The following is a 111,422-nucleotide window of genomic DNA, read 5'->3' as shown; positions in this document are numbered from 1 at the left end:
TGGACTCCCTGACTGGCGGTCTGCTGCCCGACCTGGACATGGCCGCGGCCGAGCTGCCGGCGATGTTCGCCGAGGCGATCCGCTCCGAGCTGCGCCACCGGCTGCGGCGCCTCGACGACCTCCTGCTCTCGCCCTTGGCGGCGGAGCTCGGCGACCGGGAGCTGGTGCTCACGCCGTCCGGCGTGCTCTCGACCGTGCCGTGGTCGATCCTGCCGGGCAACCAGGGGCGCGCGGTCACCGTCGCCCAGTCGGCGACGTCGTGGCTCACCCGGACGTCGTCGCCGCTGCGGTCGGCCTCGGCGGGCTTCGTCGCGGGCCCGCGGGTGGCCCAGGCCCGGGCCGAGACCTCCGCGGCGGCGGCGGCCTGGCCGCGGGCCGTCGTCCTGCACGGCGCCGACGCCACCGCCGACGCGGTGAGCCGGCTGGCCGGGACCGTCGAGGTGCTCCACGTGTCGGCCCACGGGCGGCACTCGTCGCAGAACCCGCTCTTCTCCGGCTTCGAGCTCGCCGACGGCCCGTGGTTCGGCTACGACATCGACCAGCTGGAGTCGGTGCCGGACGTCGTCCTGCTCTCGGCGTGCGAGGTGGGGCGCTCGACCCTGCGCGGCGGCGAAGAGCTGATCGGGATGACCGCCGCCTGGCTCCACGCCGGGTCGCGGTGCGTGATCGCCTCGGCGGCGGCGATCAACGACGCCGTCGCCCGCGACGTACTCGTGGCGGTGCACCGCGAGCTCTCCGCCGGTCATGCCCCCGCCGCGGCACTTGCCCGGGCCTTGGGCGAGGTCGACCAGGCCGGGCCGCCGGCGCCGTTGATCGCCTTCGGCTGACGGCGCTGGGCTGACGGCGCTGGGCTGACGGCGTTCGCTTCGGACTTCTTGGGGTCTGTTGACACTTCTTGGGGGTTGCAGCGGCCAAGAAGTGCCAAATCCCCCGCTTCAGCGGGGGATTTGACGGGCCGCGCACCTAGAGCCGGGAGCGGACCGCAGCGAAGTCCGCGAGGTGCTCCGTGGCGCCGCCGGGGGTCTCGAAGACGACCGGGGCGCCGGCTTCGCGCACGACCTGGGCCAGCAGGTCGGGGTCGATCCGGCCGGCGCCGACGTTGGCGTGTCGGTCGGCCCCGCTGTCGAACTCGTCGCGGCTGTCGTTGCAGTGGACCAGGTCGATGCGTCCGGTGACGGCGCGGACGTCGTCGACGACCGACTCCAGCGCGATCCCGCCCGCGTGGGCATGGCAGGTGTCGAGGCAGAACCCGACATCCTCAGACCCGGCGGCGGCCGCCACGGCGTCGAAGACGCCCTTGATCCGGTCGAGGTAGCGGGCCATGGCGTTGTCACCGCCGGCGGTGTTCTCGATGAGGAGCGGGATCTTGAGGTCGGTCGCCTCGACCGCCTTGCGCCAGTTGTCGAAGCCGACCGCCGGGTCGTCGGCGGCGTTCACATGGCCGCCGTGGACGATCAGGCCGAGCGCGCCGATCTCGGCGGCGGCGTCCAGGTGCTGCTGGAGCAGCTTGCGCGACGGGATGCGGATCCGGTTGTTGGTAGTGGCGACGTTGACGATGTACGGCGCGTGGACGTACAGCCCGACGCCGGCCTGCTCGGCGTCGGCGCGCAGTGCCGCCGCACCCCCGGCGTAGCGGATCTCGGGGCCCTTGTATCCCTGCGGGTCGCCGAGGAAGAACTGCACGTGCGGCGCCCGGCGGGCCCGCGCCTGGGCGATCGGGTCGGTCTGCTCGACGTGGGCTCCCAGGGCGATCTCGGTCATGTCGCCATCGTAGGAAGCAGGGCCGACAGCGCGCGCGGGCCGGGGGGATGGCAGTCTGCTCCCGTGGACGCTGTCGTCGTGATCCTGCTGATCCTGTCCCTGCTGGGCATCGTCGCCGCCGCCCTGATGACGATCGGCGTCGCCCTCGGCCGCAAGCAGGGCTGACTCGCCGCAGGGCTGGGCCCCACCGGGGCGCCGCCGCCGGGCTAGTGGGCCCAGCGGCTCGCCGCGGCGACCTCCTCGGGCGAGGACCCGTCGAAGAGCTCCAGCTCGGACTCCCGGACGGCGCGCACCGCGCCGCTGAGCTCGACGCCGAGCTTCTCGGTCAGCCCGGTGTCCGCGACGAAGGCGTCGGTCGCCTCCCGCAGCGTGGTCGGCAGGCGCCGGATCCCGCGGGCCGTCAGGGTCTCCTCGTCCAGCGCCGCCGGGTCGACGTCGACCGGCTCCGGGAGCGCCACATCCCGCGCGAGCCCGTCGGTACCGGCGGCCAGCAGCCCGGCCAGCATCAGGTAGGGGTTGGCGTGCAGGTCGAAGCACTTCACCTCGAGGTTGGCCGCCCAGTCCTCGCTGCCGCGCGAGCCGGTGACCATCCGCAGCGCCGCCTCGCGGTTCTCCAGGCCCCAGCACGCATAGGCGCCGGCCCAGTGCTGCGGCACGAGCCGGAGGTACGACGCGACCGAGGGCGCACCGAGCACGAGCAGCGCGGGGAGGTGCTCGAGCACGCCGCCCGCGAACGCCGTCGCCTCGGGGGTCAGCCCGAACCTGCCCGAGCCGCCGGCCATCAGGGTCCGGCCGCCGCGGTTGAGGCTGAGGTGCACGTGGCCGCCGTTGCCGACGCCCGCCGCGTCGACCTTGGGGGAGAACGACGTGCGCAGGCCGTGCTCGACGCCGACCGCGCGGATCGTCGTCCGGACCAGCACCGAGGTGTCCGCGGCGTGCACCGGAGACTCCGGCCCGACCGAGAGCTCGAGCTGGCCCGCGGCGTACTCCGGGTGGAACTGCTCGACCGCGACGCCCTGCTCGGCCAGTGCCGCGAGCAGGTCGCGGGAGTACTCGGAGGCGTTGGTCAGCCGAGCCAGCCCGTAGGCCGGGCCGGAGGCGGCGGGGACGTAGTCCTCACCCTCCTCGGAGACGACCCACTCGATCTCGATCGCCGCCGACATCTCGATCTCGCGGGCGGCCAGCTCCTCGACGAACCGCGTGAGCAGCAGGCGCGAGTCGAGCGGGTAGGGGTCGCCGGTCTGGGCGTACCTCTCCCCGGGGGCCCAGGCCCACCCGGGCTGGGCGGCCAGGACGACGAGCCGATCGAGGTCGGGCAGGATCCGCTGGTCGCCGACCGGCGCCTGCCCGCCCGGGGGTGCGGCCACCCAGTCGTCGAAGCGGAAGTAGTCGAAGGCCGTGGAGAACCCCACGCCCCAGGCAGCCAGCGCGGGCAGGCGGTCCAGTGGGACCGACTTGGCCCGGGAGATCCCGGCGTTGTCGACGAAGCTGGTCGCGACGGCTACGACGCCGGCGGCGGCGAGGTCGGGGACCAGCGCCTCGGCGCGGGTCCGGCGGCGTTCACGATCGGCGAGGTCCACGGGCGTTCCCTTCGGATCCGTGCGTGCCGGGAGGCGCGCGCCACGCAATTGAGGGCAGACGATGAGTCTGGACAAAGGATACGGGCGGGATCAGACTCCGAGCGAGGTCAGTTCCCGTCCGAGAGGATCCCCCGATGACCGCACCGGTCCGTGAAGGTACGTCGCTCCGCCGCTCACTCTCGGTCTGGCAGGCGGTCGGTCTCTCCATCGCCCTGATGGCACCCAGCATGGCTGCCAACATCAACCCCCAGGGGACCGCGGGCCTGGTCGGCCGCGCCACCCCGCTCGCGTTCCTGCTCGCCGCCCTCGCGGTGCTCCTGATCGCCTATGTGTTCGTGCGCCTGTGCCAGTACTACAAGCACGCGGGCTCGGTCTACGTGTTCGTGGGGGCGACGCTCGGCGCGCCCGCGGGTGCGATCGCCGGTCTCTGCCTGATGGGCACCTACATCTTCTACGCCCTGGTCACCGCGTCGGCGGCGGGCATCTTCGGGTCGCAGTTCCTCGACATCATCGGGGTCTGGAACAACCAGCCCTCCTGGTCCGGCTTCCTGGTCGGCTTCGTCGCCCTCGTGCTGGCGCTCTTCCTCGCTGTCGTGCCGGCCAAGCGCGCGGCCGAGGTGCTGCTCAGCGTCGAGGGGGTCACCGTCGCGCTGATCCTGGTCGTGTCGGTGGTGGTGCTGGTCAAGCTGCTCGGCGGGAGCGCGCCGAACGACGCGTCGTTCACCATGAAGGTCTTCTCGGTCCCGTCGGGGACCCCGACCTCCGACCTGTTCCTCGGCATCATCTTCGGCCTGCTCTCCTTCGCCGGCTTCGAGGCCGCCTCGACGCTGGGCGAGGAGACCAACAACCCGCAGCGCGACATCCCCCGCGCGATCTTGGGCACCGCGATCTTCGGCGGCATCTACTTCACCGTCGTGACCGCGATCGAGATGATGGGCTTCGGCACCAGCAAGGCGGGCGTCGCGGCGTTCATCGACTCGGGCAACACCAAGGGGACCCTCGGGGTGCTGGGCTCGTCGTACATCGGGAGCTGGGTCGGCGACCTGGTCACGCTCGGTGCGGCCGTCTCGGCGTTCGGGTGCTGCCTGGCGTGCGTCGTCGGCGGCTCGCGGCTGCTGTTCGCGATCGTGCGCGACCTCGCGCCCGGACACCCGCTGGGCCGCACGGGCGCCAGCGACACCCCCGCGGTGGCCGCCATGGTCGTGGCCGTCGTGGTCGCCGCCATCGGCTTGGTGTGCAAGGTGCTCTTCAGCGCGGTGCCGTTCGACACGTTCCTGTGGAGCGGCACCATCGGGACGCTGATCCTGCTGGTGGCCTACGTGCTGGCGACCCTGGGCTGCATCAAGCTGATCTGGGTCGACAAGAAGATGCCGCAGGTGCCGACGTGGCAGATCGTGATCCCGGTCGCGGCCGTGGTGGTCATCGGCTACACGCTCTATCGCAACGTGTTCCCCTACCCGTCGTCCGGCCCGGCCCACTGGTTCCCGATCGTGGCCTTCGGCTGGGTGCTGCTGGTCGCGCTGGTGGCCTTCCTGGTGCCGGGCTTCGCCCAGCGCCTGTCCGTGGGCCTGCGCCAGCTCGACGAGACCGAGCCTGAGGTCCTGGGTGGCTGACGACTGGGCGCTCTCGGTCGACCAGGCTTTGGACGTCTCGCTCGAACGCGCCATGGACGACCTGGTCGACCACCACTGCCACGGGGTCCTCACCGACGACCTCGACCGGGCGGCGTTCGAGGCACTGATGAACGAGGCGGTGCGTCCGGCGCCGCTCGGCACGACGCTCTTCGACTCGACCCTGGGATGGGCGATCCGCAGGCACTGCGCGACCGTGCTCGACCTCGAGCCGCTGGCCCCGGCCGAGGAGTACCTCGCCCGGCGCACCGAGCTCGGCGGCGCCGAGGCCAGCCGTCGGCTGCTGGGTCAGGCGCGGATCGCCACCCTGCTGGTCGACACCGGTCTGGGACCCGACGACCTCACGTCGATGGCCGAGCTCGCGGCGTTGTGCGGGGGTACGGCGCGTGAGGTCGTGCGACTCGAGCGGCTGGCCGAGCAGGTCCTGGCTGCGGGCACCGGCGACTTCGCCGGCGAGGTCGAGGAGCGACTGCGGCAGTCGCGGGCGTCCGGGGCGGTGGGCGCGAAGAGCATCGCGGCCTACCGCGTGGGGCTCGACCTGCCGGCGACCAAGCCCGCCAGCGACGAGCTGGCCGCGGCCGTGGCCGGTGTCGACCCGCGACGCCTGGTCGACCGCACGGTCAGCGGCTGGCTGGCGCACACCGCGCTGGAGCTGGGCCTGCCGCTCCAGCTCCACGTGGGGTACGGCGACAGCGACCTCGACCTACTCGCTTGCGACCCGCTGCGCCTCACGGCGTTCCTCCGGAGCACCCAGGAGCACGGCGCGCCGGTGCTCCTCCTGCACAACTGGCCCTACCACCGGCAGGCCGCCTACCTGGCCCAGGTCTTCGACCACGTCTTCATGGATCTCGGCCTGACGACCCACAACACCGGTGCGCTCTCGACGGGGATCTTGCGCGAGACACTCGAGCTGGTGCCGTTCGGGAAGCTGCTGTTCTCCTCCGACGCCTACGGACTCGCCGAGCTGTACCTCCTGGGCGCGGTCCTCTTCCGGCGGGCCATGACCACCGTGCTCGGGGAGCTGGTCGCGGCCGGAGAGGCGACGTCGGACGACGCGCTCCGGGTCGCCCGGCTCGTGAGCCAGGAGAACGCGCGACGGGCCTACGCGCTGTGAGGAGCAAGCAGCGGTGAGCGTCGAGGAGCTCGCCGCGACGTGGCGGGTGGCGGTGCACGACCTGCTGCCGGAGGCGGTGACGCTGCGCCACCAGCTGCACGCCGCGCCGTCCCTGGGCGGCCACGAGACGCCGACCGCGCAGGCCGTCGTCGACTGGATCGGGGTGGGTGAGGGCACGGTCACCGCCCAGACCGGTCGGCTGCTGCGCCTGCCCGGCGGACCGGGCGCGGCGGTCGCGGTCAGGGCGGAGCTCGACGGCCTGCCCGTCGAGGAGGCCACGGACGCGCCCTGGGCCTCGACGAGCGGGGCGATGCACGCCTGCGGGCACGACGTCCATCTCGCCGGCCTGGCCGCGGTGGTCCGGGCCGCGGCCGGCCTCGACCTCCCCCGTCCGCTGGTCGCCCTGCTCCAGCCGCGCGAGGAGGGGGTCGACTCCGGCGCCAAGGACATCGTGGAGGAGGGTCGCCTCGAAGGCGTCGAGGCGGTCGTCGCGGCGCACGTCCAGCCGCGGGTCGAGGCCGGCGTCCTGGCCGTGACCCCGGGACCGGTGAACGCCTCCATGGACACCTTCGCGGTGACGGTGACGGGTCGCGGAGGTCACTCCGGCTACCCCCACACCGTCGACGACTCGGTGCTGGCGCTGTCGGCTGTCGTGGTCGCCCTCCAGCAGGTCGGCGCACGCCGGATCGACCCGACCGCGGGGGTCGCCTGCATGGTCGACCAGCTGCGGGCCGGCTCCGCGGACAACGTCGTGCCCTCGCAGGCCGTGTGCTCGGGGACCGTGCGCACGATGCGGCCCGAGGACCGCGAGCTAGCCCACCGGGCGATCGAGGAGATCGCCGTCGGCGTCGCCGCGGGTCACGGATGCCGGGCCGAGGTGAGCATCGGCGTCGGCGAGCCGGTCCTGGTCAACGACGTGGGGCTCGCCGTCCGCGCGGGAGAGCTGCTGGCCGAGCTGGGGCACGCCGTCGACCCGACGTTCCGGTCGTTCGGCTCCGACGACTTCGCGGCGTACTGCGAGCAGGCGCGCGGACTGATGGTCTTCGTGGGCACCGGCGCCGACCACGGCGGGCTCCACGACGCGTCGTACCTGCCGGACGACGCGTACGTCGCGACCGTCGCCGACGCGCTGATCGCGGGCTACTGCGCGGCCCTGGTGCCCTGACTTCTGAGGTATCTGCTGCCCTCGGCCGGCCTCCTGTCCTGTGGATCCGGCTCTCGGGACCGGATCACAACGTCACAAGCGGGCACCTCCTGGCCCCGCGTGGGGCATTGCCCCCGAGCACGTCCGGTGGCAGGCTCCGGCCGAAACCATCATGTCGATGGAAGAAGGGGACAGCACACATGACCGACCAGCCCGGGGAGAACCCCACCGAGAACACCGGGGAGGGCGCAGGTGCAGAAGGCTCCGCCACGCCTCCTCCCGCTCCTCCGCCTCCGCCGGCCGACGCGCCCTCGGCTCCGGCGGCGCCGTCCGCACCCGCTGCACACGCGGCTGCAGGGCCCGCCTACGACCTGAACGACGCCAAGGCGACGCTTCAAGGTGCCAACAAGCTCGACCTCGGCATCATGGCCGCCGGAATCGTGGCGTTCCTGGCCGGGTTCATGCCGTTCTACACGATCTCGGTCTCCGGGTTCGGCGGCTCGGGAAGCTGGTCGGCGTGGCACGGCTTCTTCGGCTGGTTCGCCGTACTGGTCGCCCTGGTCGGCGCCGCGGCGGTGGCCCTGGAGCTGTTCAACCTCGTGGCCATGCCGATGCCGGTGCTCCAGATCGCCGCCGGGGCCTTCGCGCTCGCGTTCGTCTGCCTGGTGCTGGCGCTGTTCGTCAACCCGCTGCCCGACTGCGGCGGCGCGTGCAGCCGTGGGCACGGCTTCGGCTACTGGCTGGCGCTGGTCGTGGTGCTGGCGGGACTGGTCCTGTCGGTGCTGCGGATGCGCGAGCCCGACGCGAAGCGCGCCTGACACCCAGCAGCCGAACAGCCATCAGCACGACCCAGCACGCGCTCCGGGCGTCGGCCGATTCGGCCGGCGCCCGCTGTGCTTGCTAGCCTGACCCGGTCCGGCCCAGCCCGGACTCGCGGCCCCGGCCCACGCAGCACGTGTCCGGCCGTCGCACCACGCAAGCCCTCCTGCCACGGACCGTCCGTGGCCGCTCTAGTCCAGAGGAGGTGGAGACCGCTGTGCGTGCCTATGAAGTCATGGTGATCCTCGACCCGAGTCTCGAGGAGCGGACGGTAGAGCCGTCCCTCGACAAGTACCTCAACGTCATCCGCAAGGACGGCGGCAGCGTCGAGACCGTCGACGTGTGGGGCCGGCGCCGGCTGGCCTACGAGATCGCCAAGAACGCCGAGGGCATCTACGCGGTCATCCACCTGACCGCGGAGCCTGGCACGGTCAAGGAGTTCGACCGTCAGCTCGGGCTCAACGAGTCGGTGCTCCGCACCAAGGTGATGCGTCCCGACGCCCACTGAGCCGGGGGCCCTGTGGCCCCTGTGGCCCCTGTGGAGGAGCGCTGGCGAATGTCGGCAGCACCCACCACGATGGGCCTCACCGATTCCTTTGCACCTCTCCGAGGAGACCTGAACATGGCAGGCGACACCCAGATCACCGTGGTCGGCAACCTGGTCGACGATCCCGAGCTCCGCTTCACGCCCTCGGGGGCCGCGGTGGCGAACTTCCGGATCGCCTCGACCCCGCGCACCTTCGACCGTCAGACCAACGAGTGGAAGGACGGCGAGGCGCTGTTCCTGTCCTGCTCGGTGTGGCGGCAGGCCGCGGAGAACGTCGCGGAGTCCCTCCAGAAGGGGATGCGCGTCGTGGTCCAGGGCAACCTCCGCTCGCGACAGTACGAGACCCGCGAGGGTGAGAAGCGCACCGTCTTCGAGATCCAGGTCGACGAGGTGGGCCCGTCGCTGCGCTACGCCACGGCGAAGGTGACCCGCACGCAGCGCTCGGGTGGGTCGACGTACGGCGGTGCCGGTGGCGGTCAGTCCGGCCCGTCCGACAACGACCCGTGGGCCACCCCGGCCCAGTCGCAGGCTCCGGCCCAGGGCCAGGGTGCCCCGGCCGCGGGCGGCGCCCCGGCCAACGACCCGTGGGCGACCCCGGGCGTCAGCTCGGACGAGCCGCCGTTCTGATCCACCACCGCTGGTCGAGCGGGCGCGCCAGCGCCGTCTCGAGAAGCACGACCGAACATCCAGACCCACTCCATTCCGACCCTGCGCTCACTCAGGGACGGGCTCACTGAAAGGGAGCACCACAATGGCCAAGGCAGTGATGCGCAAGCCGAAGAAGAAGGTTTGCCAGTTCTGCAAGGAGAAGGCGACCGGTGTCGACTACAAGGACACCACCCTGCTCCGCAAGTTCATCTCCGACCGCGGCAAGATCCGTGCCCGTCGGGTGACCGGCAACTGCGTCCAGCACCAGCGTGACGTGGCGATCGCGGTGAAGAACGCCCGCGAGGTCGCCCTGCTGCCGTACACCTCGACCGGGCGCTGAGAGGAGCGGAGACGATGAAGATCATCTTGACCCAAGAGGTCACCGGCCTCGGTCAGCCCGGCGACGTGGTGGAGGTCAAGGACGGCTACGGCCGCAACTACCTCCTGCCTCGTGGCGTGGCGATCCGGTGGACTCGCGGCGGCGAGAAGACCGTCGACTCGATCAAGAAGGCCCGCTCCACCCGCGCCGTCCGCGACCAGGAGCACGCCGACCAGCTCAAGGGCAAGCTCGAGGCCGCCCCGGTCGACGTCAAGGTCAAGGCCGGCTCGGCCGGTCGGCTGTTCGGTGCCGTCACGACCTCGGAGATCGCCGGCGCGCTCGCCGTCGTCGCAGGTGAGGACCTCGACCGCCGCGCGATCGCCCTGGGCAACCCGATCAAGACCCTCGGCGCCCACGCGGTGTCGGTGCGGCTGCACGACGAGGTGTCCGCCACGGTGGCCCTCAACGTCATTCCCGCCTGAGGCTCTCGCTCTGCCCTTGACACGTCGTCCGGCGGGTCCGTCCGGCACCTGTGTATGACCGGTGGATATCGCCCGGAGAGGTGCTCGTGGGGGCGATCTGTCGACAAACCAACGGCCAAATCCCAGATGTCGACAAGGTGAACGAGAACGTGGGCCGACTTTTCTGCCTGCACACCTGTGGATGCGCATCTGCCCAGGTCAGAAGCACCATAGAGGCAGATCCCGACGGTCTCTCCACACGTTGTCCACGGCGCTGGCCACAAGTTGGTGCGTGTCGTCCACGGCTCGACGTCGGTTATCCCCAGGGCCTGTGGACAACGTCCTATCCGCGACCCCTGCCGGGAGCCTAGATTCTCGTTCTGTGGGTCGGCGGGAGAGGTCGACCTCCGCGGGGACGGGGCTCGCCGTCGCTGTCGGCGGCCACCCCTAGCGTCACTCCTGTCACGACCGCCGGGTGCATGGGGCACGGGCGATGAGGGCCGGAAGGGCAGCGCTGAGTTGAGTATCACCGAGCAGGGTCCGTGGGACGTTCCGGGCCTGCCCGAGCCGCCGCGCGACGACTGGGGCGACGGTCCGGCGACGTACGAGCCGGGGGAGCGGCCGACGCGCGCGGGAGACCGCACCCCGCCGCAGGACAACGCGGCGGAGCAGAGCGTGCTCGGAGCGATGCTGCTGTCGAAGGACTCCATCGCCGACGTCAGCGAGGTCCTGCGCGGGGCTGACTTCTACCGTCCGGTCCACGAGGTGATCTTCGACGCGGTCCTCGACCTCTACGGCCGTGGTGAGCCGGCCGACCCGATCACGGTCGCCAACGAGCTCCAGCGTCGGGGCGAGCTGACTCGCATCGGCGGCGCGCCGTACCTCCACACGCTGTCGGCGAACGTCCCGATCGCGGCCAACGCGGGGTACTACGCGGAGATCGTCCGGGAGAAGGCGATCCTGCGCCGGCTCGTCGATGCCGGCACCCGCATCGTGCACATGGGCTACGCCGGGCAGGGCCAGGTCGACGACGTGGTGGACCAGGCGCAGGCCGAGGTCTACCAGGTCACCGACCGGCGTTCCTCGGAGGACTACGCGCCGCTGAGCGACATCATGACCGGGGTCCTCGACGAGATCGAGGCGATCGAGAACCGCGAGGCCGGGCTGTACGGCGTGCCCACCGGCTTCGCCGACCTCGACGAGCTGACCAACGGTCTGCACAAGGGCCAGATGGTGATCGTGGCGGCGCGGCCGGCGGTCGGGAAGTCCACGCTGGCGCTCGACCTGTGCCGCGCGGCGTCGATCCACAACAACCTCACCTCGTGCTTCTTCAGCCTGGAGATGAGCCGCTCGGAGATTGTCATGCGCCTGCTCAGTGCGGAGGCGAAGGTCCCGCTGAACTCCATGCGCAACGGTCACATGCGCGAGGAGGACTGGCAGAAGCTGGCGCCGCGGATGGCGCAGATCTCCAGCGCCCCGCTGTTCATCGACGACTCGCCGAACATGACGATGATGGAGATCCGGGCCAAGGCGCGGCGTCTCAAGCAGCGCCACGACCTGCGCGTGATCGTCATCGACTACATGCAGCTGATGACGTCGGGCCGCAAGGTCGAGAGTCGCCAGGTCGAGGTCAGCGAGTTCTCCCGCCAGATCAAGCTGCTGGCCAAGGAGCTCGAGGTCCCGATCATCGCCCTCTCCCAGCTCAACCGCGGGCCGGAGCAGCGCGGGGACAAGCGGCCGATGATGAGCGACCTTCGCGAGTCTGGGTCTTTGGAGCAAGATGCCGACATGGTGATCCTGCTGCACCGTGACGACGTCTACGAGAAGGAGTCGACGCGCCCCGGCGAGGCCGACCTGATCGTCGCCAAGCATCGCAACGGCCCCACCCGCGACATCGTCGTGGCCTTCCAGGGCCACTACTCCCGCTTCGTCGACATGGCCCACTGACCCATCCAGTCGCGGCGACTCGACCCAGCACGTCTGACGAACCGAGGGTGACAGCCCTCGATCCGGAGGGCGTCCGCACGTGCGGCCAGGCGGTGCGGGCTGGCCGCCCGGGATGGTCTACATTCCGTCGTCGTGAGCGTGCAGGCCCCGTCGGCGGTGATCCTGATCCGGGCGGAGAGGTTCCGGCCGAACCCTTCCACGGCGGCCGACAACGCCTTCCAGACCGATGTCCCCGCCGGGCAGTCGTCGGACGAGACGGCGGTCATGGCCCTGGCCGAGATGGACGCCGTGGCCGCGCGCCTCCGCGCGGCCGGGGTGCGGGTCCACACCTTCGTCGACGAGGACCACACGCGCCCGGACAGCGTGTTCCCCAACAACTGGCTCTCGACCCACGCGGGCGGGCAGATCGCGGTGTACCCGATGTACGCCTCCAACCGACGACACGAGCGACGCGCCGACGTGCTGGAGCTGCTCAAGTCGCAGTACCGCGTCCAGACGATCGTGGACTACTCCGGGCTCGAGCCCGACGGCATCTTCCTCGAGGGCACGGGCGCCATGGTCCTCGACCACATGTCGCGGGTCGCCTACACCGCCCGCAGCCATCGCGCCGACACCCACGTGCTCGAGCGCTTCTGCACGGACTTCGGCTACGAGCCGATGGCGTTCGACGCGGTCGACTCCGACGACGTGCCCGTCTACCACACCAACGTGATGGGATGTGTGGCCACCGACGTCGCCCTGTTCGCGCTGGGGATGATCCCCGACGAGCAGCGGCGCGAGCAGGTCCGCGAGCGGCTGTCCGTGGGCGGCCGTCAGATCGTCGAGCTGACCGAGGAGCAGGTACGCCGGTTCGCCGGCAACGCCGTCGAGCTCACCGGTCGCGCACCCGACGGCTCGCGGCAGCGGATCATCGCGATGTCGCTCAGCGCCCGCGAGAGCCTGCGGCCCGAGCAGGTCGCGGTGATCGAGCAGTCGTGCCGGATCGTGTCGGTCGACATCCCCACGATCGAGCTGGCCGGTGGGTCCGTGCGCTGCATGATCGCCGGGATCCACCTCGACCCGCGGCCCGACTCCGAGCCCGAGATCACCGAGGCCGTCGAGGCCATCGACGAGAACCCCCTGACCGCGGACGGCCGCGACGTGTCGGGGGCGTGAGGCGGCCTCAGCCGTGGCGGCGCCGAGCCTGTCCGCGCGAGCGGACCACGACGTACGCCGTGGGATGGGCGCCACCGGTCTCGAAGGTCGCCTCCTTGATCACCCGGAGCCCGCGGGTGCGCTGGATGGAGTCGACCAGGAGGCGCTTGTCCTCGGTGAGCAGCACCGCCCGGCCGTCGCCGGTGAGCACCCGGTCCAGCTCGCGGCAGAACCGCGGGTAGAGCTCCTGGTTGGCCCCGTGCGAGCCGACCCGCTTGCCGAACGGGAGGTTGCCGATCACCCGGTCGGCGCAGCCCGAGGACAGCGGCAGCCGGGTGGCGTCGGCGCGCACCAGACGCAGCGGGGCCTCGCGCCGCGTGGCGTTGGCCCGGGCCGGGGCGAGTGAGTCGGGTCGGTGGTCCAGGCCGACCAGCAGCTCTGGCCCGGTCATCGCGTGGGCCAGGAGCAGGTTGGTGCCGGCTCCGCAGAAGGGGTCGACGACCACCGCCCCCGGCGGGATCTTCGCGAGCCGCACGAGTGCGGCGGCCAGCACGGGCGTGGTCGAGGCCGGGAGCCGCTCGAGCCGGCCGTGCCGGCGGGTGAGGTGGAGGTCGCCCACCGTGGCGAGGAGGTGACCCTCGACGAGGTCGAGGTTCACCTGCCAGCCGCGCGGGGCGTTGTCCCAGCCCCACGTCTGCACCAGCCGGTCTCGGAGCTCCCAGCGCTCGTCGCCCAGGTCGCCCACGCGAAACCGCACGGGCCCCGGCAACGCCGACAGCGCGCCCTCGGTCAGCGAGATGCGGAGCCGCTCCTCGGTCTCGGACGGCTCACCCAGGTCGACGGCGGCCTCGGAGAAGAAGTGGAGCGGACGCAAGGCCGCCAGCGGACCGGTCAGCTCGACGTCCAGCCGGTCCGGACGGCGACGCACGACCTCGACTCTCGCGGTCGTCGTGGCGGACACCTGGCGCAGCTCGTCGGCAAGGTAGTCCGTCGCCCCGCGCAGACTGCGGAGCACCAGGCGGTCGCTGACGATGCCGCCCCAGTCGAGCCCGGGGCTCGCGGACGGGTCGGCCATGTCCGGCAGGCTACCGATCGCCCGGCACTAGGCTCCGCGTGTGACGAGTCCCGCCTCCCCCGCACCCGCCAAGGATCGGGAGGAGCTCATCCTCGACGCCGTCCTCGCGCTGCTCGCGCGCCACGGCATCTCCGGGGTCAGCATCCGCGCGGTCGCCCGCGCGGCCGGGGTGGCCCCCGGGCTGGTGGGCTACTACTTCCAGGACAAGACGAGCCTGATCGGGGCGGCCCTGCGCCGGATCGACGAGGAGGTCGTCGCGCTGGTGACACCCGACCCGGGCGGGACCCCCGAGGCACAGCTGCGCTCGGTCCTGCGACGCGTCGCCGCCCCGAGGTTCCTGACCACCGAGTACCTCTCCCTGCGACTCCAGCTGTGGTCGCTGGCGCAGGCTCACGAGGACTTCGCCGCGATCAACCTCGACGGGCAGAAGCGCTACCGGGCGGGGCTGGCCCGCCTCATCCGGGCGGCGCGGCCCGAGCTCTCCCGAGCCGAGTGCGACCGGCGGGCCGCCGACATCGACGTCGTGCAGAACGGGTTGTGGCTGACCGCCCTGCTGGGGCTCGACAAGGCCTCCCTGCGCCGGGCGGTGGAGCGGTGCGAGGAGATCGCGCTGTCGTGAGCGGCGCAGGGGTCGCGATCGTCACCGGCGGAAGCCGGGGGATCGGGCGCGCGATCGTCGAGCGGTTGTACGCCGACGGGGCCGAGGTCGTGACGTGCGGGCGCGGTGACCGACCGGCGTACCTGCCGGACGACGTGGTGTGGGTCGCGGCGGACGTCGCGCGCTCCGGCGACGCGGAGCGGCTCGCCGAGACCGCCGCCGCACGGGGGCCGGTGACACTGCTGGTGAACAACGCGGGGGTGCTCGTCGCGAAGACCGTCGCCGACTCGACCGACGACGACTGGGACCTCCAGGTCGGGGTGAACTGCCGAGGCGTCTTCACCACCTCGCGCGCGGTGTTGCCGGGGATGACCGCGCACGGCGGGGTGATCGTCAACGTCGGCTCGATCTCCGGCGTGGTCGCCGACGGGACCAGCGCGCTCTACAACGCCTCGAAGGCGTTCGTGCACGCGCTGACCCGGTCGATCGCCCTCGACCACGGGCCGATGGTGAGGTGCAACGCGGTGCTGCCGGGGTGGGTCGAGACCGAGATGGCCGACTCCGGGTTCGCGCTGTCCGCCGACCCGGAGTCCGCACGCCGCGACGCCGTGGCCCGGCATCCCCTCGGTCGGCTCGGTGCCCCCGCGGACATCGCGAACGCCGTGGCCTGGCTGGCCTCCGACGAAGCCTCCTGGATGACCGGTCAGTGCCTGACCGTGGACGGCGGGCTGACCGCGGCGTCCCCGATCCGGCCCGAGCTCTCCTAGCGACGGGACCACCGGACGCTGGTGCTCGCTGTGTCAGAGCACCTGGGCCAGGTCCATCGCGGCGATCCGCTCGGGGTCGACCAGGATGTTGATCTCGACGATCCGGTTGCCGCGGACCACCGGGCTGAAGACCGAGAACGGCCGGCCGTCGCGCATCCCGACCAGGCCCACGGCGCCGTTGACCAGCACCCACGTCTGCTCCGGCTCGTGGCCGGCCCGCCGGAACGCCGAGGCCTGCGAGGCGACCTCGAGGGCGCCGCGCACGATGCCGGACGCCGCTCCGGTGCCGCCGTCCGCACGGAGCACGACGTCGGGGTCCAGCACCTCCAGCAGCGCGTCGAAGTCGCCGTCTCGCGCGGCGGAGGTGAAGGCCTCGAGGACCCGGCGCTGCGTCGCGAGGTCCGCGGCCGGCGGCGGCGTAGCACGCACGCGGCGGCGTGCCCGGCTCGCCAGCTGGGTCGCGGTTGCCGGGGTCGCGCCCACGATCTCGCCGATCTGGTCGAACGGCACCCCGAACATGTCGTGCAGCACGAACGCCATCCGCTCCCGCGGGTTCAGGGTGTCGAGCACGACCAGGAGGGCCAGCGTCACGGCGTCGGCCCGCTCCGCGGACGCCGCGGGATCGGCGTCGAGACGGGTGACGACGGGGTCCGGGAGGTGGAAGTCGAGCGGCTCCTCGCGGCGCGACCTCCGCGACCGCAAGAGGTCCAGGCAGATCCGGCTCACCACGGTGGTGAGCCAGCCACGCAGGTTGACCACGTCGTCGGTGTCGGTGCGGGCGAGGCGCAGCCAGGCCTCCTGGACGGCGTCGTCGGCCTCGGTGACCGAGCCGAGCATGCGGTAGGCCACCGAGCGCAGATGGGTGCGGTGGACCTCGAACTCCTGGGCCAGCGTCTCCTGGGTGGGCATCTGTCAGGTTCCTCCTTCGTGCTCCGTCGACTGGCTGACGAACAGAACGGACCCGACCTGACAGGAGCTCGATCATGGAGGCCCAGACCGTGGAAGCCCGGACCGTGGACGCGATGACCATCGAAGCACGGATGACCCATCCGGTCTTCCTCGTCCCTGCCGCGCTGGCGGCCCTTCAGGCCTATGCCCGCGCGGCCGAGGGGCTGGGCGTCCCCACGCAGACCCTGGAGCTGGTCCACCTGCGGGCCAGCCAGATCAACGGGTGCAGCGTGTGCGTCGTGCTGCACGCGCAGGCACTGCGCCAGGAGGACGCGGGTGACGAGCGGCTCGCGACGGTCGCGGCGTGGCGCGACGCGCCGTACTTCACCGACGCGGAGCGGGCCGCGCTGGAGCTCGCCGAGGCCGTGACCCGGGTCGCCGACCGGGGTGACCCCGTCTCCGACGCGCTGTGGGCCGAGGTCGCCCGTCACTACGACGAGCAGGGTGTCTCCGCGTTGCTCATCGCGATCACGTCCGTGAACGTCTGGAACCGGCTCAACGCGGCGACACGGCAGGTCGCGGGCGCCTGGTCCCCATGAGCCGCTGAGCCCGCGGGGCCGGAGGTTGCCTAGGCTGCTGCCGTGACCTCCGAGCCGCCCGGTCCCCTCAGTGCCTCGCGCCTGCTGAGCGCCGACCTCCACGCCGAGATCGTCGAGCCGGACGGCGGCTCCGAGGCACTGTCGACCGCGAGCCACGCCCTCCTCGAGGCGGCGTTCGAGGTCGGCGTGTGGGAGGCGGGGCCGGGCACCGACACCGACCTCGAGGTCGACGAGCTGTTCCTGGTGCTGTCCGGCGAGGGCACGGTCACCTTCCAGGACGGCAGCTCGGTGGACCTTCGCGCCGGCGTGCTGGTCCGGCTCCGCGAGGGGGACCGCACGACGTGGTCCATCACCCGGCGCCTGCGCAAGCTCTATCTGATCTGACGTCGAGCCGCGCGACGCGTGGCCCTACGCTGCGACTGATGTCCACCTACGCCGGCCGGGTGAGGGCGCCGTGGCCGGTCCGGCGCGAGCCCGTGCTGATCGGCCTCGGCATGCTGGTGATCTACGTCGTCTGGGGCTCTGTCTACGTCGCGATCCGCTACGTCGTCGAGGACGTCCCGGCGCTGTACTCCATCGGCCTGCGCTACGTCGTGGCCGGCCTGCTGCTCTCGTCGTACGTCGCGGCTCGGCGTGGCCCGACGGTGCTCCGCGCACCGCGGCGGGCGGTGCTGGGCTGCGTGCTGCTGGCGATGCTGCTCCAGGTCCTCACCAACGGGACTGTCACCTGGGCCGAGAGCATCGGGGTCCAGGCGGGTCCGGCAGCCCTGCTCAGTGCGCTCGCCCCGATCGCGATCGTCGTGCTCCGGCTGGTCACCGGCGACCGGCCGCGGGTGGTGACCTGGGTCGGGGTGGTCGTCGGCTTCGCCGGGCTGGCGATCCTGCTGCTGGGTGGCCGGTCGGTGCCGGGGTTCCCGCTGTGGCCCTCCCTGCTGGTGGTCGCCTCGGCCGGCTGCTGGGCGGTCGGGTCGTTCCTCCAGCCGCGGCTCCTCCTGCCCGCGAACACGTTCGTCACCACCGCCTACCAGCTTCTGGGCGGCGGCCTCGTGCTCACCGCGGTCGGCTTCGGCTCCGGCGAGCGCACGTCGTTCGACTTCCCGATCTCGACCTGGCTGGTGCTGGGCTACCTCACGCTCTCGTCGGTGGTGTCCTACACCGCCTACGTCTGGCTGCTCCAGCGCGCTCCGATCTCGCTGGTCTCGACCCACGCCTACGTCAATCCGGTCGTGGCCGTGCTGCTCGGCTGGGCCTGGCTGGGCGAGCCGGTGACCTGGCCGGTGGTGGTCGGTGGCGCCGTCGTGCTGGTGGCCGTCGGTCTGGTCATGGCCGAGCGACGTCGCGTTCCGGACGAGCCGCCCCTCACCTGACCCGGGCGGCGGTCGGGGGTCGCCGGGTCACCGCCAGGGCGTCGAGCGGACCAGGCGCAGGGCCCGCTTGGCGACGAAGGGCTGGCTCTGCCGGTACAGCCAGGGTCGGCCGACCCACAGGTAGGCGTCGACGTACTTCCGCGCCAGCCGCGAGACGTGGGCGGACAGCCCCCAGCGCGCGGCGCCGACGCGCGTGGTCGGTGGGATGCCGAGCGTCGCGCAGGTGGTGGTCGCCGGCACGGTCGCCGAGGCGCACACCATCGGGTTGTCGGGGTCCTTGCCGGTGTAGTCGCCGTAGACGTAGGGGTGCCCGTTGCTCGAGGTGTTGATCACGGCCGTGCGACCGGCGTACCCCAAGGTCGCGAGCCGGCGGGAGATCGCCGCGGCGCGCCTGACCTCGGCGGTGGTGGAGTCGAAGTGGGTGCTGTCGAGGGCGAAGCCGCGGGCGTAGCGGACGCCGCCGCGGACCAGGAGCCTCGCCGCGGCGCGGACGCCGCCCTGTCCGGCGGCCGGCCAGTCGGCGGCGCCCGCCTCGACGTAGACGCTGGCGTTCGGCTGGCGGGCGATCCGCTTCGCGGCGTACGACACCAGGTGGGAGGGAGCCTTGGAGCCGTGCGGGGCACAGAGCGCGAACGGCCCGTCGGGCTGCACGACGACGGCGGCACGGGCGGAGCCGACCGCCTTGGCGAATCGGTTGACCCAGCGCTTGTACGACGTGCGCTCGGCCTTGGTGGGCAGGCGCTGGCAGGCCTCCTGCTCCCAGGGGACCATCCGGAAGACGGTCAGCTGCACGAGGGTCGACGGGTCGCCGTGCTGGGCGTTGGCGATGTACTCCGAGACCCGGTCGGCGATCTGGTCGTCGGGGATCCATGCGCCGAACCACTTGGCCTTCGGCGCCAGCGCGATGTAGCCGAGCAGCTTCTTCCGGTGCCCGGTCGCGTTCTGGTACGGCGCCCAGGACAGCTCCTGAGGGCCCTCGTAGGTGCCCCAGGGATGCCCGGCCAGGGGGTTGCCGCTCGCGGCACGAGCCTCGTGCGGCAGCGCGGTGCCGGCGGTGGTGCCGGTGGTGACGCCGGGGCCGAAGCCGAGGGGGAGCAGCAGAGCGGACAGGAGGCCGAGAAGTGCGCTGGGCATGCCGCCATCTTCCAACAGCAGGGCCTCGAGCGCAGAAGAGCCGGCCGCGAGGCTCGCGGCCGGCTCTAGGTGGTGGTGGATGGCTGGTGTCGGTCAGGCACCTCAGCGACCGTTGCGACGGTTCATCAGGTAGTCGTCGTAGGGCCGCAGCTGGAGCAGCGCCCGGTTGGCGGCGACCTGGTCGCTCCAGACGTAGTGCATGAAGGTGCGGAACCGGCTCTTGGCGGTGTTCTGGTGGGTGGTCATGCCTCTATGGTGGCTCGGGCGATTGTGAAGCACAAGCGATGGTTTCTTATTAACAATGTAGCGATGCTGTACGATGCTCCCATGATCGACGTGCAGAGGCTGAGGGTGTTCCGGGCCGTGGTGGCCAGCGGCTCGGTGCAGGCCGCGGCCGACCATCTGGGGTACACGCCCTCGGCTGTCAGCCAGCAGATCGCGGCCCTCCAGCGCGAGACCGGGCTGGTGCTCTTCGAGCGGGCCGGGCGCGGCATCTCCCCCACGGCCTCGGCCAAGGTCCTGGCCGCCGAGAGCGAGGAGGTGATGGGCAGCCTGAGCCGGCTCGGCGGTGTCGTGGAGCACCTGCGCGACGGATACTCCGGCAGTCTGGCGATCGGCACCTTCGCCTCGGCCGCGCAGATGTGGCTGCCGCACGTCGCCAAGGGGCTCCAGCGGGAGTTCCCCGACCTCGTCGTCGAGCTCAGCCTCGACGAGCTGGGCAGTGCCGGCCACGCGCCACCTCAGCGCCGCGACATCGACGTCACCACCGAGGCCGCCGACGCGCCGGGCACCGAGCGGGTGGGCTACGAGCGGCTGGTCCTGGTCGAGGAGAGCTATCGGGTGGCGATCCCGAAGGGTCACGAGCTGCTCAAGCTCTACGACGGGCCGGTGCCGATGGCGGCGCTCGCCGACGTGGCGATGATCGACGCCGACTTCAGCGACACCGGCTGCGCCGTCATCGTCCGCAACGCCTGCCGAGCCGCCGGCTTCACGCCCCGCTACGTCGCCCGCTCCGACGACCACCACACCGCACTGGCGTTCGTGGCCGGCCGGATCGGGGTGACCCTGCTCCCGGAGCTGGCGGTCGACGAGGCCATGCCCGGCTTCGAGAGCCGCGAGCTGGTCAGCCCCGCGCCGCGTCGTCGCGTCGTGGCGTTCGTGCGCGACTCCTCGGCGCTGAGCCCGCCGGTGCGGCGGGCGGTCGAGCTGCTGGCCGAGGCCGTGGCGAAGACCGTCGCCCGCCGCGGTGTCAGGTCGTCCGCCTGACGCCGGGTTGGCGACGTGCTGATCAATGGCGCCGTGGCGCGCAGCAGGCGGGATTGATCCGCGCTTCCTCAGGGCCCGGTGTCAGGCGGACGACCCGCGCTTGCGGTCGGAGACCAGCACCAGCACCAGCGCCATGACCACGACGCCGAGGGCTCCGGCGACGCGGAAGGCGTCGGTCCACGCGGCGTCGACCGAGGCCAGCAGGGCGGGGTCGTGCCGCCCGGCCTGGACGCCCTCGATGACGCTCTGCGCGGCCCTCGACCCGGTGTGACCGAGTCGGGCGCGGTAGACCACCGTGCCGAGCGAGCCCAGCAGCGTCAGGCCGAGGGCGATGCCGAGCTCGTTGGCCAGCTGCGCCAGCGAGGCACTGGACGCTGCCCGCTCCATCGGCGCGGCACTGATCACGCCGTTCATGAGCATCGGGAAGCAGGCACCGATGCCGAACGTCGCCAGGCTCCCGGCCAGCGCGACCCACGGGCGCCCGAGGTCGCCGCCCGGGACGGTCGCGTAGAGGGCGAACCCGGCGGTCATCACCCCGAGCATCGACACGACCACCGTGCGCTGGGGCAGAGTGCGGCACAGCCACGGGGCGAGGTTGGCCGACGCGATCATCGCCAGCATCTGCGGCAGCATCCACCAGGCGGCGTGGAAGGCCGAGAGCCCCTGCACCTCCTGGAGGTAGAGGTTGAAGAAGAGGGAGATCCCGCCCATCAGCACCGCCGTCAAGAGCAGCGCCAGCAAGGTGCGGCGCACGCGAGGAGCGCCGAGCAGGGCCAGGTCGACCAGCGGGTGTGCCAGGCGGCGCTGGCGTCGTACGAACGCCGTCCCGATGGTCGCGCCGGCCAGCGCCGCCACGAGCACCGCCGGGTCCACGCCGGTGCCGACCGCGCGCTTGAGGGCGAAGACGAGCAGGAGCACCGAGGCCACGCTCAGCACCGCGCTGGCCAGGTCGAGCGGCGCGGGCGTCTCCGACTTCGACTCCGGGACCAGCCGCGGGACGGTCAGGACCGTCACCACCATCACCGGCACGCCGAGCAGGAAGACCGAGCCCCACCAGAGATGGGCCAGCAGCAGCCCGCCGACCAGCGGCGCGATCGCCATGCCGCCCAGGAAGACCGTCATCATGGCGCCCATCGCCTGGATCCGGGCCCTCTCGTCGAGGAAGAGGCCCGCCAGCAGTGCCATCGACGCGGGCAGGATCGCCGAGCCGGCCAGGCCCATGACGCCGCGCGCCACGATCACCAGGTCGGGGGTCGTCGCGAAGGCGCCGACGGCGGAGGCGGCCGCGAAGATGGCCGCGCACACCAGGACCATCCGGCGCCGGCCGATCCGGTCGGCGGCGGCGCCGGTGGTCAGCATCGCGCCCGCGACCATGAAGTTGTAGCTGTCGGTCATCCAGAGCAGCTGGGTCGCCCCGGCGTGGAGCTCGCGACCCATGGTCGGCAGCGCGACGTTCAGCACGGAGATGTCGATGGCCACCAGCAGGGTCGGCAGGGCCAGCGCCGCCAGGGCGAGCACGGCTCGCGCGTTGCTCCTGCGGGCGGGCGCCGCGGCGGCGATGGCGGTGGTGGCGGTGGTGGTGCTCATGGCGGCTCCCGGATCGTGGAGGTCCCTCACCCCTACATCGATCGGGAGACCCCGAATACGACCCACCCGCGAAGGTAAAGTTTTACCTGTTCCGCTGCGGTGGGAAACGGGGTCGCCAGAGCATGGCTGGCGCAGGCCTAGTCCACCTCGAGCCAGTCGGAGCACCAGATGACACGCGCTGCCCGTATCGCCGTGTGCGCGATCGCCGCTGTCCTCATGGCCTCCGTCGGGACTACCGCGAACGCGCTGCCGGCGCGCCACGGCGGGACTCATCACCACCACCGGCACCTCGAGCACGACGGGTCCACCCGCGTGCTCCTCGCCCTCGGCCGCCTCGACCGTCAGCTCGCGCGCTCGATCCGCCACCGCCTGTCCCCCCTGACGGATGCGGATCGCGCCATCGTTCGGGCCAATGCGGCCTCGGACCAGGCGACGGTCGAGGCGGTCGCTACGGCGTACTCCAGTACGCCGAGCGACCACCACCTCGACCTTGCTCGGGGCCTGCTGCGCAGCTATCACCCGCAGCGCTACATCAGGGGGACGGCGATCCTGCGGCGTGCCGGACGCTGTGCCGACACGATCGTCCGGATCCGCCCGTCGGTGGCTCCGGGCAGTCGCGCGGCGACCGAGCTGCGCACCGCTGCCCGCCTCCTCGGTGGCATCCGCCCGCACACGATCACCGCGCACACGTCGTCGGCGGCGATGGCTCGCGTCCGGCACGCCGTGCAGAGGGCCCGCTCGCTGGTCCAGCACGTGCGGGCCGGCCTCGCCCGTCGCTGACCGGGCGCGAGCGCCGGTCGACGGCAAAGAAACGCGCGTTCCGCGGACGACGGCGCTCGCGGTCCGCCAGCATGAGCGCGCAGCACGACCACCGCTGCCGGCCTCCGGGCCGGCTCACGCAGGTGTGTCGCATGGGGGGTTGAGCACCGGACCTCAGCCTTCGAAGCGACATCGGGCCCACCCGTTGCGGGTGGGCCCGATGCCGTCTGCGGGTCGCGGTCAGCCGGCCAGCACGAGGTCCTCGCGGGTGGCGTCGACGTCGGCGACCAGGTGTGCCTTGCGCAGGGCGCCGAAGGCCATGGCCCCACCCGCCACCACGAGCGCGGCGGCCAGGTAGAGACCGCTGTGGTACCCGATGAGGTAGGCCTGGACCGGAGTGTGTCCGGATGCCAGAGCCGAGCTCTGCCGGCTGGTCAGCACCGCACCGATCACGGTGATGCCGAGCAGGCCGGCGACCTCGCGCGAGGCGTTGAACACCGCCGAGGCGACACCCGCCTGGCTGGTCGGCATCACGCCCAGGACCGTGGCGGTCAGCGGGATCGTCAGCCCGCCGCCCACGCCGATCACCGCGAAGCTCGGCATCAGCGACAGGAACGACGCGCCCTGCCCGAGCAGCGCCGTGGCGCCGATGCCCGCACCCATGGCGAGCATCCCGAACCCGGTCGATCGGTAGGCCCCGAAGCGCACTGCGACACGGTCGGAGACGATCGCCGAGGCCGCCATCAGCAGCGCCATCGGGACGAACGCCGAGCCGGCCTTGGTCGGTGAGAAGCCGAGCACGCCCTGGAGGTAGAGCGAGGTGAAGAAGTAGATCCCGAACAGGCCGAAGGCCCACAGCATCAGGGCGACGATCCCGCCGGTGAACTCCCGGCGCCGGAACAGGCTGACGTCGACCATCGGCTGCGCGACGCGACTCTCCACGACGACGAAGGCCAGCGCGGACACGGCCGCGACACCGAACGCCCCGAGAATGCCGGTCGAGGTCCAGCCGAGGTCGTGGCCCTCGATCAGGGCCCAGGTCAGCGTGAACAGGGTCAGCGTCGAGAGCCCCAGTCCGGGCAGGTCCATGCGTCGGACCTCGTCCTCGCGCGACTCGCGGATCGCCCAGGCGCCGAGAGCCATCGTGACGATGCCAACCGGCAGGTTGATCCAGAAGATCCACTCCCACGACACGTGCTGGGTGAGGGCGCCGCCGAGTACGGGGCCGACCGCGAGCGCCAGTGCGCCGACGCCGCCCCAGATGCCGACCGCGGCGTTGCGCTCGCGCGGGTCGGTGAAGGTGGCGCTGATGATCGCCAGGGTCGTCGGGGTGACGGCCGCGGCACCGATGCCCTGGAGGGCCCGAGCCGCGATCAGGGTAGTAGCTGCGTCGGCGAAGCCGGCGAGCACCGAGGAGGCGGTGAAGACCGCCAGGCCGATCAGGAACAGCCGGCGCCGTCCGAACGCGTCGGCGAGGCGGCCGCCGGCGAGCAGCAGCCCGGCGAAGGTCAGGATGTAGCCGCTGACGACCCACTCGATGCCGGCGGTGGACAGGCCCAGCTCGCGCTGGATGTCGGGGATCGCCACGTTGACGATGTTGTTGTCGAGGTAGGTCATGAAGGTGGCCAGTGCCACCGCCACGAGCGCCCATCGGTTCCGGTTCATGTCACGTCTCCTATACGTCGTACATGTATGCCGTACAGGAAAGCCTGTACGACGTATAGTTGTCAAGCCATATGGTGTATAGTTCTGGCCATGACCCCACGAGCCGCCACGGCCGCCCGCTCGGGCAGGGCCGTCAAGGACGGATCCCAGGCCGGCGCCAAGCCCGACCTCAGCCGGGCCGCGATCGTCGAGCGTGCCCTGTCGGTGATGGATGTCGAGGGGCCTGACGCCGTGACGATCCGGCGCCTCGCGCAGGAGTTCGGTGTGACGCCGATGGCGCTCTACTGGCACGTCGCCAACAAGGACGAGCTGCTCGCGGCCATGGGCGACGCCCTGCTCGACGGGATCGCGCCGGCCGTCACCACCGGCGCCTGGTCGGCGCAGCTGCGGGGCGTGATCACCGCCCTGGTCGACGCCATGCGCCGACACCCGGCCGCCGCCGAGCTCGTGCTGCCGCGGATCCTGGTCCACCCCGACGGGCTCCGCCTCACCGAGTTCACCCTGGCCGTGCTGGAGGACGCCGGCTTCACCGTCGCCCAGGCGGCAGACCTGGCCCGCACGGGCCTCCAGACCGCGATCATGCTCGTGAGCCAGGTGCCCGGTGCCGAGACCCAGGCGGCCGAGGAGCAGCGCGACCTGCTGCTCAAGCAGAAGCGCGACTACATCGCCGGTCTCGAGCCGACGGCCTTCCCGCACGTGCGCGAGGCGTCGTTCGCCCTGACCGACTGCGCCGACGTCGACGGGTACTACGGCTTCGGCATCGACCTGTTCGTCGCGGGCTCCGAGGCGCTGCTGCGGCGCCACAAGCGCTCGCCCGCCTGACGAGTCTCAGGCGACAAGCGACCTCGGGTCGGCGATGCTGACGCCTCGTGGCGCGTCGACTGGTCTCTTCGCTGACCGTGCCCGGCGTCCTGCGTGACGAGCCGCAGTACCGGCAGCCAGATCCTCAGCGTCCTCGGCGACCGGGTCACCCGTGTCGCCCTCCTGTTCGCCGCGACCGCGCGGTTCCTGCCGTTCGTCGTGCTCGCCGTCCCCGCCGGGCGATCATCGGCAGCCACCTGCCGGTGTGGGGGGTTCGGGCTGCTCGGGCTGCTCACCGGTGTGTGCGTCACCGGGATGTTCGCGCCGTGGGAGACCTCTCTCGGCGAGCACATCCCGCCGCGGGCGCTGTCGCGGGTGTCGAGCTACGACTACCTGGCCAGCACCGGCATGATTCCGCTCGGCAACGTCCTGGTCGGCGGCCTCGCGGCGGTGCTGGGGAGCTGCCCGGCACTGATGGTGATGACGGTGTGTGGCACCGGTGCGGCCGTGGTCGTGGTCTCGACCCCGGCGGTCCGCCGGCTCCCCCGCGGGACCCACGGCGGTGAGGTGGCTGTCGGCGCCGCCACCTAGCCTCGGACCATGGACATCATCTTGATCCCGGGCCTGTGGTTGACCGCTCCGTCGTGGGACTCCGTCGCAGGCGGCCTCGAGAAGGCCGGGCACGTGCCGCACGCCCTGACCCTGCCGGGGATGCACTCACCCGACGGCCGACGCCACGGGGTCACCCGCCAGGATCACGTCGACGCCGTGGTGGCCGCGGTCGACGCCGTCGACGGCGGCCGCCCGGTGCTGCTGGTCGGCCACTCCATGGGCGGCGTCCTCGCCTGGGCCGCGGCAGCGGAGCGGCTCGACCGGGTCTCCGGCGTCGTCTTCGTGGCCAGCGAGCCCGCCGTCCCCGAGCAGTCGGCGTCGATGTTCCCGGTCGTCGGGGACGACGTGCCGCTGCCACCGTGGGGGTTCTTCGACGACGAGATGGTCGCCGACCTCGACGACGACCTGCGGTCGCGGATCCGCGACGAGGCCGTGCCCTCGCCCGTCCGCGCCGTCACCGACGGGCTGTCCTTCGACGGCGGCGAGGGTGACCGGCTCCATGACCTGCCGGTGACCATGGTCACCGCGGAGTACGACGCCGCCCAGCTCCAGCAGTGGGTCGCCGCCGGCGAGTCCGGCACCGAGGAGATCGCGCGGCTGCGCGCCGTGACCTGGGTCGACCTGCACTCGGGCCACTGGCCGCAGTACTCCCGGGTCGACGACACGGTCGACGCCGTCCTCGGCGCGGTCCTCCGCGCCTGAGCGTCAGCTGTGGGCGACGCAGCGCGTCGCCCAGGGTCGTGCCTCGAGCCGGGCCTCGGGGATCGGCTCCCCGCACACCTCGCACGTGCCGTAGGTCCCCGTGCGCACGCGCTGCTGCGCACGTCGTACCTCGTCGAGCATCGCGAGCAGGTGCTCCTGGGCGGAGACGGCCGCTAGCCGGTCGACGGCCATCGAGGTGCCCTCGCCCACCCTCTTGCCGAACGAGATGCTCCCGAGCTCGCCGGGCAGCCTGGTGAGCTCGGCCAGCTCGGCCTCGAGCTCGGTCTCCCGGGCGGCCAGCAGCCGGGCCGGGTCCTCGTTCATCCGGCCAGCCTACGCAGGGGGTGACACGCCGAAGGAGCGACGCACGCCCTAACGTGGCGTCATGCCTGCGCCCCCCTGTCTCTCGGTGATCTCGGAGTGGTGCTGTCGCGGTGCCTGACGGGTTGCGGTTCGAGGGCTCGATCGCCGGGGTCGGCACCACCAGCGGGGTGCGGATCGTGGTCGGCAGCTGGACCCGGTCGCCGTTCGGGCCCTTCGACGACGTGATGCTGGCCGACGCCGACGGCACCCGACGGCTGATGGCCCCGACCCGCGACATCGCCGACTTCGTGGCGGCGACGTACTCCTTCGACGACGTGGCGGTGGTCCGGGTGCAGGTGCGACGCGACTGGTCGTTCGTCCGGGTCCTCGCGGGCGCGCTCGACGTGCGCTACCTGGTCGGCAGGCGGACGCCGCTGGGCGTGGCGCTGCACGCCCTTCCCCCGCGCCTGTCCGGCGCCGCGTGGTGGACCCACGTGACCGACCCCGTCGCGAGCACGCTGATGCGTGGGGTGCACACCAGGGGCAGTGCCGGCAACGGCCGTACCGAGACCTACGCCGCCACCGACCACCATGCGATCACGCGGGCGATGGGGACCTGGCGAGGGGTCGAGCTCGGCTCGCTGGCTCCGGTCGCCCCCGACCCGGGCTTCGGCTTCGGCTCCACGCCGGAGCGCCCGTCCCTCACAACCCTCACCACGACCGTCCAAGTTGGGTAGTCCCTGACAGAACGGTCGCCGTCCAGCCCGAACGACGACGAATCTGTCAGGGACTACCCCAACGCGGGCGCGCTAGCCTGAGCCGGGTGACCCTCGATCCGGCTCAGCCGTGCTCACGGGTGGCCGCCGACGAGCTGGTCGACGCCGACCCGACCCCGGGGATGGCGCGCCGCGTGGCGATGCACCGCGACGCGATGTGGTCCGGCACCGTCGACACCGAGCCGCACGCGACCTCGGGCTGGCACCACCACGGCGACCACGAGACGACGTTGTTCGTCCTCAGCGGCCGGATGCGGATGGAGTCCGGTCCTGGTGGCACCGAGGTCGTGGAAGCCGGCCCGGGCGACTTCCTGCGGGTGCCGGCCGGCGCGGTCCACCGCGAGTCCAACCCCTCCGACGAGCCGGGGCGCGCCGTCATCGTCCGCTGCGGCACGGGTGAGCCGACGGTCAACGTCGACGGCCCGGCGTGACGTGTGCTCGCCCGACCCGATAGGAGCCCCATGGCGCCCACGCTGACCCTCGCCGACGGCCGCGAGCTCGAGCTCGAGGTCACGGGCCCGGACGGCGGCGGCGTCCTGGTCTTCATCCACGGCACCCCCGGCGGCTCCCACCAGCTCGGGCAGCTCGCCCGGGCGGTGCACGCACGCGGGCACCGGCTGGTGACCTGGTCGCGAGCGGGGTACGGCGCGTCGTCGCGGCGGGCGGGCCGCGACGTGGCCAGCGAGACCGCCGACGCCGCCGCGGTGCTGGACCATCTGGGCGTCGAGACGTGCGTCGTCGCCGGCTGGTCCGGCGGCGGGCCGCACGCGCTGGCCTGCGGCGCCCTGCTGGCCGACCGGGTCCGGGCCGTGACCACGATCGCCGGGGTCGCGCCGTACGACGCGGAAGGGGTGGACTTCCTGGCAGGGATGGGCGAGGACAACCTCGAGGAGTTCGGCGCGGCGCTGAAGGGCGCCGAGCCGCTTCGAGCCTGGCTGACCGCGGCGCGTCCCCAGCTCGCCGACGTCACCGCAGCCGAGGTCGCGGCGTCCCTGGAGACCCTGATCTCCGAGGGCGACCGGGCCTCGCTGACCGGGGAGTTCGCCGACTTCCTGGCCGCGGAGTTCCGCCAGGCGGTCGCGGCAGGTGTCGACGGGTGGTTCGACGACGACCTCGCGTTCGTGCACCCGTGGGGGTTCGACCTCGGCGACATCGCCGTCCCGGCGTACCTGTGGCAGGGCAGCGAGGACCTGATGGTGCCGTTCGGCCACGGCCAGTGGCTCCACGGGAGGATCCCGGGAGCCACGGCCCACCTGGAGGCAGGGAGGGGACATCTCGACATCCTGCTCGGCCACCTCGACACCTGGGTCGAGGAGCTGCTCGCCGCCGGCTCGGCCTGATCCGGCCCGCTGGGGCTGGACCTCGCCGTTGTGTCCGGTACCGGACAGAGCGCTGGTCGCGATCCGCACACACTGGTGTGCACACCGATCGACACCCGACACGCCAGGAGACTCTCCGATGTCCCCCCGCCCTCTGCTCGCTCGCATGCCCGCCCGCGCCGCCGTCCTGGCCGCGGCCGCCGCCCTCGGCACGGGCGTCATCGCCGCCGGTGCCCCGTCCGCCTTCGCCGACACTCCCGCCACGGGCAGCGCCGCGATGTCCTTCACCCACCCGTCGCGGGTGCTGGTCAGCGGTGAGGCCAGCTCGCACGGCGTTCTCCTGCGGACCTTCCACACCGACGGTGCGTCGGTCGTCAAGTCCAGTGACGTGCAGGGTGCCGAGGACGTCAACGTGGTCTACGACCTCCAGACCCTCGGCTCCGACGGCGTCTGGGTGCAGGTCCCGCACACCTCCGAGGGCTACTTCTGGAACATCGTCGGCGAGGGGCAGACCACCCAGTTCCCGGCCTGGGACTTCACGGTGCCCTACGCGGCGACGAACACCGACGCTCGGTACCGGGTCGCGATGTACGCCGCGTGGTACGGCGACAACACCGTCCTGAAGCGCGAGGAGCTCGACTCCGACCTCTCGAGCCAGGTCGCCTGCGAGAACGTCGAGCTCACCTGCACCGTCGGCGACGGGTTCGTCCAGAGCGGGAGCGGTGTGAAGTACGACGCCGACGCGGTGACGCCGACACAGGCGGACGAGATGGTCGTCAGCGGCGAGAGCAGCTTCGCCGGTCGCGACTTCCGCACGTTCTCCACGAGCGGGGCGACGGTCGCGATGCCCTTCTTCGCCGGTGCCAGCCAGAAGGTCCAGACCTCCTACGAGCTCCAGACCGAGACCGGTCCGGGAGTCTGGGCGCCCGTGAAGGGCGTCGACCGCGAGGACCTGGACGAGGTGACGCTCTCGGGCAAGGACCAGCGGGTCGCGCTCGACCCCGCGCAGTTCACCCTGCCCGCCAAGGACACCGACGACTCCGCGACCTACCGCGTCGCCTACGTCGTGTCCTGGTACGACGAGGACGACACGGAGACCGGCGGCCAGCCGGTGTACTCCGCGACGCTGACCTCCGACGAGGTCAAGAACTCGGCGCAGTGCCGCAACGTCGAGCTCACCTGCCGGGCGCAGGACGGCACCATCACCACCTGACCGCCAGCCGGCGTGCCATGCTCCCGCCATGCTCTTCCGGCTGACCGTCATCGCCGTGGGCGGTGGCTACGTCGCCTACCGGGTGGCGCTGGCGGTGCAGATCCTCAAGGCGAAGCGGGCCGGGGACGCGCTGCGCGAGCAGCAGCTGCGGACCCGCGGCTTCGGTCTCTACCGCTGGGCGGTCGGCGTGCTCGTGCTGGCTCTGGTGGTGCTGCTCCTGCTGGTCTGGTCCAGCTCGCGCTGAGCGGTCAGCCGGCGGCGTCCGCCAGGACGGCCCGCGCCGTGTGCAGCCCGCGCAGACAGCGCTCGCGCAGGGTGTGCCAGTAGTACGGCGGTCCCATCAGCGCCAGCACCAGGGCCCACCCTCGGGCGAGCCGCCACGTGACGTCGTCCACCGCGAGCGCGGTGCGGAACGTCGTGCGCGCGGCCGGGTCGAGCAGCTGCCAGGCGACGGCGAGGTCGTTGGTCGGGTCGCCGACCGAGAGGCCGCCGAAGTCGAGGACGGCGACGAGCCGGCCGTCGCGGACCAGCAGATTCTCCGCGTTCAGGTCACCGTGGTACCACCGCGCGGAGCGCGCTCGGGCGGCCTCGGGCATCCGGACGGTCTGCTCCCACACCAGCCGCGCCCGGTGCAGGTCGAGGTCGAAGCCGTCCTCGTCGACCAGCCCACCGCACTGGTCGAGGAAGCCGTGCATGTCGGCATCCATCGTCGCCAGCGGTCGTCCGCGGTACCACTCCAGCGACGGGTCGCCGTCCGCCTCGACGGGCACCGGGAGGTCGCCGAGCGAGCGTACGACGCCCGCCAGGTCGCGGGCCAGCCCGTGCCGTGCCTCGCCGGGCTGCGGCAGCGTCGGCCGGTCGCCGTGCAGGAAGCGCACGACCGACCATCTCTCGGGATACCCGAAGGCGGGCTCCCCGACGGCCACCACCTCCGGCACCGCGACCGGGAGGCGGGACGCGACGTAGGGCAGCCAGCGCCGCTCCTTGTCGATCGTGGCGGTCCCACCGGGCTGGCGGGGCAGGCGGACCAGCAGGTCGTCCCCGAGCCGGAACAGCGCGTTGGTCGATCCCGTGGCGTCGAGCGGGTGCAGCGGGAGCCCGGCGTACGACGGCGACAGGGTGCCGAGCAGGCGCCGCACGAGGCCCTCGTCGACGTCGATCTCGTCGTCGTGCAGCCGGCCGTCCACAGGGTCAGCCCAGCCCAGGCGGGCCGCCGTGTCGAGCGGTTTTCCGCAGGCGGTGCCGCCGGGCATAGTGGACGGCGTGCCGCGCAACCGGGCCTCGGGCGACTTCGACACCGACGCCCTCTACGCGGCGCTGGACCGGCAGCGCACCGAGCGCGGCCTGACGTGGACCGGAGCCGCCCGCGAGATCTGGGAGATGTCCTCGGTCTTGAACCGGCAGCGGCCCGGCGACCACCCGCTGGCGGCGTCCACGATGCGCAATGTCGCACGCAACGGCGACACCTCCTGCCAGCACGCGCTGTTCTTCGTGCGCTGGCTCGGGCGCACCCCCGAGAGCTTCGTGCCGGGAGCCGATGACGCCGGCCGGCCCCTGCCCGGCAGCAGCGACGATCGCCGGCCGCGATGGCACCTGCGACGTCTCTACGACGCCCTCGACGAGCAGCGCCGCACCGAGGGCCTCACCTGGAGCGCCCTGGCCGGCGACCTGCACTGCACGCCGAACCAGCTGACCGGCCTGCGGACGGCGCGCTACGCGACCTCGATGCGGCTGGCCATGCGGATCTGCCGTCGGCTCGGTCGCCCGGCCGCCGACTTCGTCTACGCGGGCCGGTGGTGACCACCGGCGGAGCCGGCGAGTGTGCCGCGCCGGAAGAGCGTTGCCCAAGTCCGTGCTCGGGGACCATGCGTCGGACTTGCGGTGCGGGGCACCAGTGGTAGACCGGGACCATGCCCGACTCCCTCGACGTCCCGGTCGCCGGCGGCACGCTCCGAGTGGCGGCCTGGTCCGGAACCGGCGCGCCGGTCCTGGCGATCCACGGCATCACCTCCTCGTCGCGCTCCTGGCCGTTCGTGGCCGACGCCCTCGACAACCCGGTCTTCGCTCCCGACCTACGCGGGCGGGGCCGCTCGAACGCCCTGCCCGGCCCGGCCGGGATGGCGCAGCACGCCGAGGACTGCGCCGCCGTGGCCGAGGCCGTCGGCGGGGCGCCGATGGTGGTGGTCGGGCACTCCATGGGCGGGTTCGTCGCCACCGTCCTCGCCGCCCGCCGGCCCGAGCTGGTCCGGGCGCTGGTGCTGGTCGACGGCGGACTGCCGTTTCCGCAAGCGGACCAGGAGGCCACCCTGGCCGGGCTGGCGCCGATCAAGCAGCGTCTTCGGGCGACGTACACCCGCGAGGAGTACCGCGGCTGGTTCCGCAGCCACCCGGCCTTCGGCCGCGACTGGACCCCCGAGGCCGAGGAGTACGCCGACTACGACCTGCCGGACACCCCCGGCCGCCCCTCCGCCGTCCCCGAGGTCGTCGAGGAGGACCAGCTCGACATGGTGGCCGGGTCGGCGTACACCGAGGCGCTGGACAAGCCGATGCCGCCGCGCATCCTCCTCCATGCCTCCCGTGGGTTCGCCGACGACCCGCCCGGTCTCTACCCGCAGGCGACGGTCGACGCGTACGCCGCGCGGTGGCCCGACCTGGACGTCCGGCACGTGCCGGACGTGAACCACTACACGATCGTGCTCAGCAGCCGCGGCGCCGACGCCGTCGCGCAGGCGGTCCGCGATCTCGGCCTGAGATCCGAGTCCAACCCTTAGGCTCGGCACCATGAGTCAGGCCGAGTTGGTCGACGACATCTCCACTGCCGACGAGCCACCGGTGCTCGGGCCCACGGCGCGCAACGTCGCCTTCGCCCTGATCGTCGGCGGGATGCTGCTCTCCGCCCTCGACTCCACGATCGTGGCTACGGCGCTGCCCACGATCGTCGGCGACCTCGGCGGCGCCGAGCACATGAGCTGGGTGGTCACGGCGTACCTCCTCACCCAGACCATCGCCACGATCCTGGGCGGCAAGTTCGGCGACCTGCTGGGCCGGAAGTGGATCTTCGTGGGCAGCATCGTGCTGTTCACCGCGGCCTCGGCGCTGGCCGGTCTCTCGCAGACCATGACCTGGCTGATCGGCTCCAGGGCGCTCCAGGGCATCGGGGGCGGCGGCCTCACCGTCACCGCGACCGCGATGATCGCCGACATCATCCCGCTGCGCGACCGCGGCAAGTACCAAGGCGCGATCGGCGCGGTCTTCGGTGGCACGACCGTGCTCGGCCCCCTGCTCGGCGGCTTCTTCACCGACCACCTGTCCTGGCAGTGGGTCTTCTACGTCAACGTGCCGGTGGCGCTGGTGATCCTGCCGTTCGCCGTTCGCCTGCTGCCCTCGGTGCCGACAGCGGCCAAGCCGGTCTTCGACACCCTCGGCATCGTCTTCGTCTCGCTCGGCTCCGCCGGCCTGATCCTGGCCACGAGCTGGGGAGGCACGCAGTACGCCTGGGGCTCCGCGACGATCATCGGCATCGTCGTCGGCGCGGTCGGGTGCCTGGTCGTCTTCGGGTACGCCGAGCGGCGGGCCGCCGAGCCGATCCTGCCCCTGCGGCTCTTCCGCCGGAACGTGTTCAGCGTCAGCGCGGTCCTCAGCTTCATCGTCGGCTTCGCCCTGCTCGGCACGATGACCTTCCTCCCGACCTACCTCCAGTACTGCCAGGGCGTCAGCGCCACGGTCTCGGGCCTGCGCACGCTGCCGATGGTCTTCGGCCTGATCGTCGCCTCGGTCGGGGCCGGCACCGTCGTGAGCAAGACCGGACGCTACCGGGTCTTCCCGATCGCGGGCGCGATCGTGATGGCGGTCGGGATGCTGCTGCTGGCGCGCGTCGACGAGCACTCGTCGACCACGTCGGTGTCGCTGGCGATGCTGGTGCTCGGGGTCGGCATCGGCCTGGCGATGCAGGTGCTGACGATCATCGTGCAGAACACCGTGGACTACCGCGACCTGGGCGTCGCCACGTCGGGCGTCACGTTCTTCCGCACGATGGGCAGCTCGTTCGGGGCCGCCGTGTTCGGCACGATCTATGCCAACCAGCTCAAGCCGAAGCTGGGGGCGGCCGTCGTCTCCAGCGGCGCCGACCCACGGCTGGTCACCACCCCCGAGGGCGTGAAGTCGCTGCCCGCCGCACAGCACGCGAGCGTGGTGCACGCCTACGCCGAGTCGCTCCAGCACGTGTTCGCCTCCGCCGTCCCGGTCGCCGTCCTCGCGCTGCTGGTCGCGCTGGTGCTCCGGCAGGTGCCGATGCGCGGGCTGACCCGGCCCGGCGCCGCGGATCTCGGCCACGGGTTCGCGATGCCCGACCAGCGCACCTCGCAGGAGCAGCTCGAGGCACAGGTGGTGCGGATCCTGCGCGCCCGGCTCCCGGAGGCCGCCGCCGCCCTGCTCGACTCCTCGCGCGCGGGTCTCGACGCCGTCCAGGTGTGGACCCTGCGGCAGATCGCGGCCCAGCAGCTGCGGGCGCACGGGGCCATCGACCCGCTCACGATCGCCGCCGCCCACCGGGTGCCGATGGCCCTGGTCCGGCCGGCGCTCGACGACGTCCTCGACGCCGGAATGGTCACCGAGCAGGCCGGGCTCGTCGAGCTGAGCGAGACCGGCCGGGAGAGGTTCCGCGCGTTCGTGCTCGAGCTGTGGCAGTGGCTGGTCGCGCAGGTCGAGGAGGCCAACGGCGCCCCGCTCGACGACGCCGGCCGCGACGATCTCCGCCTCATCGCGCGCCGCGTCCTGCTCTCCGAGGACCCCGTCAGCGAGCCCATGGAGATAGCGCAGGCCGGCGGCTGAGCCGGGGGCGGCTCAGGAGAGCGGCGGGAACTCCTGGAGGGCGTGGTCGGCGATGCGCCTCATCATCCACACGTCGATGCCGCCGCCGACCACGCCGCCCGCGAGGGGTACGGCGCGACCGAGGCGCGCGAAGGCCTTCTCGCCGACCCCGCGCAGGAGCCGGAAGGCGATCGCCTTGTTCACCATGAGCAGGGCGGCCGGCGGGAGCTGCTGCCCGACCAGCCCGACCACCTTCCCGGTCCCGCCGGTCAGCCCGGCCTTGGCCAGCACCTCGTCGGCGTCCGAGCCGACCAGGGTCAGCAGGACGGCGGTGCGCACCTGCGGGTCGTTCACGTCGTACCCGCGCAGCTCGGCGATGGCGGCCACCATCCGGGTGGCGACGACGTAGAACTCCAGGACGTTCGCGGGGAGCGCGACCGGCATCGTCACGAAGCCGCCGACGCTGGTGACGAACCCGCCCACGCCACCCTTGACCACCTGGGAGCGGATGACCTTCCTCACCGCGCTCTCGGGGGTGCGGGTCAGCCGCGCCTGGTCGGCGAGCTCGCGAGCGGAGTGCAGCGGGCCGACGCCGTCGATCCCGGCATCCAGCAGCAGGTCCACCAGGCGGCCGACGACGCCGTCGTCGCTGCCTCGCCGGGTCGTCACCGGCGGCCGCTGGCCGGCCGGTCGCAGTGTCACGCCCCCGTCACCTCCCCGTCAGCCGTTGCTCGGGGGGACGTCACTCGCGCCGGCGTCTGGGCCGGCATCTGGGCCGGCGGCGGGGCCTTTGTCGGGGCCGGCGTCGCGCTGCTCGGCGATCCGGTCGACGCCGCGCTCGAGCGACCCGCGCACCTGGCTGATCCGGTCGGCGTGCTTGCCGTCGGTGTGCCGGTCGACGACGCCGACCGCCTTCTCGAGCAGCCGGTCGATATCGCCCTTGTGCTCGTGGACGAGGGAGCCGGCCTTCGCCACGCCCTGGCGCACGGCGCCCTCCAGGGTCGAGGCCAGGTCGCCCAGGTGCCGGTCGACGTCGTACTCCTCCATCTTGGCGCGGATCGAGTCGGCCAGGGGTGGCCGGGCTGAGCGGCTCTCGTCGGACGGCTGGTCGGAGGGCTGGCCGGACTGCGGGTCGGACGGCTGGTCGGACATGGCATCTCCTGAGGTGGCTGGACCTCCATCCTGCCCGTCGGGGGCGTCAGGCCCAACCGGCGCGTCAGGAGCGCACGAGCCGCGCGATCGCCGCGGACGCCTCGGACAGCTTGTCCTCGGCGCCCTCCCCGGTCGCCACGGCGTCGCGCACGCAGTGCGCCAGGTGGTCGTCGAGAAGCCGCAGCGCGACCGCCTGAAGCGCCTTGGTCATCGCCGAGACCTGGGTGAGGATGTCGATGCAGTACTGCTCGTCGGCGACCATCCGCTGCAACCCGCGCGCCTGCCCCTCGATGCGTCGTAGCCGGGTCAGGACGTCGTCCTTGTCATGCACGTAGCCGGGCGTCTCCATGCCGGAACTGTACCGGGAGGGGGTATCCGTGGTTGCCCCCTCCGCCGAGTCGTCATAGGACGACTCGGCGTGTTTGCGACGTACTTCTTCGCCGACTCGGTGGGAATTGTGCGTACCTTTGCGCCGAGTCGGCGTGACCGGTGGGTGAACGTCGGGGGAATGCGGTCGACCGGTCGGTGACCATGGGAGGCATGGTCGAGCAGCCCCCCGTTCCGGACCGTGCTCCGGACCGTGCTCCGGACCGGTCGCCGGACCGGGCGCTACGGCGCGACATCCGCCGGGTGACCTCCATCCTCGGCCAGACCCTGGCCCGCACCGAGGGCCCCGAGCTCCTCGAGCTGGTCGAGCGGGTCCGGGGCCATGCCAAGGACGGCAGCCTCGACGAGCTGCCCGACTTCGACCTCGCGACGGTGACCCGGCTCGTGCGGGCCTTCACGGCGTACTTCCACCTGGCGAACATCACCGAGCAGGTCCACCGCGGGCGGAGCCTGACCAGGATGCGCGACGAGCGAGGCGGCTGGGTGGAGCAGGCGGTCGGACGGATCACCGAGGCCCGTGTCGCGGCGGACGAGGTCGCCGAGATCATGCGCCACGTGGGCGTGCGTCCGGTGTTCACCGCCCACCCGACCGAGGTGGCCCGTCGGTCGACCATCGACAAGCTGCGCCGCGTCGCCGCGCTGCTGGCCGAGGCGGACACGCCCCGGCGCACCCGTCGCCTGGAGGAGGCCGTCGAGCTGCTCTGGCTGACCGACGAGATCCGCATCGAGCCGCCCGAGCCCACCGACGAGGCCCGCAACGTCGTGTACTACCTCGAGGGGCTCTCGGGCGCCGCCCTGCCCGACGTGCTCGAGGAGCTGCGCGACGGCCTGGCCGCCATCGGGGTCGACCTGCCACCGGACGTGCGGCCGCTGCGCTTCGGCACCTGGGTGGGCGGCGACCGCGACGGCAACCCCCGGGTCACGCCGGCGACGACCCGCGAGGTGCTGGTGCTCCAGGGAGTGCACGGCATCCGGCTGCTGCGCCGACTCGTCGAGGAGCTGCGTCGCGACCTGTCGGTGAGCAGCCGGCTGGGCGCGGTCTCCGACGAGCTGGCCGAGCGCCTCGCGGCGGTGCTGCCCGTGCTGCCGGAGGTGGAGCCGCGCTACCGGCGGCTGAACGCCGAGGAGCCCTACCGGCTCTACCTCACCTGCGTGGACGTGCGGCTGGCCCTGACCGAGCGCCGGCTCCAGGCCGGGGCGCGCCACGTCCCGCACCGCGACTACGCCGACGACACCGAGCTGCTCGACGACCTCCTGCTGCTGCGGCGCTCGGTGCTCGAGCAACAGGGCCCGGTGGTCGCCGGCGGCGAGGTCGAGCGCCTGGTCCGCACGGTCGCCGCCATCGGCCTGACGCTGGGCACGCTCGACGTCCGCGAGCACTCCGCCAAGCACCACCACGCCGTGGGACAGCTGCTCGACCGGGCCGGCGAGCTGGCCGTGCCGTACGCCGAGCTGGACGCGGTCACCCGTGCGAAGATCCTCGGGGAGGAGCTGGCGAGCCGTCGGCCGCTGGCGCACGAGCCGCTGCCGCTGGACGACGAGGGCGCCGTCACCGCCGAGACCTTCCAAGCGGTGCGGTGGGCCCTGGACGAGCTCGGCCCACGCGCGGTCGAGAGCTACATCGTGTCGATGACCCATACGGCCGACGACGTCTTCGCGGCCGTGGTGCTCGCCCGCGAGGCGGGACTGGTGGACCTCGCCGACGGGGTCGCCCGGATCGGGTTCGTGCCCCTGCTCGAGACCGTCGACGAGCTCGAGCAGGCCGAGTCGATCCTCGAGGAGCTGTTGGCCGAGCCGTCCTACCGCCAGCTCGTGCGGCTGCGCGGAGACGTCCAGGAGGTGATGCTGGGCTACTCCGACTCCAACAAGGCCGGTGGCATCACCACCTCGCAGTGGCAGATCCAGCTCGCTCAGCGCCGGGCGCGCGACGTCGCCCGCCGGCACGGCGTCCGGCTGCGGTTCTTCCACGGCCGGGGCGGCTCGGTGGGACGTGGTGGCGGCCCGACGTACGACGCGATCATGTCGCTGCCGTCGGGCACGGTGGACGGCGAGGTCAAGATCACCGAGCAGGGCGAGGTCATCAGCGACAAGTACGCCCTTCCCGCCCTCGCCCGCCAGAACCTCGAGCTCGCCCTCGCGGCGACGCTCGAGGCCAGCGTGCTCCACCGCACCGACCGCCGTACGCCCGAGCAGGCCGCGCGCTGGGACCGCACGATGGACCGGATCTCGCAGGCCGCGCACGAGCGCTACCGCGGCCTGATGGACGACGAGCGGCTCGCGGAGTACTTCCTCACCTCCACGCCGGTCGACCTGCTCGGGGCGCTCCACATCGGCTCGCGCCCCGCTCGCCGTCCCGGCGCCGACGCGGGCATCGACGACCTGCGGGCCATCCCGTGGGTCTTCGGCTGGACCCAGTCGCGCCAGATCGTGCCCGGATGGTTCGGGGTCGGCTCGGGCCTGGCCGCGGTCGCAGACGTCGAGGTCCTGCGCGAGATGTACGGCGCCTGGCCGTTCTTCCGTACCTTCCTCGGCAACGTCTCGATGACCCTGGTCAAGACCGACCTCGACATCGCCGAGCGGTACGTCGCGCTGGCGCCGGAGCCGCTGCGCCCGCTGCTCGACGTGGTCCGGGCGGAGTTCGACCTCACCCTCGAGCGGCTGCGCACGGTCACCGGCGAGCGCGCCCTGCTCGACGGCGAGCCGACCCTGCGGACGACCCTGGAGATCCGCGACAACTACCTGCTGCCGCTGCACCACCTCCAGATCGAGCTGCTCGGGAGGTATCGCCGGGGCGAGGACGACCCGGCGCTGGAGCGCGCCCTGCTGCTGACGATCAACGGCATCGCGGCCGGGATGCGCAACACCGGCTGACTGTGCGACGGCCGGGTCACCGCGTTGTGGCCATGACCGACTGGGGCGCGCTCCAGCACGCCAACGTCGAGGCCGTGACCGCGCTCGCCGAGGGTGCCGACCAGGCCGTGCTGGCCACGCGGGTGCCCGCCACCGCGGCGTGGACCGTGCGCGAGGTCCTGGCCCACCTCGCCGGCTCCCCGACGACGTCGTGAGCGGACGGATGGACGGTGCCCCGGGCGATGCCTGGACCGCGCGCCACGTCCGCGAGCGTGCCCGGCGCAGCATGGCGGAGCCCGTCGTGGAGATTCATTCCTGCGCCGAGCCGGTACTGGCCACCCTGGCGGGCAACGACCGACCCGCGCTGGCGTGGAACCTCGCGGTCCATCACGCCGACCTCCACGAGGCGCTCGGCAAGGGCGCCCCTCGGGAGCCGATGTGGTTGCCGGTGGTCGAGGCGATGGCGCCGTCGCTGGGCGAGCACGGGCGGGCGTTCGACGCCGTACCCGACTACGAGCTGTTCCGGATGTACCTCTCCCGGCGCTCGCGGGCGCAGACCTCTGCCTGGAGCACCGGCCTGGACCTGCCGACCCTCGACGGGCTCAGCGTCTTCGGCCCTCGCGACGACGACCAACCGGCGCCGCGACCTGATCGGACGCCGCGGTCGGCCGCGGTCGGCCGCGGTGGTCGCGTGCCCTTGCGCGGCGAGATGAGCACGCGTACTCTCGCGATATATCGCGAACGGTCGGCGAGGTATCGCCGAGGTATCGCCGAGGTAGGGGAAGCACGATGCGCAGAGACTGGGGACGCGAGTTCGAGACGATGCTCCAGCAGCACGGCCGCGGCCGTGGCTGGGAGGGCCACGGGGGCCCCGGCGACGACGACTGGGCCGGCCCGTGGGGCAGCGGAGCCTGGGGCCAGTCGTCGCGCCGAGGCGGGCGAGGTGGCCGGGGCGGACCGCCGCCGTGGCTCGCGGGGCTGTTCGGGATGGCCCAGCAGGAGCGCGCGCGCGGACCGCGCGTACGACGGGGCGACGTGCGCGTGGCGATCCTCGCCGTCCTCGCCGACGGCCCGCTGAACGGCTACCAGGTCATCGGTGAGATCGCCGACCGCACCGACGGCGAGTGGCGTCCCAGCCCCGGGTCGGTCTACCCGACGATGTCGCAGCTCGAGGACGAGGGGCTGGTCGAGGGCGACGACGAGCGTGGCCGGCGGCCGCTGCGGCTCACCGAGCAGGGCCGGACCTACCTCGAGGAGCACGCCGACGAGGTCGCCGAGGTGTGGGCGCCGTTCTCGCGAGACCGCGAGGGCGGTGCGGGCCGGGGCGAGGACCCTCGTCGCGACGGGCCCGACTTCGCCTCGCTCAAGCCCGAGCTCGGGCGGGTGATGAACGCCGTGTGGCAGATCATCAGCACCGGCACCGACGAGCAGCGGCGGGCCGCGATCGGGGTCCTGATGGACGCGCGACGCGCGCTGTACGGCATCCTCGCCGACCATCCCGGCGAGGTCGACGACCTGGGCGACCGTCCGGAGTCCGAGGAGGAGCGATGAACGACGCGCTGCGCATCGGCGACGCCGAGCGCGAGGTGGCCGCACGGGAGCTCGGCGAGCACTACGCGATGGGCCGGATCAGCGCCGACGAGCACGCCGAGCGCCTGGAGAAGATCTGGGCCGCCCGCACCGCGGCCGACCTGACGCCGGTCTTCCGCGACCTCCCGCGTCCTGCCGCGTTGCGGCCGCGGGCTCAGCAGGCCGGGCGCCCGGCGCGCGCCGAGCGCGCTCCTCGCGGGTGGCGACCAGCGTGGCCGCGGATGCCGTTCCTGTTCAAGGCGCTGCTCGCCGTCATCGTGCTCTGGTGGGGCTTCCACCACCCGCCGTTCCTGCTGGTCGCCCTGGTCCTCTACGTCGTCGTGGTCCGGCGCGTCGTCCACCGGGCGCGTGGTGGCCGGCGTGGCCCGCGGCCGCCCTGGGACCGCCACTACCAGGCCGGCTGGCGCTGAGATGCTGCTCGCCTGGCGCTACCACCCGCGTGGCGCCGCCTTCTCACACGCCGGTCGCGCGGTTCAGCCAGACGTCCCCGACGACCATCCCGACCTTCTCGTAGAGGCTCAGCGCGCCGGTGCGCGAGTCGGTCGAGAGGCACTGGCGAGTCGCCCCGCGTGAGCGGCCCTCGGCGAACGCGTCCGCGAGCAGCGCCTGGGCCAGCCCCTGGCGGCGCTGGTCGCGACGTACGGCGAGCCGCTCGATGAACGCCTCCGGGGGCGGCCCCGCGAACATCAGCACGACCGCGGCGCCGACGACCTCGCCCGAGGGGTCGGTGACGACCCGGAGGTTCCACGGCTCGAAGCCGGGACGGCCGATCACCGAGGCGTGGTAGTCCTCGTAGGACTCGCGCTCGCGGACCGACCACTCCAAGAAGGCGTCCTCGATGACGTCGTGGATGGCGTGGTAGTCGTCGGGCGTCGCCCCCCGCACGGCGTAGCCCGGCGGCAGCGCGCGCGGCGCGACCTCGGTGCCCTCGGGGAGGTCGAGCACCCAGCTGGTCCACCGCACGCGGTAGCCGAGCCTGTCCAGCAGCCGGTCGCCGGCGGAGCCCTGGGGCACCGGGCTGCCGTAGCCCTCGCCGCCGAGGTCGAGGGCGGTCTGCCGCATCCAGCCGGCGACCGCCGTGCCGATGCCGCGCCGCCGGTAGTCGGGGTGGACGGCGGCGTCGCCGCGGTCGGCGCCGGTGATCTCGCCGTAGGCGACCATCCGGTCGCCGTCGAAGACGCCGAGGGTGTGGGTGGCGACGTCCCAGCTGGGTCGTGACCAGTCGCTGAGGATGTCGGCCAGCTCGACCTCGACCCTGCCGATGTCGGCCTGCTCCTGCGCGGCGGCCAGCTCGTAGACGGCCTCGGCGTCAGCCTGGCTCAGGACCCGGGAGGTCAGTGGGTCCGGCAGGTCCAGGGTGCTCATGGAGGGACATCCCACCAGTCCCGCCCCGCTGCCGCACCCCCATAAGCAACGCCGAGTCGGCGCGTAGGTACGTCCCCACGACGCCGACTCGGCGCAAAACGACGCTCAAATCACGCCGAGTCGTCATAGGCCGACTCGGCGAGGTGTGTCACTGGGCGATGGCGGAGATGTCGAACTCGAGCTTGATCTTGTCCGACACCAGGAAGCCGCCGGTCTCGAGCGCGGCGTTCCAGGTCAGGCCCCAGTCCTTGCGAGAGAGCGTGGTGTGACCCTCGAAGCCGATCCGCAGGTTGCCGAACGGGTCGCGCGCGGAGCCGGTGGACTCGAACTCGACGGTGATCGGCTGGGTGGTGCCCTTGATGCTCAGGTCGCCGGTGATCGTCCAGTCGTCGCCGTCGCGCTCGACCCGGGTCGAGCTGAAGGTGATCTCGGGGTGCGACTCGACCTCGAAGAAGTCGCCGCCGCGCAGGTGGGCGTTGCGGTCCTCGACGCCGGTGTCGATGCTGTCGGCCTTGATCCGCAGCTCGACCTTGCTGTTGGCCGGGGTCGCGGTGTCGACGTGCGCGGAGCCCTCGAAGTCCTTGAACGAGCCGCGGACGGTGGTGACCATCGCGTGGCGGGCGCTGAAGCCCAGGTGCGAGTGCGAGGCGTCGATGACGTAGTCACCGGCGATGTCCTCGATGACGGTGGTGGCGGGGTCGAACTGGCTGTTGGTCATGGTGAGGCGGGTCCCTTCTCAGGATTGAAGTTTCAACCACTGGCAGCGAAAACCGCACTCCGGTCCGCTTCATTCCCGACCACGCGTGTGACCCAGACCACATTGCTACGGCGACCGCCCGACCCCGCGCGGAGGCCGCCGCGAGCCGAGGGGGCTGGCACCACGTCGTACGCGGTGCCACGCTGAGCCATGCCCCCGTCGCAGACCCCCCACAAGATCCTGCTGTCCGAGAGCGACCAGCCGACCCGCTGGTACAACGTCCTCCACGATCTGCCGACGCCGCCGCCGCCCGTGCTGCACCCCGGCACCGGCCAGCCGGTCGGACCCGAGGACCTCGCGCCGCTGTTCCCGATGGACCTGATCCTCCAGGAGGTCTCCGGCGAGCAGTACGTCGAGATCCCCGGCGAGGTCCTCGACGTCTACCGCCTGTGGCGCCCGTCGCCGCTCTTCCGGGCCACCCGGCTGGAGCAGGCGCTCGGCACCCCGGCCCGCATCTACTACAAGTACGAGGGCGTGAGCCCGGCTGGCTCGCACAAGCCCAACACCGCGGTCCCGCAGGCGTACTACAACGCCAAGGCCGGCATCAAGAAGCTCACCACCGAGACCGGAGCCGGCCAGTGGGGGACGGCGCTGGCGTTCGCCTGCGCGCAGTACGACCTCGAGTGCGAGGTGTGGCAGGTGCGGGCGTCGTACGACCAGAAGCCGTACCGGAAGACGATGATCGAGACCTTCGGCGGCACCGTCCACCCGAGCCCGAGCGACCTGACCAACGCCGGGCGCACGATCCTCGCCCAAGATCCGCACAGCACCGGCAGCCTCGGCATCGCGATCAGCGAGGCGGTCGAGATGGCGGCCGGCGACCCCGGCACCAACTACGCCCTGGGCAGCGTGCTCAACCACGTGCTGATGCACCAGACGGTGATCGGCGAGGAGGCCCTGCTCCAGCTCGCCATGGTGGGCGAGACGCCGGACCTGCTGGTGGGCTGCACCGGAGGGGGCTCGAACTTCGGCGGCCTCGCCTTCCCCTTCCTGCGCGAGAGGTGGGCCGGCACGATGTCGCCGACCATCCGGGCCGTCGAGCCGGCGTCCTGCCCCTCACTGACCCAGGGCACCTACGCCTACGACTTCGGCGACACCCTGGGCATGACACCCCTGATGAAGATGCACACGCTCGGGCACGACTTCGTCCCCGACCCGATCCACGCCGGCGGGCTTCGCTACCACGGCATGAGCCCGCTGATCTCCCATCTCTACGCGACCGGGGAGCTCGAGGCCGTCGCCAAGAAGCAGTCGGAGTGCTTCGCCGCCGGCGTGCTCTTCGCGCGCACCGAGGGGATCCTGCCCGCACCGGAGCCCACCCACGCGCTCGCCGCGGCGGTCGAGGAGGCGCTGGCGTGCAAGGAGTCCGGCGAGGAGAAGGTGATCCTCACGGCGCTGTGCGGGCACGGCCACCTCGACCTCGCGGCGTACGACGCCTACCTGCGCGGCGACCTGGTCGACCACACGTGGGACGACGTCGAGCTCCAGCAGGCCGTCGCCGCTGCGCTGGAGAGGCTGCCGGTCGTCAGCGGTTGAGCGGCGGTCGCGGGGTTGTCCGCAGGGTCGTCGCAGGGTCGTCGCAGGGTCGTCCGGTGACCCGAGGCGGCCACCTGTGCCAGCACCCGGCGCAGTGCGGTCAGCTGCCGAGCGCGGCCTCGTCGGCGTCGGTGCCGACCAGCTCGCGCACCCGGTCGATCGCGTCCCAGTCGTTGACGTGCATCCCCGCGACGACCTGGTCGCCGCGCAGCCACCACACCCGGAAGACCCGCCCCTCGACCGGCCCCTCGGTGTCGCCGGTGACCACGACCCTGTCGAAGCCCTCGGGGCCGGGGTGGCCGACGTACTCCAGGCCCAGGGCGTACTGGTCGGTGAAGAAGTACGGCAGGTGGTCGGCCGCGGCCTGACCGCCCAGGAGGTTGGTGGCGGCCACGGTGCCGTGCTTGATCGCGGTGTCCCAGTGCTCCACCCGTACCCGCCGGCCGAGGACCGGGTGGTCGACGTTGGCGACGTCGCCCGCGGCGAGGACGCCGGGCGCGGAGGTGCGCAGACCGGCGTCGGCCAGGACGCCGTTGTCGACCGCGATCCCGGCGCTGCCGGCGAGGTCATCGACCGGCAGGACGCCGACGCCGACGACCAGGCGGTCGACGGTGAGCGTGTCCCCGCCGGCCAGCCCGATCGTCGTGCCGACCGAGTCTGCTCCCGAGGGTGCCACGATGGTCTCGATCCGGGCGCCGGTGCGGACGTCGACGCCCTGCTCCCGGTGGAGCTGGGCGAAGAGCGCCCCGACCTCGGGCCCGACGACGTTGAGCAGCGGCTGCTCCAAGGCCTCGAGCACCACGACCTCCGCGCCGGCCTGGCGGGCGGCGCTGGCGACCTCGAGCCCGATCCACCCGCCGCCGATGATCCCGATCCGGGCACCTGGGGTGAGGTGCGCCTTGAGGGCGGTCGAGTCGTCGAGCGTGCGCAGGTAGTGCACCGGTGCGCCGGAGTCGTCGGCCATCGCGAGCCGCCGCGGCGTCGCGCCGGTGGCCAGGAGCAGACCGGTCCAGGTCAGCTCCTCACCGCCCGCGCGCAGAGTGCGGGCAGCGGGGTCGACGGAGTCGACGGTGACGCCCGTGCGCAGGTCGACGTCGTGCTCGGCGTACCAGCTCTCGACGTTGACCAGGGCCTTCTCGGCCGGCTCGTTGCCGAGGAGGTACCCCTTGGACAGCGGCGGTCGCTCGTACGGCGGGTGGGGCTCGCCGGCGAAGACCACGAGGTCGCCGGCGTATCCCTGCGAGCGCAGCTCGCGGACGGCGGTGCCGGCGGCCAGACCGCCGCCGACCAGGACGATGGGAGCACTCACCGGGAACCTCCGGATCTCGAGACGCGGTCGCGGGTCAGGGACAGGAACTCGGCGCGGGTGCGCGCGTCGTCGCGCAGCCGGCCGTGCAGGGACGCCGTCACCGTGCGGGCGCCGTCGGCCCGCGCCCCGCGCAGGCTCATGCAGGTGTGGTCGGCCTCGATCACGACGCCGACCCCGAGCGGCTGGAGGCGCTCGGTGAGGTGCTGGGCGATCTCCACGGTCAGTCGCTCCTGGGTCTGCGCTCGGCGGGCGAAGAACTCCACGGTACGCGCGAACTTCGACAGGCCCAGGATGCGAGTCCCGGGCAGGTAGCCGACATGGGCGACCCCGGTGAAGGGCAGCAGGTGATGCTCGCACAACGAGCGGACGGGGATGTCGCAGACCAGCACCAGCTCGTCGTACCCCGAGGAGTTGGTGAACGTCGTGGAGTCGAACTCGGGCGGCGTCAGCATCTCGGCATAGGCGTGGACCAGCCGGCGCGGAGTCTCGACCAGGTCCTCGGAGTCGACCGGCAGACCGAGGGCCGCCAGCATCTCGGCCGCGGCGCGCTCGGCCCGCTCGAGGTCGATCCCGGGGTCGTGGCGAGCGATCCGCGGACGCCGCGGGATCTCCTCGACACCCCGGTCGAGGGGAAGGGCCACCGCCTCGCTCATGCTGCTCTCCTCCTGGACGCGAAGTCTAAGTGTGAGTAATATGTCTGTTAGAAACGCGGGCGTCAAGCACGAGGTGGTGAGGAGATGGCCGAACGGACCGAACGGTCCTCGGCCGCCTCGCCGTACTCCGCGATCGGTGCGCTGGCCGACCCGGTCCGCCGGCGGCTGTACGACGCGGTGGTCGCGCGCGGGGACGGGATCGGTCGCGAGGAGGCGGCGCGGGAGGCCGGCGTGCCCCTGCACACGGCCCGGTTCCACCTCGACAAGCTGGTCGCGGAGGGCCTTCTCGACGTCGGCCAGCGCCGGCTCTCCGGCCGCACCGGGCCGGGCGCCGGCCGACCGGCCAAGGTGTACCGGCGATCAGACGTCGAGCTCGCGGTCTCGGTGCCCCGGCGCGGCTACGACCTCGTGGGCGAGGTGTTCGCCGCCGCCGTGGAGAGGTCGCTGGACGGCGCCCCGCTCGCCGGGGCCCTCGCGGAGGAGGCCCGGGCGGCGGGCCGCCGCGACGGCTCGGCGTACGACCAGGTGGGCGACCAGGTGGGCGACCAGGTGGGCGGTGAGCTCGAGCGATCGGCCGGGGTCCTGGCGGGACGCGGGTTCGAGCCGGCCCGCGGCGACGACGGCCTGGTCCTGCGCAACTGTCCCTTCGGCGCGCTGGCCCGGGCGCACGCCGCGCTGGTGTGCGGGGTCAACCTCGACTACGTCGAGGGCGTGCTGGACGGCCTCGGGTGCACGCGGACGCGCGCCCGGCTCGACCCGGGCGCGGACCGTTGCTGCGTGCGGGTCACGGCCACGGCGGCGCGGCCCACCTGACCGAGCCCGCGACCGAGCCGGTGACCGAGCCCGCGACTGAGCCCGCGACCGAGCCGGTGACAAGATGACCGGCATGGGGTCCCGCCGCCGGCTGCACGTCGTACCCGTCCTGGCGCTGGCCCTGGTCCCGGCGCTCGCCGCGTGCGGAGGCAGCCACGGGCCCTCGCCGGACCCGACCGCCGACGCGCTGGCGACCGGCCTGTCCTCGGGCGACCTGTCCGCGGTCAGGCTCACCGGCGGCACCGTGGCCGAGATCCAGCAGGAGTACGCCGCCGACGTCGCCGGCCTGGGCGAGGTGAAGCCGAAGGTCACGGTCTCGTCGGTCTCCAGGAGCGACGACCAGCACGCGACCGCGACGCTGAGCTGGAGCTGGCCGGTCGGCTCGGGCTGGACGTACTCGACCAAGGCGGCCCTGCGCACGAAGTCCGGCAGCGGCGCGTGGGAGGTCGAGTGGGCACCGAGCGTGGTCGCGTCGTCGCTGAGGACCGGCGAGACTCTGCACGCCGCGACCGAGTCGGCCAGACGCGCCGACATCCTCGGCCCGCACGGCATCGGGCTCGTCACCGACCGGCCGGTCGTGAAGCTGGGCGTCGACCGGCTCAAGGTCTCGGCGTCCAAGGCCGCCGCGTCGGCCCGCAGCCTGGCCCAGCTGGTCGGCATCGACGTCGCGCCGTACGTCGCACAGGTCAAGGCGGCAGGCCCGAAGGCGTTCGTCCAGGCGATCGTGTACCGCCAGGACGAGGTGCCCTCGACGGTCACCGCCCACTACACCGGCATCAAGGGCGTCGACGCGATCGCCACCCAGCTGCCGCTGGGCATCACCAAGGAGTTCGCGGCGCCGATCCTGGGCACCGTCGGGCCGGTGACCGCCGAGATCATCAAGGACAACCCCGGCGTCTACCGGGCCGGTGACCTCGCGGGACTCTCCGGGCTCGAGGCACGCTACGACGCCCAGCTCCGCGGCGCGCCGGGTGTCGTGGTCACGGCCGTCGACGGGTCGGGCACGTCGCGCACGCTGTTCAAGCAGGGTGCCCATCGCGGCCCGCCGCTGCGGCTGACCCTCGAGCCGCGGCTCCAGATGCTGGCCGAGCACATCTTGTCCACCGTCGGCCCGCCCAGCGCGATCGTCGCGATCAGGCCGTCGACCGGCGCCGTCCTGGTCGCGGCCAACGGGCCGGGCAACAACGGGTACGACGACGCGACGTATGGCCGCTACGCGCCGGGCTCGACGTTCAAGACCGTGGCCACGCTGGCGCTGCTCAAGCAGGGCGTCACGCCGTCGTCGCCCATCGACTGCCCGACCAGCGTCGACGTCGACGGCAAGATCTTCACCAACGACAGCGAGTACCCGCCCGGCGCCAACGGCCGGATCACGCTGGCGACGGCGCTGGCCAACTCCTGCAACACCGCCTACATCAACGAGCGCACGAAGCTCGGCAGCTCCGACCTCGTCTCCGCGGCGGCGACGCTCGGCATGGGCGTCGACCACGACCTGGGCTTCCCGGCGTACTTCGGCAACGTCGTGCCGCCGACCTCGGAGACCACCAAGGCTGCCGACATGATCGGGCAGGGCCAGATCCTCGCCTCGCCGATGACGATGGCGACGGTGATGGCCTCGGTGCTGGCGGGGCACACCGTCGTACCCCAGCTCGTGACGTCGGTGCAGCCGCCGCCGGTCCGCACGCCGTCCATCACGGGCTCGCAGGAGGCGGCGCTGAAGCAGATGCTGCGGGGCGTCGTCGAGCACGGCACCGGCGAGGGACTGCTCGACGTCCCCGGGCCTCCGGTGATCGCCAAGACCGGGACGGCGGAGTTCGACAGCGGCGGCCAGCGGCTCACCCACGCCTGGATGATCGCCGGTCAGGGCGACCTGGCCGTGTGCGCCTTCGTGAACGTCGGCCACACCGGCGCCGGCGTCGCCGGCCCCCTCCTCGAGCAGTTCCTCCGCGGCGCCCTCGCCCGCTGACCCCCGCCGCCCCGCCGACTCGGCGCAAAAGTGCTCCGAAAACCCCCCGGGTCGGCAGAGAAGTACGCTGATTTCGCGCCGAGTCGGCACGTGCCGACTCGGCGGAAGGGGGTGGGGCACGGTCAGCGTTCGCGGGTGAAGACGTGACGGGCGACGTCCTCGGGCATCGGCTCGTAGTGGCCGAACGAGCGGGTGAAGGAGCCGGCGCCGTGGGTGGCGGAGCGGAGGTCGACGGCGTACCGCACCAGCTCGGTCTGGGGGACCTCGGCGTTGATCACGGTCCGGTCGTCGCCGAGCTTGTCGGTGCCGAGCAGCCGGGCCCGGCGCGAGGACAGGTCGCTCATCGCCGCCCCGACGTGCTCGTCGGGGACGACGACCGCCACGAGGTCGTAGGGCTCGAGCATCGTCACGCTCGTCCCCGTCGCGGCCTCGCGCAGGGCAAGTCCCCCGGCCATCTGGAAGGCCATGTCGGAGGAGTCGACGCTGTGCGCCTTGCCGTCGGTCAGGGTGACCCGCAGGTCGACCATCGGATAGCCGGCGCGCACCCCTCGCTCCATCTGGGCCCGGACGCCCTTCTCGACCGACGGGATGAAGTTGCGCGGTACGGCGCCGCCCACCACCTTGTCGACGAACTCGAAGCCGCCACCCTCCGGCAGCGGCTCGACCTGGATGTGGCACACGGCGTACTGCCCGTGCCCTCCCGACTGCTTGACGTGTCGCCCCAGGCCCTGCCCGGTCCCACCGAAGGTCTCCCGGAGCGAGACCAGGAAGGGCGCGGTCTCGACGTGGACGGCGTATCGCTCGGCGAGCCGTGAGATCAGTACGTCGGCGTGCGCCTCGCCCATGCACCACAGCACCAGCTGGTGGGTCTCGGCGTTGTTCTCGACCCGCAGGCTCGGGTCCTCCGCGGCCAGCCGGCCGAGCGCCTGCGAGAGCTTGTCGTCGTCGGCCTTGCTCTTCGCCACGATCGCCACCGGGAGCAGCGGCTCCGGCATCGACCAGGGTCGCAGCACGCGCGGTTGGTCGATCGACGACAGCGAGTCGCCCGTCTCGGCCCGGCTGAGCTTGCCGATGGCACACAGGTCGCCGGCGACGACCTCGCTCGCCGGCACGTAGGAGCCGCCGAAGACGTAGGAGAGCGAGCCGATCCGCTCGTCCTCGTCGTGGTCCTCGTGGCCGCTGCCGGCCGAGTCGGAGAAGAACGACGAGACGTGGCCGGAGACGTGCACCGGCTCGTCGGCGCGCAGCGTCCCGGAGAAGACCCGGACCAGGCTCACCCGGCCGACGTAGGGGTCGCTGGCGGTCTTGACGACCTCGGCGACGAGCGGTCCCGAGGGGTCGCCGGCGATCGGGTCAGCGTCCTTGCCGGCCGGTGTGAACACGTCCGGAGAGGGGTGCTCGCGCGGGGAGGGGAAGCCGTCGACGGCGAGGTCCAGCAGCTCCGCGCAGCCCACCCCGCTCATCGAGCACACCGGGACGACCGGGTGGAAGCTCGCCCGGGCCACCGCCTTCTCGAGGTCCTCGGTGAGGTTGTCGTGGGAGAGCTCCTCGCCGCCGAGGTAGCGGTCCATCAGGGTCTCGTCCTCGGACTCCTCGATGATCCCCTCGATCAGCGCCCCGCGGAGGCCAGCGTGATCGCCGTCGTCGGTCATCAGGTCCACCAGGCCGGTCACCCCGCCGCCGGCCTCGCGGACCGGGACGTACAACGGCAGCACCTTGTCCCCGAACGCCGCCTGCGCGGCCTGGAGTACGCCGTCGTAGTCGGCGCGGGCCTGGTCGAGCTTGGTGATGACCACCGCCCGGGGCATCCCGACCTCCGCGCACTCGCGCCACAGCGATGCCGTGGCGCCCTCGACCGCCTCGCTGGCCGCGATCACGAAGAGCGCGCAGTCGGCGGCCCGGAGGCCGGCCCGGACCTCGCCCACGAAGTCGGCGTACCCCGGGGTGTCGACGAAGTTGATCTTGGTGTCGCGGTGGACGACGGGGGCGACGGCCAGCGAGATCGAGCGCTCGTGGGACTTCTCGGACTCCTCGAAGTCGCACACGGTGGAGCCGTCCTGGATGCTCCCGGGCCGGGGAATGGCCCCGGCGGAGGCGAGCAGCGTCTCGACCAGCGTGGTCTTGCCGGACCCTCCGGGTCCCACCAGCACCACGTTGCGGATCCGGTCGGGGCTGCTCGCCCCGAGATCTTGGCCCGCTGCTCTACGCCCGCCCGCCTTGTCCGCCACGGCAGCCTCCAGGTCTGCTCGAGACCCGGCGGTCCATCCGACCGCCGAGCCGGAACCAGTGGAGACCAAACCAACTCCTGTCGAGCGCCGGATTCAAGAGGGGGCGTCGTCGGAGCGGGGACCGGAGATGGGGCGAGCCCCTCGCAGCATGGGGTCAGCGAGGGGCTCGATATCGTCCGGCGGGCATGCCCCCTGGCCGATGGTCACAGGGTGTCAGACTCGCGACGACGCCGTGAACACTTTTGCCAAACTCGACGCAATGACAGGCTGATTCCATGACTGGACTAGACCTCTTGGCCAAAACCGGCTCCCGCGGGCTCTTCATCGCCGGCGACTGGGGCGAATCGCGGACCGGCGCGAGGTTCGAGGTGCACGACCCGGCGGACGAGTCGGTGATCACCGACGTGGCCGACGCAGACACCGACGACGCGATGGCCGCGCTGGACGCCGCCGTGGCCGCGGCCGCCGACTGGGCGGCGACCCCGCCGCGCGAGCGCGGGGAGATCCTGCGGCGCTCGTTCGAGGCGATCATGGACCAGGCCGACGACTTCGCCGAGCTGATCAGCCTCGAGATGGGCAAGACCCTCGCCGAGGCCAAGGGCGAGGTGACCTACGGCGCGGAGTTCTTCCGGTGGTTCTCCGAGGAGGCCGTGCGCATCCACGGCCGCTGGATGACCGCGCCGGCGGGTGGCGCGCGGCTCCTGACGATCCGCAAGCCGGTGGGTCCGTGCCTCTTCCTGACGCCGTGGAACTTCCCGCTCGCGATGGGCACCCGCAAGATCGGCCCCGCGGTCGCGGCGGGCTGCACGATGATCGTCAAGCCCGCCGAGCTGACGCCGCTGACGATGCTGGCGCTGGCGAGCGTGATGAGCGAGGCCGGGCTGCCGGGCGGGGTCCTGAACACCGTCACGACGTCGAACTCCAAGGCGCTCAGCGCCACCCTGATGGCCGACGAGCGCCTGCGGAAGGTCAGCTTCACCGGCTCCACGCCGGTGGGCCGGGTCATCGTGCGGCAGTCGGCCGACCAGCTCCAGCGGGTGTCGATGGAGCTCGGCGGCAACGCGCCGTTCCTGGTCTTCGAGGACGCCGACGTCGCCGCTGCGGTCGACGGCGCGATGATCGCCAAGATGCGCAACATGGGCGAGGCCTGCACCGCCGCGAACCGGTTCCTGGTCCACGAGTCGGTCGCGCAGGACTTCGCCGACCGGCTCGGCAAGCGGATGGGAGCGCTGAAGACCGGCCGCGGCCAGACGCAGGGCACCGACGTCGGGCCCCTCATCAACGCCGACGCCGTGGAGTCGGTCGGCGCGCTGGTGCGGGCGGCGGTCGACGACGGCGCTCAGCTGGTCACCGGCGGCGAGACGCCGGAAGGGCCGGGTCACTTCTACTCCCCGACCGTGCTGCTCGGCGTCCCGGCCGGGTCGCGGATCGTGACCGAGGAGATCTTCGGCCCGGTCGCTCCGATCACGACGTTCACCACCGACGACGAGGCGATCGAGCTCGCCAACGCCACGGAGTACGGTCTGGCCTCCTACGTCTACACCCGCGACCTCGCCCGTACGGTCAGGATGGCGGAGGCGCTGGAGTTCGGGATGGTCGGGGTGAACACCGGCCTGCTGTCCAACCCCGCCGCTCCGTTCGGCGGCGTGAAGGCCAGCGGCTTCGGACGCGAGGGCGGCTTCGAGGGCATCGACGAGTACCTCGACACCACCTACGTGTCGATCCCCGGCTGACGCCGACCCGGCAGAGGCTCACCGGGGCCACGCTGCCCACCCGCCCGTCCCTCGCGACGACCACCACGACCGTCCAGGTTGGGTAGTCCCTGACAGAACGGCCGCCGTCCAGCCCGAACGACGACGGATCTGTCAGGGACTACCCCGACGGGGGCGCACTGGCGTGAGCCAGGCGACCCACGATCCGGCTCAGCGGGGCTGGCGCGGGCCCGAGAGGGCGTCGGCGAGCTCGTGGCGCGAGGTGATCGACAGCTTGCGCAGGATGTGGGACACGTGCCACTCCACCGACTTCACGCTGACGCCGAGCTCGGCGGCGATCTCGCGGTTGCGCTTGCCGACGACGATGAGCTGGGCGACCCGGCGCTCGGCGGCGCTCAGCTCGGCCAGCCGGCCGGGCAGCTCGCCGTCCGGCGCCTCGCCCAGGCGCTCCAGCAGCCAGCGGATGCGGGAGAGCAGGGGCGTGAGCTCCTCGTGGCGCGCGTACTTCTCGGCGCTGCGCAGCAGGTCGATGGCGCGCGCCGACTCGCCCGGGTGCAGCAGCAGCAGCCAGCCCGCGAGGTCGGTCCGGATCTGAGCGTCCAGGCGCGCGGCGGCGTAGCCGTCGAGGATCTCGAGGGCCTCGTCCAGCAACCCGACGCGGCGGTTGGTCGCGGCGATGGCGGCGTAGGTGCGCAGCGCCGAGGCGATGTCGTACGGCGTGCCGGTGGCGCGAGCGTCGGCGAGCTCGGCCTCGACCAGCGCGGCGGCGGCCGTCACCTCACCGCGCCCGGCGAGGACCCGCGCCAGCCCGCTGCGCCAGGGCAACGGCGCGAACCTGGCCGGCCGGGCGGGGGAGCGCGACGACGCGAGCTCCTGACCGGCCCGCTCGAAGTAGCTGACGGCCTGGTCGGCGTTGCTGCGGGCGGCCGCGAACTCACCGAGCCCGTACGACGCCATGGCCCCGACCGGGCCCCGCACGCGCATCAGGTTGGTCAGCTCACGGGCGTACGCCGCCGCGCCGCGCAGATCGCCCAGAGCCAGCTTGCCCAGCAGGCCGGTGAGGTTCAGCGAGGCCCGCTGGCCGTCGCTGAGACCGAGGTCCGGGCGGGCGCGCTCGACCGCATCCATGGCCTCTGCGATCCTGCCCTGCGACAGCGCGTCGCGAGCAGCGTGCACAATACGGGCGGAGTCGTCCGTCGCAGGTTCGAACATGCTGGAGTCCGCCCCCCTGGGCTCGAGCATGGTTAGACGTTAAGGCCTGCGGGCTCATTTGGGCAGGGCCTGAGTGGTGATTTAACGAACCGTTGCCCGGGTGAGGGTCAGCGCCCGTCGAGCCGCCGGCTCGGCCCGGCCCCGGTCGCGGTCGCGGAGCCCGACTCGGGTCCGCCGGTCCAGCAGGTCGCCGACGTCGTGGGCCCCCTCGTGGGTGATCCCGAAGAGCAGCTCGGCCAGGGTCACCGCAAGCCCGTCCGCCACCGGCTCGAGCAGCTCCGCGTCGCCCAGGCCCGAGACGTCGCGACCTGAGGCGAGCACGAGCGCGGCATCGGCTCCGAACCTGCGGACGAGCCGGGGCGAGGGCGACTCGGCAGCCAGCCGGGCGAGCTCGGGCCGCGGGGCGGCGCCGGCCAGTGGCAGCCGTGCGGTCGTGCAGGGCCCGGCGTCCAGCCCGCCCTGGCGGCAGGCGGCGTCCACCGCGTCCTGCGCCATCCGGCGGTACGTCGTGAGCTTGCCGCCGACGACCGTGACGACGCCGTCGCCGGAGGTCAGGACGGCGTGCCGGCGCGACAGGTCGGCGGTGCGGCCGGGCGCGCGGAGCAGCGGTCGCAGGCCGGCGTAGGAGCCGACGACGTCCGCGCGCGACAACGGTCGCGCCAGGGCCGCCGACGCGGTCTGGAGCAGGAACTCGACCTCGGCTTCGGTCGGCTCGGGCACGTCGGGCCGCTCGCCCTCGACGGGGACGTCGGTCAGGCCGAGGTAGATCGGACCGTCCTGCTGGGGCACGACGTTGAGGAAGCGGTTGCGCTCGCCCGGGACCGGCACGGTCAGGGCGACGGCGAGCCCGGACAGCGCACCCGGGTCGAGCACGAGGTGGGTGCCCCGGCTCGGCCGCAGCCTCACGGTGTCGACGAGGTCGCCGGACCACACCCCCGCGGCGTTCACGACCGCCCGCGCCGTGACCTCGTGGGTCGTGCCGGTGAGCTCGTCGCGCAGCATCGCGCCGAGCCCGTGCACGGACAGCACCCGGGCGCGGGTGCGCACCTGTGCACCGAGCCGGGCGGCGGTCCGCGCGATCGTGGTGACCAGCCGCGCGTCGTCCTCGAGCTGGCCGTCCCAGGCCAGGATCCCCCCACGCGTGCCAGCCGTGAGCACCGGAGCCAGCCGGCGGCACTCGGTGGCGGAGATCCGCCGCGGTCGCGGCAACGTCTCGCGGGAGGTGCCGGCGGCGATCCGGAGCAGGTCGCCGGCGCGGAAGCCGGCGCCGAGCAGCGCCGCGTCCCGGCGGCGCGTCGCCCCGTCGAGGGGCAGCAGCATCGGGAGCGCGTGGGTGAGGTGCGGCGCCGTCGTCTCCATCAGGATGCCGCGCTCGACCGCGCTCTCGCGGGCCACCGCGACCTGGCCGCTGGCGAGGTAGCGAAGGCCGCCGTGGACCAGCTTGCTGGACCAGCGCGACGTCCCGAACGCTAGGTCGTGGGCATCGACGGCCAGGACCGACAGGCCGCGGGCGGCGGCGTCGAGCGCGCAGCCGGCGCCGGTGACGCCGAGCCCGACGACGAGCACGTCGACCTCGAGCGGAGCGTCGGCGAGACCGGCCCGGATGCGGGTCATGGCGAGACGACGCTGCGGACGAGGTGCTCGAGCTCGTGGTCGAGGTCGGCCTCGCTCACGCTGTCGTCGACCATGGTGTGGGCGCTGAGGACGAAGCCGTGCGTGGCCAGCAGCAGCGCGCGGGCCATCGCGACCGGGTCGCCGTCACGGACGCTGCCGTCCTGCTGCCCCTCGCGCAGCCGCTCGGCAGTGAGCGCGGCGACCGCCTCCTGGCTGCGACCCCGCCGGGTGAGCAGGTAGGGCAGGAGCAGCTGTGGGTCGAGCTCGACGATGCGCACGAACAGCTCGTTGTCGCGCAGCGCGCGAGTCGTCGCCACGACCTGGGCCACGATCCGCGCGGCCGCGTCGGCGGACTCCCCGAGCGCGGCGTCGGTGCCGGCGACGGCGCGGGCCACGACCTCGCCCCACTCGCGGGTCATCAGGTCGCCGAGCACCGCCGGCATGTCCGGCCAGGCGCGGTAGATCGTCATCCGGCTGACCCCGGCCCGGCGGGCGACCTCGGTCAGCGTCGTACGCCGCCAGCCGACGTCGAGGATGCAGGCTCGCGCCGCGTCGAGGTAGGCCGACTGCGCCACGGCGTTGTGACGAAGTGACGACATATGTCACAATGTAACATATGAGCACCGAGATGCACCCGACCCGCTGGGGCGACCCGGCCCGCGCCTCCGCCCTGCCCCAGACGGCTCGCGACCTCGTCGCGCTGGTGTTCCCGGTCGCCGACCGGATGGTCGCCGACGACGCCGCGGTGTCCCTGCCGCCCTCGGTCCTGACCGCGGAGATGCTGGCCGAGCTCGCGTCGGTCGTGGGCCCGGACCACGTCCTGACCGACGAGCGGTCGCGACGACTGCGGGCCGGCGGGAAGTCCACGCCCGACCTGCTGAGGGCCCGCTCCGGAGACGTGAGCCAGCCGCCGGGGGCGGTGGTCAGACCCCAGAGCCACGACGAGGTCCAGGCCGTGCTCGAGATCGCCAGCAGCCACCGGGTCGCCGTCGTCCCCTTCGGCGGAGGGACGTCGGTGGTCGGCGGCCTCGCCGTGCGCCACGAGGGCTACGCCGGAGGCATCAGTCTCGACCTCGGCCGGATGACCCGCCTGCTCGCCGTCGACCCGGTCTCGATGACCGCGACCCTCGAGCCCGGCCTGCGCGGCCCGGACGCGGAGGCGCTGCTGGCCGAGCACGGGCTCACCCTCGGGCACTACCCGCAGTCGTTCGAGTACGCCACCGTCGGCGGCTTCGCGGCGACCCGTTCCAGCGGCCAGTCCTCCGCCGGGTACGGCCGCTTCGACGCGATGGTCACCGGACTCGTCGTGGCCACCCCCGCCGGCCCGGTCGAGCTCGGGCGTGCCCCCGCGAGCGCCGCGGGCCCGGACCTTCGGCAGCTGTTCTTGGGGTCCGAGGGCGCGTTCGGCGTCATCACGGCGGTGACCGTGCGGGTGCGTCCCGCGCCCGAGACCGGGGTCTACGAGGGGTGGCGCTGGGCGACGTTCGACGCGGGGGCCGACGCGATGCGCCGACTGGCCCAGGCGCAGCTCCTCCCGACCGTGCTCCGGCTGTCGGACGAGAGCGAGACCGCGCTCAACCTGGCTGATCCCGACGCCATCGGAGGCGGGGTGGCAGGCGAGTCGGGTGAGGCCGGTGAGTCCGGTGGAGGCAGCCTGATGGTCGTCGGCTTCGAGGGCACCGTGGAGTCCGTGGCGACGCGACGTGCGGCCGTGACCGCGGTGCTCGCCGACCTCGGGGGCGAGCCCGTCGGGGAGGAGCCCGGTCGCCGCTGGCTCGCCGGACGCTTCGACGCGCCGTACCTCCGCGACTCGCTGCTCGACGTCGGGGTGCTGGTCGAGACGATCGAGACGGCGGCGTACTGGTCCGGCCTGCGTCGCACGTACGACGCGGTGAGCGCGGCCCTGCTGGAGGCGCTGGACGGGCCGGCACTGGTGCTGTGTCACGTCTCCCACGTCTACGAGACCGGGGCCTCGCTCTACTTCACCGTCGCTGCGGCCGACGGACCCGACCCCCTGGGCACCTGGGCCGACGCCAGGTCGGCGGCGCTGGATGCGATCGTCGACAGCGGCGCGACCATCACCCACCACCACGGCGTCGGAGCCGACCACCTGCCGTGGCTCGAGGACGAGGTCGGCGCGGTCGGGGTCGAGGTCCTGCGGGCGGTGAAGGCGGCCCTGGACCCCCAGGGCGTGCTCAACCCGGGCGTGCTCATCGCCTGACGGGCGGCTCGTCGAACGCCCACGCCAGGAGCTGCGTCGGGACCGCGGCCGTGACCTCGAGCCGGTGGTCGCCGGTGACCTCGAAGGCGTCGCCGGCAGCCAGCGGCTCGGCCAGGCTCGAGCGTCGCAGGGCACCGGTGACGACGAAGAGGTAGCGCAGCGGCGCCGCGGGCACCGTCACGGACGCTCCCTCGGCGAGGGTGACGATCCGCAGGCCCGCTCCGGGAACGCCGAGGTCGTCCTCGCCCGCGACGAGCACGAGGTCTCCCGAGTCCAGGTCCGGCGTCGTCGTGCGCCGGCTCGGCTCGCCGCCGGGCCGCCCGGGCCGCAGCCACGCCTGGACGAAGCGGACCGGGGCAGCACCGGCCCGCTCGGTGTGCCTGATGCCGGAGCCGGTCCGGGTGACGGCGAGCTCTCCGGCCGGCTGACCCGGGCCGCTCGCGGTGTCGCTCGCGGTGTCGCTCGCGGTGTCGCTGTGCACGAGCGTCCCCGAGACCACCCAGGTGACCAGCACGACGTCCGCGTGCTCGTGCTCGTCGTAGCCCGAACGCGAGGCGAGGAGGTCGTCGTTGAGGGCGAACAGCGGCCCGAACGAGACCCGGCCGGCGTCGTAGAAGGATCCGAACGAGAACGAGTGCCGGGTCTGCCGACCCGGCTCCCGGGTGACGAACCGGTCCATTCCTCGTCGAACGACTACGGTCACCGACACAATGATCCCCGTGCCCCTCCCCCTGCTTCCACCGGGCTTCCGGTTCGGTGCCAGCACCGCGTCATACCAGATCGAGGGAGCGGCCGCGACCGACGGCAAGGGCCCCAGCATCTGGGACACGTTCAGCCATCAGCCGGGCCGGATCGCCGACGGTTCGACCGGCGACGTCGCGTGCGACCACTACCACCGTCTCGACGAGGACCTCGACCTGATGGCCCGGCTCGGTCTGGGCGGCTACCGCTTCTCCATCTCCTGGCCGCGCGTCCTGCCCACCGGCAGCGGCGTGCCGAACTCCGCCGGGCTCGACTTCTACGAGCGGCTCGTCGACGGGCTCCTGGCCCGCGACATCCAGCCGATGGCCACGCTCTACCACTGGGACCTGCCCCAGGAGCTCGAGGACGCCGGCGGCTGGCTGGCCCGCGACACCGTCGAGCACTTCGCGGAGTACGCCGCGCTGGTCGGCGAGCGCCTGTCCGACCGCGTCGAGCACTGGATCCCGGTCAACGAGCCCAACGTCGTGACGATGCTCGGCTATGGCAACGGCGTGCACGCGCCCGGCAAGAACCTGATGTTCGACGCGCTACCGGTCGCCCACCACCTGCTGCTCGCCCACGGCCGCGCCGCGATCGCGCTGCGGGCGGCCGGCGCCGCCAGCGTCGGCTGCGCGAACAACCATGCGCCGATGTGGCCCGCCAGCGACGACGAGGCCGACGTCGGCGCCTCCAAGCTGTTCGACGCGCTGTGGAACGGCATGTTCTCCGAGCCGATGCTCTTCGGCCGCTACCCGCAGGACCTCGCCCCGCTGGTCGCACCCGTCGTCCGCCGCGGGGACATGGCGACGATCCGGCAGCCGCTCGACTTCTACGGCGTCAACTACTACAACCCGATGCGGATCGCGGCGGCCGACGAGGACGCGCCGATGCCCTGGGAGCCGCTGGAGATCGTCGGCTACCCGACCACCGACTTCGGCTGGCCGATCGTGCCCGACGCCCTCCGCGAGTGGCTGATCACCCTGCGTGCCCGCTACCGCGCGGCGTTGCCGCCGATCATCATCACCGAGTCGGGCTGCTCCTACGCCTCGACCCCCGACGCCGACGGCGTTGTCGACGACCAGCAGCGCATCGAGTACCTCGACGCCCACCTGCGCGCCGTCGCCGTCGCCGTCCGTGCCGGGGTGGACGTGCGCGGGTACTACACGTGGTCGCTGCTGGACAACTTCGAGTGGGCCGAGGGCTACCGCCAGCGCTTCGGACTCGTCTACGTCGACTACGACACGCAGGCTCGGATCCCCAAGCGCTCCTTCGACTGGTACGCCGAGACCATCAAGGCCCAGCCCCCCGACAACTGACGCCGACACCGCATCCCAGGTCGGGGTAGTCCCTGACAGAAATGTCGTCGTTTGGGCGGGATGGCGACCGTTCTGTCAGGGACTACCCCGACCTGGGATGCCGTGGTGGGTGACGTCCTGCCGGGTCGGCGCTCTGGTCGGCGCTCTGGTCAGCGCTCTGGGCGGCCGACGGCGCGGGCGGTCCAGCCGGCCGAGCGCCAGGCGTCGAGGTCGAGGACGTTGCGGCCGTCGAAGAGCCGGCGCCGGCTCACGACGTCGTCGAGGTCACCGGGGGTGATCTCGCGGAACTCGGGCCACTCGGTCAGGTGCAGCACGAGGTGGGCGCCCCGGGCGGCCTCGACCGCGGACTCGGCGTACTCCAGGGGCGGGAAGACCCGGGCCGCGGACGCGTTGGCGCGGGGGTCGTAGATGCGGACCCCGGCCCCGCCCAGGTGCAGCTGACCGGCCACCCACAGGGCCGGGGAGTCGCGGACGTCGTCGCTGTCCGGCTTGAACGCCGCGCCCCAGACGCCGACCTGTGCCCCGTCGAGCCGGCCGCCGACCATCGCCGTCGCGACCTTCACCACGCGCTCGCGCTGGCGCTGGTTGATGTCGTCGACGTGACGCAGGAAGCTCATCGCGTCCTCGACGCCGAGCTCGCCGGCCCGGTGGACGAACGCCCGGATGTCCTTGGGCAGGCACCCGCCCCCGAAGCCGATCCCGGCATTGAGGAAGCGGCGCCCGATCCGGTCGTCGTGCCCGATCGCGTCGGCCAGGTCGACGACGTCGGCGCCGGTCGCCTCGCACACCTCGGCCATCGCGTTGACGAAGGAGATCTTGGTGGCCAGGAACGCATTCGCTGCGACCTTGACCAGCTCGGCGGTCGCGAGGTCGGTGACGACGACCGGTGACCCGTCGTCGATCATCGGCGCGTAGAAGTCGCGCAGGACCTTCTCGGCCCGGCCGTCGGCGACGCCGAGGACGATCCGGTCGGGGTGCAGCGTGTCCTGGAGTGCGAAGCCCTCGCGGAGGAACTCCGGGTTCCAGGCGAGCATCGCCTCCGCTCCGGCAGGGGCCAGCTCCGCGAGCGTGAGCGACAACCGCTGCGCCGTACCGACCGGCACCGTCGACTTGCCGACGACCAGGGCGGGCCGGTCCAGGTGGGGGGCCAGCCCTTCGACCGCCGTCACCACCTGACTCACGTCGGCAGCCAGGCTCTCGGGCGACTGCGGTGTGCCGACGCAGAGGAAGTGAAGGTCGGCGAACGCCGCGACGTCGGCGTAGGAGTCGGTGAAGCGGAGCCGGCCGGTGCCGACCGCCGCCGAGAGCATCGCCGCGAGACCCGGCTCGTACATCGGCACCTCGCCCCGGGCGAGTGTCGCGCGCCGTCCGGGGTCGGTCTCCATGCCCAGCACCTCGTGACCCAGATCCGCCATCGCCGCGGCATGGGTGGCTCCCAGATAGCCACATCCGATCACGGAGATCCGCATGGCCCGGAGTCTAGAGAGCCCGTCGCGGCCGGCGGCCGGGGCTTGCGTCCAGATACCCCCCATGGGTATAAAGATGCGATGACCGACAGCTGGCGGATGGCCATCACGGCGACCCGGCACTGCCTGACCGGGTGCGCCCTCGGCGAGATCGCCGGGATGGTCCTGAGCACGTGGTGGGGGTGGGGCAACGCCGCCAACATCGCACTGTCGATCGTGCTGGCCTTCGCCTTCGGCTACACGCTGACCTACACCGGCCTACGACGTGCCGGCGCCGACTGCCGCACGGCCGTGCGCGCCGCGCTGGCCAGCGACACGATCTCGATCCTGACCATGGAGCTGGTCGACAACGTGTTCATCCTGCTCGTGCCGGGCGCGATCTCGGCCGGCCTGGGCGACGCGCTGTTCTGGTGGTCGCTGGTGGTCTCGCTCTCGGTCGCCTTCGTCGCGGCCGTCCCGGTCAACCAGTGGCTGATGGAGCGCGGCAAGGGCCATGCGGTCGTGCACCAGCTCCACGAGGGGCACGCCCACCACCGGTGAGTGGGCGTCCCGCGGCGTAGCCGACCGGGATGGTTAGCATTCCCGGCATGCGCACGCCTCGAACGGCTGCCGTTCTCCTTCCGCTCATGCTCCTCGCGCTCGGGTGCGCGCCGCAGGCAAGCTCGACGGCCACCGACACCTCCAGCACCCCCGCCAACCAGACCCCGGCCGAGTGCGCCCAGGGCAAGACCCTCAAGCCCGGGGTCCTGACCGTGGGCACCGACTCGCCGGCCTACGACCCGTGGTTCCGGCACAACGACCCGACCAACGGCCAGGGCTACGAGTCGGCCGTGGCCTACGCGGTGGCCAAGCAGCTCGGCTTCGCCACCTCGGCGGTCACCTGGACCAAGGTGCCGTTCAACGCGTCGTACGCGCCGGGTCCGAAGCACTTCGACTTCGACATCAACCAGATCTCGATCACCAAGGCGCGCGAGCAGGCGGTCTCGTTCTCCGACGGGTACTACACCGCGGCCCAGGCCTTGGTCGCGCTCAAGGGGTCGCCGGTCTCGAAGGCGACCTCCCTGGCGGACCTGAAGAAGTTCAAGCTGGGTGCCCAGACCGGCACCACGTCGCTGACCGCGCTGCGCGACGACGTCAAGCCCGACAGCGACCCGGTGGTCTTCCAGAACACCAACGACGCCAAGCAGGCACTGCTCAACCACCAGGTCGACGCGATCGCCGCGGACCTGCCGACCGCCTTCTACATCGCCGCGGCGCAGATCCAGGGCTCGGTGATCGTCGGGCAGTTCCAGCAGACGACCGGCACCCCCGAGCAGTTCGGGATGCTGTTCAAGAAGGACAGCTCGCTGGTCAGCTGCGTCAACGAGGCACTGGCGAACCTCAAGGGCGACGGCACCCTGGCGGCGCTCGAGAAGAAGTGGCTGAGCAACACGGTCAACGTGCCCGTCCTGAAGTGAGCGCCGCCAGCGGCCCGGTCGGCGAGACCTGGGAGCCCAGCGTCCGCGAGCTCGAGCGGCGAGCGGTACGCCGTGCCCGGGCGCGCCGCGACATCCTGGTCGCCACCGGTGCTCTCGTCGTGGTCCTCGGGCTGCTGGTCGTCGGCGTCACCTCGGCACCGGGCTGGCCGCGGGTGCACCAGCTGTTCTTCAACTGGGGCGTCGTCAAGGGCTCGTTCCCGCACGTGATCAAGGGCTTCGGCAAGAACGTCGTGATCTTCCTCGTCGCCGAGCCCTGCATCCTGGTCGTCGGCGCCGGGGTCGCCGTGCTGCGCTCGACCACGGCGGCGGTGCTGCTCCCCTTCCGCGTGCTCGCGGTGGTCTACGCCGACGTCTTCCGTGGGATCCCCACGATCCTGCTGGTCTACCTGGCCGGGCTGGGGGTGCCGGCGCTGGAGCTGCGCGGCCTCACGACCAACACCCTCTGGCTCGGCACCGGCGCCCTGGTCGCGTCGTACGGCGCCTACGTGTCGGAGGTGTTCCGCGCCGGCATCGTCTCGATCCATCCCTCCCAGCTGGCCAGCGCCGACACGCTCGGGCTCAGCCGCTGGCAGTCGATGGTCCACGTGATCCTGCCGCAGGCCACGCGCCGGGTCGCCCCACCCCTGCTCAACGACTTCATCTCGTTGCAGAAGGACTCCGCGCTGCTCTCGGTGATCTTCGTCTTCGAGGCGATGTTCTCGGCCCAGGACTACCAGAACTACCACTTCAACTACACGCCGCTGGTCGTGGCCGCCGTGCTCTTCATCTGCCTGACGATCCCGCTGACCCGGTTCACCGACTGGCTCGGCAACCGGATGCTGCGGCGCGAGTTCGCGGGAGTCGTGAAGTGACCGGGGCGGCCGCTGCGCCGGTGGTCCAGCCGTCCGCGGGGGCGCTGCTCGAGGTCACCGGCCTGCGCAAGTGCTACGGCGACAAGGTCGTCCTCCACGACATCGACCTGCGGGTCGACCAGCACGACGTGATCTGCCTGATCGGCTCCTCGGGCTCGGGGAAGTCGACCCTGCTGCGCTGCCTGAACCTCCTGGAGGACGTCGACGACGGCGTCATCGCCTTCGAGGGCCGCGAGATCTCCGACCCTCGGGTCGACCGTCGCGCCGTACGCGCCCGGATGGGGATGGTGTTCCAGGCCTACAACCTGTTCCCGCACATGTCGGTGCTCGGCAACTGCACGCTCGCACCGCGCCGCGTGCACGGCGTACCCAGGGCCGAGGCCGAGCAGCGGGCGCGCGACCTGCTGGCGAGGTTCGGCCTGGCCGACCAGGTGGAGAAGCATCCCGACCGGATGTCGGGAGGTCAGCAGCAACGGGCCGCGCTGGTGCGTGCGCTGTGCACCCAGCCCGTCCTGCTGATGCTCGACGAGATCACGGCCGCGCTCGACCCGGAGCTGGTCGGCGAGGTCCTCACGATCGTCCGCGAGCTGGCCGAGCAGGGGACCACGATGATCCTGGCCACCCACGAGATGGCCTTCGCCCGCGACATCGCCACCAGGGTCTGCTTCCTCGACCAGGGCCGGATCCTGGAGCAGGGCCCGCCCTCGGAGATCTTCAGCTCCCCCCGCGAGGTCCGGACCCGCCAGTTCCTCGCCCGCGTCCTGGGATAGTCCGGCCCGCGCTCGCCCTGCTACGCCGTCCCGGGGCCTGGGACTCCGGCTGGGATGATCGAGGGATGACCGTCCAGCCAGTCCCGCTCGGCGAGGGCACCGGGCCACTGCGCGGCGTCAAGGTCGTGGAGCTGGCCGGGATCGGGCCCGGTCCGCATGCGTGCATGATCCTGGCGGACCTGGGCGCCGACGTGATCCGGGTCGACCGGCCCGGCGGTCAGGCCCTGACCGGCGGCGGACACGACCTGCTCAACCGCGGCCGGCCCAGTGTCGCCCTCGACCTGAAGCATCCCGACGCCGTGGCCACCGTGCTCGACCTCGTCGAGCGTGCCGACGTCCTCGTCGAGGGCCTGCGCCCGGGCACGACGGAGCGACTCGGCCTCGGCCCCGACGACTGCCTGGCGCGCAACCCGCGCCTCGTCTACGGCCGGATGACCGGATGGGGCCAGGACGGTCCGCTCTCCGCTACGGCGGGCCACGACCTGGGCTACATCGCGATCACCGGCGCGCTCCACGGCCTCGGCCAGGACAAGGCCCGGCCACACTTCCCGACCAACCTCGTCGGCGACTTCGGCGGTGGCTCCACCTACCTGGTGATCGGCATCCTCGCCGCGCTCCTCGAGTCGCGCGTCTCCGGTCTGGGGCAGGTGGTCGACGCCGCGATCGTCGACGGCACGGCCCACCTCAACGCGATGGCGACCGGGCTGCTGGCCGGCGGCCTGGTCACCGAGGAGCGCGCGGCCAACCTGCTCGACGGCGGCGCGGCGTACTACGACCTCTACGAGACCGCGGACGGGCGGCACCTCGCGATCGGGGCGCTCGAGCCGCAGTTCTACGACGCGCTGGTGGCGGGGCTCGGCATCGCCGACCACGCACCCGAGCGCACCGATCCCGCACGCCATGACGAGCTGCGTCGCGTCATCGGCGAAGCCGTCCGCGGGCGCACCCAGGCCGAGTGGGTCGAGGTCTTCGACGGCACCGACGCCTGCGTCGCGCCGGTGCTGCCGACGAGCGAGGCGTTCACCCATCCGCACCTCGTGGCGCGCTCGACGTTCGTCGACCACGAGGGCACGATCCAGCCGGCGCCCGCGCCGCGCTTCTCGCGCACGGTCGCCTCTCTGACGACGCCTCCCCCACGGCGGCCGGGTCAGCACACCAGGGCGGCGCTGACTGCCTGGGGAGTCGCCGACGTCGAGGGACTGCTGGCCTCCGGGGCGGCCGCGCAGGTCGACTGACCGGCGCATCCGCGCGGCCGGACGGGGTACGAGCCCGGCGTAGGCAGACAGCCGCCACCACGAGGGGAGTCATCATGGGACTCGACGACAAGCTCCAGAACGAGGGCACCGAGGCCAAGGGCAAGGTCAAGGAGGCCACAGGCTCGGCCACCGGGAACGACGACATGCAGAACGAGGGCAAGGCCGACCAGGGCGAGGCGAAGGTCAAGAAGGCCGGTGAGCACGTCAAGGATGCGGTCGGGAACGTCAAGGACGCCTTCAAGGACTGAGCTCGTCCCCCGCTCGTTCCCCCGCTCGTTCCCCCAGCGCGCCCGCGTAGGGTGACCGGCGTGCTGGCCGGCGTACGACGTCTGGTGCGTCGCACCCTGTGGGAGCAGGTGCCGCGCGACCACCGGCAGTCGCCCGCCGGCCTGTGTCGACGACAGGTCGTCAGCGGCCTCGTGGTGCTGGTCGGAGCGGTCGTGCTCGGGGTGTCGCTGCGGATCGAGCCGGGCAGCCACGCGTTCTATCCCGCCACCCTCGCGCTCGCGGCGATCTGGACGGTGGGCGCCTTCGCGTCCGGTCCGCTGCACCTCGGACGGACCGTCCAGGGCGCCGACCCGGGGCCGCGTCCGGTGCTGGTGCCGCTGGCGTACGGCGTCATCCTGGCGCTGGTCTTCGTCGCCGGCGCGCTCGTCGTCCGGCAGGTGCCGTGGCTCGACCACCAGGTCGGTCACGTCCTCGACCACGCCGACCACGGCTCCGTGCCGCTGCTGGTGGTGATCACCGCCGTCAACGGCGTGGCCGAGGAGCTCTTCTTCCGCGGAGCGTTGTACGCCGCCATCACCCGGCGCCCGGTCGTCGCCACCACCGCGGCGTACGTCGCGGCCACGCTCGCCACCGGCAACGCGATGCTCGCCTTCGCCGCGGTCCTGCTCGGCGCGCTGGTCGGCCTCGAGCGCCGCGCCACCGGGGGGATCCAGGCCCCGGTGATCACCCACGTCACCTGGTCGGTGCTGATGCTGGTGGCGCTGCCCCTGCTCTTCTAGGAAGTGCTGATCAATGGCGCCGTGGCGCGCACCAGGCGGGATCAGCGCTTCCCCAGGCACCACCCGGGTCGGCGGGTCGGTCAGCGCGCGCCGGGGGTGTCCTCGAGGGCTCGGCGGACCGCCTCGGCGTAGGGCAGCGGCTCGCCGGGGACGAGCTCCTCGATCGACCGGTCGGTGACCACCACCTCGGTGCCCATGGAGTCGACCAGGTTGCGCCCGGTCGTGACGTCGACGTCGGTGACCAGCCAGAGCCAGTACGACGAGAGCCGGGGCGTCAGCACCGGGACCCGCAGGATCGGCACCCGGCGGCCGGTGGCGACCTCGGAGGCGACCTCCAGCATCTCCAGATAGCTCATCTGCTCGGGGCCGCCGACCTCGAAGACCCGGCCGTGCGCGCGCTCCTGACCGGCCACGCCGACCAGGTAGCGGATCACGTCGTCGACGGCGACGGGCTGGGTGCGCGTGGACGCCCAGCGCGGCACGATCATGGCCGGCAGGTTCTTGACCAGCTGCCGGGTGAGCTCCCACGAGATGCCGCCACGACCGACGACGATCCCTGCGCGCAGCACCGTCACCGGCACGCCGCCCGCCCCGAGCAGTCCCTCGACCTCGCGGCGGGATCGCAGATGTGGCGAGAGGTCGGTGCCCTCGGCCCCCAGCCCACCGAGATAGACCAGCTGGCGCACGCCCGCCTTCTCGGCCTGCTCGCCGAAGGCCCGGGCCGCGCGGCCGTCCCGCTCGGCGAAGTCGGCCGAGTCCAAGGAGTGCACGAGGTAGTAGGCGACCTCGACACCCTCGAGCACCGACGTCAGGGAGGCGGGGTCGTGGACGTCGCCGCCGACGGGGGTCCCGGGCCCGTCGTAGGCATCGGGGCGCCGCGTCATCGCGCTGACGTCGTAGCCCTGGTCGAGGAGTGCCGGGACCAGCCGGCTGCCGATGAAGCCGGTGGCGCCGGTGACGAGGACTCGGGTGGCCGTCACGGACAGCGACGTACCCGGGCAGCGCAGGTCAACGCGCCCGCTTGGCGATGTTGGCTCGGCGGGTCTGGTCCATCCCGGCCTCGTAGGCTCCGACCAGCGAGGCGATCGAGAGTGGCTTGAGGCGCTCGACGACCTCCTGGATCGTCTCGGGCGAGACGCCCTGCTCCTTGTAGACCGGCCACACCATCGTCCGGAAGAGCTCGTAGAGCTCCTCGGCGATCGCGCGCCCGTGGGCGGCGTACACCTCGGCGGCGGCGCGGGCTGCCTCGATCGGGTAGCCGAGGTCGAGCAGCCCGAGCCCGACGCCGAGCTGGGAGCGGGAGACCTCGTAGCGACCGCGCCGGCCGGCCCGCAGGACCCCGAGGGCCGCGAGGGTCTCGATGTCGGAGGGGCGAAGCCTTCGACCCGCGTGGCGCTCGAGCTCGGAGCGGCTCACGTCGTCCCAGGAGTCCGCCATCCAGGGCGCCAGCATCGTGCGGTGCAGGGCGATGTCCTCGGCGGAGGCGTCGGCCGGGATCCGCGCGACGTAGCGCTCGATGGCCGACAGCGTGAACCCGTGGCCCTGAAGCTCGCAGACCAGCTCGAGCCGCGCGACGTGGTCGGCGGTGTAGAAGCCGCTGCGCCCGCGCCGGATCGGCGGCGGGATGAGGCCCCTGGTGGTGTAGAAGCGCACGTTGCGCACGCTCATCGCGACCCGCTCGGTCAGCTCCTCCAGCGTGAGCAGCGTGACCGTCCCCACAGCGGGGCGGTCTTCCTTGACGACCATGACAGTAAGAGTGTCACAATCGTGGGTATGGCTCCATCCTCCGCACAGACTCCCCAGGAAGCGTTCGTCTACGACCACCTGCGCACCCCTCGGGGGAAGGGGAAGGCGGTCGGCTCGCTGCACGAGGTGAAGCCGGTCGACCTGATGGTCGGCCTGCTCCAGGAGGTGCAGACGCGCAACCCCTCGCTGGACCCCTCCCGCGTCGACGACGTCGTGCTCGGCGTCGTGACGCCGATCGGGGAGCAGGGCGGTGACATCGCCAAGACCGCCGCGCTGGCGGCCGGCTATCCCGAGACCGTCGCCGGCGTCCAGCTCAACCGCTTCTGCGCCAGCGGCCTGGAGGCGGTCAACCAGGCGGCCGCGCGCATCCGCAGCGGGTTCGAGGACCTGATCCTGGCCGGCGGGGTCGAGTCGATGAGCCGGGTGCCGATGGGCTCCGACGGCGGCGCGTGGGCGGCCGACCCCGCGACCGCGCTGACGACGGGCTTCGTGCCGCAGGGCATCGGCGCCGACCTGATCGCCACGCTCGAGGGCTGGGACCGGGCCGACGTCGACGCCTACGCCGCCGAGTCCCACCACCGGGCCGCGAAGGCCTGGGCCAACGGCTACTTCGCCGAGGCGGTCGTGCCGGTCACCGATCCCAACGGCCTCACCGTGCTCGGGCACGACGAGCTGATCCGGCCGGACACGTCGGTGGAGGGCCTGGCCGGCCTCAAGCCGAGCTTCGCCTCGATCGGCCGGGACGCCGGCTTCGACGACGTCGCGCTGGAGAGGTACCACTGGGTCGAGCGCATCGACCACGTCCACCACGCCGGCAACTCCTCGGGCATCGTCGACGGCGCTGCCCTGGTCGCGATCGGCTCGCAGCAGGTCGGCGAGCAGCTCGGCCTGACGCCGCGCGCGCGGATCGTGATGACCGCTGTGTCGGGCGCCGACCCGACCATCATGCTCACGGGACCGGCTCCGGCCGCCCGCAAGGCCCTGGCCAAGGCCGGTCTCGAGGTGGGCGACATCGACCTGTGGGAGATGAACGAGGCCTTCGCCGCGGTCGCCATGCGGTTCATGAGGGACATGGGCATCACCCACGAGGTCACCAACGTCAACGGCGGCGCGATCGCGATGGGGCATCCCCTGGGAGCCACCGGCGCGATGCTGCTCGGCACCCTGGTCGACGAGCTCGCCCGCCGTGACCTACGCCGGGGGCTCGCCACCCTGTGTATCGGTGGCGGCATGGGAGTCGCGACGATCGTGGAGCTGACCCGATGACCCACACCCAGAGCCAGACCCAGGGCCAGCCGCAGGGCCAGCAGACGTCCGTCCGCTACGAGCGCGACGCCGACGGCATCGTCGTGCTGACCCTGGACGACCCGACGGCCAGCGCGAACACCATGAACGAGCTCTACCAGCGCTCCATGCACGAGGCGGTCGACCGGCTCTACGACGAGCAGGACGAGGTCACCGGCGTGGTGGTCACCAGCGCCAAGAAGACGTTCTTCGCCGGGGGGAACATCGGCCTGATGATGCGGGCCACGCCGGACGACGCCCCGTCGCTGTTCGCCGGGATCGAGGCCATGAAGGCCGACCTGCGCCGGCTGGAGAGGCTGCCGCGCCCGGTGGTGGCCGCGATCAACGGCGCCGCCCTCGGCGGTGGCTTCGAGATCGCCCTGGCGTGCAACCGCCGGATCGTCGCCGACGACCCCGCCGCGGTCGTCGGCCTGCCCGAGGCGACCCTCGGGCTGCTGCCCGGAGGCGGCGGCGTCACCCGGGTGACCCGGATGCTCGGCCTCCAGTCGGCCCTGATGGACGTGCTCCTCCAGGGCACCCGCTTCAAGCCGCACGACGCGAAGGCCAAGGGGCTGGTCGACGACGTGGTCCTGCCCGACGACCTGGTCACGGCCGCGAAGGGCTGGGTCCTCGAGCACCGCGACGACCCCGACGCGAGCACCAACCCGTGGGAGCGCGAGGGCTACCGGATGCCGGGCGGCACCCCGCAGTCACCCAAGCTGGCTGCGTTCCTCCCGGCGTTCCCGGCGCTCCTGCGCCAGCAGACCAAGGGTGCCGTCTACCCCGCCCAGCGGGCGATCCTGTCCGCGGCCGTCGAGGGCGCCGGCGTCGACTTCGAGACCGCGAGCCGGATCGAGAGCCGATACCTGACCAGGCTGATCGTCGGCCAGAACTTCAAGAACATGGCCCAGGCCTTCTTCTTCGACCTCCAGGCCATCAACGCCGGCCGGCTCCGGCCCGCTGGCTTCGAGAGGTTCACCGCCACCAAGGTCGCCGTGCTCGGGGCCGGGATGATGGGTGCCGGGATCGCCTACACCTGCGCCCGCGCCGGCATGGCCGTCGTCCTCAAGGACGTCTCGGCCGAGGCCGCCGAGCGGGGCAAGGGCTACAGCGAGAGGCTCAACGCCAAGAGCGTCGAGCGTGGCCGGCTCTCGGAGGAGAAGAGCCGGGAGATGCTGGCCCGGATCACGCCGACCGCCGAGGCCGCCGACCTCGCCGGCTGCGACCTGGTGATCGAGGCGGTCTTCGAGGACCCCTCGCTCAAGCACCAGGTCTTCGCCGAGGTGCTGCCCCACATCGACGCCGACGCGCTGTTGTGCTCGAACACCTCGACGCTGCCGATCACCGAGCTCGCCACCGGCGTCGACCGGCCGGGCGACTTCATCGGCCTGCACTTCTTCAGCCCCGTCGACAAGATGCCGCTGGTCGAGATCATCCGTGGCGAGCAGACCTCCGACGCCGCGCTGGCCAAGGCCTACGACGTCGTCCTCCAGATCCGCAAGACGCCCATCGTCGTGAACGACAGCCGCGGCTTCTACACCTCGCGGGTCATCGGCACGATGGTCAACGAGGGCCTGGCGATGCTGGCCGAGGGCGTGGCCCCGATGTCGCTGGAGCGCGCGGCGACGCAGGCGGGCTATCCCGTCGGCCCGCTCCAGCTGACCGACGAGCTCAACATGGACCTGGTCGCGAAGATCGCCGCCGCCGCCCGCGCCGCCTCCGAGCGCGACGGCACGCCGTACGACGAGGACCCCGGCACGGCCGTGGTCGCCACGATGATCGGGCTCGGACGCCCGTCGAGGCTGAAGGGCGCCGGGTTCTACGACTACGCCGACGGCCGGCGTACCCACCTGTGGTCGGGCCTGGCCGAGGCCTTCCCCGTCGCCGACGAACAGCCTCCCTTCGCCGACGTGAAGGACCGGATGATGGTGATCGAGGCGCTGGAGACGGCGGCATGCCTCGAGGAAGGGGTCATCGAGTCCGCGGCAGCCGCGAACATCGGGTCGATCATGGGCATCGGCTTCCCCGCCAACTCCGGCGGCGCCGCGCAGTTCATGACCGGCTACCAAGCCGTCGACGAGCACGGCGAGGGCGTCGGCCCGATCGGCCTCGAGGCGTTCCTGGCCCGTGCCGACGAGCTCGCGGACCGCTACGGCGAGCGGTTCCGGCCCACGGCCTACCTCCGGGACCTGGCGGCGAAGGGCTCGGGCTTCCCTGCCTGACGCCTTCGGCTCCGTCCCGGCTCCGGCTCCGGCCCCGGCCCGGCTCCGGCTTGGAGAAAACGCGGAAGAACGACGCGCGTGCTCGGCGTGTCGTTGTCGTTCGCTCGCGTTTTCTCGCCCGGGGCGACCTGGTGCGGGCTGACACCGCGAGCCTCCGCGACGTCGGCGATCGCCGGGTGCTCCTCGGCCAGCTGCTTGGCGTTGCTCAACCCGCCCAGTGGGCTCCAGGGCAGGAACGCCGGACCGAGCTCCTCGCAGACGTCGATCTCGGGGCGGCTGCTGCGGAAGCGTGGCGAGAACTGGTTCCGCACACTGACGAGACGGTCGCCCAGGACCTGGTGTGCGGATCTGATCTGCCGCTCGTCGGCGTTCGACAGCCCGATCATCGCGACCTTCCCGGAGTCCGCGATCGCGCTCAGGGTCTCGATGACGTCGTCGTCGGCGACGTCCGGGTCCGGACGATGGTGCTGCCACAGCGTCAGCTGCTCGACCCCGAGTCGCGCCAGGCTGTCGTCGACCGCGCGCACCAGGTGCGAGCGAGAGCTGTCGGTCGACCACTCCCCGCCGTCGGTGCGGACGTGGCCGCCCTTCGTCGCCAGCACCACGCGATCGCGAACGCCGAGCTCGTCGAGCAGGGAGGCGATAAGCCGCTCGTTCTCTCCCTGGGCGCCCGCTCCCAGCACGGAGCCGGGCCCGTAGGCGTCGGCGGTGTCGAAGAAGGTGACCCCGGACTCCAGGGCTGCCGTGACGGTGGCGGCGAGCTGGTCGCGGGGTTGGGAGCCGGACTGGTCGAAGGTCATCAGACCCAGCCCGACGGCGCCCACCTCGAGCCGTCCGACGGTGTCGTTGCCGATGGTCCTGGTGCGCATGCCTCGGCGTACCCCCGGAGCAACCTCGGTCATTCGCCGAGCTCGGGCCACTACGGTGACCGCATGGCGCAGTACCAGATCCAGCTCCAGGGCGACGTCGAGGAGCTGGTCGCCCATCTGGACCAGCAGATCCTGCGTGGCAGCGTCAGCGCCAACATCGAGGACGGGTCGGATCTCCGGCTCGGGGACGCGCGCATGGTCGTGCGCGTCTACGAGCGCTACAGCGCCTTCGGTGGCAACCGGGTGAGCCTGGGCATCAGCATCCTCGCGGTCGCCGGCCAGCTGGCGGTCGCGGCGATCACCGCCGGCGGCAGCCAGGCGATGTTCTTCAAGATCAACACCGTCGGCGAGCAGAGCTTCCTGTCCAAGGCGGTCGAGGCGCTCCAGAGCTTCCCCGGCGCCCACGGCTGAGGGCCCTGTCGGCACCTGCCACCGTCCGATCGGGGCGCGGAAGGAAGTGCCGCCGCAGCTCGTGGGCGTAGGTGCGGCCCAGTGAGTCGCCGTTGCGCGCGATCCACTCGGTGATGCTCGTCGCGCCGGTCGAGGGTGCGTCGGAGTCGGCGAGGCCGTCGGCCATGGCGAGGTACTCCTCGCGGGTGAGGAGCGTGTCGCGCAGGACCCGGCCCAGCGCCCAGGTGACGGCGGGGAAGGCGCGGCCCGGAACCGGGGCGAACCTGGTGTGGCTGCCCGTCGCCGTGCGGAGGTGGCCGAGCAGGTCGACGAAGGCCAGTGACTGCGGACCGACGGCGTCGGTCGTGGTCGTGCCCTCCTCGTCACCGAGGTCGGCCATCAAGGTGGCGAGGTCGGCGACGTGGATCCCCCGCACCCGGTAGTCGCCGCCACCGCCGACCAGCATCACCGGGAACCGGCGCATCAGCCAGGCGATGTTGTTGATCAGCACCCCCTCGCCGCCGAACAGGATCGCCGGACGCACGACCGCGTGGGAGACACCGCAGGCCGCCAGGCTGCGCTCGACCCGGCCCTTCCCGCGGAAGTAGGCGTACGGCGAGGCGACGTCCGCGTGGGTGATCGAGACGTGGACGATGCGACGCACTCCCGCCTCTGCCGCGGCCTCGAAGAGGCGCGCGGAGGCCTCGACGGCGGCGTCGAAGGTGACCTCTCCGTGGGGGAAGCGCACCCAGTAGGTGTTGTAGAGGACGTCCACGCCGGTCAGCGACCGGCGTAGCGCGTCGGGGTTCGTGAGGTCCAGCGGGTGCACCTCCATGCCGAGCGCCTCCGGGGCCGGGTGGTTGGTCAGGGTCCGCACGGCCCGGCCACGCCGCCGCAGCTCGGCGGCGACGGCGGCGCCGGAGTAGCTGAACGCACCGGTCACGACGTCGCGCATGGCGTACCTCCGAAGGCTGAGTTTGAGCGAGCGCTCAATTCCTAGGAAACCACGATTTGAGCGATCGCTCAAGTCTCCGGAGGCATCCGCTCGGCCCGGCGCTCACGGATGGGGACGGACTTTGCCCGTTCCGGAGTCAGGACGCCGAACGGTTGAGAGGATTCTCGGGTGACCCAACCCCCTGTCGTCGACGTGCGCGGCCTGCACGTGCGCTTCGGCGAGGTCGAGGCCGTGGCCGGCATCGACCTCGAGGCGTACGCCGGCCAGGCGACCGCGCTGCTCGGGCGCAACGGCGCCGGGAAGTCGACCACCATGCGCGTCCTGGCCGGAGTGGTGCCGCCGACCGCGGGCAGTGTCACCGTCGCCGGCCTCGACATCCGCACCCAGACCCTGGCCGTCAAGCAGCTCACCGGCTACTGCCCCGACGTCGGCGGCCTGGTGCCCCGGGCGACGCCCTGGGAGCACCTCCAGCTCAGCGCCCGGCTGCGCCGTCTCACCGGCTGGGAGGAGCGGGCCCGCGACCTCCTCGAGCGCTTCGAGCTCGGCGACGTGATGAACCGGGTCACCGGCGGCTTCTCCCACGGCATGGGCCGACGCCTCTCCGTCGTCCTCGCGGCGATGCACCGGCCCCAGGTCCTGCTGCTCGACGAGCCCTTCGACGGTGTCGACCCGATCGGCGTCGAGGCGACCTTCGAGGTCATCGCGGACGCGCGCGCTCGTGGCGCCACCATCTTGCTCTCGACCCACCTACGCGAGCTCGCCGTCCAGGCCTGCGGGACCGCCCTGGTCCTGCGCGGCGGATCGCGCGTCGCAGCGGTCGACGCGGAGGGGATGTCCGGCGAGGAGGGGGCACGTGCCTACCGCGCTCTCCTCGACTGACGAGCCCACGCCGTACGCCGCGCCAGGTCGGGTCGCCGCCGCCCGTCGGGCCGTGGGCGACGTCGCGATCCTGTTCCAGTTCCGTCGTCACGCCGTCCGCCGTCGCCACCTCGCGCGGGTCCTGTCGCTGGTCTTCTGCGCCATCACGCTCGGAGCCGCGGCCGTCCCGGCGCTCTGCCCGGGCGCGGGCGAGAGCGTGGGCACCCATGCCTTCGACATCCGGCTGCTGCTGCCCTCGGCCTGGGCCGGGATCCTGGTGCTCAACATGGCCTCGGCCATCGCCTCGGGCGGCGGCCGCGAGCTGATCTCGCGCGAGGAGGCCGCGCCGTACCCCGTCAGCCCGACCACCGACCACCTCGGCGCGCTCGTGCTCGCGCCGCTCAACATCGCCTGGATGGTCCAGGCCTGGATCCTGCTCGGCTCGGTCTCCTACTCGATGCCCGGCAACCGCGTCGTCGGGTCCGAGATCCTCACCCTGCTCTGGCTGGTGTTCAGCACGTCGGCCGCGCAGGTGGTCGCGTGGGCGGTCGAGGCGGTCCGCCGCGGTGCGCACGGCATCGCCATCACGCGGACCCTGCTGGTCTGCCTCGGCGCCGGCGCCGGCGCGATCCAGGTGTCGGGCAACGCGACGCACCTTCTCGACCAGGTGCCGACGCGATGGTTCATCGTCGGCGCGATCGACGGCTGGACCTGGCGCTGGGCGGCCTCGGTCGCCGTCCTCGCGGTCGCGACCGTCGTCGCGGTGGCGCTCGGCGCCGTCCCGACCCACCTCGCCGCGCGGCGCCTGCCCCGCGACGAGGCGCGGATGGAGACCGACCAGCACGCGCCGCGGCCGATGCCGCGCAGTGTCCTGGGCATCTTGATCCGCACCGACCGGGCCTCGGTGTGGCGCTCGGTGCCGATGCGTCGGGGCGTGCTGGTGCTGGCCGTCGGTCCGGGCCTGGTGGCGCTGGCCGGCGACCTCAAGTGGTCCCAGATGACGATCCTCCCGGGGCTGGTCGCCTCGGGTGGCGCGCTGCTGTTCGGCGTGAACGCCTGGTGTCTGGACGGTCGTGGAGCCCTGTGGCGCGAGAACCTGCCCGCTCCCGCGACGGCGCTGTTCGACGCCCGGATGCTGGTGCTGGGGGAGTTCCTCGCCGTCGCCTCGCTGATCACGGTCGTGGTCGGCGGGCTCCGAGCCGGGCTGCCCACCAGCTACCAGCTCGCGGCGCTGCTGTGCACGATCCTCGTCGTCACCGTCCAGGTCGTCGGAGGCGCCCTGCGCTGGTCGCTGGCCCATCCCTACCCGGTGAACCTCCGCTCGGCCCGGGCCACCCCGGCGCCACCCGCGGCGATGGTGGGGTACTCCGCCCGGCTGGCGACGAGCACGACGTTCACCAGCCTGCTGTTCTCCGGGTGCGCCCACGTACCGGACTGGCGGCTGCCGGTGATCGTCGCGCTCCCCTGCCTGCTCTGGTCGGGCCTGCGCCTGGCCGGCACCCGTCAGCGCTGGCAGGACCCGGTCACCCGGGCTCGGGTCGTCGCGACCGTGGCGGCGTAGCACCGCGCGGCACTCCGGGGCTCCGGGACGCGAACTAGGCTCCCGTCATGGACTTCGCGCCGTCGCCCCGGGCCGCCGAGCTCACCGCGCGGGTGGCCGAGTTCATGGCGACCGAGATCGCGCCGGTGGAGCCGGCGTACCACCGCGACCTCGCCGAGGCCCGCCGCGCTGGCGACCCGTGGACGCCGTTGCCGGTCCTGGGCGAGCTCAAGGCGAGGGCGCGAGACCTCGGTCTGTGGAACCTGTTCCTGCCGCGCGAGCACGCGGGGGAGTACGCCGCGCGGTTCGGCACCGACGGCGGCGAGGGGCTGTCGAACCTCGACTACGCGCCGCTGGCGGAGCAGATGGGCCGATCCGCGATCGCGCCGCTGGTCCTCAACTGCAACGCCCCCGACACCGGCAACATGGAGGTGCTGCTCCGCTACGGCTCCGCCGAGCAGCGCGAGGCCTGGCTGGAGCCGCTGCTCGAGGGCCGGATCCGCTCGGCGTTCACGATGACCGAGCCCGACGTCGCGTCGTCGGACGCCACCACGATGGCGGCGACCTGCGTGGTCGAGGGCGACCAGGTCGTCGTCAACGGCCGCAAGTGGTGGTCGACCGGGGTGGGCAACACCGAGTGCAGGATCCTGGTCTTCATGGGCGTCACCGACCCCGACGCCGACCGCCACCGTCGGCACTCGATGGTCCTGGTGCCGGTGGACACACCGGGGGTCGAGGTGGTGCGGATGCTCAGCACGATGGGGCTGTACGACGAGCCGCTGGGGCACGGCGAGGTGTCGTTCACCGACGTCCGGGTGCCGCTGGGCAACGTGATCGCGGGGCCCGGCGAGGGGTTCGCGATCGCGCAGGGCAGGCTCGGTCCCGGCCGGATCCACCACTGCATGCGGCTGATCGGGCTCGCCGAGCTCGCGCTGGAGCTGGCCTGTCGCCGTGGTCTGGAGCGGACGGCGTTCGGCCGGCCGCTGGTCGACCTCGGCGGCAACCGCGAGCGGATCGCCGAGGCCCGGATCGCGATCGACCAGGCCCGGCTGCTGGTGCTGCACGCCGCCTGGAGGCTCGACCAGGGCGGACCGGCGGGCGCCCTCGCGGAGGTCTCGGCGATCAAGGTCGCGGTGCCGACCATGGCCCAGCAGGTCATCGACATGGCCGTGCAGCTGCACGGCGGCGGCGGCATGTCCGACGACTTCCCGCTCGCCGCGGCGTTCGTCAACGCCCGCGCGCTGCGCCTGGCAGACGGTCCCGACGAGGTGCACCGCGCGCTCGTCGCCCGGCTGGAGCTCGGCAGATACTCGTGAGGGTCCTCGTCACCGGCACCGCCTCCGGTCTGGGCGAGGCGCTCACGAGGGCCTATCGACAGCGCGGCGACGACGTCCTCGCGACCGACGTCGCCGGGTCGGGCGAGCTCGGGTCCGGCGCGGGTGCGGACTCCTCGACGACGGCCCGGCTCGACATCACCTCCGATGACGACTGGGCGGCTGCCCGGAGCTGGGTGGACGAGCACTGGGGCGGCCTGGACGTGCTCGTCAACAACGCGGGCGTCGCCGGCGGGGGCCGCATCGACATCGCCGGCATCGACGAGTGGCAGTGGATCGTGGACGTCAACCTGCTCGGCGCCGTGCGCGGCTGCCGGACCTTCGTGCCCGTCCTCAAGCGGCAACGGTCGGGCACGATCGTGAACGTCGCGTCGCTGGCTGGCCTGGTCCACCCGGCCGGGATGGCGTCGTACAACGCCGTCAAGGCGGGCGTCGTGGCGCTGACCGAGACCCTCGGCCACGAGCTCGCGGCCTACGGCGTCCGGACCCACGTCGTGTGCCCGTCGTACTTCCGGACCAACCTGCTCGCCTCGCTCCGGGGCGCCGACCGGGCACTCGGCGCGGTCGTGACCCGGCTCGTCGAGACCGCGCCGTTCACCGCCGACCAGGTCGCCGCCGCGGTCCTGGCCGGGGTCGACGCCGGCGACGAGCTGATCCTCCCGGACCCGGTGGCACGTGCGGCTCACGAGCAGAAGCTGCACGACCGGCCTGCCTACGACGCCCAGCTGCGGCGGCAGGCCGCCGCACTCGACGAGCTCGACCGATGACGGTCCCGTCGGTTCCTCTCCTCCGGCGTCGTTCCTGGGGCATCGTGGTCTCATGACGGCCGGGTACGACGAGTGGGCGGCGGCGCGCACGCCGGCCCTGCTCGCCTTCGCCCTGGCCCTGACCGACGACGTGGCGACGGCCAACGCAGGCGTGGCCCGTGCCCTGGCCCGGACGCGTGCGGCCTGGCCACGGGTCTCGCGCGACGACCCCGACCTCGTGGCGCGGCGCCACGTCCTGCGGGTCTGCTCGAGCAGCCGGCGCGCCGCCGGGGTGCTGCGGCTGCTCGAAGAGCGCTCCGACGCCGAGATCGCGGAGATCCTGCACTGCTCGGAGTCGGCCGCGCGGCGCCACGTCGAGCGAGGTCTGGCCGAGCTGTCCGCGGCTGGCAGGGGCGGGACGGACCCGATCACGGGCGACCCCCCGAGGGCGATGCTCGGCGCATCCTCGGTCGCCCTCGTCTCGCCGTCGCCCCCGGTGCTCACCGGCGGCACCGGTCGCTCTGCCCCGCCGCGACGCCACCGCGGACCGTGGCTCGCGGCCGGCGCGGTGCTGCTGCTGGTCGGAGGCGTCGCCCTGGTCGCCCACGAGACGCGCACCCCCGGCGGGGTGATCAGCTATCCCAGGGTGTCGGTGCCGGACACGTGGCGCTACGAGTCCTACGCCGGCGTCCAGCTCGAGGTCCCCGACACCTGGGGTTGGGGCGGCGCCCCGATCCGGGCGTCGTACTTCGAAGGCCCGCGCCACCTCGGGTCGTGCGGCGCCAACCAGGCCGCCGTGCTCTCGCCGGCCGACCACTCGTCGTACGTCTCGCCGTTGACGCGGTTCGTCGGACGCCCGGCGATGGTGGCCGCGACCTGCACCGAGTGGGGTTCGGACGGCACCCTGCCCGAGGGCGAGGCCGTGTGGTTCGGCTCCCCGCTGAAGGCCGGCGTCAAGGACCTGCCCGGCACCGTCGCGGAGACCCGCCAGGTCGGCGCCCAGCGGGTGACCGTGTTCGCGCCCGGATCGGCCCTGCGCCGCCAGATCCTCGGGACGGCGCAGTCCGTCGACGTGGACGGGCATGGCTGTCCCACCCAGGTCGTGGCGCGGCCGACAGCGGGCCCGACCGGTCTCCGGCCGACCTCGATGTCGGTGTGCGTCTACTCCCAGGACACCGGCGTCGCGATGCTGCTGTACTCCACCAGCGTCTCGGCAACCGCCGCGCGGAGGTACGCCGAGGGGGTCGCGTCGGCGACGTCCGCGTCCGGGGGCTCCTCGTGCCTGACGCCCAGCGGCCAGTGGGTCGCGCTCGGTCTGCACGACCGGCGGGGGACGCGCTGGGACGTCGCGAACCTGCGGTGCGACCGACTCCAGCTCGCCGGCGAGAGGACCGCGGGTCTCACGGTGGCAACCGTGCGGGACTGGGCCGTGGCGGGCGTGCCGGCGTACGTCGTGGCACCGAGGGGCGGGCACGCCCTGGACGACCTCCTCCGGGCGCCCCGGCCATACTGAGCCCGTGGTCCCGGCAGGCGCGGTCGACGAGTCACGCCCGGTCCGCGACGAGGACGCCGTCGACGTCGCGGCCGTGGTGTGGTGGCTGCGCGGACAGGGTGGGCAGGGCGGGCAGGGCGGGCCGGGCGTGCCGGCCGGCGAGCCGGAGGTGCGCCAGTTCCCCGGCGGCGCCTCGAACCTGACCTACCTGCTGACGTGGCCCGACCGCGAGCTGATCCTGCGCCGGCCGCCTGCCGGCGCCAAGGCCCGCGGTGCCCACGACATGACGCGCGAATACCTCATCCAGCGAGCCCTGGGCCCGGTCTATCCCTACGTCGCCGGCATGGTCGGGCTCTGCCGGGACGAGTCCGTGATCGGCTCCGACTTCTACCTCATGGAGCGCGTCGACGGGACGATCCTGCGCCGGGACCTGACCTTCGAGCTCACGGCGTCGTCGGCGTCGCTGCTGTGCGAGCGCGCCTGGCAGGCACTGGTGCGGCTGCACGAGGTCGACGTGTCCGGCGTTCCCGAGCTCGCGGCGCTCGGGCGCGGTGCGGGCTACGTCGCTCGGCAGGTCGCCGGGTGGACCGAGCGGCTCGGCCGGGCCGTCACCGACGACCTCGGCGACTGGAGCGACCTGACGTCGTGGTTCGACGCGCATCAGCCGGCGGATCTCGGACAGTGCCTGATCCACAACGACTGGCGCTTCGACAACCTCGTGCTCGACCCCGCCGACCTGCACGTCGTCGGCGTCCTCGACTGGGAGATGGCCACCGTCGGAGACCCGCTGATGGACCTGGGCGGCGCCTTGGCGTACTGGGTGCAGGCTGACGACGACGCCTTCTTCCGCGACTTCCGCCGGCAGCCGACGACGGCGCCGGGCATGTGGACGCGGCTCGAGGTGGTGCGGTGGTACTGCGAGCGCCGCGGCTTCGAGATGACCCCCGAGCGGTGGCGCTTCTACGAGGCCTTCGGGCTGTTCCGGCTGGCCGTGATCATCCAGCAGATCTGGTATCGCTTCTGTCACGGCCAGACGCACAACCCGGCCTACGCCGGCTTCGGTGCCGCCGTGGGCTACCTCGAGCAGCGGACGCGCCGGGTCCTCAGCGAGGGTGGGGCGGCGGCCTGATGGCGCTGGTGCTGCTGGTCCGGCACGGGCAGGCGTCGTTCGGAGCCGAGGACTACGACGTGCTGAGCGAGACCGGCGTCGAGCAGAGCCGGAGGCTCGGCGCCGCGCTCGCCGTCCAGGGGCTGACGCCCGGCGCTCTCGTCCACGGGGCGATGCGCCGTCAGCGAGACACCGCCGCGGCGCTGGCCGAGGGTGCCGGCTGGGCGCTGCGCCCCGAGCTCGACCGTGGCTGGGACGAGTTCGACCATGTCGCGGTGGTCTCGCGCGGTCTGGCCGCCGACGCGGACCTCACGGACCGCCGTACCTTCCAGCGAGTCTTCGAGAGGGCCACCGCGCGTTGGTCCGACGGCGCCCACGACGCCGACTACGACGAGCCGTGGCCGGCGTTCCTGGGTCGGGTGCGCGAGGTGCTCGGCCGGGCACTCGATCGGGAAGCGGTCACGGTCGCGGTCACCTCGGGCGGCCCGATCGCCGCGGCCTGCGCGCAGCTGGTCGACCAGGATGCGGCGACCGATGTCCTGCCCCGGCTCTGGAGCTCGTTCAACACCGTGCTCGCCAACGCCTCGGTGACCCGGGTCGTGCAGGGGTCGACCGGCCGCCGACTGCTCTCCTTCAACGAGCACTCCCACCTGCCGCGCACCCTCCTCACCTACCGTTGAGCGGCGAGCTCCCAACCACGCCGACTCGGCACAAACGTGCACAAAAAATGCCCCGAGCCGGCACAAACGTCCCCGGAAACGCCGAGTCGGCCCAAAGGTGCACAAAAAACACGCCGAGTCGGCACAAGGACGCACAAGAAACCTGCCGAGTCGGCATAGGACGACTCGGCGTTTCCGGGTGCCTTGTGCCGACTCGGCGTGCTTTTCGCGCACCTTTGCGCCGAGTCGGCGTGGTTGTGAGCTCGACGCTCAACGGGGAGGCGCTGCTGGGAGCGGATCTGCTGGCAGCGGCGAGCCCTTCGCCGAGGACCCGCCGGGTGTCACCGTGGCGACATGAGTGAGACGACGGCCTGGGGCCGCATCGACGACGAGCTGGCGAGCAGCCTGCTGGACCAACGCACCCTGCTGATGGGCGGTGTCCTCGACGAGGCGCTGGGAAACCGGCTCTGCACCGGGCTGATGGTGCTCTCGGCCCGCGACCCGCAGGCCGACATCCACCTCTGGATCAGCTCGCCGGGCGGCTCGGTGCCGGCGATGCTGGCGATCCGCGACGTGATGACCCTGGTACCGAACGACGTCTCGACGCTGGCGCTGGGGATCGCGGCCAGCGCGGGGCAGTTCCTGCTCAGCGCCGGGACGCGGGGCAAGCGCTTCGCGATGCCTCACGCCCGAGTGCTGCTGCACCAGGGTTCGGCCGGGATCGGCGGCACGGCCATGGACATCGCGATCCAGGCCGACGACCTGCGGCACACGCGCGACACCGTGCTCTCGCTGATCGCGGCCGACACCGAACAGAGTGTCGAGACCGTCGAGCGCGACTCCCGTCGCGACCGGTGGTTCAGCGCCGACGAGGCGCTGGAGTACGGGTTCGTCGACCACCTCGTGTCCTCGGTCGACGAGGTGCGGGCGTCCGTCGTCCGCCCTCTCGGACTGGGGGTGCGCTGAGATGAGCGGCTACCCGATCCCCTACGTGACCACGCAGACCAACCGCGGCGAGCGCACGGTCGACGTCTACAGCCGACTCCTCGCCGACCGGATCATCTACCTCGGCACGCCGATCGACGACGGCGTGGCCAACACCGTCATCGCCCAGCTCATCCACCTGGAGTCGGAGAACCCCGACGCCCCGATCAACCTCTACCTCAACTCACCCGGCGGGTCGATCCCGGCGATGCTGGCGGTCTACGACGCGATGCAGTTCGTCCGGCCGGCCGTCGAGACGACCTGTGTTGGTCAGGCGGTCGCGACCGCCGCGGTGCTCCTGGCCGGTGGGGCCGGGGGCCACCGCCAGATCCTGCGGCACGGCCGGGTGGTGCTGCATGCTCCCGCCACCGAGGGCCGGGGCACGATCCCCGACCTGATCCTCGAGGCCGAGGAGGTGGAGCGGGTGCGCTCCCTGCTCGAGGAGCTCCTCGCCCAGGACACCGGAAGGACGCCTCAGGAGGTGCGCGACGACACCGAGCGCGACCTCGTGCTGACGGCACCGCAGGCCTTGGAGTACGGCGTGGTCGATGCCGTGATCACCGAGCGCGACACCCCGGCGACGATGCTGGCTCAGGCCGCCAGGCAGACCGGCGACTGAGGGCCCGTCGGCGTCCGCGGCCGCGCGGGCGTCGACACGACGCGGGTCGCGATCTCGACGACGCTCAGGCCCAGCGCGCCGGCGATCGCCGCGAGCAGCTCCGAGGACGGGTCCTTCAGACCGCGCTCCACCTCGGAGAGGTACTGCGGGGAGACCCCTGCCCCTGCGGCCACGTCGACCAGCCGCTTGCCGGCGGCGAGGCGCTCCTCGCGGAGCTCGCGGCCGACCGACTCGCGCCACAGCGGCTCCATCTCGGTCGGGACACCCGTCGGCGCCGGTGACGGCGCCGGCCCGGCGGACCTGCGCGGCCGCGACGGCGGCTGCTCACGACGTTCCGGCAGTCTGACGACGTCACCCATGGGCCGACTCTAGGGCTGCGTGGCGCGCGATCCCGGCGGATTCTGCCCAGAGCAGAATCCGACGTCGCCCGGTGTGCCGGACCGGCGTCTCAGTAGGGCCGCGGCTCCTGGGTGGTGGCGTGGATGACGTAGGTGCTCAGGATCTTGTCCGCGAAGGTCTGCTTGCGGGAGTCCCAGATCGGCCAGAGGTAGCCGATGTCGCAGGGCAGGGAGTCCACGATGTGCAGGATCTGCCGCAGGAAGCACCAGCCGCCGCCGATGGGCTGCAGGTCGGAGTTCACCAGGCGGATCGCCAGCACGCTCTTGCCGATCGTCGCGCCCGTCCTGCCCTGGCGGATGCAGATGTTCCAGATCCCGAACACCAGGCCGGTCAGGAACCCGAGCCCGATCAGGGAGAGGCTCAGTCCGGCCGAGTGCAGGTGGACCCGCTGGCTGCCGTCGGCGTTGGTCGTCGTGGTCGCGTTGGAGAGCAGGAGGACGTAGCCGACGATCGCAGGCAGGGCCGCCACGGCACCGAGAAGGTTGTCGATGAGGTAGGCGCCGACCCGGGTCAGCCAGCCGGCGTACCCGCCGAAGCCGAAGGTGGGCTTGGTGGGGTTCGGGGTGCCGGCGTAGGGGTTGCCGCCCTGCTGGGCTCCCGGCGCACCAGGGGCGCCGTAGGGGTTCGGGGAGCCGTCCGGGCTCGGGGGAGCGGAGGGATCCGGCCCCGGTTGCTGGCCGTGCGGGTCGCCGGCAACGAACGCCTGGCTACCGGTCTGTGGCGCGTCCCAGTTGACGGGGTAGGGGTTGTACGGCGCGGGCTCGCCGGCGTGGGTGCCGGGCGGCTGCTGGGGCCGGGCGGCGTTCGGCTCGTCCTCGGGCGGTGGGTCGCCGTAGTGCGACATGGCTCGGGTGTCCCCTCGTGGTGGCCGGCCTGGTGCCGGCGAGATGAAGTATCACCCGCGCCCGGCGCCGGGGCGCGGACCACGGCGTTCGACCCGCGACGCGGCAGCTTGCATACCGGGTATATGATGAGTTATACATACCGAGTATCCACGGCCGCGGGGGACGTGGAGCGCCTGGAGAGGAGCCACCGATGTCGGTGCGCAACGCCCTGCTGGCCCTGCTCGAGCAGGGGCCGCGCTACGGCTACCAGCTGCGGGCGGAGTTCGAGGACCGGACCGGCGGCACCTGGCCGCTCAACGTCGGCCAGGTGTACACCACGCTGTCGCGCCTGGAGCGCGACGGCCTGGTCGAGGGTCGCGGGACGGACGGCGACGGCCACGTGGTGTACGCCGTGACGACCGCGGGCCGCGACGAGGTCGCCGCGTGGTTCTCCTCGCCGGTCGCGCGCACCCAGCCGCCACGCGAGGAGCTGGCGATCAAGCTCGCGCTCGCCGTCAGCGTCCCCGGGGTCGAGGTCGGCACCGTCATCCAGCAGCAGCGGACCGCCACCATGGCCGCACTCCAGGACTACACGCGGCTCAAGCGCCGCGCGACCGGGAGCGACCCGCACGAGCTGGCGTGGGGGCTGGTCCTGGACAGCCTGGTCTTCACCGCCGAGGCCGAGATCCGCTGGCTCGACCATTGCGAGGCGCGGCTGCGTCGTGCGGCCGTCGAGCGCGCGGTGGAGCCGCCGCCCGAGCCGTCGTCCGAGCCGTCGCCCGAGCTCGTCGAGACCACGCCGACCGATGTCCGGAGGACCCGATGACCGCCGTTCTGCGGCTCGAGCGGGTCACCCGCGTCCACGGCTCGGGAGCCACCGAGGTGACCGCGCTGCACGAGGTCGGCTTCGCGGCGTACGCCGGCGAGCTGGTCGCCGTGATGGGCCCGTCGGGGTCCGGCAAGTCCACGTTGCTCACGCTGGCCGGCGGCCTCGACACGCCGACGTCGGGCGTGGTCCGGGTCGAGGGCACCGACCTCGCCGCGCTGGGACAGAAGGGCCGGGCGGCCATGCGCCGTACGTCGGTGGGCTACGTCTTCCAGGACTTCAACCTGATCCCCGCGCTGACGGCCGTCGAGAACGTCGCGCTCCCGCGCGAGCTCGACGGCGCCGGCTCGCGGTCGGCGCGCAAGGACGCGCTCGCAGCCCTGGAGGAGGTCGGCATCGCCGACCTCGCCCGGCGCTTCCCCGACGAGATGTCCGGCGGCCAGCAGCAGCGGATCGCGATCGCCCGCGCCATCGTCGGCGAGCGGCGGCTGATCCTGGCCGACGAGCCGACCGGTGCGCTCGACAGCGAGACCGGCGAGGACATCCTGCGCCTGATCCGGAGCCGGTGCGACGCCGGTGCCGCCGGCGTCCTGGTCACCCACGAGGCGCGTCATGCCGCCTGGGCCGACCGGGTGGTCTTCCTGCGCGACGGCGTGGTCGTCGACGAGTCGGGGGCCGACGGGGCCGATGTGCTGCTCGAGCGCTCGAGATGAGCCTGGTCTCCGGATGGCGCCTCGCCCTGCGGCTGGCGTGCCGCGAGGCCTGGCAGGCCAAGGGCCGCAGCGCGGTGGTGCTGGTGATGGTGACGTTCCCGGTGGTTGCGGTGGTCGCTGCCGACGTCGCCCAGGCGACGGCGAGCGTCAGTCATGTCGAAGGTCTCAGCCGGCAGATGGGGGCGGCGGCGGCGGAGATCACCCCGGCCTTCCCGGGCCAGGGCTCGGGTCAGGGCTCCGGTCAGCACGGCAAGCCCGCACCGATCGCCCAGGTCGTGCGTGCCCTCGGTAGTGGCCCGCGCCCGGCGATCCGGCTCCGTACCGACGCTGTCGGCGTCCGCACTCGGCTCGGCATCTTGTACGCGACGGCCACCGCGGTCGACGCTCGTAGCCCGCTGGCGAACGGCTTGTTCCGGCTCACGTCGGGGCGGTTGCCCTCCACCTCGGACGAGGTCGACGTCAACGCCGAGCTCGTCAGCCAGGGCTTCGCCGTCGGTGACTCCCTCACCGAGGCCAACGGCACCACGCTCCGCATCGTGGGCACGGCCGAGGACGCAACGAGCCGCACCACGCCGTACCTCCTGGGCACCGCAGACCTCCCGATGGCGGCAACCGACGCGGGGACGTCGTGGCTGATCGGCGGCGCACCGGTCTCGCGGCCCGAGGTGCACGCGGCGGAGCAGCTCGGCGTCGACGTCACCTCGCGGCAGGTCGAGGAGCATCCGACCAAGGCCCAGCAGGCCCTCGAGAGCGAGAGCTCGGATCACGCCCAGCTCTACCCCGCCCTGGTGCTGATCGGCGTGATGGCCCTGACCGAGGTGGTGCTGCTGGCGGGGCCGGCGTTCGCGGTCGGTGCGCGGCGACAGTCGCGCAGCCTGGCCCTGATCTCCGCCAACGGCGGGACGCCCGCCCAGTCCCGGCGGGTGGTGCTCGGCACGGCGATGGTGATCGGGACCTTCGCCGGCGTCGCCGGGATCGGCCTGGGGATCGGGCTCGCGAGACTCCTGCTGCCCCTGCTCCAGAGCATGTCGGACAGCTACTTCGGGCCGTTCCAGGTCCGCTGGGAGCACGTCGTGGGTGCGGCGGCTCTGGGGCTCCTCAGCGCCCTGCTGGCGGCCGTCGTCCCGGCGTGGGTCGCCTCCCGGCAGGACGTCGTCGCGGTACTCGCGGGGCGTCGTGGGGATCGTGCGGCGAGCCTGCGGTCGCCGGTGCTCGGCCTGGTGCTGGTCGGATGCGGCGTCATCGTGGCCGCCCTCGGCTCGCGCAGAGGCTCCAGCGAGCTGCTGATCGGGGGTGCCGCGGTGCTGACCGTCTTCGGGATGGTGCTCGTGGTGCCCGTCGTCGTCCTGGGGGTGGCGCGACTCGGCCGGCGGATGCCGCTGCCCCTGCGCTACGCCGTCCGCGACGCGGCGCGTCATCGGACGCGCACCGTCCCCGCTGTCGCCGCCGTCGCGGCCACCGTCGCCGGACTCGTGGCGCTGGCCATCGGCACCAGCAGCCAGCAGGCCAGGTCCCGAGCCGACTACATTCCCCAGCTGCCGGTGGGCGAGAGCTCGATCAGCCTCAACGGCGGCCACGTCGATCTCCGTGCGCTCGAACAGGCCGTCGCCCGGGTGGCGCCCCGGGCACGGACGAGCGCCGTCGTCGGGGTGCAGGGGAACCGCGAGTTGGGCACGGGCAGTGGCAGCCTTGCTGGGATGGGGATCGTCTCCTCGCTGCCGCTCCAGGCACTCGTCAGTGACGGGAGCGCCCAGCCGGCCCTGATGCGCCAGCACCTCAACGAAACGGAGTGGAGGCGTGTCTCGCCGATCCTGAGGGCCGGCGGTGTCGTGATCTTCGGTACCCACGACGTGGCAGCGGGTCATGCGGTGATCAGGCTGCGCGGTCGACCCGGCGTACGCGTTCCCTCGGCCACCGTGGGCGTCGGAGCAGCCACGCCGGCTGTGGGCGCAGTCCTGGCTCCTCAGGTCGCGAAGGCGCTCGGGTTGCGGGTGAAGACCGTCGGCGTCCTGGTGACCGGCCCGCCGCTGACGTCGCAGCAGGAGTCCGACCTTCGGCAGGTGCTGGCCGGCACGGACCGAGCCAGCTACCTCTACACCGAGCGCGGATACCAGGTGTCGGGCAGGGAGCGAGTGGTGCTCTGGATCCTGTTCGGGCTCGCCGCGGTCCTCATGGTCGGCGGCACCCTGACCGCGACGTTCCTCGCGCTGTCCGATGCTCGTCCCGACCTCGCGACCCTGTCGGCCGTCGGCGCACCACCCCTGGTGCGGCGGACGGTGGCCGCGGCGTACGCCGTCTCGGTGGGGCTTCTGGGAGCACTGCTCGGGGCCGCGGTCGGCCTCGTGCCTGGGATCGCGGTGTCGTATCCCTTGACCCGGACCTTCGGCGAGGCGCCCGGACCCGCCCACTACCTGTCCATCCCGTGGCTGGAGATCGGCGCCGTGGTGCTGGCCCTGCCCTTGCTCACCGCGCTGGTCGTCGGCGTGCTCGCCCGCTCCCGCCTCCCCCTCGTCGCCCGCCTCGACTGACCCGTTGACGTTGAGATGCGTGTTCTGACCGGTTGAGATGCGTGTTCTGACCCCCCTCGACCACCCCCACGAGCACCGCACAGCAGGGACCACCCGGGGGTTGGGCTTTGTCTCCAGCACCTGTTCGGGTGGTCCCTGCTGTGCGGTGCTCGTGGGGGTGGTCGAGGGGGGTCAGAACACGCATCTCAACCGGTCAGAACACGCACCTCAACGTCAACGGGGGAGGGGGCGGACGACACGGGCCGGGTTGCCGACGGCGAGGACGCCGGGCGGGAGGTCGTGGACGACGACCGAGCCCGCGCCGACCACCGTGTCGTCCCCGATCCTCACCCCGGGACAGACGACGACGGCACCACCCAGCCAGACGTTGCGGCCGAGGGTGATCGGCTGGGCGCTCTCCCAGCCCTCGCGCCGCGACTGCGGGTCCAGCGGGTGGGTCGGGGTCAGGAGCTGGACCCCGGGGCCGAGCTGGCTGTCGTCGCCGATCGTGATCGGTGCGACGTCGAGGCAGACCAGGCCGAAGTTGGCGAAGACCCGCTCCCCGACGTGGATCTGGTAGCCGTACTCGCACCGGAACGGCGGCCGGATGTTGCTGCCGGCCCCGAAGGTGCCGAGCAGCTCGCCCAGCCGGTGGTCGCGCTCGTCGTCCTGGCCGGGAGCCGCCTGGTTGATCCGGTCGAGCAGGAGCCGGCACCGGCGGGTGTCCTCGGCCAGGGACTCGTCGAACCGGTACGGCTCCCCGGCCAGCATCCGCTCCCGCATGCTCACCCCCGCATCCTGGCAGGTCCCCCCGGGGCGGGTAGTCCCTGACAGACCTGTCCTCGACACGCCGTCCTGGGCGGTGTTTCTGTCAGGGACTATCCGGAATTTGCACAAACAGACAGGCTTGACTGTTTGTTTGTACGGCGGGAGCATGGCCCGGGTGTCGGGCACGCTGCGGGTTCCCCAGGAGGAGCGCTCGCGCGCGACCCGGGCCCGGCTCATGGAGGCGACGGTCGAGTGCCTGGCCGAGGTCGGCTTCGGCAGGACGTCGACCACCTTGATCAGCGAGCGGGCCGGGGTCTCCCGGGGCGCCCAGCTGCATCACTTCCCCACCAAGGACGCCCTCGTCGTCGCAGCGGTCGCGCACCTGACCGACGTCCGCGGGGCCGAGCTGGCCACGGCCGCCCGGGCCGTGCCGGTACGACGTACCCGCGACGTCCTGCGGATGCTCGGCGACCACGTCGCCTCGCCGGTCTTCATGGCGGCCCTCGAGCTCTGGGTGGCGGCTCGGACCGACCCCACGCTCCATGCCGCCGTCGAGCCGCTCGAGCAGCGGATCGGCCGGCAGACCCATCGCCTGACCGTCGAGCTGCTGGGCGCCGACGAGTCGCGACCGGGGGTGCGCGAGCTCGTGCAGGCGACCCTCGACCTGGTCCGCGGACTGGGACTCGCGGCCACGATCGGCGACGACACGGCCCGTCGCGGCCGGATTCTCGACCAGTGGGCGCGCACCCTCGACGAGGCCCTGGCATGAGCCTGCTCGAGGACGTGGTCACCGACCTCACCGTCGAGAGCGACCATCTCGACGCCCTCGTCGGCGACCTGCCCGACGACGCGTGGCGGACGCCGACGCCGGCTCCGGGGTGGGACGTCGCCACCCAGATCGCCCACCTCGCCTGGACCGACGAGGCGGCGTACGCCGCGGCGGCCGACACCGAGCGCTGGGACGCGCTGGTCCTCGAGATGCTGGCCGACCCCGACCACGCCGTCGACCGGGCGGCACTGACCGGAGGCATCGCGGCGGCGCCGGTGCTCCTGGGCCGCTGGCGCACCGCGCGGACACGTCTCGCCGCGATGCTCCGGGCCTGCCCGCCGGGGCTGCGGATCGCGTGGTTCGGGCCGCCGATGTCGCCGACGTCGATGGCGACCGCGCGCTTCATGGAGACCTGGGCGCACGGGCTCGACGTGCACGCGGCCCTCGGTGTCGAGCCGGCGCCGACCGACCGGATCCGCCATGTCGCGCACCTCGGCGTCCGCACCCGCGCCTACGCCTACTCCCTGCACGGCACGCCGCCGCCCGGTCGCGACGTCCGGGTCGAGCTCACCGCACCGTCGGGCGCGACCTGGTCGTGGGGAGCCGAGGACGCCGACCAGCGGGTGACCGGCCCGGCGCTCGACTTCTGCCTGCTCGTCACCCGGCGGGTCCACCGGGCGGACACCGCCCTGGTCGCCGACGGCGACGACGCCGACCGGTGGCTCGACATCGCCCAGGCCTTCGCGGGGCCGCCGGGCGAGGGACGAGGGCCGCGCGGTGGCTGAGGCGGCGACGAGCCCGCCGGCTCGACCGATCCGGATCGGCAACTGCTCGGGCTTCTACGGCGACCGGCTCTCGGCGATGCGCGAGATGCTCGACGGCGGCCGGCTCGACGTGCTCACGGGCGACTACCTCGCCGAGCTGACGATGCTGATCCTCGGCCGGGACCGGCTGCGCGACCCGGCGCTGGGATATGCCCGGACCTTCCCCCGCCAGCTGGAGGACTGCCTGGGCACGGCGCTCGAGGCCGGAGTGCGGATCGTCAGCAACGCCGGCGGTCTGAACCCCGAGGGCCTGGCCTCCCGCGTGGCCGAGATCGCAGCAGCACAAGGGCTCTCGCCCCGCATCGCCTACGTCGACGGCGACGACGTCCGGGCCCTCGGGGCTGACCTGCGCGTGGACGGCGAGACCGCAGAGGCCCCGCTGACCGCCAACGCCTACCTCGGCGGCTCCGGCATCGCGCACGCGCTGGCGGCCGGCGCCGACGTGGTCGTCACCGGCCGGGTGACCGACGCCTCCTTGGTCACCGGGCCGGCCCGCTGGTGGCACGGCTGGCCCGCGACGGCCTACGACGAGCTGGCCGGGGCGACGGTTGCCGGCCACGTCCTGGAGTGCGGCTGCCAGGCGACAGGTGGGAACTTCTCCGGGTTCGCCGCGTCGGCCCTGATCGCGGGAGCGGCTCGACCATTGGGGTTCCCGCTGGCGGAGATCGCTGCCGACGGGTCGTCGGTGATCACCAAGCACGAGCGCACCGGGGGCGTGGTCAGCCTCGACACGGTGACCGCCCAGCTGCTGTACGAGGTCTCGTCGGCGGCGTACCTCGGCCCTGACGTCACGACCCACCTGGGCTCGGTGTCCCTGCACGGGGACGGCCCCGACCGGGTCGGCATCTCGGGCGTCCGCGGCACCGCACCGCCGGAGCAGCTCAAGGTGTGCACCAACCGGCTCGGCGGTCACCGCAACGCCGTCGAGCTGGTGCTGACCGGCCTGGACGTCGAGGAGAAGGCGGCCTGGGTCCGGCGTCAGCTCGAGCCACTCCTCACCGCGTCCCGCGTCACCTGGACGCTCGGGCCCCTGCCCACGCCGGACGCCGAGACCGAGGAGGCAGCCTCGACGGTCCTGCGCTGCGTGGTGCGCGACCCGTCGCCCGAGCCGGTCGGCCGCGCGTTCGGCGCCGCGGTCGTCGAGCTCGCCCTGGCGTCGTACCCGGGGTTCACGATGACCGCGCCACCGGGCGACGGGACGTCGTACGGCGTCTACCGCGCGGGGTTCGTCGACCGCGCCCTGGTCACGCAGCGCGTGCACGTGCTCGGGGGCGACTCCCAGGTGGTGGCACTGTGAGGGCCCCGCTCGGCACCTTCGTGCACGCCCGCTCCGGCGACAAGGGCGGCGACGCCAACCTCGGCCTGTGGGTCGCGCGCGTCGGGGCCGGCCGCGAGGGGGCCGGGCCTGCCGACGAGAGGTACGCCGCACGGGTCGCCTGGCTGCTCGGGCTGGTCACGCCGTCGTTCGTCCACGACCTGCTGCCGGAGACGCGCGACCTCGGCGTCGAGGTCGTCGCGCTCCCCAACCTCGGTGGGGTGAACGTCGTCGTGACCGGGCTGCTCGGCGACGGCGTCGCCGCGTCGACGCGCTTCGACCCCCAGGCCAAGGGCCTGGGGGAGTGGGCCCGGTCCCGTCACGTCCAGATCCCGGAGGAGCTGCTGTGAGTGCCCGGCGACAGGAGGTCTCGATCCGCGTGGCCGCACCGCCCGAGGCGGTGTGGGCGCTGGTCAGCGACGTGACCCGGATCGGGGAGCTCTCCCCGGAGACCTTCGAGGCCCGGTGGATCCGCGGGTCGACCGGCCCCGAGGTGGGCGCCTTCTTCAAGGGCCACGTCAAGCGCAACGGCGTGGGCCCGACGTACTGGGCTCTGTGCCGGGTCACGGAGTGCGTGCCGAACGAGGTCTTCGAGTTCGCCGTGGGGACCGAGCGGACGGCCCTGACCCACTGGGGCTACCGGCTGCGGCCCGACGCTGGCGGCACCGAGGTCACCGAGTACTTCCGGATCGAGCCGTCGCTGCCGATGCGCGTCTACTGGACCGTGCTCGGACCGCTCCGCGGGCGCACCAACCGGCGCGGCATGCGCACGACCCTGGACCGGGTCAAGGCGGTGCTGGAGTCATGAGCCCGCCCGGCTCTGCGAGCGCCGGGGACGCGGTGGGGGACGCCGTGGGGGACGCCGTGGGGGACGCCGTGAGCCCCGCGACCAACCGCGAGGCGATGCTGGCCAAGCTCGCCGAGCTCGACGCCGAGCAGGCCAAGGCCGTGGCCGGCGGTGGCGAGAAGTACGTCGCGCGCCACCACGCGCGCGGCAGGCTGCTCCCGCGCGAGCGGATCGAGCTGCTGGTCGATCCCGGGTCGGCGTTCCTCGAGCTCTCGCCGCTGGCCGGCTGGGGCTCCGACTTCGCCGTGGGCGCGAGCGTGGTGACCGGGATCGGCGTCGTGGAGGGCGTCGAGTGCGTGGTCACGGCCAACGACCCCACGGTCAAGGGCGGCGCGAGCAACCCGTGGACGATGAGGAAGATCTTCCGCGCCTCACAGATCGCCGAGGAGAACCACCTGCCCACGATCTCCCTGGTGGAGTCCGGCGGCGCGGACCTGCCGTCGCAGAAGGAGATCTTCATCCCCGGTGGCCGGCTGTTCCGCGATCTCACCCGCGCCTCGGCCCGCAAGCAGCCCACAGTCGCGCTCGTGTTCGGCAGCTCGACAGCCGGCGGCGCCTACGTGCCCGGGTTGTCCGACTACACCGTCATGGTGAGGGAGCAGGCGACGGTGTTCCTGGGTGGTCCCCCGCTGGTGCGGATGGCCACCGGAGAGGAGGCGGACGAGGAGTCACTCGGAGGCGCGTCGATGCACGCGCGCATCTCCGGCCTGGCCGACTACCTGGCCGACGACGAGCTCGACGCGATCCGGATCGGGCGCCGGATCGTGGCGCGGCTCAACCGTCGGCGCACGCGTGGTCTCGGGTCAGAGCCGGTCCCACCCTTCGTCGAGCCCGACGCCGACGTCGAGGACCTGCTGGACCTCGTCCCCGCGGACCTGCGGGAGCCGTTCGACCCGCGCGAGGTGATCGTGCGGATCGTCGACGGGGCGCGCGACGACAACGCTCGCCCGTTCGACGAGTTCAAGCCGCTCTACGGCGCGTCGCTCGTCACCGGCTGGGCGCGGATCCACGGTCGTCCCGTGGGGATCCTGGCCAACGCGCAGGGGGTCCTGTTCAGCGAGGAGGCGCAGAAGGCGACGCAGTTCGTCCAGCTGGCCAACCAGGCGGACACGCCGCTGCTGTTCCTGCACAACACGACCGGCTACATGGTCGGGACGCAGTACGAGCAGGGCGGCATCATCAAGCACGGCGCCCAGATGATCAACGCCGTCAGCAACAGCACGGTGCCGCACCTCAGCGTGATCATGGGGGCGTCGTACGGCGCGGGGAACTACGGGATGAGCGGCAGGGCCTACGACCCGCGGTTCCTGTTCACCTGGCCCAGCGCCAAGGCGGCGGTGATGGGTCCGGTCCAGCTCGCCGGGGTGCTCTCGATCGTGGCCCGGGCCTCCGCGGAGGCCAGCGGCCGGGAGTACGACGAGCACGGCGACGCGGAGATGCGGGCGTTCGTCGAGGCCAGCGTTGAGGACCAGAGCCTCCCGCTCTTCCTCTCGGGGATGCTCTACGACGACGGCGTGATCGACCCGCGCGACACCCGGACGGTGCTGGCGATCTGCCTGTCGGTGATCGAGAACGCGCCGTTCGCCGGTGGCGGTGGCTACGGGGTGTTCCGGCCATGATCACCCGCCTGCTCGTCGCCAACCGGGCCGAGATCGCGAGCCGCGTCTTCCGCACCTGCCGAGACCTCGGCATCCAGACGGTCGCCGTCCACTCCGATGCGGACGCCGCGCTGCCGTACGTGCGTCAGGCCGACCTGGCGGTGCGCCTGGCCGGGTGGTCTCCGGCCGAGACCTATCTCGACGCGGGCCTGCTCGTCGACGCCGCACGCCGTTCGGGAGCGGACGCGGTCCACCCCGGATACGGGTTCTTGTCGGAGAGCGCCGCGTTCGCCCGCGCCGTCGTCGACGCCGGGCTCACCTGGGTCGGGCCCCTGCCGGAGACGATCGAGGTGATGGGGTCGAAGGTGCGCGCCAAGAAGCTGGTCGACGCCGTGGGCGTTCCCGTGCTGGAGGCGCCGGAGCAGGCGAGCGCCGATCACCTGCCGCTGATCGTGAAGGCGTCGGCGGGCGGAGGCGGCCGTGGGATGCGCGTCGTCCGCGACCTCGACCGGCTGGACGACGAGCTCGCGGCCGCGCGGGCCGAGGCCGAGTCGGCCTTCGGCGACGGCACGGTCTTCGTCGAGCCGTATGTCGAGCACGCTCGTCATGTCGAGGTCCAGGTGGTCGGCGACCGGCACGGCGGTGTCGTGGTGCTCGGTGAGCGCGACTGCTCGCTCCAGCGCCGCCACCAGAAGGTCGTGGAGGAGACCCCCGCACCTCGACTGCCGCAGGCGACCCGGAGCGCCCTGCACGAGGCGGCCCGCTCGGTCGCCGCCGCGGTGTACTACGTCGGCGCCGGGACGGTCGAGTTCCTCTACGACGCGGCTGCCGACCGCTTCTACTTCCTGGAGATGAACACCCGGCTCCAGGTCGAGCACGCCGTCACCGAGCTGGTCCACGGGGTCGACCTGGTCGCCCTCCAGCTGTGGGTCGCCGAGGGCGCCCGCGTCCCGGTCGACCCCGGTGTCTCGGGCCACGCCGTCGAGGCCCGGCTCTACGCCGAGGACCCGGCCGCCGGCCATGCCCCGACCAGCGGAGTACTCACGACGTTCGAGATCCCGGGCGCCCCGGGCCTGCGCGTGGACGCGGGGTACGAGTCGGGCAGCGAGGTCTCGACGTTCTACGACGGGATGCTCGCGAAGGTGGTGGCGCACGCACCCACCCGGGAGCAGGCGGCGCGGACCCTCGCCGGTGCACTGGCTCGCGCACGCATCCACGGCGTCCTGACCAACCGGGACGAGCTGGTCGCGGCGCTGCGCGACCCCGGCTTTCTGGCGGGCGAGGTGACCACGGCGTTCCTGGACACTCGTCCAGCCGCTCCGGCGCCGCCTCGCGGCGACCACGCGGTCGCCGCCGCGTTGGCGCTGTCCGAGCGAGACCGGGCCCGGCGCGTCGTCCAGCACGGGATCCCCGTGGCCTGGCGCAACGTCGTCAGCCAGCCGCAGCGCACCAGCTTCCAGCCCCTCCTCACCGGGGGGTCCGCTCCCGGCCGGACCCCAGCCCGGCGTCCGGCCGAGGCCCCGGTGGGCGTGGAGTGGGCAGGCGGCCGGGACGGGTACGCCGTACCCGGTCTGAGCGTGCTGTCGACGTGCGCGCTCGGCGCCGGGTGGCGGATCGTCCTGGAGCGTGACGGGGTCGCGACGGCGTACACCGTCGCCATCACGGATGCGTCCGGCGCGGCCGGTGCGGACACCGACGTCCACGTCGACTGTCCCGCCGGCTACGTCGCGCTCCGGCTCGTGCCGACCTTCGTCGACCCGCAGGCGGCGGTGCCGAGCGGCGGTCTGCTGGCGCCGATGCCCGGCCTCGTGGTCGGCGTGGCGGTCGAGCCCGGCCAGTCGGTCGAGGCCGGGCAGCCGGTCCTCGTGCTCGAGGCGATGAAGATGCAGCACACCGTGACGGCTCCCGCGGCCGGCGTCGTGACCAGGCTCGACGTAGGAGCCGGCGGGCAGGTAGCCGCCGGCGACGTGCTGGCCGTCGTCTCGCCGGCGCCGGCGGACCCGGCAGTCCCGGCGGACCCGGCAGGCCCGGCAGAACCCCAGCAGCCCCACGACGAGTGACGCCCAGCAGAGGAGAAGGCATGACGCGCTACACCGAGACCGAGGAGCGTCAGACGCTCCGCCGAGAGGTGGCCAGGCTGGCCGGCAAGTACGGCCGGGCGTGGTTCACCGAGCGGGCCCGCGCTGGCGAGAAGACCACCGACCTCTGGCTCGAGATCGCCCGGCAGGGGTACCTCGGCATCAACATCCCCGAGCAGTACGGCGGCGGCGGGGGCGGCATCGGCGACACCGCGGCCGTCTGCGAGGAGCTCGCGGCGCAGGGCTGCCCGCTGCTGATGATGGTCGTGAGCCCGGCGATCTGCGGCAGCATCATCACCCGTTACGGCACCGAGGAGCAGAGGCGCCGCTGGCTGCCCGGTATCGCCGACGGGACCGGGACCGTGGCCTTCGCCATCACCGAGCCGGACGCCGGCACCAACACCCACGACATCGCCACGACTGCCCGACGCACCGACGACGGGTGGGTGCTGAACGGGCGCAAGATCTACATCTCCGGCGTCGACGAGGCCGAGCACGTGCTCGTCGTGGCCCGCACCGAGGACGCCCGCACCGGACGGCTGCGCCCGGCGCTGTTCGTCGTCCCGACCGCCGTCGAGGGTCTGGAGTACCGCGCGATCCCGATGGAGATCGTGAGCCCGGAGCAGCAGTTCCAGGTCTTCCTCGACGACATCTCGCTGCCCGCGGACGCCCTCGTCGGCGACCCGGACGCCGACGACGGGCTCGCACCGCTGTTCGCGGGGCTCAACCCCGAGCGGATCATGGCGGCGTCGTTCTCGACCGGGCTGGCCAGGTTCGCGCTCGACCGGGCCGCGGCGTACGCCCGGGAGCGGGCCGTGTTCGGGGCGCCCATCGGCACCCACCAGGCGGTCTCGCACCCACTGGCGCAGTCGAAGATCGAGGTGGAGCTGGCGCGGCTGATGACCCAGAAGGCGGCCGCCCTCTACGACGCGGGCGACGACCTGGGGGCGGCCGAGGCCGCGAACATGGCGAAGTACGCCGCGGCGGAGGCCGCCTGTGACGCCGTCGACCGGGCCGTGCAGGCCCACGGCGGCAACGGGATCACCCAGGAGTACGGCATGGCCGGCCTGCTCGTGGCGACCCGGGCCGGCCGGATCGCCCCGGTGACCCGCGAGATGATCCTGAACTTCGTGGCCATGCACTCCCTCGGCCTGCCCAAGAGCTACTGAGGCTCACCGCGAGTCACCACCCGGCGCAGGTGCCTCAGGCCGACCAGAGGGTCGCTTCCTCGAGCCAGTCGGCGGTGGGCAGGACGCCGCGCAGCTCGGGCCGTCGGGCCAGCAGGTCGGAGACGCCGCTGGCCGACCGGGCCTCGCGCTCGCGGGCGGCGGCGCCCCGGTCGGGCTTGGGTCCGGTCCTGGCCGACTGGTGCTTCTCGACGTTGGCGACGACGGTCATGGGACCAGCCTGGCGCGGGACTGTTGCCGCGTCCCGACTTCACGTGAACACTGCGTGAAGACCTTCGAGGGTGCAGGCCCCTCGAGGTGAGGACCTTCGAGGGTGCAGGCCCCTCGAGGTGAGGACCTTCGAGCAGATCTCGAGCCCGGGCCCCGCCCCGCGGTCAGGTGAGGAGCGGCCCCGTGAGCGGTTCCTGGCGATGGGTCACCGACGGTGGCCTGGAGACCGACCTGATCTTCCACCGGGGTGTCGAGCTGCGGGAGCTCGCGGCGTACCCGCTGGTGCGCAGCCCGGACGGTCGCGACCTCCTGCGCGCCTACTACGAGGGGTACGCCGAGATCGCCGAGACGGTCGGGGCGGGCCTGCGGCTCGAGGCGCCGACCTGGCGGGCGAACCCCGACTGGGCCGCCAGGCTCGGCGACGGGTCCGCGGCTCTCGACGCGGTCAACCGTGCGGCTGTCGAGCAGCTTCGCGAGCTCGCCGGTGAGTGGAGCGGTCGCGTCGAGGACACGACCGTGGCCGGGATCGTGGGCCCCCGCGGCGACGGCTACGCCAGGGGTGAGGCGGCCACGGCGGAGGAGGCCGCCGAGTACCACGCGCCGCAGGTCGCGGCCTTCGCGGCGGCCGGCGCCGACGAGGTCGTCGCCATGACCATCGCCGGCGCCGCCGAGGCGCTCGGGATCGCCTGGGCCGCAGAGTCCGCCGGAGTTCCCGCGGTCATCTCCTTCACCGTCGAGACGGACGGACGCCTGGCTGACGGCTCGGCGCTCGCGGAGGCCGTGAGGACCGTGGACCGGGGCGGCCGCCCGGCGTACTTCATGGTCAGCTGCGCCCACCCTGCCCACGTGCTGCCCGCGGTCGCCGGTGGAGGCGACTGGCTCGAGCGGATCCGCGGGATGCGGTGCAACGCCTCGACCCTGAGCCATGCCGAGCTCGACGAGGCCGAGACCCTCGACGAGGGGGACCTCGGCCTCCTGGTGTCGGCGCACCGGCAGCTCGAGCAGCTCCTCCCGGCCCTGGAGGTGGTCGGTGGCTGCTGCGGGACCGACGCCCGCCACGTGGCCGCGCTCTGGGGTCTCGGACTCAGCGCAGCGGGACGAACCGGTACGACCCGTGGCGGGTGATGCCCAGGCCGCGCATCGACGAGGAGACCCGGAGCATCGTGCCGGCGACGGGGATCACCAGCACGCCGCCGGTGTGCAGCTGCGAGACGAGCTCCGCGGGCAGCTCGCGGGCCATCGCCGAGACCAGGATCCGGTGGTACGGCGCCGCGTCGGGCAGTCCGAGCGCGCCCGGCGTCGCGTCGTAGATCTCGGCCCACGGGACGCCGGCCCGGTCGAGGTTGGCCCGGCCCAGGTCGCAGAGGTCCGGCTCGAGCTCGATGCCGAGGACCCGTCCGGTCGGGCCGGTGAGCCGCGCGAGTAGGGCCGTCGTCCAGCCCGAGCCTGACCCGACGTCCAGGATCCGATGACCTGGACGCACGTCCAACAGTCTCAGCATCGCCTCGACGGTGCTCGGCTGGGAGCTGGTCTGGCCGTGTCCGATCGGCAGCGGTCCGTCGTGGCCGGCCCTGGCCCGCTGGTCCGCCGGCAGGAACTCGGCCCGCGGGGTCGCGACGAGCGCCTGCCCCACCGGGTCCCTCCCACCGGTCATCCACCCACGCTACGCCGGCAGGGTTGCGGGGGTGGCGATGCGCCGGGTCAGCGTCTTGGCGGCCGGGGGACGAAGAGAGGGACCCGGGCGGCGTACTCGTCCCAGCCCGGTCGCTGGGACATGGTCTGCTCCAGCAGCTTCGCGCCGGTCACGTTGCGCAGGAAGTGGGTCATCGCCACCGGCGCCAGGACCGAGACCAGGCCCGGCCACCAGCCGGAGGCGGCACCCCCGGCGAGCCAGATGCCCCACCAGAGCAGGGCGTCACCGAAGTAGTTGGGATGGCGGGTCCAGCCCCACAGGCCGCGGTCCATCACCCGGGGCCGGTCCGGGTCGCGCTTGTACGCCGCGAGCTGGGCGTCGCCGACCGTCTCGACGACCGTGCCCGCCGCCCAGACCACGACACCCACCCAGACCAGCCACGAGACCGCGACGTCCCAGTGCGCGGCGGCCATGACCGGCAGGGCCAGGAGGCAGATCGCCAGTCCCTGGGGGAGATACACCTTGCGTACGGCGGCACGCGGCCCCGCGCCTGCGAGCAGCTCGGCGTATCTCGGGTCCTCGCCCTGGCCCCGCGCCCGGTCGAAGACGTGTCGCGACAGCCGGCCGCCCCACAGGAGCACCATCGCCGCCAGGACCCACCGGCGCCAGGGCGTCGCCGTGCCGGCCAGGGCGGCCGCGAGGGCGAGCACCGCCAGCGCCAGGCCCCACGTCACGTCGACCACGGAGACCCGGCCGGCCCGCCGGGCGGCGTAGGCCGTGACCACCATCGCCAGCGCGGCCACGCCGACGGCGAGCAGAGCCAGGCCCCACCAGGAGCCGATCACCAGGCACGCTCCGCGGGCAGTCCGTTCGCCGCGCCGGGCCGGACGCACAGGATCTGGTCGACGCCCATCCGCCCGTCGCGGAACGCCAGCGCGCCGCCGACGAGGTAGAGGCGCCAGACCCGGACCACCTCCTCGCCCACCAGCGCGGTGAGCTCGGCGAGGTTGAGCTCGAAGCTCTCCAGCCAGCCGGCGACGGTGCGCACGTAGTGCTCCCGCAGGGCGTGCACGTCGCGCACCTCCAGACCGCCTCGCTCCAGGTAGGCGACGGTCTCGCCCACGGGGCGCATGTGCATGTCCGGGGCGATGAAGGACTCGATGAAGGGTCCGCCGCCGGGGTGCCGACCGGTCCGCGACATCTGCTGGACCAGGACGCGACCGCCGGGCCGGACCGAGCGCCGCAGCGCCTCGACGTAGGTCGGGTAGTTGCGCTCGCCGACGTGCTCGCCCATCTCCAGGGATCCCACCGCATCGAAGAGGTCCCGCTCCGGGATCTCTCGGTAGTCCTGGAGCCGGATGTCGACCAGATGCTCCAGACCGCGCTCGGCGACCCGGCCGTCGACGAGCTGCTTCTGCTCCCGCGAGATCGTCACCCCGACGACCTTCGCGCCGAAGTGCTCGGCGGCGTGCAGGGACAGCGATCCCCAGCCGCAGCCGACATCGAGCATCGTGCGCCCGGGGCCGAGGTCGAGCTTGCGGCAGACCAGGTCCAGCTTCGCGCGCTGCGCCGATGCGACGTCCTCGTCGGGGTCCTCGCCGTAGTAGGCGCACGAGTAGGCCATCGAGGGGTCGAGGATCAGGGCGTAGAACTCGTTCGACAGGTCGTAGTGGTGGCTGATCGCACGGCGGTCGCGGCTTCGGGTGTGGAGCCGTCCGCGCACCTGGGCCTGCGAAGCCGGCGGCGGCAGCGGGCGGCCCAGGACCCCGATGCTCCGCAGCGTGCGCACCCCCTGCGCAAGGGCTGCGGGGCTCGGCCGCCCGGTGACCCCGCGCTCGCGACCGACCGCGAAGGCATGGGTGAGGGCGGCCTCCAGGTCGCCGGGCACGTCCAGCTCCGCGGTCACGTAGGCCTGCGCCGCGCCGAGCTCGCCCGGGTGCCACAGCAGCCGGCGCAGCGCGTCGGGTGAGCGCAGCTCTACCAGCGGTGCGTCCGGCGGCCCGGCCTCGGAGCCGTCCCAGGCGCGGAGCCGGACCGGCAGGTCACCGCCGACGAAGGGTCGCGCGGCGGCCGCGAGCTCGCCGGCCACGCCCGCGGGTCGAGCGTCCGTCGTACGCCGGAAGCACGACGTCGTCGGCGTGCTCGTCGGGGCGGTCATCGGGGGCCCGTCCGGGTCAGGACGAGCTGGTTGACGTCGAGGTATCCCGAGGCGAAGCCGGCGCGGGAGTACTCCAGGTAGAAGTGCCACATCCGCACGAACGTGTCGTCGAAGCCCAGCCGCAGCACGGCATCGCGAGCGGACAGGAAGCGGTCGTCCCACTGGCGCAGGGTCTCGGCGTAGTGGGAGCCGAACGACAGCTCCTCGGCGACGTGCAGCGAGGTGTGCCGCCGGGTGATGTCCTTGATCGCCTCGACCGACGGCAGGAACCCGCCCGGGAAGATGTACTTGTTGATCCAGGTGTAGGTACGCCGCGTGGCCAGCATCCGCTCGTGCGGCATGGTGATCGCCTGGATCCCGATCCGCCCTCCCGGAGCCGTCACCGTGTCGAGGATCTGGAAGTAGCTGGTCCAGAAGTCGTAGCCGACCGCCTCGATCATCTCCACCGAGAGCACCACGTCGTAGGTGGTCTCCGGCGGCAGGGCGCGGTAGTCGAGCAGCTGCACGGTCACCCGGTCGGCGAGCCCCTCGGTGGCGATCCGCCTCTCGGCCAGGTCGCGCTGCTCGGTGGACAGGGTGATCGTGTGGACGACCGCGCCGCGCCGCGCGGCCCGGATCGCCAGCTCGCCCCAGCCCGTGCCGATCTCGAGGACCGTGGTCCCCGGGCCGACGCGGGTCCGGTCGAGCAGGCGGTCGATCTTGCGTGCCTGGGCCGCTGCCAGGTCCGCACCCTGCTCGGGAGCGGACATCCCGGAGAGCTCGCCGCGGGTCAGCTCGCTGCCCTCGAAGAGCGCCGAGGAGTAGCTGAGGCCGGCATCGAGGAACTGCTCGAACAGCTCGTTGGACAGGTCGTAGTGATGGGCGATGTTGCGACGCGAGTTCGCCCGCGTGCTGCGCTCGTGCTTCGGCGGCCGCCGGACGGCGAGCGCGCGCAGGCGCTGGAGGACGTCGGGGACGAGCCGGGGCAGCTCCGCCGCGAGCACCGTCAGGAAGGCCCCGAGGTCGGGTGAGTCCCAGGCATCGGTGAGGTAGGACTCGCCGAAGCCGATCAGCGCGCCCCGGCCCAGACGCCGGAAGAACTCGTCGGGCCGGTGCACGGTCATCTCCGGACCGCCGCGGCCCAGGGTGCGCCCCTCCAGGTGCACGCTGACCGAGAGCCTGCTCACCCCGGCTTCGAACAGCCGCCGGGCGACGTAGGCCGACACGGCGGCCCGCGGACCGCTCGGGACCTGGCCCAGGTCGGGCCACTGGTCGATCGCGGGACGGTTGACCAGCGTGGTCATCGCCGACTCCCCTCGTGGTCCTGGTGATGCCCGGCGTCGTGGCCCTCGGGCCGGGGCCGCACGGGGAGACGGCGCAGCCAGAGGGCGATGCCGTGCACGCGGATCAGCGTGGAGGCGCGAAGCGCGGCCGTCGCCGCCCGCCGTGGGGTGGCCCGGGAGCGCCGCCCGGCCAGGGAGGCGCTGAAGGTCGCGCCGTCGTCGGTGTGCAAGGAGACGGCGATCAGCAGGTCGTCGCCGGGGACCGGCACCCGCACGTCGTACCACCCGTCGGTGCCGTGGAACGGCGAGACGTAGAGCTCCTTGGCGACCCGTGCCCGGCCCTGGTCGTCAGGGTGGACGAGGTAGGCGTGCCGGCCGCCGTAGGTGTTGTGGACCTCGACGACGACCCCGGCCAGGTGCTGCTCGCGGTCGAAGCACCAGAAGACGCTGATCGGGTTGAAGCAGTGGCCGAGTGCTCGCGCGTTGGCCGCCATCAGGATGCGGCCGTCCGCGACGTCGACCCCGCGGTCCGAGAGGAACGCGTCGAGGTTGGCGCGGAGCGGGGCGCCGGGGTCGCCGACGTGGTCGCGTGCCTCGAACCTGCCGAGCACGCCATGGTCGGGAAGGTCGTCGAGGTCGACGACCCAGGTGTGCGCGCGGCTCTCGAAGCCGCGGCGCCACGGCGTGCGGCGGGTGTGCCGGATGCGGGTCTGGTAGATCCCCGGCTCCGTGACCGGAGGTGCCGCGGGCGCTGCCGTCGAGGGCGACCCCCAGGACAGGCCGAGCCGCGAAGCCGCTGCGGCGCCGGAGCGGGCGCCGTCCTCGTGGAAGCCCCAGCCGTGGTAGGCACCCGCGAACGCGATGCGCGTGGTGTCGGCCTCCGGCAGCCGCCGCTGCGCCGCGACGGAGTCCGGAGTGTAGAGGGGATGGGCGTACTCCATCCTCGCCACGACCAGCTCGGGGTCGACGAGGTCATCGCCGCCGAGGGTCACCAGGTAGTGGGTCGAGGTGGCGAGCCGCTGGAGCCGTGTCAGGTCGTAGGTGACGGTCACGGCGCCGCGGTCGGTGCCCCGCGGTCGCAGGAAGTTCCAGGAGGCCCGGGCCCGCTCGGCCTTGGGCAGCAGCGAGGTGTCGGTGTGCAGCAATGCGGTGTTCGCCGAGTACGTGATCGCGCCGAGGGTGCCCCGCTGCGCTGCCGTCGGCTCGACGAGCATCGCCAGCGCCTGGTCCGGATGGGTGGCGACCACGACCGCGTCGTACGTCGTGGTGGTGCCGTTGCCGTCGGTGACCCGCACCCCGTCGGGCGTCTCGAGGATCCCGGTGACCTTGGTGCCGAGGCGCACGTCGTCAAGACGCGCGGTGACCGCCGCGACGTACTCGCGGGAGCCGCCGGTGACGGTGCGCCACTCGGGTGAGCCGGTGCTGGACAGCATCCCGTGGTGGGCCAGGAACTCGAAGAGGTACCGAGCCGGGTAGTCCAGTGCCAGCGCCGGGTCGCAGGACCAGACGGCCGCGACGAGCGGCTCCATGAACTGGCGGCGGAAGCCTGCCGAGAACCCGCCAGCATCCAGGAAGTCCCGCAGCGTGGAGTCTTCGCAGGGGGAGGTCTCGGTGAGCAGGCGCCGGGCCTGCCGGTGGAACCGCGGGACCTCGGCCAGCATCCGCAGGTACGCCGGCCGGCCGAGGTTGCGCGCGGACGGGAACAGCCCGCGCGCGCCCAGCGCGCCGGCGTACTCCAGACCGCTGGCCTCGTCGCGCACCGACATCGACATCTCCGAGGGCTGCGTGGCGATGCCGAGCTCCCCGAAGAGCCGGAGCAGCGTCGGGTACGTGCGCCGGTTGTGCACGATGAACCCGGTGTCGATCGCGAGCCCGTCGACGTCGTGGGTGTCGGCGTGCCCGCCCGGACGCGGGTCGGCCTCGTAGAGCGTGACGTGGGCCGTGTGGGCCGCGACGTGCGCGGCCGTGAGCCCGGCCACGCCGGATCCGACCACCGCGACGCGTCGCCGGAGGGGCGGGTGCGCGGTCATGCCGAGCTGGAGCCTGACGCGCCCGAGCTCAGCGGGAAGAGCGCGACCGGCTGCGTGGTCGGCTTCTTGGAGCCGCCCGCCGGCTCGACGCTGACCGCAGCGGCCTTGGCCGTGGTCGGGTCACCGCTCAGCAGGGTCGCCTGGTGGCTGTCCGGCATCAGACCGGCCGAGACCATGCCCTCGCCCGGCTCCTGGAGCCACAGCTGGTAGGTCTTGCCGGCCGGCGGCTCCGGCACGGCCTCGCCGACCATGACGGCCCGCTTCAACGACGCCGAGCGCACGAGCGTGAGCTCGCCGTGTCCGCCGGGAAGCTTCTCGGTGGTCTTCACCGCGTCGGGCGCGTGGAGCACCTGGTCGGCCAGGGTGGTCTGCCCGGAGGTCCACGGATGCCACGCGAACGCGCCGGCGGTGACCAGGACGAGCACCGCGGCCGCGGCGACGAGCATCGGCAGCGTCCGCCGGCGCAGGGTCACGACCGTGGAGACAGGCCCCGCTGTCTCGACAGCAGCAGTCTCCGGAGGAAACGGCCGCACCTGGCTGATCCCGGCGAGCACGCCCGCCCGGAGGGACGCCGGCGGCACCGGCTCCGTCTCCGCCTCGGTCATGATCGCGGTGGTCTCCCGGAACGACTGGACCTCCGCTCGGCAGGCCGCGCACTGGGCCAGGTGCCTCTCGAACTGGACCCGCTCGAAGTCGTCGAGGGCGTCGACCGCATAGGCACCCGAAAGTGCGTGGATGTCGCTGCTCATGCCTGCGCCACCTCTCCGACGCCCAGTGCGTCTCTCATGCGGATCAGACCATCCCTGATCCGGGTCTTGGCGGTCCCGATCGGAAGATCGAGCAGCGCGGCCACCTCGGTATGGGTGTATCCCCCGAGGAAGGCCAGCTGCACCGCCTCTCGCTGCTTGATGGTGAGTCCCGCCAGCGCTGACCGCACCCGAGTCGCCTCGAGCGACGCGGTCGCGGCCTCGGCGGTCTCGTCGTGAGCCACGGCGATCTCCCGGTGTCCGTACGCCGTGTCCCGCCGGCTGGCGGCCTCGGCCGACCGCACCCGGTCGACCGCCTTGCGGTGGACGACCGTGAGCAGCCAGGACACGGCACTGCCCTTGGCCGGGTCGAACCTCGCCGCATGTCGCCAGCAGTCCAGGTAGGCCTCCTGGGTGACCTCCTCGGCCTGTGCCCGGTCGCGCAGCACCCGGACGGCCAGGCCGTACGCGCGAGCCGAGGTGGCGTCGTACCAGAGCGCGAAGGCGCTCTCGTCGCCACGGCTCGCCCGCCTCAGCAGGTCGGCGAGGCGCGCCCCCAGGGACCCGCCCTCCACGGAGGGCGGGTCCTCGGGCACCTGGCTCAGGTGGCTCACGTCGTGATCCTTGCCTGTCGGGGGTCGGCTGTCAGCGTCTGTCGTCGGACGGTCTGTACCCCGTCACATCGTCGGCATCAGGACCGAGCCGATGATGTAGACCGTCGCATTGGCCGTCGAGACGTTGCCGCACACGATCGAGGCCTTCTGCTTGCCGACCGTGTAGTCGTCGTTCGATCCGCTGATCGTGAGCTTGCCGCCCTCGAGGGTCTTGTGGGTCCCGGCCAGCTGGTCGGGCGCGATCTTCCCGGCCACGACGTGGTAGGTGAGGATCTTGGTCAGCTCGGCCTTGTTGGCCAGCACCGCCTTCAAGGTCTTGGGCGGGATGGCGCTGAACGCGTCGTTGTCCGGTGCGAAGACGGTGATCGCCTTCTGAGAGTTGAGCGTGTCGACCAGCCCTGCCTTCGTGACGGCGGCGACCAGGGTCGAGAGCACCGGGTTGGCGCTGGCGGCCGAGGCGACCGGCGCGGTGGCCATGCCCTGGAACGAGCCGGCGCCGCTCTTCGGCACCGCGGCGCAGCCCGACCCGAAGGTCTGGGAGGCGGCGCTCGTGCCACCGTTCGTGCCGGTGCCTCCGGTCGTGCCGGCGTCGCCGGAAGCCGAGCTGCTGTTCGAGCTGCCACAGGCGGCCAGGCCGAGGGTGGCCCCCAGGGCCAGCGCGGCGATCCCCGAGCGTCGGAGCGTGGTGTTCATGGTGACCTCTTCTGTTGCTGGTGCGGTTGGCTTCTTCTTGGGTGGTGCGTCGGGAGTCGTTCGTGGCCGGGGGCCACCCGGATGGGTCCTCTCACCGGGTGGGGGGTGTGGCTCACGCCACGGAGACGACCAGCTTCTGGAGGCCCGAGGAGCCGTTCGGGAACGGCGTCGCGCGGACCGCGGTCTGGACGTTGCCCTTCTTGTCGGTCGCACGACAGGAGAGCTGATGTGAGCCCGGGTCGGCGTTCCAGGGCAGGTACCACTGGCGCCAGTAGTCGTTGCCCGCGCTGGGGCCGAGCGTCGCCGGTCGCCACGGCCCGCCGTCGATCTGCACCTCCACCTTGGCCACGCCCACGGGCTGCGCCCAGGCGACGCCGCCGATGAGCGCGCGTCCCCCTTTCACGTGCAGCCCGTTCGGGGTGTCGATGCGGCTCGCGACCTTGATCGGGGCGTCGGTCGCCCAGCCGCGGTGCGTCCAGTACGCCGTGTCGTCGTCGTAGGTCGTGAGTGTCATGCGCGTGATCCACTTGCAGGCGCTGATGAAGCCGTAGAGGCCGGGCACGACCATCCGCGCCGGGAAGCCGTGCTCGCGCGGCAACGGGTCGCCGTTCATGGCGACGGCGATCATCGCGTCCCGCCCGTCGGTGGCCAGGGCCAGCGGAGTGCTGATCGTCATCCCGTCGACGTCGGTCGACAGGATCTGGTCGGAGTGCGTCCCGACCCCCGCCCGGTCGAGGAGGTCGGTCAGGCGCACACCGAGCCACCGCGCGCCACCGACGTAGGGGCCGCCGATGTCGTTCGAGACGCAGGTCAGGGTGATGTCGCGCTCGATGAGCGGCATCGCCAGCAGGTCCTCGAAGCTCCACGACTGCTGGTTGCCGACATCGCCGTCGACGGTGAGGGACCACGACGAGGCGTCGACGATCGGCAGCGTGAGGCGGGTGTCGACGCGGTAGAAGTCGGCGTTCGAGGTGCGCAGCGGGGTGATCCCCGCGACCTTGTCGTCGAGCCCGCGGGGGAACGGACCCGCCTTGCTGTGCGGCCTGGGCAAGGTGATGTTGCCGATGGCCTCGCGCGAGCGGGCGACCAGCCGTCCGGCATACTCGCCGGCCGCCGCCACCGCGGCGACGCCGGCCACCCCGAGCAGCAGCCCGCGTCGTCCCGGCCCCGGCGGCGCCGGCCCGGTGGAGCCGGCAGACCCACGGGGCGGGCCGGCTCCGAGCCCGGTACCGGGTACCACCGCCGCTCCGGTCTCCAGTCTCGTCAGGAGCCTGAGTGCGACCAGTCCGACGATGCCCGTCAGGACGCCGGGAAGGGCGTCGACGGGACGCACGACCGGCCGGGTCAGGGCGGCGTACAGCGCCACGGCCACCAGGAGTGACAGCAGCCCGGCGCCGAGACGGAACGACCGCTTCGCCAGCAGTCCGGCGACGCCGGCCAGCACGAGCACCCCGATCAGCACCGAGCCCACCAGGATCGTCTTGTCGTGGGTGCCGAAGTGGACGATCGCCCAGTCCTTCACCGGCGTCGGGGTGTGGTCGATCACCAGCTCCCCGACCGCGAGCACCGGAGACGCCGCGGGATCGGTCAGCGCGGCTGCCAGGTGCCCGACTCCCGAGCCGGTCAGGGCCGCGAGCACGCCGTACCCGGCGTATCTGAGCTTGGTCACACATCGTTGTTCGACGCCGGCCGCCTGGGGGATTGCACCGCCGGCGCCGCCCGTCGTCGCTCCCGCCTGGCTTGACGCCGTCCACGGCCAAGGCCGAGCGCCGGACGGGTTTGGCAGGATGCGGGGCATGCCCGATGAGCTGGTCCACTACGAGGTCGCCGACTCCGTCGCCACGATCACCCTCGACTCCCGGCACAACCGCAACGCCCTCTCGCGCCAGCTGGTGACCGAGCTGGTCGAGCGGCTCGGGCGCGCGGACGCCGACGACGAGGTCACGGTGGTCCTGGTGCGCCAGGAGGGGAGCGTGTTCTGCTCCGGCGCCGACATGTCGGAGGCGACCACCGACGGCATGGAGGAGGGTGCGCTGCGCATCGTCGCCCTCCAGCGGCTCGTCGCCACGATGGACAAGCCGGTGGTCACCCGCATCGCCGGTGCGGTGCGTGCGGGCGGCATCGGGATCGTGGCGGCCAGCGACGTCGCGATCGCCGCCGAGGACGCGACGTTCGCCCTCACCGAGGTGAGGCTGGGCCTGGCCGCGGCCATCATCTCGTTGACCGTGCACGCGCGGATGACGCCGCGAGCGGCTGCCCTGACCACGCTCGGGGGTGAGGTGTTCAGCGGTGAGCAGGCCGCGGCGTACGGTCTGGTCACCCGCGCCGTCCCCGCCGTCGAGCTCGATGACGTGGTCGCCGGCCTGTGCGCCACCCTGGCGTCCGGCACGGCACAGGGGCTGCGCGAGTCCAAGCGGATCCTCAACGCCGACCTCGTACGCCGCATCGACGCCCTCGGCGGTGAGATGGCCGCGCTCAGCGCCCGGCTCTTCGCCTCCGACGAGGCGCGTGCGGCGATGACCGCGTTCCTCCAGCGGAAGCGGTAGGCAACCATCGAGGCGGGTCACCGGGTATGACCCGACATGAGCACCACGACCGTCCTCGACTCGGGAGGCCGAGTGGGACCCGGTGACCAGGCAGCGACGGCGGCGCTCGACGAGTTCGTCGCCGCCCGCTCCGGGGCCCTGCTGCGCACCGCATACCTGCTGACACGTGACCACGCCCTGGCCGAGGACCTGCTCCAGACGGCCCTGACCAAGGCGTGGTTCGCCTGGCGCCGGATCCAGGGCGAGCCCGAGCCGTACGTCCGCAAGATCCTGGTCAACACCTACGCGTCGTGGTGGCGCAGGAGGTGGAACGGCGAGCAGCCGACCGAGACCCTCCCCGAGCCAACGGCCGTGGACACCGTCGGTGACGCCGCGGAGCCGTCCGACCTCTGGACGGCGATGGGTCGGCTGCCCCGGCGGATGCGGGCGGTCCTCGTCCTGCGCTACTACGAGGACCTCACCGAGGCGCAGACC

The 111,422-nt window shown here is 72.7% G+C and carries 111 protein-coding genes and 1 pseudogene (2 of these 112 running past the window's edge); 72 read left to right on the top strand and 40 right to left on the bottom strand.

The annotated features are described in order from the left end of the window. A protein-coding gene (locus VHW64_RS06425; RefSeq protein ID WP_329649688.1) for a CHAT domain-containing protein crosses the window boundary here: on the top strand, window positions 1-827 show its end. It extends 1,624 nt beyond the left edge of the window; only the last 827 of its 2,451 coding nucleotides appear in the window; its start codon lies off the left edge, out of view; its stop codon occupies window positions 825-827. 136 nt (window positions 828-963) lie between these two features. Here the strand turns inward: VHW64_RS06425 and VHW64_RS06420 are convergent, their stop codons facing one another. Beyond that, window positions 964-1,761, bottom strand: a complete 798-nt coding sequence (locus tag VHW64_RS06420) for a deoxyribonuclease IV (RefSeq protein WP_329649687.1) — start codon at window positions 1,759-1,761, stop codon at window positions 964-966. A gap of 206 nt (window positions 1,762-1,967) precedes the next feature. Beyond that, window positions 1,968-3,341: a glutamine synthetase family protein gene (locus VHW64_RS06415; RefSeq protein ID WP_329649686.1), complete on the bottom strand. Its 1,374-nt coding sequence runs from the start codon at window positions 3,339-3,341 to the stop codon at window positions 1,968-1,970. Between the two features lie 134 nt (window positions 3,342-3,475). Here VHW64_RS06415 and VHW64_RS06410 point away from each other — a divergent pair, with 134 nt between their 5' ends. The 10 genes from VHW64_RS06410 to ctlX all read left to right on the top strand — a co-directional run bounded on the left by VHW64_RS06410 (window position 3,476) and on the right by ctlX (window position 13,126). Continuing rightward, a complete protein-coding gene (locus VHW64_RS06410; protein WP_329649685.1) occupies window positions 3,476-4,954 on the top strand; it encodes an APC family permease in 1,479 nt (492 codons plus the stop codon). Beyond that, a complete protein-coding gene (locus VHW64_RS06405; protein WP_329649684.1) occupies window positions 4,947-6,086 on the top strand; it encodes an amidohydrolase family protein in 1,140 nt (379 codons plus the stop codon). The genes VHW64_RS06410 and VHW64_RS06405 overlap by 8 nt, the downstream gene beginning before the upstream one ends. A 13-nt stretch (window positions 6,087-6,099) precedes the next feature. Beyond that, window positions 6,100-7,251: an amidohydrolase gene (locus VHW64_RS06400; RefSeq protein ID WP_329649683.1), complete on the top strand. Its 1,152-nt coding sequence runs from the start codon at window positions 6,100-6,102 to the stop codon at window positions 7,249-7,251. A 179-nt stretch (window positions 7,252-7,430) separates the two neighbouring features. Further along, entirely contained in the window at window positions 7,431-8,048 is a 618-nt protein-coding gene (locus tag VHW64_RS06395) for a hypothetical protein (RefSeq protein ID WP_329649682.1), read from the top strand. 218 nt (window positions 8,049-8,266) lie between these two features. Next, entirely contained in the window at window positions 8,267-8,557 is a 291-nt protein-coding gene (gene rpsF, locus VHW64_RS06390) for a 30S ribosomal protein S6 (RefSeq protein ID WP_329649730.1), read from the top strand. A 114-nt stretch (window positions 8,558-8,671) separates the two neighbouring features. Further along, entirely contained in the window at window positions 8,672-9,223 is a 552-nt protein-coding gene (locus tag VHW64_RS06385; protein WP_329649681.1) for a single-stranded DNA-binding protein, read from the top strand. Between the two features lie 124 nt (window positions 9,224-9,347). Continuing rightward, window positions 9,348-9,584: a 30S ribosomal protein S18 gene (rpsR, locus tag VHW64_RS06380; RefSeq protein WP_192144374.1), complete on the top strand. Its 237-nt coding sequence runs from the start codon at window positions 9,348-9,350 to the stop codon at window positions 9,582-9,584. Between the two features lie 14 nt (window positions 9,585-9,598). Then, entirely contained in the window at window positions 9,599-10,045 is a 447-nt protein-coding gene (rplI, locus tag VHW64_RS06375; RefSeq protein ID WP_329649680.1) for a 50S ribosomal protein L9, read from the top strand. Window positions 10,046-10,543: 498 nt separating this feature from the next. After that, the gene (gene dnaB, locus VHW64_RS06370; RefSeq protein ID WP_329649679.1) at window positions 10,544-11,971 is read left to right on the top strand and encodes a replicative DNA helicase; all 1,428 of its coding nucleotides are present in this window, start codon (window positions 10,544-10,546) and stop codon (window positions 11,969-11,971) included. A 132-nt stretch (window positions 11,972-12,103) separates the two neighbouring features. After that, on the top strand, window positions 12,104-13,126 hold the full coding sequence (gene ctlX, locus VHW64_RS06365) for a citrulline utilization hydrolase CtlX (RefSeq protein WP_329649678.1): 1,023 nt from the start codon (window positions 12,104-12,106) through the stop codon (window positions 13,124-13,126). A gap of 7 nt (window positions 13,127-13,133) precedes the next feature. Here ctlX and VHW64_RS06360 read toward each other — a convergent pair whose 3' ends face one another. Beyond that, entirely contained in the window at window positions 13,134-14,180 is a 1,047-nt protein-coding gene (locus VHW64_RS06360; RefSeq protein ID WP_329649677.1) for a TRM11 family SAM-dependent methyltransferase, read from the bottom strand. A gap of 40 nt (window positions 14,181-14,220) precedes the next feature. Between VHW64_RS06360 and VHW64_RS06355 the strand changes: the two genes are divergently transcribed. Both VHW64_RS06355 and VHW64_RS06350 read left to right on the top strand, forming a co-directional pair. Beyond that, window positions 14,221-14,799 (top strand): TetR/AcrR family transcriptional regulator, encoded by a 579-nt coding sequence (locus tag VHW64_RS06355; protein ID WP_329649676.1) that lies wholly within the window; start codon window positions 14,221-14,223, stop codon window positions 14,797-14,799. Further along, a complete protein-coding gene (locus VHW64_RS06350) occupies window positions 14,796-15,545 on the top strand; it encodes an SDR family oxidoreductase (RefSeq protein WP_329649675.1) in 750 nt (249 codons plus the stop codon). The genes VHW64_RS06355 and VHW64_RS06350 overlap by 4 nt, the downstream gene beginning before the upstream one ends. 33 nt (window positions 15,546-15,578) lie before the next feature. Here VHW64_RS06350 and VHW64_RS06345 read toward each other — a convergent pair whose 3' ends face one another. Continuing rightward, the gene (locus VHW64_RS06345) at window positions 15,579-16,454 is read right to left on the bottom strand and encodes a sigma-70 family RNA polymerase sigma factor (protein WP_329649674.1); all 876 of its coding nucleotides are present in this window, start codon (window positions 16,452-16,454) and stop codon (window positions 15,579-15,581) included. A 74-nt stretch (window positions 16,455-16,528) separates the two neighbouring features. Between VHW64_RS06345 and VHW64_RS06340 the strand changes: the two genes are divergently transcribed. From VHW64_RS06340 to VHW64_RS06330, 3 genes are read left to right on the top strand one after another with little or no spacing between them, the layout of a single operon-like run. Beyond that, window positions 16,529-17,032, top strand: a complete 504-nt coding sequence (locus tag VHW64_RS06340) for a carboxymuconolactone decarboxylase family protein (protein WP_329649673.1) — start codon at window positions 16,529-16,531, stop codon at window positions 17,030-17,032. 42 nt (window positions 17,033-17,074) lie between these two features. Further along, entirely contained in the window at window positions 17,075-17,416 is a 342-nt protein-coding gene (locus tag VHW64_RS06335; protein WP_329649672.1) for a cupin domain-containing protein, read from the top strand. 38 nt (window positions 17,417-17,454) lie between these two features. After that, entirely contained in the window at window positions 17,455-18,399 is a 945-nt protein-coding gene (locus VHW64_RS06330; RefSeq protein ID WP_329649671.1) for an EamA family transporter, read from the top strand. A gap of 27 nt (window positions 18,400-18,426) precedes the next feature. Here VHW64_RS06330 and VHW64_RS06325 read toward each other — a convergent pair whose 3' ends face one another. After that, complete coding sequence (locus VHW64_RS06325; RefSeq protein ID WP_329649670.1) at window positions 18,427-19,533, bottom strand: glycoside hydrolase family 6 protein; 1,107 nt, start codon at window positions 19,531-19,533, stop codon at window positions 18,427-18,429. A 102-nt stretch (window positions 19,534-19,635) separates the two neighbouring features. After that, entirely contained in the window at window positions 19,636-19,779 is a 144-nt protein-coding gene (locus VHW64_RS06320; RefSeq protein WP_329649669.1) for a hypothetical protein, read from the bottom strand. 81 nt (window positions 19,780-19,860) lie between these two features. On the opposite strand from VHW64_RS06320, the gene VHW64_RS06315 reads away from it, so the two are divergent. Beyond that, on the top strand, window positions 19,861-20,799 hold the full coding sequence (locus tag VHW64_RS06315) for a LysR family transcriptional regulator (RefSeq protein ID WP_329649668.1): 939 nt from the start codon (window positions 19,861-19,863) through the stop codon (window positions 20,797-20,799). A gap of 81 nt (window positions 20,800-20,880) precedes the next feature. Here the strand turns inward: VHW64_RS06315 and VHW64_RS06310 are convergent, their stop codons facing one another. Beyond that, window positions 20,881-22,386: an MFS transporter gene (locus tag VHW64_RS06310; RefSeq protein ID WP_329649667.1), complete on the bottom strand. Its 1,506-nt coding sequence runs from the start codon at window positions 22,384-22,386 to the stop codon at window positions 20,881-20,883. Between the two features lie 168 nt (window positions 22,387-22,554). Between VHW64_RS06310 and VHW64_RS06305 the strand changes: the two genes are divergently transcribed. Beyond that, the gene (locus VHW64_RS06305; RefSeq protein ID WP_329649666.1) at window positions 22,555-23,166 is read left to right on the top strand and encodes a hypothetical protein; all 612 of its coding nucleotides are present in this window, start codon (window positions 22,555-22,557) and stop codon (window positions 23,164-23,166) included. 219 nt (window positions 23,167-23,385) lie between these two features. On the opposite strand, the gene VHW64_RS06300 is transcribed toward VHW64_RS06305, so the two are convergent. Next, a complete protein-coding gene (locus VHW64_RS06300; RefSeq protein ID WP_329649665.1) occupies window positions 23,386-24,810 on the bottom strand; it encodes an MFS transporter in 1,425 nt (474 codons plus the stop codon). A gap of 90 nt (window positions 24,811-24,900) precedes the next feature. Here VHW64_RS06300 and VHW64_RS06295 point away from each other — a divergent pair, with 90 nt between their 5' ends. The 3 genes from VHW64_RS06295 to VHW64_RS06285 all read left to right on the top strand — a co-directional run bounded on the left by VHW64_RS06295 (window position 24,901) and on the right by VHW64_RS06285 (window position 26,925). Further along, the gene (locus VHW64_RS06295) at window positions 24,901-25,632 is read left to right on the top strand and encodes a TetR/AcrR family transcriptional regulator (RefSeq protein ID WP_329649664.1); all 732 of its coding nucleotides are present in this window, start codon (window positions 24,901-24,903) and stop codon (window positions 25,630-25,632) included. A gap of 93 nt (window positions 25,633-25,725) precedes the next feature. Further along, the gene (locus VHW64_RS06290) at window positions 25,726-26,202 is read left to right on the top strand and encodes a hypothetical protein (RefSeq protein WP_329649663.1); all 477 of its coding nucleotides are present in this window, start codon (window positions 25,726-25,728) and stop codon (window positions 26,200-26,202) included. A gap of 9 nt (window positions 26,203-26,211) precedes the next feature. Then, window positions 26,212-26,925 carry an alpha/beta fold hydrolase gene (locus VHW64_RS06285; RefSeq protein ID WP_329649662.1) on the top strand — a complete coding sequence of 238 codons (714 nt, stop codon included), beginning with the start codon at window positions 26,212-26,214 and terminating at the stop codon, window positions 26,923-26,925. Window positions 26,926-26,928: 3 nt separating this feature from the next. Here the strand turns inward: VHW64_RS06285 and VHW64_RS06280 are convergent, their stop codons facing one another. Beyond that, on the bottom strand, window positions 26,929-27,249 hold the full coding sequence (locus tag VHW64_RS06280) for a TraR/DksA C4-type zinc finger protein (protein WP_329649661.1): 321 nt from the start codon (window positions 27,247-27,249) through the stop codon (window positions 26,929-26,931). Between the two features lie 110 nt (window positions 27,250-27,359). Here VHW64_RS06280 and VHW64_RS06275 point away from each other — a divergent pair, with 110 nt between their 5' ends. The 5 genes from VHW64_RS06275 to VHW64_RS06255 all read left to right on the top strand — a co-directional run bounded on the left by VHW64_RS06275 (window position 27,360) and on the right by VHW64_RS06255 (window position 30,780). After that, window positions 27,360-27,965, top strand: a complete 606-nt coding sequence (locus tag VHW64_RS06275) for a hypothetical protein (protein WP_329649660.1) — start codon at window positions 27,360-27,362, stop codon at window positions 27,963-27,965. 86 nt (window positions 27,966-28,051) lie between these two features. Further along, complete coding sequence (locus VHW64_RS06270; protein WP_329649659.1) at window positions 28,052-28,435, top strand: cupin domain-containing protein; 384 nt, start codon at window positions 28,052-28,054, stop codon at window positions 28,433-28,435. A gap of 30 nt (window positions 28,436-28,465) precedes the next feature. Further along, a complete protein-coding gene (locus VHW64_RS06265; RefSeq protein ID WP_329649658.1) occupies window positions 28,466-29,344 on the top strand; it encodes an alpha/beta hydrolase in 879 nt (292 codons plus the stop codon). A gap of 145 nt (window positions 29,345-29,489) precedes the next feature. Next, the gene (locus VHW64_RS06260) at window positions 29,490-30,536 is read left to right on the top strand and encodes a hypothetical protein (protein ID WP_329649657.1); all 1,047 of its coding nucleotides are present in this window, start codon (window positions 29,490-29,492) and stop codon (window positions 30,534-30,536) included. Window positions 30,537-30,564: 28 nt separating this feature from the next. Continuing rightward, window positions 30,565-30,780: a hypothetical protein gene (locus VHW64_RS06255; RefSeq protein ID WP_329649656.1), complete on the top strand. Its 216-nt coding sequence runs from the start codon at window positions 30,565-30,567 to the stop codon at window positions 30,778-30,780. A gap of 4 nt (window positions 30,781-30,784) precedes the next feature. On the opposite strand, the gene VHW64_RS06250 is transcribed toward VHW64_RS06255, so the two are convergent. Next, the gene (locus VHW64_RS06250; RefSeq protein WP_329649655.1) at window positions 30,785-31,723 is read right to left on the bottom strand and encodes a phosphotransferase; all 939 of its coding nucleotides are present in this window, start codon (window positions 31,721-31,723) and stop codon (window positions 30,785-30,787) included. Between the two features lie 76 nt (window positions 31,724-31,799). On the opposite strand from VHW64_RS06250, the gene VHW64_RS06245 reads away from it, so the two are divergent. From VHW64_RS06245 to VHW64_RS06235, 3 genes are all read left to right on the top strand, one after another. Continuing rightward, window positions 31,800-32,336 (top strand): helix-turn-helix transcriptional regulator, encoded by a 537-nt coding sequence (locus VHW64_RS06245; protein ID WP_329649654.1) that lies wholly within the window; start codon window positions 31,800-31,802, stop codon window positions 32,334-32,336. A gap of 110 nt (window positions 32,337-32,446) precedes the next feature. Then, a complete protein-coding gene (locus tag VHW64_RS06240; protein WP_329649653.1) occupies window positions 32,447-33,307 on the top strand; it encodes an alpha/beta hydrolase in 861 nt (286 codons plus the stop codon). Between the two features lie 10 nt (window positions 33,308-33,317). Further along, entirely contained in the window at window positions 33,318-35,366 is a 2,049-nt protein-coding gene (locus VHW64_RS06235; RefSeq protein ID WP_329649652.1) for an MDR family MFS transporter, read from the top strand. Between the two features lie 12 nt (window positions 35,367-35,378). Here VHW64_RS06235 and VHW64_RS06230 read toward each other — a convergent pair whose 3' ends face one another. The 3 genes from VHW64_RS06230 to VHW64_RS06220 all read right to left on the bottom strand — a co-directional run bounded on the left by VHW64_RS06230 (window position 35,379) and on the right by VHW64_RS06220 (window position 36,846). Then, window positions 35,379-36,047, bottom strand: coding sequence for a hypothetical protein (locus tag VHW64_RS06230; protein WP_329649651.1), 669 nt, complete (start codon window positions 36,045-36,047; stop codon window positions 35,379-35,381). A gap of 18 nt (window positions 36,048-36,065) precedes the next feature. Then, the gene (locus VHW64_RS06225; RefSeq protein ID WP_329649650.1) at window positions 36,066-36,497 is read right to left on the bottom strand and encodes an antitoxin; all 432 of its coding nucleotides are present in this window, start codon (window positions 36,495-36,497) and stop codon (window positions 36,066-36,068) included. Window positions 36,498-36,561: 64 nt separating this feature from the next. After that, window positions 36,562-36,846 carry a metal-sensitive transcriptional regulator gene (locus tag VHW64_RS06220; protein WP_329649649.1) on the bottom strand — a complete coding sequence of 95 codons (285 nt, stop codon included), beginning with the start codon at window positions 36,844-36,846 and terminating at the stop codon, window positions 36,562-36,564. A gap of 191 nt (window positions 36,847-37,037) precedes the next feature. Between VHW64_RS06220 and ppc the strand changes: the two genes are divergently transcribed. The 4 genes from ppc (at window position 37,038) to VHW64_RS06200 (ending at window position 41,734) form a co-directional block, all read left to right on the top strand. Continuing rightward, entirely contained in the window at window positions 37,038-39,755 is a 2,718-nt protein-coding gene (gene ppc / locus VHW64_RS06215) for a phosphoenolpyruvate carboxylase (protein WP_329649648.1), read from the top strand. A 32-nt stretch (window positions 39,756-39,787) separates the two neighbouring features. Beyond that, entirely contained in the window at window positions 39,788-39,949 is a 162-nt protein-coding gene (locus VHW64_RS06210) for a maleylpyruvate isomerase N-terminal domain-containing protein (protein WP_329649647.1), read from the top strand. A 574-nt stretch (window positions 39,950-40,523) separates the two neighbouring features. After that, window positions 40,524-41,285: a PadR family transcriptional regulator gene (locus VHW64_RS06205; RefSeq protein WP_329649646.1), complete on the top strand. Its 762-nt coding sequence runs from the start codon at window positions 40,524-40,526 to the stop codon at window positions 41,283-41,285. Next, the gene (locus VHW64_RS06200) at window positions 41,282-41,734 is read left to right on the top strand and encodes a DUF1707 domain-containing protein (protein WP_329649645.1); all 453 of its coding nucleotides are present in this window, start codon (window positions 41,282-41,284) and stop codon (window positions 41,732-41,734) included. The genes VHW64_RS06205 and VHW64_RS06200 overlap by 4 nt, the downstream gene beginning before the upstream one ends. Window positions 41,735-41,777: 43 nt before the next feature. Here VHW64_RS06200 and VHW64_RS06195 read toward each other — a convergent pair whose 3' ends face one another. Together VHW64_RS06195 and VHW64_RS06190 are read right to left on the bottom strand one after the other, a co-directional pair. Next, window positions 41,778-42,689: a GNAT family N-acetyltransferase gene (locus VHW64_RS06195; protein ID WP_329649644.1), complete on the bottom strand. Its 912-nt coding sequence runs from the start codon at window positions 42,687-42,689 to the stop codon at window positions 41,778-41,780. A 148-nt stretch (window positions 42,690-42,837) separates the two neighbouring features. Further along, window positions 42,838-43,407 carry a YceI family protein gene (locus VHW64_RS06190; RefSeq protein WP_329649643.1) on the bottom strand — a complete coding sequence of 190 codons (570 nt, stop codon included), beginning with the start codon at window positions 43,405-43,407 and terminating at the stop codon, window positions 42,838-42,840. Between the two features lie 189 nt (window positions 43,408-43,596). Between VHW64_RS06190 and VHW64_RS06185 the strand changes: the two genes are divergently transcribed. Beyond that, a complete protein-coding gene (locus tag VHW64_RS06185; protein ID WP_329649642.1) occupies window positions 43,597-44,982 on the top strand; it encodes a TrpB-like pyridoxal phosphate-dependent enzyme in 1,386 nt (461 codons plus the stop codon). Between the two features lie 100 nt (window positions 44,983-45,082). On the opposite strand, the gene VHW64_RS06180 is transcribed toward VHW64_RS06185, so the two are convergent. Both VHW64_RS06180 and folE read right to left on the bottom strand, forming a co-directional pair. Further along, window positions 45,083-46,291, bottom strand: a complete 1,209-nt coding sequence (locus VHW64_RS06180) for an NAD(P)/FAD-dependent oxidoreductase (protein WP_329649641.1) — start codon at window positions 46,289-46,291, stop codon at window positions 45,083-45,085. Beyond that, complete coding sequence (gene folE / locus VHW64_RS06175; RefSeq protein ID WP_329649640.1) at window positions 46,288-46,944, bottom strand: GTP cyclohydrolase I; 657 nt, start codon at window positions 46,942-46,944, stop codon at window positions 46,288-46,290. Before folE ends, VHW64_RS06180 begins: the two co-directional genes overlap by 4 nt. An 84-nt stretch (window positions 46,945-47,028) precedes the next feature. Here folE and VHW64_RS06170 point away from each other — a divergent pair, with 84 nt between their 5' ends. Together VHW64_RS06170 and VHW64_RS06165 are read left to right on the top strand one after the other, a co-directional pair. After that, a complete protein-coding gene (locus VHW64_RS06170; RefSeq protein ID WP_329649639.1) occupies window positions 47,029-47,757 on the top strand; it encodes a helix-turn-helix transcriptional regulator in 729 nt (242 codons plus the stop codon). A 73-nt stretch (window positions 47,758-47,830) separates the two neighbouring features. Next, the gene (locus VHW64_RS06165) at window positions 47,831-49,723 is read left to right on the top strand and encodes a penicillin-binding transpeptidase domain-containing protein (protein WP_329649638.1); all 1,893 of its coding nucleotides are present in this window, start codon (window positions 47,831-47,833) and stop codon (window positions 49,721-49,723) included. A gap of 122 nt (window positions 49,724-49,845) precedes the next feature. On the opposite strand, the gene VHW64_RS06160 is transcribed toward VHW64_RS06165, so the two are convergent. Next, window positions 49,846-51,951: an elongation factor G-like protein EF-G2 gene (locus VHW64_RS06160; RefSeq protein ID WP_329649637.1), complete on the bottom strand. Its 2,106-nt coding sequence runs from the start codon at window positions 51,949-51,951 to the stop codon at window positions 49,846-49,848. 275 nt (window positions 51,952-52,226) lie between these two features. On the opposite strand from VHW64_RS06160, the gene VHW64_RS06155 reads away from it, so the two are divergent. Then, window positions 52,227-53,684 carry an NAD-dependent succinate-semialdehyde dehydrogenase gene (locus VHW64_RS06155; RefSeq protein ID WP_329649636.1) on the top strand — a complete coding sequence of 486 codons (1,458 nt, stop codon included), beginning with the start codon at window positions 52,227-52,229 and terminating at the stop codon, window positions 53,682-53,684. A 189-nt stretch (window positions 53,685-53,873) separates the two neighbouring features. Here VHW64_RS06155 and VHW64_RS06150 read toward each other — a convergent pair whose 3' ends face one another. The 3 genes from VHW64_RS06150 to VHW64_RS06140 are packed head-to-tail and all read right to left on the bottom strand — an operon-like array spanning window position 53,874 to window position 57,088. Next, window positions 53,874-54,905, bottom strand: a complete 1,032-nt coding sequence (locus VHW64_RS06150) for a helix-turn-helix transcriptional regulator (protein WP_329649635.1) — start codon at window positions 54,903-54,905, stop codon at window positions 53,874-53,876. A 51-nt stretch (window positions 54,906-54,956) separates the two neighbouring features. Further along, window positions 54,957-56,489, bottom strand: coding sequence for a glycerol-3-phosphate dehydrogenase/oxidase (locus VHW64_RS06145; RefSeq protein ID WP_329649634.1), 1,533 nt, complete (start codon window positions 56,487-56,489; stop codon window positions 54,957-54,959). After that, complete coding sequence (locus VHW64_RS06140) at window positions 56,486-57,088, bottom strand: TetR/AcrR family transcriptional regulator (RefSeq protein WP_329649633.1); 603 nt, start codon at window positions 57,086-57,088, stop codon at window positions 56,486-56,488. Before VHW64_RS06140 ends, VHW64_RS06145 begins: the two co-directional genes overlap by 4 nt. A 17-nt stretch (window positions 57,089-57,105) precedes the next feature. Between VHW64_RS06140 and VHW64_RS06135 the strand changes: the two genes are divergently transcribed. Continuing rightward, a complete protein-coding gene (locus VHW64_RS06135; protein WP_329649632.1) occupies window positions 57,106-58,710 on the top strand; it encodes an FAD-binding oxidoreductase in 1,605 nt (534 codons plus the stop codon). Here the strand turns inward: VHW64_RS06135 and VHW64_RS06130 are convergent. Continuing rightward, window positions 58,700-59,413: a pirin family protein gene (locus VHW64_RS06130; RefSeq protein WP_329649631.1), complete on the bottom strand. Its 714-nt coding sequence runs from the start codon at window positions 59,411-59,413 to the stop codon at window positions 58,700-58,702. The genes VHW64_RS06135 and VHW64_RS06130 overlap by 11 nt on opposite strands. A gap of 7 nt (window positions 59,414-59,420) precedes the next feature. Between VHW64_RS06130 and VHW64_RS06125 the strand changes: the two genes are divergently transcribed. Further along, window positions 59,421-60,767, top strand: a complete 1,347-nt coding sequence (locus tag VHW64_RS06125) for a GH1 family beta-glucosidase (protein WP_414690460.1) — start codon at window positions 59,421-59,423, stop codon at window positions 60,765-60,767. A 149-nt stretch (window positions 60,768-60,916) separates the two neighbouring features. Here VHW64_RS06125 and VHW64_RS06120 read toward each other — a convergent pair whose 3' ends face one another. Beyond that, complete coding sequence (locus tag VHW64_RS06120; RefSeq protein WP_329649629.1) at window positions 60,917-62,236, bottom strand: UDP-glucose/GDP-mannose dehydrogenase family protein; 1,320 nt, start codon at window positions 62,234-62,236, stop codon at window positions 60,917-60,919. 78 nt (window positions 62,237-62,314) lie between these two features. On the opposite strand from VHW64_RS06120, the gene VHW64_RS06115 reads away from it, so the two are divergent. The 7 genes from VHW64_RS06115 (at window position 62,315) to VHW64_RS06085 (ending at window position 67,595) form a co-directional block, all read left to right on the top strand. Beyond that, window positions 62,315-62,773, top strand: coding sequence for a DUF4396 domain-containing protein (locus VHW64_RS06115; RefSeq protein ID WP_329649628.1), 459 nt, complete (start codon window positions 62,315-62,317; stop codon window positions 62,771-62,773). Between the two features lie 47 nt (window positions 62,774-62,820). After that, window positions 62,821-63,690: an ABC transporter substrate-binding protein gene (locus VHW64_RS06110; protein ID WP_329649627.1), complete on the top strand. Its 870-nt coding sequence runs from the start codon at window positions 62,821-62,823 to the stop codon at window positions 63,688-63,690. Continuing rightward, window positions 63,687-64,562, top strand: coding sequence for an amino acid ABC transporter permease (locus tag VHW64_RS06105; RefSeq protein ID WP_329649626.1), 876 nt, complete (start codon window positions 63,687-63,689; stop codon window positions 64,560-64,562). The genes VHW64_RS06110 and VHW64_RS06105 overlap by 4 nt, the downstream gene beginning before the upstream one ends. After that, window positions 64,559-65,332, top strand: a complete 774-nt coding sequence (locus tag VHW64_RS06100; RefSeq protein ID WP_329649625.1) for an amino acid ABC transporter ATP-binding protein — start codon at window positions 64,559-64,561, stop codon at window positions 65,330-65,332. Before VHW64_RS06105 ends, VHW64_RS06100 begins: the two co-directional genes overlap by 4 nt. A 65-nt stretch (window positions 65,333-65,397) precedes the next feature. Further along, window positions 65,398-66,567 carry a CaiB/BaiF CoA-transferase family protein gene (locus VHW64_RS06095; protein ID WP_329649624.1) on the top strand — a complete coding sequence of 390 codons (1,170 nt, stop codon included), beginning with the start codon at window positions 65,398-65,400 and terminating at the stop codon, window positions 66,565-66,567. Between the two features lie 74 nt (window positions 66,568-66,641). After that, window positions 66,642-66,836: a CsbD family protein gene (locus VHW64_RS06090; protein ID WP_329649623.1), complete on the top strand. Its 195-nt coding sequence runs from the start codon at window positions 66,642-66,644 to the stop codon at window positions 66,834-66,836. 60 nt (window positions 66,837-66,896) lie between these two features. Beyond that, window positions 66,897-67,595: a CPBP family intramembrane glutamic endopeptidase gene (locus tag VHW64_RS06085; RefSeq protein ID WP_329649622.1), complete on the top strand. Its 699-nt coding sequence runs from the start codon at window positions 66,897-66,899 to the stop codon at window positions 67,593-67,595. 80 nt (window positions 67,596-67,675) lie between these two features. Here the strand turns inward: VHW64_RS06085 and VHW64_RS06080 are convergent, their stop codons facing one another. Together VHW64_RS06080 and VHW64_RS06075 are read right to left on the bottom strand one after the other, a co-directional pair. Next, a complete protein-coding gene (locus VHW64_RS06080; RefSeq protein WP_329649621.1) occupies window positions 67,676-68,575 on the bottom strand; it encodes an NAD(P)H-binding protein in 900 nt (299 codons plus the stop codon). A gap of 28 nt (window positions 68,576-68,603) precedes the next feature. Then, the gene (locus tag VHW64_RS06075) at window positions 68,604-69,341 is read right to left on the bottom strand and encodes a helix-turn-helix domain-containing protein (protein WP_329649620.1); all 738 of its coding nucleotides are present in this window, start codon (window positions 69,339-69,341) and stop codon (window positions 68,604-68,606) included. A gap of 27 nt (window positions 69,342-69,368) precedes the next feature. Between VHW64_RS06075 and VHW64_RS06070 the strand changes: the two genes are divergently transcribed. Both VHW64_RS06070 and VHW64_RS06065 read left to right on the top strand, forming a co-directional pair. Continuing rightward, on the top strand, window positions 69,369-70,607 hold the full coding sequence (locus tag VHW64_RS06070) for an acetyl-CoA C-acetyltransferase (protein WP_329649619.1): 1,239 nt from the start codon (window positions 69,369-69,371) through the stop codon (window positions 70,605-70,607). Next, window positions 70,604-72,847, top strand: a complete 2,244-nt coding sequence (locus VHW64_RS06065; RefSeq protein WP_329649618.1) for a 3-hydroxyacyl-CoA dehydrogenase NAD-binding domain-containing protein — start codon at window positions 70,604-70,606, stop codon at window positions 72,845-72,847. Before VHW64_RS06070 ends, VHW64_RS06065 begins: the two co-directional genes overlap by 4 nt. Here VHW64_RS06065 and VHW64_RS06060 read toward each other — a convergent pair. Then, on the bottom strand, window positions 72,802-73,716 hold the full coding sequence (locus tag VHW64_RS06060) for an aldo/keto reductase (protein ID WP_329649617.1): 915 nt from the start codon (window positions 73,714-73,716) through the stop codon (window positions 72,802-72,804). The two genes, VHW64_RS06065 and VHW64_RS06060, sit on opposite strands and share 46 nt — an antisense overlap. A gap of 63 nt (window positions 73,717-73,779) precedes the next feature. Here VHW64_RS06060 and VHW64_RS06055 point away from each other — a divergent pair, with 63 nt between their 5' ends. Further along, a complete protein-coding gene (locus VHW64_RS06055) occupies window positions 73,780-74,127 on the top strand; it encodes a DUF6054 family protein (protein ID WP_329649616.1) in 348 nt (115 codons plus the stop codon). Here the strand turns inward: VHW64_RS06055 and VHW64_RS06050 are convergent. Next, window positions 74,051-75,061, bottom strand: coding sequence for an SDR family oxidoreductase (locus VHW64_RS06050; protein ID WP_329649615.1), 1,011 nt, complete (start codon window positions 75,059-75,061; stop codon window positions 74,051-74,053). The two genes, VHW64_RS06055 and VHW64_RS06050, sit on opposite strands and share 77 nt — an antisense overlap. 168 nt (window positions 75,062-75,229) lie before the next feature. On the opposite strand from VHW64_RS06050, the gene VHW64_RS06045 reads away from it, so the two are divergent. The 9 genes and pseudogenes from VHW64_RS06045 (at window position 75,230) to VHW64_RS06005 (ending at window position 84,401) form a co-directional block, all read left to right on the top strand. Next, entirely contained in the window at window positions 75,230-75,940 is a 711-nt protein-coding gene (locus tag VHW64_RS06045; protein ID WP_329649614.1) for an ABC transporter ATP-binding protein, read from the top strand. Then, window positions 75,915-77,480, top strand: coding sequence for a hypothetical protein (locus tag VHW64_RS06040; protein ID WP_329649613.1), 1,566 nt, complete (start codon window positions 75,915-75,917; stop codon window positions 77,478-77,480). The genes VHW64_RS06045 and VHW64_RS06040 overlap by 26 nt, the downstream gene beginning before the upstream one ends. A 47-nt stretch (window positions 77,481-77,527) precedes the next feature. Then, on the top strand, window positions 77,528-78,775 hold the full coding sequence (locus VHW64_RS06035) for an acyl-CoA dehydrogenase family protein (protein ID WP_329649612.1): 1,248 nt from the start codon (window positions 77,528-77,530) through the stop codon (window positions 78,773-78,775). Then, window positions 78,772-79,500, top strand: a pseudogene (locus tag VHW64_RS06030) (SDR family NAD(P)-dependent oxidoreductase); the annotation flags it as partial. The gene VHW64_RS06035 and the pseudogene VHW64_RS06030, both read left to right, overlap by 4 nt. A gap of 112 nt (window positions 79,501-79,612) precedes the next feature. Then, on the top strand, window positions 79,613-81,052 hold the full coding sequence (locus VHW64_RS06025; protein WP_329649610.1) for a sigma-70 region 4 domain-containing protein: 1,440 nt from the start codon (window positions 79,613-79,615) through the stop codon (window positions 81,050-81,052). Between the two features lie 4 nt (window positions 81,053-81,056). After that, complete coding sequence (locus VHW64_RS06020; RefSeq protein WP_329649609.1) at window positions 81,057-82,160, top strand: phosphotransferase family protein; 1,104 nt, start codon at window positions 81,057-81,059, stop codon at window positions 82,158-82,160. Next, window positions 82,160-82,819, top strand: coding sequence for a histidine phosphatase family protein (locus VHW64_RS06015; RefSeq protein ID WP_329649608.1), 660 nt, complete (start codon window positions 82,160-82,162; stop codon window positions 82,817-82,819). The genes VHW64_RS06020 and VHW64_RS06015 overlap by 1 nt, the downstream gene beginning before the upstream one ends. Window positions 82,820-83,152: 333 nt before the next feature. Beyond that, window positions 83,153-83,764, top strand: coding sequence for an ATP-dependent Clp protease proteolytic subunit (locus VHW64_RS06010; protein WP_329649607.1), 612 nt, complete (start codon window positions 83,153-83,155; stop codon window positions 83,762-83,764). Between the two features lies 1 nt (window position 83,765). Then, a complete protein-coding gene (locus VHW64_RS06005) occupies window positions 83,766-84,401 on the top strand; it encodes a ClpP family protease (protein ID WP_329649606.1) in 636 nt (211 codons plus the stop codon). On the opposite strand, the gene VHW64_RS06000 is transcribed toward VHW64_RS06005, so the two are convergent. Both VHW64_RS06000 and VHW64_RS05995 read right to left on the bottom strand, forming a co-directional pair. Continuing rightward, a complete protein-coding gene (locus tag VHW64_RS06000; protein ID WP_414690457.1) occupies window positions 84,374-84,760 on the bottom strand; it encodes a helix-turn-helix domain-containing protein in 387 nt (128 codons plus the stop codon). The two genes, VHW64_RS06005 and VHW64_RS06000, sit on opposite strands and share 28 nt — an antisense overlap. An 89-nt stretch (window positions 84,761-84,849) precedes the next feature. Next, window positions 84,850-85,644, bottom strand: coding sequence for an RDD family protein (locus VHW64_RS05995; RefSeq protein ID WP_329649605.1), 795 nt, complete (start codon window positions 85,642-85,644; stop codon window positions 84,850-84,852). Between the two features lie 191 nt (window positions 85,645-85,835). Between VHW64_RS05995 and VHW64_RS05990 the strand changes: the two genes are divergently transcribed. The 3 genes from VHW64_RS05990 to VHW64_RS05980 are packed head-to-tail and all read left to right on the top strand — an operon-like array spanning window position 85,836 to window position 89,691. Further along, window positions 85,836-86,450 carry a PadR family transcriptional regulator gene (locus VHW64_RS05990; protein WP_329649604.1) on the top strand — a complete coding sequence of 205 codons (615 nt, stop codon included), beginning with the start codon at window positions 85,836-85,838 and terminating at the stop codon, window positions 86,448-86,450. Further along, the gene (locus tag VHW64_RS05985) at window positions 86,447-87,163 is read left to right on the top strand and encodes an ABC transporter ATP-binding protein (RefSeq protein WP_329649603.1); all 717 of its coding nucleotides are present in this window, start codon (window positions 86,447-86,449) and stop codon (window positions 87,161-87,163) included. Before VHW64_RS05990 ends, VHW64_RS05985 begins: the two co-directional genes overlap by 4 nt. Next, window positions 87,160-89,691 (top strand): FtsX-like permease family protein, encoded by a 2,532-nt coding sequence (locus VHW64_RS05980; RefSeq protein ID WP_329649602.1) that lies wholly within the window; start codon window positions 87,160-87,162, stop codon window positions 89,689-89,691. Before VHW64_RS05985 ends, VHW64_RS05980 begins: the two co-directional genes overlap by 4 nt. A gap of 213 nt (window positions 89,692-89,904) precedes the next feature. Here VHW64_RS05980 and VHW64_RS05975 read toward each other — a convergent pair whose 3' ends face one another. Next, window positions 89,905-90,453 (bottom strand): sugar O-acetyltransferase, encoded by a 549-nt coding sequence (locus VHW64_RS05975; RefSeq protein ID WP_329649728.1) that lies wholly within the window; start codon window positions 90,451-90,453, stop codon window positions 89,905-89,907. Window positions 90,454-90,604: 151 nt separating this feature from the next. On the opposite strand from VHW64_RS05975, the gene VHW64_RS05970 reads away from it, so the two are divergent. The 8 genes from VHW64_RS05970 to VHW64_RS05935 all read left to right on the top strand — a co-directional run bounded on the left by VHW64_RS05970 (window position 90,605) and on the right by VHW64_RS05935 (window position 99,038). Further along, window positions 90,605-91,207: a TetR/AcrR family transcriptional regulator gene (locus tag VHW64_RS05970; RefSeq protein ID WP_329649601.1), complete on the top strand. Its 603-nt coding sequence runs from the start codon at window positions 90,605-90,607 to the stop codon at window positions 91,205-91,207. Then, window positions 91,204-91,992: a TIGR03084 family metal-binding protein gene (locus tag VHW64_RS05965; RefSeq protein ID WP_329649600.1), complete on the top strand. Its 789-nt coding sequence runs from the start codon at window positions 91,204-91,206 to the stop codon at window positions 91,990-91,992. The genes VHW64_RS05970 and VHW64_RS05965 overlap by 4 nt, the downstream gene beginning before the upstream one ends. After that, on the top strand, window positions 91,985-93,328 hold the full coding sequence (locus VHW64_RS05960; protein ID WP_329649599.1) for an acyclic terpene utilization AtuA family protein: 1,344 nt from the start codon (window positions 91,985-91,987) through the stop codon (window positions 93,326-93,328). The genes VHW64_RS05965 and VHW64_RS05960 overlap by 8 nt, the downstream gene beginning before the upstream one ends. Further along, entirely contained in the window at window positions 93,325-93,696 is a 372-nt protein-coding gene (locus VHW64_RS05955) for an AtuA-related protein (protein ID WP_329649598.1), read from the top strand. The genes VHW64_RS05960 and VHW64_RS05955 overlap by 4 nt, the downstream gene beginning before the upstream one ends. Then, window positions 93,693-94,154, top strand: a complete 462-nt coding sequence (locus tag VHW64_RS05950) for an SRPBCC family protein (protein WP_329649597.1) — start codon at window positions 93,693-93,695, stop codon at window positions 94,152-94,154. Before VHW64_RS05955 ends, VHW64_RS05950 begins: the two co-directional genes overlap by 4 nt. A gap of 95 nt (window positions 94,155-94,249) precedes the next feature. Then, window positions 94,250-95,812, top strand: a complete 1,563-nt coding sequence (locus VHW64_RS05945) for an acyl-CoA carboxylase subunit beta (protein WP_329649727.1) — start codon at window positions 94,250-94,252, stop codon at window positions 95,810-95,812. Beyond that, window positions 95,809-97,851: an acetyl/propionyl/methylcrotonyl-CoA carboxylase subunit alpha gene (locus VHW64_RS05940; protein WP_329649596.1), complete on the top strand. Its 2,043-nt coding sequence runs from the start codon at window positions 95,809-95,811 to the stop codon at window positions 97,849-97,851. Before VHW64_RS05945 ends, VHW64_RS05940 begins: the two co-directional genes overlap by 4 nt. A gap of 20 nt (window positions 97,852-97,871) precedes the next feature. Beyond that, on the top strand, window positions 97,872-99,038 hold the full coding sequence (locus VHW64_RS05935; RefSeq protein WP_329649595.1) for an acyl-CoA dehydrogenase family protein: 1,167 nt from the start codon (window positions 97,872-97,874) through the stop codon (window positions 99,036-99,038). Between the two features lie 34 nt (window positions 99,039-99,072). On the opposite strand, the gene VHW64_RS05930 is transcribed toward VHW64_RS05935, so the two are convergent. Next, a complete protein-coding gene (locus VHW64_RS05930) occupies window positions 99,073-99,267 on the bottom strand; it encodes a hypothetical protein (RefSeq protein WP_329649594.1) in 195 nt (64 codons plus the stop codon). Between the two features lie 182 nt (window positions 99,268-99,449). On the opposite strand from VHW64_RS05930, the gene VHW64_RS05925 reads away from it, so the two are divergent. Continuing rightward, complete coding sequence (locus VHW64_RS05925; RefSeq protein ID WP_329649593.1) at window positions 99,450-100,391, top strand: homocysteine S-methyltransferase family protein; 942 nt, start codon at window positions 99,450-99,452, stop codon at window positions 100,389-100,391. Here VHW64_RS05925 and VHW64_RS05920 read toward each other — a convergent pair. The 9 genes from VHW64_RS05920 to VHW64_RS05880 all read right to left on the bottom strand — a co-directional run bounded on the left by VHW64_RS05920 (window position 100,351) and on the right by VHW64_RS05880 (window position 110,071). Next, on the bottom strand, window positions 100,351-100,920 hold the full coding sequence (locus tag VHW64_RS05920; protein WP_329649592.1) for a protein-L-isoaspartate O-methyltransferase family protein: 570 nt from the start codon (window positions 100,918-100,920) through the stop codon (window positions 100,351-100,353). The genes VHW64_RS05925 and VHW64_RS05920 overlap by 41 nt on opposite strands. 47 nt (window positions 100,921-100,967) lie before the next feature. Beyond that, window positions 100,968-101,744, bottom strand: a complete 777-nt coding sequence (locus tag VHW64_RS05915; protein ID WP_329649591.1) for a DUF1295 domain-containing protein — start codon at window positions 101,742-101,744, stop codon at window positions 100,968-100,970. Continuing rightward, on the bottom strand, window positions 101,741-103,057 hold the full coding sequence (locus VHW64_RS05910) for a cyclopropane-fatty-acyl-phospholipid synthase family protein (RefSeq protein WP_329649590.1): 1,317 nt from the start codon (window positions 103,055-103,057) through the stop codon (window positions 101,741-101,743). The genes VHW64_RS05915 and VHW64_RS05910 overlap by 4 nt, the downstream gene beginning before the upstream one ends. Then, window positions 103,054-104,340: a cyclopropane-fatty-acyl-phospholipid synthase family protein gene (locus VHW64_RS05905; RefSeq protein ID WP_329649589.1), complete on the bottom strand. Its 1,287-nt coding sequence runs from the start codon at window positions 104,338-104,340 to the stop codon at window positions 103,054-103,056. Before VHW64_RS05905 ends, VHW64_RS05910 begins: the two co-directional genes overlap by 4 nt. Next, window positions 104,337-106,349 (bottom strand): FAD-dependent oxidoreductase, encoded by a 2,013-nt coding sequence (locus tag VHW64_RS05900; protein WP_329649588.1) that lies wholly within the window; start codon window positions 106,347-106,349, stop codon window positions 104,337-104,339. Before VHW64_RS05900 ends, VHW64_RS05905 begins: the two co-directional genes overlap by 4 nt. Beyond that, window positions 106,346-107,098 (bottom strand): anti-sigma factor, encoded by a 753-nt coding sequence (locus VHW64_RS05895; protein WP_329649587.1) that lies wholly within the window; start codon window positions 107,096-107,098, stop codon window positions 106,346-106,348. The genes VHW64_RS05900 and VHW64_RS05895 overlap by 4 nt, the downstream gene beginning before the upstream one ends. Continuing rightward, on the bottom strand, window positions 107,095-107,709 hold the full coding sequence (gene sigK / locus VHW64_RS05890) for an ECF RNA polymerase sigma factor SigK (protein WP_329649586.1): 615 nt from the start codon (window positions 107,707-107,709) through the stop codon (window positions 107,095-107,097). The genes VHW64_RS05895 and sigK overlap by 4 nt, the downstream gene beginning before the upstream one ends. A 63-nt stretch (window positions 107,710-107,772) precedes the next feature. Further along, window positions 107,773-108,402 carry a fasciclin domain-containing protein gene (locus tag VHW64_RS05885; protein WP_329649585.1) on the bottom strand — a complete coding sequence of 210 codons (630 nt, stop codon included), beginning with the start codon at window positions 108,400-108,402 and terminating at the stop codon, window positions 107,773-107,775. 112 nt (window positions 108,403-108,514) lie between these two features. Continuing rightward, the gene (locus VHW64_RS05880; protein WP_329649584.1) at window positions 108,515-110,071 is read right to left on the bottom strand and encodes a molybdopterin-dependent oxidoreductase; all 1,557 of its coding nucleotides are present in this window, start codon (window positions 110,069-110,071) and stop codon (window positions 108,515-108,517) included. A gap of 127 nt (window positions 110,072-110,198) precedes the next feature. On the opposite strand from VHW64_RS05880, the gene VHW64_RS05875 reads away from it, so the two are divergent. Then, window positions 110,199-110,948, top strand: a complete 750-nt coding sequence (locus VHW64_RS05875; protein ID WP_329649583.1) for an enoyl-CoA hydratase-related protein — start codon at window positions 110,199-110,201, stop codon at window positions 110,946-110,948. Window positions 110,949-110,984: 36 nt separating this feature from the next. Then, window positions 110,985-111,422, top strand: partial view of a SigE family RNA polymerase sigma factor gene (locus VHW64_RS05870; RefSeq protein ID WP_329649582.1) — the 5' portion only. 141 nt of this gene lie beyond the right edge of the window; 438 of the gene's 579 nt are visible here — the first part of the coding sequence; it begins with the start codon at window positions 110,985-110,987; its stop codon lies off the right edge, out of view.

This window comes from Nocardioides sp., from assembly GCF_036267815.1.
GTDB lineage: Bacteria > Actinomycetota > Actinomycetes > Propionibacteriales > Nocardioidaceae > Nocardioides.
This window is presented reverse-complemented; position numbering and strand designations above follow the sequence as displayed.

Bases quoted from the DNA above. Each gene is read 5' to 3' on its own strand.
- VHW64_RS06420 (WP_329649687.1), bottom strand. From the start codon at position 1,761: ATGACCGAGATCGCCCTGGGAGCCCACGTCGAGCAGACCGACCCGATC.
- VHW64_RS06410 (WP_329649685.1), top strand. From the start codon at position 3,476: ATGACCGCACCGGTCCGTGAAGGTACGTCGCTCCGCCGCTCACTCTCG.
- VHW64_RS06395 (WP_329649682.1), top strand. From the start codon at position 7,431: ATGACCGACCAGCCCGGGGAGAACCCCACCGAGAACACCGGGGAGGGC.
- VHW64_RS06385 (WP_329649681.1), top strand. From the start codon at position 8,672: ATGGCAGGCGACACCCAGATCACCGTGGTCGGCAACCTGGTCGACGAT.
- rpsR (WP_192144374.1), top strand. From the start codon at position 9,348: ATGGCCAAGGCAGTGATGCGCAAGCCGAAGAAGAAGGTTTGCCAGTTC.
- rplI (WP_329649680.1), top strand. From the start codon at position 9,599: ATGAAGATCATCTTGACCCAAGAGGTCACCGGCCTCGGTCAGCCCGGC.
- VHW64_RS06360 (WP_329649677.1), bottom strand. From the start codon at position 14,180: ATGGCCGACCCGTCCGCGAGCCCCGGGCTCGACTGGGGCGGCATCGTC.
- VHW64_RS06345 (WP_329649674.1), bottom strand. From the start codon at position 16,454: ATGCCCACCCAGGAGACGCTGGCCCAGGAGTTCGAGGTCCACCGCACC.
- VHW64_RS06340 (WP_329649673.1), top strand. From the start codon at position 16,529: ATGGAGGCCCAGACCGTGGAAGCCCGGACCGTGGACGCGATGACCATC.
- VHW64_RS06330 (WP_329649671.1), top strand. From the start codon at position 17,455: ATGTCCACCTACGCCGGCCGGGTGAGGGCGCCGTGGCCGGTCCGGCGC.
- VHW64_RS06325 (WP_329649670.1), bottom strand. From the start codon at position 19,533: ATGCCCAGCGCACTTCTCGGCCTCCTGTCCGCTCTGCTGCTCCCCCTC.
- VHW64_RS06320 (WP_329649669.1), bottom strand. From the start codon at position 19,779: ATGACCACCCACCAGAACACCGCCAAGAGCCGGTTCCGCACCTTCATG.
- VHW64_RS06315 (WP_329649668.1), top strand. From the start codon at position 19,861: ATGATCGACGTGCAGAGGCTGAGGGTGTTCCGGGCCGTGGTGGCCAGC.
- VHW64_RS06310 (WP_329649667.1), bottom strand. From the start codon at position 22,386: ATGAGCACCACCACCGCCACCACCGCCATCGCCGCCGCGGCGCCCGCC.
- VHW64_RS06305 (WP_329649666.1), top strand. From the start codon at position 22,555: ATGACACGCGCTGCCCGTATCGCCGTGTGCGCGATCGCCGCTGTCCTC.
- VHW64_RS06300 (WP_329649665.1), bottom strand. From the start codon at position 24,810: ATGAACCGGAACCGATGGGCGCTCGTGGCGGTGGCACTGGCCACCTTC.
- VHW64_RS06295 (WP_329649664.1), top strand. From the start codon at position 24,901: ATGACCCCACGAGCCGCCACGGCCGCCCGCTCGGGCAGGGCCGTCAAG.
- VHW64_RS06285 (WP_329649662.1), top strand. From the start codon at position 26,212: ATGGACATCATCTTGATCCCGGGCCTGTGGTTGACCGCTCCGTCGTGG.
- VHW64_RS06280 (WP_329649661.1), bottom strand. From the start codon at position 27,249: ATGAACGAGGACCCGGCCCGGCTGCTGGCCGCCCGGGAGACCGAGCTC.
- VHW64_RS06265 (WP_329649658.1), top strand. From the start codon at position 28,466: ATGGCGCCCACGCTGACCCTCGCCGACGGCCGCGAGCTCGAGCTCGAG.
- VHW64_RS06260 (WP_329649657.1), top strand. From the start codon at position 29,490: ATGCCCGCCCGCGCCGCCGTCCTGGCCGCGGCCGCCGCCCTCGGCACG.
- VHW64_RS06255 (WP_329649656.1), top strand. From the start codon at position 30,565: ATGCTCTTCCGGCTGACCGTCATCGCCGTGGGCGGTGGCTACGTCGCC.
- VHW64_RS06240 (WP_329649653.1), top strand. From the start codon at position 32,447: ATGCCCGACTCCCTCGACGTCCCGGTCGCCGGCGGCACGCTCCGAGTG.
- VHW64_RS06235 (WP_329649652.1), top strand. From the start codon at position 33,318: ATGAGTCAGGCCGAGTTGGTCGACGACATCTCCACTGCCGACGAGCCA.
- VHW64_RS06225 (WP_329649650.1), bottom strand. From the start codon at position 36,497: ATGTCCGACCAGCCGTCCGACCCGCAGTCCGGCCAGCCCTCCGACCAG.
- VHW64_RS06220 (WP_329649649.1), bottom strand. From the start codon at position 36,846: ATGGAGACGCCCGGCTACGTGCATGACAAGGACGACGTCCTGACCCGG.
- ppc (WP_329649648.1), top strand. From the start codon at position 37,038: ATGGTCGAGCAGCCCCCCGTTCCGGACCGTGCTCCGGACCGTGCTCCG.
- VHW64_RS06210 (WP_329649647.1), top strand. From the start codon at position 39,788: ATGACCGACTGGGGCGCGCTCCAGCACGCCAACGTCGAGGCCGTGACC.
- VHW64_RS06205 (WP_329649646.1), top strand. From the start codon at position 40,524: ATGCGCAGAGACTGGGGACGCGAGTTCGAGACGATGCTCCAGCAGCAC.
- VHW64_RS06200 (WP_329649645.1), top strand. From the start codon at position 41,282: ATGAACGACGCGCTGCGCATCGGCGACGCCGAGCGCGAGGTGGCCGCA.
- VHW64_RS06195 (WP_329649644.1), bottom strand. From the start codon at position 42,689: ATGAGCACCCTGGACCTGCCGGACCCACTGACCTCCCGGGTCCTGAGC.
- VHW64_RS06190 (WP_329649643.1), bottom strand. From the start codon at position 43,407: ATGACCAACAGCCAGTTCGACCCCGCCACCACCGTCATCGAGGACATC.
- VHW64_RS06185 (WP_329649642.1), top strand. From the start codon at position 43,597: ATGCCCCCGTCGCAGACCCCCCACAAGATCCTGCTGTCCGAGAGCGAC.
- folE (WP_329649640.1), bottom strand. From the start codon at position 46,944: ATGAGCGAGGCGGTGGCCCTTCCCCTCGACCGGGGTGTCGAGGAGATC.
- VHW64_RS06170 (WP_329649639.1), top strand. From the start codon at position 47,029: ATGGCCGAACGGACCGAACGGTCCTCGGCCGCCTCGCCGTACTCCGCG.
- VHW64_RS06165 (WP_329649638.1), top strand. From the start codon at position 47,831: ATGGGGTCCCGCCGCCGGCTGCACGTCGTACCCGTCCTGGCGCTGGCC.
- VHW64_RS06155 (WP_329649636.1), top strand. From the start codon at position 52,227: ATGACTGGACTAGACCTCTTGGCCAAAACCGGCTCCCGCGGGCTCTTC.
- VHW64_RS06150 (WP_329649635.1), bottom strand. From the start codon at position 54,905: ATGCTCGAGCCCAGGGGGGCGGACTCCAGCATGTTCGAACCTGCGACG.
- VHW64_RS06145 (WP_329649634.1), bottom strand. From the start codon at position 56,489: ATGACCCGCATCCGGGCCGGTCTCGCCGACGCTCCGCTCGAGGTCGAC.
- VHW64_RS06140 (WP_329649633.1), bottom strand. From the start codon at position 57,088: ATGTCGTCACTTCGTCACAACGCCGTGGCGCAGTCGGCCTACCTCGAC.
- VHW64_RS06135 (WP_329649632.1), top strand. From the start codon at position 57,106: ATGAGCACCGAGATGCACCCGACCCGCTGGGGCGACCCGGCCCGCGCC.
- VHW64_RS06125 (WP_414690460.1), top strand. From the start codon at position 59,421: ATGATCCCCGTGCCCCTCCCCCTGCTTCCACCGGGCTTCCGGTTCGGT.
- VHW64_RS06120 (WP_329649629.1), bottom strand. From the start codon at position 62,236: ATGCGGATCTCCGTGATCGGATGTGGCTATCTGGGAGCCACCCATGCC.
- VHW64_RS06115 (WP_329649628.1), top strand. From the start codon at position 62,315: ATGACCGACAGCTGGCGGATGGCCATCACGGCGACCCGGCACTGCCTG.
- VHW64_RS06110 (WP_329649627.1), top strand. From the start codon at position 62,821: ATGCGCACGCCTCGAACGGCTGCCGTTCTCCTTCCGCTCATGCTCCTC.
- VHW64_RS06095 (WP_329649624.1), top strand. From the start codon at position 65,398: ATGACCGTCCAGCCAGTCCCGCTCGGCGAGGGCACCGGGCCACTGCGC.
- VHW64_RS06090 (WP_329649623.1), top strand. From the start codon at position 66,642: ATGGGACTCGACGACAAGCTCCAGAACGAGGGCACCGAGGCCAAGGGC.
- VHW64_RS06075 (WP_329649620.1), bottom strand. From the start codon at position 69,341: ATGGTCGTCAAGGAAGACCGCCCCGCTGTGGGGACGGTCACGCTGCTC.
- VHW64_RS06070 (WP_329649619.1), top strand. From the start codon at position 69,369: ATGGCTCCATCCTCCGCACAGACTCCCCAGGAAGCGTTCGTCTACGAC.
- VHW64_RS06065 (WP_329649618.1), top strand. From the start codon at position 70,604: ATGACCCACACCCAGAGCCAGACCCAGGGCCAGCCGCAGGGCCAGCAG.
- VHW64_RS06060 (WP_329649617.1), bottom strand. From the start codon at position 73,716: ATGCGCACCAGGACCATCGGCAACGACACCGTCGGACGGCTCGAGGTG.
- VHW64_RS06055 (WP_329649616.1), top strand. From the start codon at position 73,780: ATGGCGCAGTACCAGATCCAGCTCCAGGGCGACGTCGAGGAGCTGGTC.
- VHW64_RS06050 (WP_329649615.1), bottom strand. From the start codon at position 75,061: ATGCGCGACGTCGTGACCGGTGCGTTCAGCTACTCCGGCGCCGCCGTC.
- VHW64_RS06035 (WP_329649612.1), top strand. From the start codon at position 77,528: ATGGACTTCGCGCCGTCGCCCCGGGCCGCCGAGCTCACCGCGCGGGTG.
- VHW64_RS06025 (WP_329649610.1), top strand. From the start codon at position 79,613: ATGACGGCCGGGTACGACGAGTGGGCGGCGGCGCGCACGCCGGCCCTG.
- VHW64_RS06015 (WP_329649608.1), top strand. From the start codon at position 82,160: ATGGCGCTGGTGCTGCTGGTCCGGCACGGGCAGGCGTCGTTCGGAGCC.
- VHW64_RS06010 (WP_329649607.1), top strand. From the start codon at position 83,153: ATGAGTGAGACGACGGCCTGGGGCCGCATCGACGACGAGCTGGCGAGC.
- VHW64_RS06005 (WP_329649606.1), top strand. From the start codon at position 83,766: ATGAGCGGCTACCCGATCCCCTACGTGACCACGCAGACCAACCGCGGC.
- VHW64_RS06000 (WP_414690457.1), bottom strand. From the start codon at position 84,760: ATGGGTGACGTCGTCAGACTGCCGGAACGTCGTGAGCAGCCGCCGTCG.
- VHW64_RS05995 (WP_329649605.1), bottom strand. From the start codon at position 85,644: ATGTCGCACTACGGCGACCCACCGCCCGAGGACGAGCCGAACGCCGCC.
- VHW64_RS05990 (WP_329649604.1), top strand. From the start codon at position 85,836: ATGTCGGTGCGCAACGCCCTGCTGGCCCTGCTCGAGCAGGGGCCGCGC.
- VHW64_RS05985 (WP_329649603.1), top strand. From the start codon at position 86,447: ATGACCGCCGTTCTGCGGCTCGAGCGGGTCACCCGCGTCCACGGCTCG.
- VHW64_RS05980 (WP_329649602.1), top strand. From the start codon at position 87,160: ATGAGCCTGGTCTCCGGATGGCGCCTCGCCCTGCGGCTGGCGTGCCGC.
- VHW64_RS05975 (WP_329649728.1), bottom strand. From the start codon at position 90,453: ATGCGGGAGCGGATGCTGGCCGGGGAGCCGTACCGGTTCGACGAGTCC.
- VHW64_RS05970 (WP_329649601.1), top strand. From the start codon at position 90,605: ATGGCCCGGGTGTCGGGCACGCTGCGGGTTCCCCAGGAGGAGCGCTCG.
- VHW64_RS05965 (WP_329649600.1), top strand. From the start codon at position 91,204: ATGAGCCTGCTCGAGGACGTGGTCACCGACCTCACCGTCGAGAGCGAC.
- VHW64_RS05945 (WP_329649727.1), top strand. From the start codon at position 94,250: ATGCTGGCCAAGCTCGCCGAGCTCGACGCCGAGCAGGCCAAGGCCGTG.
- VHW64_RS05940 (WP_329649596.1), top strand. From the start codon at position 95,809: ATGATCACCCGCCTGCTCGTCGCCAACCGGGCCGAGATCGCGAGCCGC.
- VHW64_RS05935 (WP_329649595.1), top strand. From the start codon at position 97,872: ATGACGCGCTACACCGAGACCGAGGAGCGTCAGACGCTCCGCCGAGAG.
- VHW64_RS05930 (WP_329649594.1), bottom strand. From the start codon at position 99,267: ATGACCGTCGTCGCCAACGTCGAGAAGCACCAGTCGGCCAGGACCGGA.
- VHW64_RS05920 (WP_329649592.1), bottom strand. From the start codon at position 100,920: ATGACCGGTGGGAGGGACCCGGTGGGGCAGGCGCTCGTCGCGACCCCG.
- VHW64_RS05910 (WP_329649590.1), bottom strand. From the start codon at position 103,057: ATGACCGCCCCGACGAGCACGCCGACGACGTCGTGCTTCCGGCGTACG.
- VHW64_RS05905 (WP_329649589.1), bottom strand. From the start codon at position 104,340: ATGACCACGCTGGTCAACCGTCCCGCGATCGACCAGTGGCCCGACCTG.
- VHW64_RS05900 (WP_329649588.1), bottom strand. From the start codon at position 106,349: ATGACCGCGCACCCGCCCCTCCGGCGACGCGTCGCGGTGGTCGGATCC.
- VHW64_RS05895 (WP_329649587.1), bottom strand. From the start codon at position 107,098: ATGAGCAGCGACATCCACGCACTTTCGGGTGCCTATGCGGTCGACGCC.
- VHW64_RS05885 (WP_329649585.1), bottom strand. From the start codon at position 108,402: ATGAACACCACGCTCCGACGCTCGGGGATCGCCGCGCTGGCCCTGGGG.
- VHW64_RS05875 (WP_329649583.1), top strand. From the start codon at position 110,199: ATGCCCGATGAGCTGGTCCACTACGAGGTCGCCGACTCCGTCGCCACG.